At 70.0% G+C, this 111,472-nt stretch carries 110 protein-coding genes, 4 tRNA genes and 1 pseudogene (1 of these 115 only partly in view); 66 read left to right on the top strand and 49 right to left on the bottom strand.

What is annotated here, in order from left to right:
- The 3 genes from pdxR to IM697_RS01570 all read right to left on the bottom strand — a co-directional run.
- On the bottom strand, nt 1-613 hold the beginning of the coding sequence (gene pdxR / locus IM697_RS01560) for a MocR-like pyridoxine biosynthesis transcription factor PdxR (protein WP_194043967.1). Its footprint begins 734 nt before the window's first position; only the first 613 of its 1,347 coding nucleotides appear in the window; the start codon lies at nt 611-613; its stop codon lies off the left edge, out of view.
- Between the two features lie 130 nt (nt 614-743).
- Nucleotides 744-2,210, bottom strand: coding sequence for an aminopeptidase P family protein (locus tag IM697_RS01565; protein WP_194043969.1), 1,467 nt, complete (start codon nt 2,208-2,210; stop codon nt 744-746).
- A gap of 165 nt (nt 2,211-2,375) precedes the next feature.
- Nucleotides 2,376-3,881, bottom strand: coding sequence for a PP2C family protein-serine/threonine phosphatase (locus tag IM697_RS01570; RefSeq protein ID WP_194043971.1), 1,506 nt, complete (start codon nt 3,879-3,881; stop codon nt 2,376-2,378).
- A 504-nt stretch (nt 3,882-4,385) separates the two neighbouring features.
- Between IM697_RS01570 and IM697_RS01575 the strand changes: the two genes are divergently transcribed.
- Nucleotides 4,386-5,045 (top strand): bifunctional DNA primase/polymerase, encoded by a 660-nt coding sequence (locus tag IM697_RS01575; protein WP_194043973.1) that lies wholly within the window; start codon nt 4,386-4,388, stop codon nt 5,043-5,045.
- A gap of 55 nt (nt 5,046-5,100) precedes the next feature.
- Nucleotides 5,101-5,769, top strand: a complete 669-nt coding sequence (locus IM697_RS01580; RefSeq protein WP_407699596.1) for a hypothetical protein — start codon at nt 5,101-5,103, stop codon at nt 5,767-5,769.
- Nucleotides 5,770-6,012: 243 nt separating this feature from the next.
- Here IM697_RS01580 and IM697_RS01585 read toward each other — a convergent pair whose 3' ends face one another.
- The 3 genes from IM697_RS01585 to IM697_RS01595 all read right to left on the bottom strand — a co-directional run bounded on the left by IM697_RS01585 (nt 6,013) and on the right by IM697_RS01595 (nt 8,817).
- A complete protein-coding gene (locus tag IM697_RS01585; protein ID WP_194043975.1) occupies nt 6,013-6,978 on the bottom strand; it encodes a DUF5926 family protein in 966 nt (321 codons plus the stop codon).
- Nucleotides 6,979-7,131: 153 nt separating this feature from the next.
- On the bottom strand, nt 7,132-7,770 hold the full coding sequence (locus tag IM697_RS01590; protein WP_194043977.1) for an ATP-binding protein: 639 nt from the start codon (nt 7,768-7,770) through the stop codon (nt 7,132-7,134).
- A 219-nt stretch (nt 7,771-7,989) separates the two neighbouring features.
- On the bottom strand, nt 7,990-8,817 hold the full coding sequence (locus IM697_RS01595; RefSeq protein WP_194043979.1) for a glycerophosphodiester phosphodiesterase: 828 nt from the start codon (nt 8,815-8,817) through the stop codon (nt 7,990-7,992).
- A gap of 270 nt (nt 8,818-9,087) precedes the next feature.
- Here IM697_RS01595 and IM697_RS01600 point away from each other — a divergent pair, with 270 nt between their 5' ends.
- The 3 genes from IM697_RS01600 to IM697_RS01610 all read left to right on the top strand — a co-directional run bounded on the left by IM697_RS01600 (nt 9,088) and on the right by IM697_RS01610 (nt 12,613).
- Nucleotides 9,088-10,710, top strand: a complete 1,623-nt coding sequence (locus IM697_RS01600; RefSeq protein WP_194043981.1) for a S1C family serine protease — start codon at nt 9,088-9,090, stop codon at nt 10,708-10,710.
- Nucleotides 10,711-10,903: 193 nt separating this feature from the next.
- Entirely contained in the window at nt 10,904-12,457 is a 1,554-nt protein-coding gene (locus tag IM697_RS01605) for a serine/threonine-protein kinase (RefSeq protein ID WP_194043983.1), read from the top strand.
- Between the two features lie 69 nt (nt 12,458-12,526).
- Nucleotides 12,527-12,613: transfer RNA gene (locus IM697_RS01610), tRNA-Ser, on the top strand.
- A gap of 174 nt (nt 12,614-12,787) precedes the next feature.
- On the opposite strand, the gene IM697_RS01615 is transcribed toward IM697_RS01610, so the two are convergent.
- Complete coding sequence (locus tag IM697_RS01615; protein WP_194043985.1) at nt 12,788-13,543, bottom strand: GntR family transcriptional regulator; 756 nt, start codon at nt 13,541-13,543, stop codon at nt 12,788-12,790.
- A gap of 78 nt (nt 13,544-13,621) precedes the next feature.
- On the opposite strand from IM697_RS01615, the gene IM697_RS01620 reads away from it, so the two are divergent.
- The 5 genes from IM697_RS01620 (at nt 13,622) to IM697_RS01640 (ending at nt 15,687) form a co-directional block, all read left to right on the top strand.
- Nucleotides 13,622-13,900, top strand: a complete 279-nt coding sequence (locus IM697_RS01620) for a hypothetical protein (protein WP_194043987.1) — start codon at nt 13,622-13,624, stop codon at nt 13,898-13,900.
- A gap of 12 nt (nt 13,901-13,912) precedes the next feature.
- The gene (locus IM697_RS01625; protein WP_194043990.1) at nt 13,913-14,224 is read left to right on the top strand and encodes a hypothetical protein; all 312 of its coding nucleotides are present in this window, start codon (nt 13,913-13,915) and stop codon (nt 14,222-14,224) included.
- A 208-nt stretch (nt 14,225-14,432) separates the two neighbouring features.
- Complete coding sequence (locus IM697_RS01630) at nt 14,433-14,648, top strand: hypothetical protein (protein WP_194049542.1); 216 nt, start codon at nt 14,433-14,435, stop codon at nt 14,646-14,648.
- Nucleotides 14,645-15,388, top strand: coding sequence for a GntR family transcriptional regulator (locus tag IM697_RS01635; RefSeq protein ID WP_194043992.1), 744 nt, complete (start codon nt 14,645-14,647; stop codon nt 15,386-15,388). The genes IM697_RS01630 and IM697_RS01635 overlap by 4 nt, the downstream gene beginning before the upstream one ends.
- Nucleotides 15,385-15,687, top strand: a complete 303-nt coding sequence (locus tag IM697_RS01640) for a hypothetical protein (protein WP_194043994.1) — start codon at nt 15,385-15,387, stop codon at nt 15,685-15,687. Before IM697_RS01635 ends, IM697_RS01640 begins: the two co-directional genes overlap by 4 nt.
- 162 nt (nt 15,688-15,849) lie before the next feature.
- Here IM697_RS01640 and IM697_RS01645 read toward each other — a convergent pair whose 3' ends face one another.
- Both IM697_RS01645 and IM697_RS01650 read right to left on the bottom strand, forming a co-directional pair.
- The gene (locus IM697_RS01645; protein ID WP_194043996.1) at nt 15,850-16,299 is read right to left on the bottom strand and encodes a hypothetical protein; all 450 of its coding nucleotides are present in this window, start codon (nt 16,297-16,299) and stop codon (nt 15,850-15,852) included.
- A 354-nt stretch (nt 16,300-16,653) separates the two neighbouring features.
- Nucleotides 16,654-17,526, bottom strand: coding sequence for an uL30 family ribosomal protein (locus IM697_RS01650; RefSeq protein ID WP_194043998.1), 873 nt, complete (start codon nt 17,524-17,526; stop codon nt 16,654-16,656).
- A gap of 220 nt (nt 17,527-17,746) precedes the next feature.
- On the opposite strand from IM697_RS01650, the gene IM697_RS01655 reads away from it, so the two are divergent.
- The 3 genes from IM697_RS01655 to IM697_RS01665 all read left to right on the top strand — a co-directional run bounded on the left by IM697_RS01655 (nt 17,747) and on the right by IM697_RS01665 (nt 19,113).
- Nucleotides 17,747-17,965 (top strand): hypothetical protein, encoded by a 219-nt coding sequence (locus tag IM697_RS01655; protein WP_194043999.1) that lies wholly within the window; start codon nt 17,747-17,749, stop codon nt 17,963-17,965.
- Between the two features lie 33 nt (nt 17,966-17,998).
- Entirely contained in the window at nt 17,999-18,430 is a 432-nt protein-coding gene (locus IM697_RS01660; protein ID WP_194044000.1) for a DUF6233 domain-containing protein, read from the top strand.
- A gap of 206 nt (nt 18,431-18,636) precedes the next feature.
- Nucleotides 18,637-19,113, top strand: a complete 477-nt coding sequence (locus tag IM697_RS01665) for a hypothetical protein (RefSeq protein WP_194044001.1) — start codon at nt 18,637-18,639, stop codon at nt 19,111-19,113.
- Nucleotides 19,114-19,195: 82 nt separating this feature from the next.
- On the opposite strand, the gene IM697_RS01670 is transcribed toward IM697_RS01665, so the two are convergent.
- Nucleotides 19,196-21,814, bottom strand: coding sequence for a ParA family protein (locus IM697_RS01670; protein WP_194044002.1), 2,619 nt, complete (start codon nt 21,812-21,814; stop codon nt 19,196-19,198).
- 572 nt (nt 21,815-22,386) lie between these two features.
- On the opposite strand from IM697_RS01670, the gene IM697_RS01680 reads away from it, so the two are divergent.
- Together IM697_RS01680 and IM697_RS01685 are read left to right on the top strand one after the other, a co-directional pair.
- Complete coding sequence (locus IM697_RS01680; RefSeq protein WP_194039437.1) at nt 22,387-23,625, top strand: IS256 family transposase; 1,239 nt, start codon at nt 22,387-22,389, stop codon at nt 23,623-23,625.
- 1,616 nt (nt 23,626-25,241) lie between these two features.
- Nucleotides 25,242-25,586: a DUF6234 family protein gene (locus IM697_RS01685; RefSeq protein WP_228044459.1), complete on the top strand. Its 345-nt coding sequence runs from the start codon at nt 25,242-25,244 to the stop codon at nt 25,584-25,586.
- On the opposite strand, the gene IM697_RS01690 is transcribed toward IM697_RS01685, so the two are convergent.
- From IM697_RS01690 to IM697_RS01700, 3 genes are all read right to left on the bottom strand, one after another.
- A complete protein-coding gene (locus tag IM697_RS01690) occupies nt 25,560-26,099 on the bottom strand; it encodes a DinB family protein (RefSeq protein ID WP_194044004.1) in 540 nt (179 codons plus the stop codon). The genes IM697_RS01685 and IM697_RS01690 overlap by 27 nt on opposite strands.
- Before the next feature lie 265 nt (nt 26,100-26,364).
- Nucleotides 26,365-26,796, bottom strand: coding sequence for a hypothetical protein (locus IM697_RS01695; protein WP_228044460.1), 432 nt, complete (start codon nt 26,794-26,796; stop codon nt 26,365-26,367).
- A 77-nt stretch (nt 26,797-26,873) separates the two neighbouring features.
- Nucleotides 26,874-27,740 (bottom strand): bifunctional DNA primase/polymerase, encoded by an 867-nt coding sequence (locus IM697_RS01700; RefSeq protein WP_194044007.1) that lies wholly within the window; start codon nt 27,738-27,740, stop codon nt 26,874-26,876.
- Between the two features lie 375 nt (nt 27,741-28,115).
- Between IM697_RS01700 and IM697_RS01705 the strand changes: the two genes are divergently transcribed.
- The 6 genes from IM697_RS01705 to IM697_RS01730 all read left to right on the top strand — a co-directional run bounded on the left by IM697_RS01705 (nt 28,116) and on the right by IM697_RS01730 (nt 33,989).
- Entirely contained in the window at nt 28,116-28,442 is a 327-nt protein-coding gene (locus IM697_RS01705) for a hypothetical protein (RefSeq protein WP_194044009.1), read from the top strand.
- A gap of 293 nt (nt 28,443-28,735) precedes the next feature.
- Nucleotides 28,736-29,827 carry a bifunctional MaoC family dehydratase N-terminal/OB-fold nucleic acid binding domain-containing protein gene (locus tag IM697_RS01710; RefSeq protein ID WP_194044019.1) on the top strand — a complete coding sequence of 364 codons (1,092 nt, stop codon included), beginning with the start codon at nt 28,736-28,738 and terminating at the stop codon, nt 29,825-29,827.
- Nucleotides 29,814-30,284, top strand: a complete 471-nt coding sequence (locus IM697_RS01715; protein ID WP_194044020.1) for a MaoC family dehydratase — start codon at nt 29,814-29,816, stop codon at nt 30,282-30,284. Before IM697_RS01710 ends, IM697_RS01715 begins: the two co-directional genes overlap by 14 nt.
- The gene (locus IM697_RS01720) at nt 30,281-31,447 is read left to right on the top strand and encodes a lipid-transfer protein (RefSeq protein WP_194044022.1); all 1,167 of its coding nucleotides are present in this window, start codon (nt 30,281-30,283) and stop codon (nt 31,445-31,447) included. The genes IM697_RS01715 and IM697_RS01720 overlap by 4 nt, the downstream gene beginning before the upstream one ends.
- Before the next feature lie 146 nt (nt 31,448-31,593).
- A complete protein-coding gene (locus tag IM697_RS01725; protein ID WP_194044024.1) occupies nt 31,594-32,163 on the top strand; it encodes a SigE family RNA polymerase sigma factor in 570 nt (189 codons plus the stop codon).
- A 149-nt stretch (nt 32,164-32,312) separates the two neighbouring features.
- Nucleotides 32,313-33,989: a long-chain fatty acid--CoA ligase gene (locus tag IM697_RS01730; RefSeq protein WP_194044026.1), complete on the top strand. Its 1,677-nt coding sequence runs from the start codon at nt 32,313-32,315 to the stop codon at nt 33,987-33,989.
- A gap of 44 nt (nt 33,990-34,033) precedes the next feature.
- On the opposite strand, the gene IM697_RS01735 is transcribed toward IM697_RS01730, so the two are convergent.
- Nucleotides 34,034-38,248, bottom strand: coding sequence for a PAS domain-containing protein (locus IM697_RS01735; protein WP_194044033.1), 4,215 nt, complete (start codon nt 38,246-38,248; stop codon nt 34,034-34,036).
- Nucleotides 38,249-38,579: 331 nt separating this feature from the next.
- Nucleotides 38,580-39,086 carry an SSI family serine proteinase inhibitor gene (locus IM697_RS01740; protein WP_194044035.1) on the bottom strand — a complete coding sequence of 169 codons (507 nt, stop codon included), beginning with the start codon at nt 39,084-39,086 and terminating at the stop codon, nt 38,580-38,582.
- Nucleotides 39,087-39,265: 179 nt separating this feature from the next.
- Between IM697_RS01740 and IM697_RS01745 the strand changes: the two genes are divergently transcribed.
- Together IM697_RS01745 and IM697_RS01750 are read left to right on the top strand one after the other, a co-directional pair.
- Nucleotides 39,266-39,356, top strand: a tRNA-Ser gene (locus IM697_RS01745).
- Nucleotides 39,357-39,547: 191 nt separating this feature from the next.
- Nucleotides 39,548-39,620 (top strand) — tRNA-Arg (locus tag IM697_RS01750).
- A 73-nt stretch (nt 39,621-39,693) separates the two neighbouring features.
- Here the strand turns inward: IM697_RS01750 and IM697_RS01755 are convergent.
- Nucleotides 39,694-42,696, bottom strand: coding sequence for a SpoIIE family protein phosphatase (locus IM697_RS01755; protein WP_194044037.1), 3,003 nt, complete (start codon nt 42,694-42,696; stop codon nt 39,694-39,696).
- Between the two features lie 230 nt (nt 42,697-42,926).
- Here IM697_RS01755 and rutA point away from each other — a divergent pair, with 230 nt between their 5' ends.
- From rutA to IM697_RS01770, 3 genes are read left to right on the top strand one after another with little or no spacing between them, the layout of a single operon-like run.
- Nucleotides 42,927-43,994 carry a pyrimidine utilization protein A gene (gene rutA, locus IM697_RS01760; protein ID WP_194044039.1) on the top strand — a complete coding sequence of 356 codons (1,068 nt, stop codon included), beginning with the start codon at nt 42,927-42,929 and terminating at the stop codon, nt 43,992-43,994.
- Entirely contained in the window at nt 43,991-44,632 is a 642-nt protein-coding gene (locus tag IM697_RS01765; RefSeq protein ID WP_194044041.1) for an isochorismatase family protein, read from the top strand. Before rutA ends, IM697_RS01765 begins: the two co-directional genes overlap by 4 nt.
- On the top strand, nt 44,629-45,129 hold the full coding sequence (locus IM697_RS01770; protein ID WP_194044043.1) for an NAD(P)H-dependent oxidoreductase: 501 nt from the start codon (nt 44,629-44,631) through the stop codon (nt 45,127-45,129). The genes IM697_RS01765 and IM697_RS01770 overlap by 4 nt, the downstream gene beginning before the upstream one ends.
- Here the strand turns inward: IM697_RS01770 and IM697_RS01775 are convergent.
- The gene (locus IM697_RS01775; protein WP_194044045.1) at nt 45,122-45,949 is read right to left on the bottom strand and encodes an NAD(P)H-binding protein; all 828 of its coding nucleotides are present in this window, start codon (nt 45,947-45,949) and stop codon (nt 45,122-45,124) included. The genes IM697_RS01770 and IM697_RS01775 overlap by 8 nt on opposite strands.
- A 170-nt stretch (nt 45,950-46,119) precedes the next feature.
- Between IM697_RS01775 and IM697_RS01780 the strand changes: the two genes are divergently transcribed.
- Entirely contained in the window at nt 46,120-46,503 is a 384-nt protein-coding gene (locus tag IM697_RS01780) for a winged helix-turn-helix transcriptional regulator (RefSeq protein WP_194044047.1), read from the top strand.
- A 34-nt stretch (nt 46,504-46,537) separates the two neighbouring features.
- Here the strand turns inward: IM697_RS01780 and IM697_RS01785 are convergent, their stop codons facing one another.
- The gene (locus IM697_RS01785) at nt 46,538-47,014 is read right to left on the bottom strand and encodes a MarR family winged helix-turn-helix transcriptional regulator (protein WP_194044049.1); all 477 of its coding nucleotides are present in this window, start codon (nt 47,012-47,014) and stop codon (nt 46,538-46,540) included.
- Between the two features lie 77 nt (nt 47,015-47,091).
- On the opposite strand from IM697_RS01785, the gene IM697_RS01790 reads away from it, so the two are divergent.
- The 3 genes from IM697_RS01790 (at nt 47,092) to IM697_RS01800 (ending at nt 48,846) form a co-directional block, all read left to right on the top strand.
- A complete protein-coding gene (locus tag IM697_RS01790; RefSeq protein ID WP_194044051.1) occupies nt 47,092-47,463 on the top strand; it encodes an HGxxPAAW family protein in 372 nt (123 codons plus the stop codon).
- 58 nt (nt 47,464-47,521) lie between these two features.
- A complete protein-coding gene (locus tag IM697_RS01795; RefSeq protein WP_194044053.1) occupies nt 47,522-48,406 on the top strand; it encodes a DUF2797 domain-containing protein in 885 nt (294 codons plus the stop codon).
- A 140-nt stretch (nt 48,407-48,546) separates the two neighbouring features.
- Nucleotides 48,547-48,846: a hypothetical protein gene (locus tag IM697_RS01800; protein ID WP_194044055.1), complete on the top strand. Its 300-nt coding sequence runs from the start codon at nt 48,547-48,549 to the stop codon at nt 48,844-48,846.
- Between the two features lie 29 nt (nt 48,847-48,875).
- Here the strand turns inward: IM697_RS01800 and IM697_RS01805 are convergent, their stop codons facing one another.
- Complete coding sequence (locus IM697_RS01805; protein WP_194044057.1) at nt 48,876-49,232, bottom strand: hypothetical protein; 357 nt, start codon at nt 49,230-49,232, stop codon at nt 48,876-48,878.
- 82 nt (nt 49,233-49,314) lie between these two features.
- Nucleotides 49,315-49,500: a DUF397 domain-containing protein gene (locus IM697_RS01810; protein ID WP_194044058.1), complete on the bottom strand. Its 186-nt coding sequence runs from the start codon at nt 49,498-49,500 to the stop codon at nt 49,315-49,317.
- A gap of 237 nt (nt 49,501-49,737) precedes the next feature.
- Here IM697_RS01810 and IM697_RS01815 point away from each other — a divergent pair, with 237 nt between their 5' ends.
- The 6 genes from IM697_RS01815 to IM697_RS01840 all read left to right on the top strand — a co-directional run bounded on the left by IM697_RS01815 (nt 49,738) and on the right by IM697_RS01840 (nt 58,203).
- Nucleotides 49,738-50,478 (top strand): response regulator transcription factor, encoded by a 741-nt coding sequence (locus IM697_RS01815; protein WP_194044060.1) that lies wholly within the window; start codon nt 49,738-49,740, stop codon nt 50,476-50,478.
- Complete coding sequence (locus tag IM697_RS01820; RefSeq protein ID WP_194044062.1) at nt 50,475-52,061, top strand: sensor histidine kinase; 1,587 nt, start codon at nt 50,475-50,477, stop codon at nt 52,059-52,061. Before IM697_RS01815 ends, IM697_RS01820 begins: the two co-directional genes overlap by 4 nt.
- A 14-nt stretch (nt 52,062-52,075) precedes the next feature.
- Entirely contained in the window at nt 52,076-53,455 is a 1,380-nt protein-coding gene (locus IM697_RS01825) for a bifunctional glycosyltransferase family 2/GtrA family protein (protein ID WP_194044064.1), read from the top strand.
- Nucleotides 53,452-55,677 carry an ArnT family glycosyltransferase gene (locus IM697_RS01830; RefSeq protein WP_194044066.1) on the top strand — a complete coding sequence of 742 codons (2,226 nt, stop codon included), beginning with the start codon at nt 53,452-53,454 and terminating at the stop codon, nt 55,675-55,677. Before IM697_RS01825 ends, IM697_RS01830 begins: the two co-directional genes overlap by 4 nt.
- Nucleotides 55,678-55,809: 132 nt before the next feature.
- Nucleotides 55,810-57,318 carry an MFS transporter gene (locus IM697_RS01835; protein WP_194044068.1) on the top strand — a complete coding sequence of 503 codons (1,509 nt, stop codon included), beginning with the start codon at nt 55,810-55,812 and terminating at the stop codon, nt 57,316-57,318.
- Nucleotides 57,319-57,438: 120 nt separating this feature from the next.
- Nucleotides 57,439-58,203: a TetR/AcrR family transcriptional regulator gene (locus IM697_RS01840; RefSeq protein WP_194044070.1), complete on the top strand. Its 765-nt coding sequence runs from the start codon at nt 57,439-57,441 to the stop codon at nt 58,201-58,203.
- Nucleotides 58,204-58,215: 12 nt separating this feature from the next.
- On the opposite strand, the gene IM697_RS01845 is transcribed toward IM697_RS01840, so the two are convergent.
- The 4 genes from IM697_RS01845 to IM697_RS01860 form a co-directional block, all read right to left on the bottom strand.
- Nucleotides 58,216-58,689: a PPOX class F420-dependent oxidoreductase gene (locus IM697_RS01845; RefSeq protein ID WP_194044072.1), complete on the bottom strand. Its 474-nt coding sequence runs from the start codon at nt 58,687-58,689 to the stop codon at nt 58,216-58,218.
- A 28-nt stretch (nt 58,690-58,717) separates the two neighbouring features.
- Nucleotides 58,718-59,563 (bottom strand): YceI family protein, encoded by an 846-nt coding sequence (locus IM697_RS01850; protein WP_194044073.1) that lies wholly within the window; start codon nt 59,561-59,563, stop codon nt 58,718-58,720.
- Nucleotides 59,564-59,662: 99 nt separating this feature from the next.
- Nucleotides 59,663-62,095, bottom strand: coding sequence for an MFS transporter (locus IM697_RS01855; RefSeq protein WP_476755906.1), 2,433 nt, complete (start codon nt 62,093-62,095; stop codon nt 59,663-59,665).
- Nucleotides 62,096-62,180: 85 nt separating this feature from the next.
- Complete coding sequence (locus IM697_RS01860; RefSeq protein WP_194044077.1) at nt 62,181-62,630, bottom strand: MarR family winged helix-turn-helix transcriptional regulator; 450 nt, start codon at nt 62,628-62,630, stop codon at nt 62,181-62,183.
- A gap of 206 nt (nt 62,631-62,836) precedes the next feature.
- Here IM697_RS01860 and IM697_RS01865 point away from each other — a divergent pair, with 206 nt between their 5' ends.
- Nucleotides 62,837-63,031, top strand: a complete 195-nt coding sequence (locus IM697_RS01865; protein ID WP_194044079.1) for a hypothetical protein — start codon at nt 62,837-62,839, stop codon at nt 63,029-63,031.
- A 12-nt stretch (nt 63,032-63,043) separates the two neighbouring features.
- Here the strand turns inward: IM697_RS01865 and IM697_RS01870 are convergent, their stop codons facing one another.
- From IM697_RS01870 to IM697_RS01910, 9 genes are all read right to left on the bottom strand, one after another.
- Nucleotides 63,044-63,787 (bottom strand): hypothetical protein, encoded by a 744-nt coding sequence (locus IM697_RS01870; RefSeq protein ID WP_194044081.1) that lies wholly within the window; start codon nt 63,785-63,787, stop codon nt 63,044-63,046.
- A gap of 49 nt (nt 63,788-63,836) precedes the next feature.
- Nucleotides 63,837-64,724, bottom strand: coding sequence for an RNA polymerase sigma factor SigF (locus IM697_RS01875; protein ID WP_194044083.1), 888 nt, complete (start codon nt 64,722-64,724; stop codon nt 63,837-63,839).
- 268 nt (nt 64,725-64,992) lie between these two features.
- Complete coding sequence (locus IM697_RS01880; protein ID WP_194044085.1) at nt 64,993-65,847, bottom strand: RNA polymerase sigma factor SigF; 855 nt, start codon at nt 65,845-65,847, stop codon at nt 64,993-64,995.
- A 157-nt stretch (nt 65,848-66,004) separates the two neighbouring features.
- Nucleotides 66,005-66,298: a Dabb family protein gene (locus tag IM697_RS01885; RefSeq protein ID WP_194044087.1), complete on the bottom strand. Its 294-nt coding sequence runs from the start codon at nt 66,296-66,298 to the stop codon at nt 66,005-66,007.
- 8 nt (nt 66,299-66,306) lie between these two features.
- The gene (locus IM697_RS01890; protein WP_194044089.1) at nt 66,307-66,486 is read right to left on the bottom strand and encodes a hypothetical protein; all 180 of its coding nucleotides are present in this window, start codon (nt 66,484-66,486) and stop codon (nt 66,307-66,309) included.
- A gap of 161 nt (nt 66,487-66,647) precedes the next feature.
- Nucleotides 66,648-66,732 (bottom strand) — tRNA-Ser (locus tag IM697_RS01895).
- Nucleotides 66,733-66,793: 61 nt separating this feature from the next.
- A complete protein-coding gene (tadA, locus tag IM697_RS01900) occupies nt 66,794-67,225 on the bottom strand; it encodes a tRNA adenosine(34) deaminase TadA (protein ID WP_228044461.1) in 432 nt (143 codons plus the stop codon).
- Between the two features lie 56 nt (nt 67,226-67,281).
- Nucleotides 67,282-67,809, bottom strand: coding sequence for a tRNA adenosine deaminase-associated protein (locus tag IM697_RS01905; protein WP_194044090.1), 528 nt, complete (start codon nt 67,807-67,809; stop codon nt 67,282-67,284).
- Nucleotides 67,810-68,063: 254 nt separating this feature from the next.
- Nucleotides 68,064-68,264, bottom strand: a complete 201-nt coding sequence (locus tag IM697_RS01910; RefSeq protein ID WP_194044092.1) for a hypothetical protein — start codon at nt 68,262-68,264, stop codon at nt 68,064-68,066.
- Nucleotides 68,265-68,360: 96 nt separating this feature from the next.
- Between IM697_RS01910 and upp the strand changes: the two genes are divergently transcribed.
- Nucleotides 68,361-68,996: a uracil phosphoribosyltransferase gene (gene upp / locus IM697_RS01915; protein WP_194044094.1), complete on the top strand. Its 636-nt coding sequence runs from the start codon at nt 68,361-68,363 to the stop codon at nt 68,994-68,996.
- Between the two features lie 75 nt (nt 68,997-69,071).
- On the opposite strand, the gene IM697_RS01920 is transcribed toward upp, so the two are convergent.
- From IM697_RS01920 to IM697_RS01945, 7 genes are all read right to left on the bottom strand, one after another.
- Nucleotides 69,072-69,689 carry a LytR C-terminal domain-containing protein gene (locus IM697_RS01920; RefSeq protein ID WP_194049545.1) on the bottom strand — a complete coding sequence of 206 codons (618 nt, stop codon included), beginning with the start codon at nt 69,687-69,689 and terminating at the stop codon, nt 69,072-69,074.
- A 133-nt stretch (nt 69,690-69,822) separates the two neighbouring features.
- Nucleotides 69,823-70,119, bottom strand: a complete 297-nt coding sequence (locus IM697_RS01925) for a type II toxin-antitoxin system VapB family antitoxin (RefSeq protein WP_003999914.1) — start codon at nt 70,117-70,119, stop codon at nt 69,823-69,825.
- Nucleotides 70,120-70,694: 575 nt separating this feature from the next.
- On the bottom strand, nt 70,695-70,820 hold the full coding sequence (locus IM697_RS45375) for a hypothetical protein (protein ID WP_265582698.1): 126 nt from the start codon (nt 70,818-70,820) through the stop codon (nt 70,695-70,697).
- A gap of 46 nt (nt 70,821-70,866) precedes the next feature.
- Entirely contained in the window at nt 70,867-71,190 is a 324-nt protein-coding gene (locus IM697_RS01930) for a hypothetical protein (protein ID WP_194050162.1), read from the bottom strand.
- 86 nt (nt 71,191-71,276) lie between these two features.
- Complete coding sequence (locus IM697_RS01935) at nt 71,277-71,951, bottom strand: HdeD family acid-resistance protein (RefSeq protein ID WP_194044096.1); 675 nt, start codon at nt 71,949-71,951, stop codon at nt 71,277-71,279.
- Between the two features lie 126 nt (nt 71,952-72,077).
- Nucleotides 72,078-72,662 (bottom strand): HhH-GPD-type base excision DNA repair protein, encoded by a 585-nt coding sequence (locus tag IM697_RS01940; RefSeq protein ID WP_194044098.1) that lies wholly within the window; start codon nt 72,660-72,662, stop codon nt 72,078-72,080.
- Nucleotides 72,663-72,725: 63 nt separating this feature from the next.
- Nucleotides 72,726-73,445 carry a siderophore-interacting protein gene (locus IM697_RS01945; protein WP_194044100.1) on the bottom strand — a complete coding sequence of 240 codons (720 nt, stop codon included), beginning with the start codon at nt 73,443-73,445 and terminating at the stop codon, nt 72,726-72,728.
- Between the two features lie 83 nt (nt 73,446-73,528).
- Here IM697_RS01945 and IM697_RS01950 point away from each other — a divergent pair, with 83 nt between their 5' ends.
- Nucleotides 73,529-75,718 carry a penicillin acylase family protein gene (locus tag IM697_RS01950; RefSeq protein WP_194044102.1) on the top strand — a complete coding sequence of 730 codons (2,190 nt, stop codon included), beginning with the start codon at nt 73,529-73,531 and terminating at the stop codon, nt 75,716-75,718.
- On the opposite strand, the gene IM697_RS01955 is transcribed toward IM697_RS01950, so the two are convergent.
- Nucleotides 75,702-76,892: an IS110 family RNA-guided transposase gene (locus IM697_RS01955; RefSeq protein WP_456114997.1), complete on the bottom strand. Its 1,191-nt coding sequence runs from the start codon at nt 76,890-76,892 to the stop codon at nt 75,702-75,704. The genes IM697_RS01950 and IM697_RS01955 overlap by 17 nt on opposite strands.
- A gap of 231 nt (nt 76,893-77,123) precedes the next feature.
- Here IM697_RS01955 and IM697_RS01960 point away from each other — a divergent pair, with 231 nt between their 5' ends.
- The 6 genes from IM697_RS01960 (at nt 77,124) to IM697_RS01985 (ending at nt 81,092) form a co-directional block, all read left to right on the top strand.
- Entirely contained in the window at nt 77,124-77,759 is a 636-nt protein-coding gene (locus IM697_RS01960; protein WP_194044104.1) for a GNAT family N-acetyltransferase, read from the top strand.
- Between the two features lie 10 nt (nt 77,760-77,769).
- The gene (locus IM697_RS01965) at nt 77,770-78,243 is read left to right on the top strand and encodes a cupin domain-containing protein (protein WP_194044106.1); all 474 of its coding nucleotides are present in this window, start codon (nt 77,770-77,772) and stop codon (nt 78,241-78,243) included.
- Nucleotides 78,240-79,007 (top strand): SDR family NAD(P)-dependent oxidoreductase, encoded by a 768-nt coding sequence (locus IM697_RS01970; protein WP_194044108.1) that lies wholly within the window; start codon nt 78,240-78,242, stop codon nt 79,005-79,007. Before IM697_RS01965 ends, IM697_RS01970 begins: the two co-directional genes overlap by 4 nt.
- A 252-nt stretch (nt 79,008-79,259) precedes the next feature.
- Nucleotides 79,260-79,808 carry an erythromycin esterase family protein gene (locus tag IM697_RS01975; RefSeq protein ID WP_194044110.1) on the top strand — a complete coding sequence of 183 codons (549 nt, stop codon included), beginning with the start codon at nt 79,260-79,262 and terminating at the stop codon, nt 79,806-79,808.
- A 145-nt stretch (nt 79,809-79,953) separates the two neighbouring features.
- Entirely contained in the window at nt 79,954-80,706 is a 753-nt protein-coding gene (locus tag IM697_RS01980; protein ID WP_194044113.1) for a hypothetical protein, read from the top strand.
- A complete protein-coding gene (locus tag IM697_RS01985; protein WP_194044115.1) occupies nt 80,703-81,092 on the top strand; it encodes a GntR family transcriptional regulator in 390 nt (129 codons plus the stop codon). Before IM697_RS01980 ends, IM697_RS01985 begins: the two co-directional genes overlap by 4 nt.
- A 90-nt stretch (nt 81,093-81,182) precedes the next feature.
- Here IM697_RS01985 and IM697_RS01990 read toward each other — a convergent pair whose 3' ends face one another.
- The 3 genes and pseudogenes from IM697_RS01990 to IM697_RS02000 form a co-directional block, all read right to left on the bottom strand.
- Nucleotides 81,183-81,665, bottom strand: a complete 483-nt coding sequence (locus IM697_RS01990; protein WP_194044117.1) for a hypothetical protein — start codon at nt 81,663-81,665, stop codon at nt 81,183-81,185.
- 81 nt (nt 81,666-81,746) lie between these two features.
- Nucleotides 81,747-81,970, bottom strand: a pseudogene (locus tag IM697_RS01995) (DUF397 domain-containing protein).
- A 615-nt stretch (nt 81,971-82,585) separates the two neighbouring features.
- Nucleotides 82,586-83,824, bottom strand: coding sequence for an IS256 family transposase (locus IM697_RS02000; protein WP_194039437.1), 1,239 nt, complete (start codon nt 83,822-83,824; stop codon nt 82,586-82,588).
- A gap of 231 nt (nt 83,825-84,055) precedes the next feature.
- Here IM697_RS02000 and IM697_RS02005 point away from each other — a divergent pair, with 231 nt between their 5' ends.
- The 3 genes from IM697_RS02005 to IM697_RS02015 are packed head-to-tail and all read left to right on the top strand — an operon-like array spanning nt 84,056 to nt 85,660.
- Nucleotides 84,056-84,310, top strand: coding sequence for a hypothetical protein (locus tag IM697_RS02005; protein WP_194044119.1), 255 nt, complete (start codon nt 84,056-84,058; stop codon nt 84,308-84,310).
- The gene (locus IM697_RS02010; protein WP_194044121.1) at nt 84,282-84,797 is read left to right on the top strand and encodes a DUF6879 family protein; all 516 of its coding nucleotides are present in this window, start codon (nt 84,282-84,284) and stop codon (nt 84,795-84,797) included. Before IM697_RS02005 ends, IM697_RS02010 begins: the two co-directional genes overlap by 29 nt.
- Nucleotides 84,798-84,811: 14 nt before the next feature.
- Nucleotides 84,812-85,660: a helix-turn-helix domain-containing protein gene (locus tag IM697_RS02015; protein WP_194044124.1), complete on the top strand. Its 849-nt coding sequence runs from the start codon at nt 84,812-84,814 to the stop codon at nt 85,658-85,660.
- A 466-nt stretch (nt 85,661-86,126) separates the two neighbouring features.
- On the opposite strand, the gene IM697_RS02020 is transcribed toward IM697_RS02015, so the two are convergent.
- A complete protein-coding gene (locus IM697_RS02020; RefSeq protein WP_194044126.1) occupies nt 86,127-86,309 on the bottom strand; it encodes a DUF397 domain-containing protein in 183 nt (60 codons plus the stop codon).
- Nucleotides 86,310-86,320: 11 nt separating this feature from the next.
- A complete protein-coding gene (locus IM697_RS45810; RefSeq protein ID WP_407699597.1) occupies nt 86,321-86,476 on the bottom strand; it encodes a Scr1 family TA system antitoxin-like transcriptional regulator in 156 nt (51 codons plus the stop codon).
- A 278-nt stretch (nt 86,477-86,754) separates the two neighbouring features.
- Between IM697_RS45810 and IM697_RS02025 the strand changes: the two genes are divergently transcribed.
- From IM697_RS02025 to IM697_RS02080, 12 genes are all read left to right on the top strand, one after another.
- Entirely contained in the window at nt 86,755-88,752 is a 1,998-nt protein-coding gene (locus IM697_RS02025; protein ID WP_194049547.1) for a copper resistance protein CopC, read from the top strand.
- Nucleotides 88,753-89,012: 260 nt separating this feature from the next.
- Entirely contained in the window at nt 89,013-90,326 is a 1,314-nt protein-coding gene (locus IM697_RS02030) for an ABC transporter substrate-binding protein (RefSeq protein WP_194044128.1), read from the top strand.
- Nucleotides 90,327-90,339: 13 nt separating this feature from the next.
- Complete coding sequence (locus IM697_RS02035; protein ID WP_194044130.1) at nt 90,340-91,317, top strand: carbohydrate ABC transporter permease; 978 nt, start codon at nt 90,340-90,342, stop codon at nt 91,315-91,317.
- Entirely contained in the window at nt 91,314-92,201 is an 888-nt protein-coding gene (locus IM697_RS02040; protein ID WP_194044132.1) for a carbohydrate ABC transporter permease, read from the top strand. Before IM697_RS02035 ends, IM697_RS02040 begins: the two co-directional genes overlap by 4 nt.
- 27 nt (nt 92,202-92,228) lie before the next feature.
- Nucleotides 92,229-93,542, top strand: coding sequence for a glycoside hydrolase family 36 protein (locus IM697_RS02045; RefSeq protein ID WP_194044134.1), 1,314 nt, complete (start codon nt 92,229-92,231; stop codon nt 93,540-93,542).
- Entirely contained in the window at nt 93,539-95,539 is a 2,001-nt protein-coding gene (locus IM697_RS02050; RefSeq protein WP_194044137.1) for a beta-galactosidase, read from the top strand. The genes IM697_RS02045 and IM697_RS02050 overlap by 4 nt, the downstream gene beginning before the upstream one ends.
- 41 nt (nt 95,540-95,580) lie before the next feature.
- Nucleotides 95,581-96,372 (top strand): Fpg/Nei family DNA glycosylase, encoded by a 792-nt coding sequence (locus IM697_RS02055; RefSeq protein ID WP_194044139.1) that lies wholly within the window; start codon nt 95,581-95,583, stop codon nt 96,370-96,372.
- A 74-nt stretch (nt 96,373-96,446) separates the two neighbouring features.
- Entirely contained in the window at nt 96,447-97,031 is a 585-nt protein-coding gene (gene cpt / locus IM697_RS02060) for a chloramphenicol phosphotransferase CPT (RefSeq protein WP_194044141.1), read from the top strand.
- A 96-nt stretch (nt 97,032-97,127) separates the two neighbouring features.
- A complete protein-coding gene (locus IM697_RS02065; RefSeq protein ID WP_228044874.1) occupies nt 97,128-98,408 on the top strand; it encodes a phosphatase PAP2 family protein in 1,281 nt (426 codons plus the stop codon).
- A 117-nt stretch (nt 98,409-98,525) separates the two neighbouring features.
- On the top strand, nt 98,526-98,876 hold the full coding sequence (locus tag IM697_RS02070; RefSeq protein WP_194044143.1) for an ArsR/SmtB family transcription factor: 351 nt from the start codon (nt 98,526-98,528) through the stop codon (nt 98,874-98,876).
- A 147-nt stretch (nt 98,877-99,023) separates the two neighbouring features.
- Nucleotides 99,024-100,721 (top strand): stealth family protein, encoded by a 1,698-nt coding sequence (locus tag IM697_RS02075; protein WP_194044145.1) that lies wholly within the window; start codon nt 99,024-99,026, stop codon nt 100,719-100,721.
- A gap of 28 nt (nt 100,722-100,749) precedes the next feature.
- The gene (locus tag IM697_RS02080; protein WP_194044147.1) at nt 100,750-102,567 is read left to right on the top strand and encodes a stealth family protein; all 1,818 of its coding nucleotides are present in this window, start codon (nt 100,750-100,752) and stop codon (nt 102,565-102,567) included.
- Between the two features lie 492 nt (nt 102,568-103,059).
- Here the strand turns inward: IM697_RS02080 and IM697_RS02085 are convergent, their stop codons facing one another.
- Nucleotides 103,060-103,281, bottom strand: a complete 222-nt coding sequence (locus tag IM697_RS02085) for a hypothetical protein (protein WP_194044149.1) — start codon at nt 103,279-103,281, stop codon at nt 103,060-103,062.
- Between the two features lie 290 nt (nt 103,282-103,571).
- Between IM697_RS02085 and IM697_RS02090 the strand changes: the two genes are divergently transcribed.
- The 5 genes from IM697_RS02090 to IM697_RS02110 are packed head-to-tail and all read left to right on the top strand — an operon-like array spanning nt 103,572 to nt 108,204.
- A complete protein-coding gene (locus IM697_RS02090) occupies nt 103,572-104,156 on the top strand; it encodes an RNA polymerase sigma factor (RefSeq protein ID WP_265582699.1) in 585 nt (194 codons plus the stop codon).
- Nucleotides 104,122-105,015, top strand: a complete 894-nt coding sequence (locus tag IM697_RS02095) for a zf-HC2 domain-containing protein (RefSeq protein WP_194044153.1) — start codon at nt 104,122-104,124, stop codon at nt 105,013-105,015. The genes IM697_RS02090 and IM697_RS02095 overlap by 35 nt, the downstream gene beginning before the upstream one ends.
- Complete coding sequence (locus IM697_RS02100; protein ID WP_194044154.1) at nt 105,012-105,887, top strand: ABC transporter ATP-binding protein; 876 nt, start codon at nt 105,012-105,014, stop codon at nt 105,885-105,887. The genes IM697_RS02095 and IM697_RS02100 overlap by 4 nt, the downstream gene beginning before the upstream one ends.
- Nucleotides 105,884-107,473 carry a hypothetical protein gene (locus tag IM697_RS02105; RefSeq protein WP_194044155.1) on the top strand — a complete coding sequence of 530 codons (1,590 nt, stop codon included), beginning with the start codon at nt 105,884-105,886 and terminating at the stop codon, nt 107,471-107,473. The genes IM697_RS02100 and IM697_RS02105 overlap by 4 nt, the downstream gene beginning before the upstream one ends.
- Complete coding sequence (locus IM697_RS02110; RefSeq protein ID WP_194044156.1) at nt 107,470-108,204, top strand: ABC transporter; 735 nt, start codon at nt 107,470-107,472, stop codon at nt 108,202-108,204. The genes IM697_RS02105 and IM697_RS02110 overlap by 4 nt, the downstream gene beginning before the upstream one ends.
- Before the next feature lie 37 nt (nt 108,205-108,241).
- On the opposite strand, the gene IM697_RS02115 is transcribed toward IM697_RS02110, so the two are convergent.
- Both IM697_RS02115 and IM697_RS02120 read right to left on the bottom strand, forming a co-directional pair.
- Nucleotides 108,242-108,655 carry a hypothetical protein gene (locus IM697_RS02115; protein ID WP_194050163.1) on the bottom strand — a complete coding sequence of 138 codons (414 nt, stop codon included), beginning with the start codon at nt 108,653-108,655 and terminating at the stop codon, nt 108,242-108,244.
- 138 nt (nt 108,656-108,793) lie between these two features.
- Nucleotides 108,794-110,266, bottom strand: a complete 1,473-nt coding sequence (locus IM697_RS02120) for an AAA family ATPase (protein WP_194044157.1) — start codon at nt 110,264-110,266, stop codon at nt 108,794-108,796.
- Nucleotides 110,267-110,777: 511 nt separating this feature from the next.
- On the opposite strand from IM697_RS02120, the gene IM697_RS44440 reads away from it, so the two are divergent.
- The gene (locus IM697_RS44440) at nt 110,778-111,107 is read left to right on the top strand and encodes a hypothetical protein (RefSeq protein ID WP_228044463.1); all 330 of its coding nucleotides are present in this window, start codon (nt 110,778-110,780) and stop codon (nt 111,105-111,107) included.
- Nucleotides 111,108-111,472 lie beyond the last annotated feature (365 nt).

Raw genomic sequence — 111,472 nt, forward strand, 5'->3', positions numbered from 1 at the left:
GGCCCCCGTTGCGCCGCACCACCTCCCGATGGAACGGCAGCCCCGGATCCTCCATGGCGATGACGCCGCCCTCCAGCACGCGCGTGAGGAGCGCCAGCCCCTGCACATACCCGGAAGTGATCACGATCCGCTCCGGCGGCGCGATCACCCCACGCGCCCGCCCCAGGTACCCCGACAGCGCGGTCCGCAGCTCGGCACGACCACGCGGATCGCCGTAGTCGTACGCCAGTGAGGGCGCCGTGGCGATGGCCCGCCGCAACGCCCGCAACCAGGCGGCCGCCGGAAACGCCCCCACGTCCGGACTCCCCGGCCGCAGATCGAAACGCGGCGCACGCGCGCGCGTGGCGGCCTCCGGCGGTTCGGCGGCGAGGGCGGGCAGCGAGGCGACCTGGGTGCCTGAGCCCTGTCGCGCGGTCAGGTAACCCTCGGCGACGAGTTGGTCGTAAGCGGCCTTCACGGTGTTCCGCGAGATCCCGAGCTCGGAGGCGAGCCGTCGGGTGGCGGGCAACGGTTCCCCGGGAGCGAGCCGCCCGTCCCGCACGGCATCACGCAGAGCCCTCTCCAACCCTGCACGGCGCCCGTCAGCGGCGGTCAGTTCCAGATGCAGGTCCACACAAACCCCCTCAGGGGCGCGGGGCTGTTAACGATATGCGGCTCCGCCGCGTGGGCGCGACAAGCCCCCACGACCCGCAGACCGCAACGATGGCCGGGCACCCCTCCGGCACCCGGCCATCAATCTCACATCAGCCCTTCAGAGAGGCCATCCACGACTCGACCTCGTCCGACCGCCGGGGCAGCCCCGCGCTGAGGTTCCGGTTCCCGTCCTCCGTCACCAGGATGTCGTCCTCGATCCGCACCCCGATCCCCCGGTACTCCTCCGGCACCGTCAGATCGTCGGCCTGGAAGTACAGCCCCGGCTCGACGGTCAGCACCATGCCCGCCTCCAGAGTGCCGTCGACATACGACTCCACGCGCGCGGCGGCGCAGTCATGGACGTCCATGCCGAGCATGTGCCCGGTGCCGTGCAGCGTCCAGCGCCGCTGGAGACCGAGCTCCAGCACCCGCTCCACCGGTCCCTCGACCAGCCCCCACTCGACCAGCTTCTCGGCGAGCACGCGCTGCGAGGCGTCATGGAAGTTCCGGTACTTCGCGCCCGGCTGCACGGCCGCGATACCGGCCTCCTGGGCCTCGTACACGGCGTCGTAGATCTTCTTCTGGATCTCGCTGTAGCGGCCGTTGATCGGCAGCGTGCGCGTGACGTCGGCGGTGTAGTACGTGTGCGTCTCGACGCCCGCGTCGAGCAGCAGCAGGTCACCCGAGTGCACGGGCCCGTCGTTGCGCACCCAGTGCAGCGTGCAGGCGTGCGGGCCGGCGGCGCAGATGGAGCCGTAGCCGACGTCGTTGCCCTCGACGCGCGCGCGGAGGAAGAAGGTGCCCTCGATGTAGCGCTCGCTCGTCGCCTCGGCCTTGTCGAGGACCTTCACCACGTCCTCGAAGCCGCGAACCGTGGAGTCGACGGCCTTCTGCAGCTCGCCGATCTCGAAGTCGTCCTTGACCAGCCGCGCCTCGGACAGGAAGACCCGCAGCTCCTCGTCCCGCTCGGCGGTGACCTTGTCGGTCAGCGCGGCCTCGATGCCGGCGTCGTAGCCACGGACGACGCGTACGGGACCCGTCGCCTCACGCAGCTTGTCGGCCAGCTCGCGCACGTCGGAGGCGGGGATGCCGTACAGCTTCGCCGCCTCGGTGAGGGAGTGCCGGCGGCCGACCCACAGCTCGCCCTGGCCGGAGAGCCAGAACTCGCCGTTCTCGCGGTCGGAGCGGGGCAGCAGGTAGATCGTCGCCTCGTGGCCGTCCGCGACGGGCTCCAGGACGAGTACGCCGTCCTCGGTCTGGTTGCCCGAGAGGTACGCGTACTCGACCGACGCGCGGAAGGGGTACTCCGTGTCGTTCGAGCGGGTCTTCAGGTTGCCCGCCGGGATCACCAGGCGCTCGCCCGGGAACCGCGCCGACAGCGCGGCGCGCCGCGCCGCGGTCTCCGCGGCCTGCGGGATCGGCCGCAGATCGTGCAGCTCGGTGTCGGCCCAGCCGGACTTCATGTTCTCGGCGAGCTCGTCGGACACGCCCGGGTACAGGCCGTTCTTGCGCTGCTTGATGGGCTCCTCGGACTCGGTCTCCAAGGTCTCCGGGGTGAGCTCGTCGGCCACGGTCATCCTCCTCGATACGGCATTCGACCCCGTCCATCGTACGGTCGCGCACGCGAGGACCCGGCGGAGTGGAACGAGCCGCCCGCCGCTGCTATGGCGCAGGCCACGCGCCTGTTATGGGCGGGTGACCGAGGGCCACGAACCGCTGCTCGAAGCAGGTACTCGAAGCAGCTACTCGAAGCGCGCCGCCAGCAGGACGACGTCCTCGTCGCCGTCCGACCGGTCCACCCCGTCCGGCAGCACGGTGCGCAGCACGTGGTCGACGACGGCGTCCGGGTCGTGCCGGATCGACCTCGGCACCCCGGCGGCCGCCGCGTGCAGCCGGGCGAAGGCGCGGTCGGTGGCGTCGCCGGTGCGGTGCAGCAGCCCGTCGGTGTACAGCAGAACCGTCTCTCCGGCTTCGGCGGTCAGCTCCACGCTCGGCGCCTCCCAGCAGGCCAGCATGCCCAGCGGGGCGGAGACGGAGGTCTCCACGAACTCCGTGCGCCGCTCGCCGATCAGCAGCGGCGGGGCGTGTCCGGCGCCGGCGAGCGTGATCTTGCGCAGGGCGGGCTCGCAGTAGGCGAACAGAGCGGTGGCGGAGCGGGCGGGCTCGGTCAGTCTGAGCAGCAGTTCCAGGTCGGACAGGACCGCGACCGGGTCCTCGCCCTCCATCACGGCGTACGCCCGCAGGCTGGCCCTGAGCCGTCCCATCGCGGCGACCGCGCTGGGCCCCGACCCGGTCACCGAGCCGACCGCGAGGCCGAGCGCGGCGTCCGGCAGCGGCAGCGCGTCGTACCAGTCGCCGCCCCCGCGCGGGCTGGTGCGGTGCCGGGCCGCGAGCTGGACGCCGACCACCCGGGGCAGCCGGGAGGGAAGCAGTTCCTCGGTCATCGTCCGCATGCACGCGCGCGTGCGCTCGACTTCGAGCAGCCGGGCCAGGTGCTCGGTGGCGTAGCGGGTGTACAGGCCGATGAGGTGACGCCGGCCCTCGGCCGGTTCGGCGGGCTCGTCGTACAGCCACACGGCGGCGCCGAGGCGGCCGGCGGCCTCGGTGGCCAGGGGGAGGGCGTAGCTGGCGGCGTAGCCGAGGCGGGCGGCGACCTCGCGGTGGCGGGGGTCGAGTCCGTCCTCGGAGAGCAGATCGGGCTGGGCGATCTCGCCGTCGCCGCCGGGCAGTCCGTCGAGGATCCGCCCGTACGACATCGCGCTGCGCGGCACGGTCTCGATGTGCCCGAGGTCCGCGCGGGCGAGGCCGAGGCCGATGGTGGTGTCCGGGCCCAGTCCGTCCGCGGGTTCCAGTACGACGAGTCCGCGCCGGGCGCCGACGAGGGCGGATCCGGCGCGCAGCAACTCCTCCAGGGCCTCGGCGAGCGCACTCGTGCGGGCCAGCCGTTCGGTGAGTTCGTGGAGGGTCGTGAGGTCCGAGACCCAGCCGGCCAGGCGGTCCTGGAGGAGGGCGCCGGGTGCGTTGGGAGGGGCCACCGCCGGGGTGCCCGAGGGCGCGGGCGCGACAGTGTGTGCGGGTGAGGGAACCGTTGAATCGATTCCGGCCACTTTCGGAGGGTGAGGGGCGTTCATGGCGTCCGGCTTTCCGACCGGTGCGTATTGCTCAAAAGCATCGCAAACCCCCATGTCATTCTGCGCCGCTAGCAGTGTCTCCACATGTACACGCACTCGTGAGGGGATGTCCAGCATTGTCCTGCCGGGATTCCTGGTGTCCGTGGGTAACCGGAGTACTCGGCGTAGACCTCTTGCGCAAAGGCAAAGTTGGCTTAAAACTGCCTCAGGGAACGGGGTATTGCGGTCGACTGGTTTCGCTCCACGGAGCGTCACAGCGGTCGTGATGGGTACGTACTCGGTGAAGGCCAGGGGTGGTTGACAGCCACCCGGAACCTGGTGCCGGACCCGGGCGTCTTAGCCACCGACGATCGTGCCCCATCCTCCCGTGGCGGAGGCGAAGAGAAATACGCGCGACGGCAAAACGCCAGACTTCGCCACCCCACGCCACGCCCATGCTTTTGATAGACGCAGTATGGACGAGGCCGCCACGGAAGCAGCCAAACGCTCGACCCATAGGGGTTCCCCTTGCTCAGGGCAGGGGTGTGATGCGCCAACAGGTACGCACAGTGAAGTGATCGACACATGGTGTGATGTGGTCCACGGTGTTGCCAGCGGTGCAACGGAAAGGAACGAGCGCTCATGCGCGAGATCCTCGGAAGGCGACGCAGGCTCCTGCGCGGTGACGGGAGGCCTGAGCTGATCAGCGCGGCCCTGACCTTCGCGACGGAATGGCAGTGGCCCGTACTCCCGGGAGCGACGACGCATCCGCAGGGGCACTCCCGCTGCGGCTGCCCCGACCCGGAGTGCACGGTTCCAGGTGCCCACCCCTTCGATCCCGGGCTCCTCGCGGCCACCACCGACGAGCGCATGGTGCGCTGGTGGTGGGGCAACCGGCCCGCGGCGCCGATCATCCTCGCCACCGGCGGCAAGGCGCCCTGCGCGGTCAGCCTCCCCGCCCTGCCGGCCGCTCACGCACTGACCGCCCTCGACCGCATGGGCATGCGCCTCGGCCCGGTCGTCGCCTCGCCCGCCCGCTGGGCGATCCTGGTCAAGCCGTACTCCATGGAACAGCTGGGCGAACTGCTCTACGCCAAGGACTTCGTCCCCGGCTCCCTGCGCTTCCACGGCGAGGGCGGCTATCTCGCCCTGCCCCCGTCCGAGACGGGTCAGGGCCCGATCAGCTGGCAGCGTGCCCCGCTGCCCGGCTCGGCCTCCCCGTGGGTGCCGGATGTGGAGGCAGTGGTCGACGCGGTGGTCGAGGCCCTCACTCGTACGGGTGTGAGCGCCCCCGAGTTGTAGGGGTCTCCGGCGTGCGCGGAACGGAGCACACCCGCATGGTCGTTATCTTCCGGATATGCCGCGTCATTCCAGGGGAAAAAGGGCACCGTCGTCGCATCGCCGCGGGCCGAACCAGCGAAGAGTCCGTCTGATCGCCCTCGCGTCCGTCGCGGCGGCCGCCGTGGCGCTGCCACTGGCCTGGGCGGCCGCCGGCCAGGTCGTCGAGGCGGGCCGGGCCGCCGTGGGCACATCCGCGCGCGACGCCGTACGGTCCTCCCCGCCCGCCCCGAAGGACGGCACCGCGCGTCCGTCCCCGCGCGGTGACGCCAAGGCACCCACGGCCACGCCCACCGACTCCCCGGTCCTGCTCGACCTGGGCCTTTCCACCGCGGTGCGCTGCGGTCCCGAACTCACCTCGCCCGAGGGCGTCGAGGCGCAGACCTGTGTCCTCACCCAGGGCGAGGACACCTGGGCGCGGACCTACTACCGCAATGCGACCGGCGATGCGCTGGACTCCGTACTGAGCCTCATGGGGCCCGGTGGGCGCACGGTGCAGATGCGCTGTGCGGTGGGCGCCGACGACGAGCCGGGTACCTGCGAGACGCCCCGGGAGCGCACGCGCGCGGGTATGGACGCCTACACGGCGGTCACGGAGTTCGCCGAGCGGGCCGGGGGCGGGGCTCTACTGCTGCGCGCCACGAGCAACTCCGCGCCGGACAATTCCGGGGGATCCACCGGCGGTTGACGTACGACGTCATTCCGTAAACGCGCGCACATATGGAAAGACCCGGTTGCTGGCGACGGGGGATGCACCAGCAACCGGGCTAATGGAACGGTAACAAGAGATCGGCGGTTCGCAAATTCGATCCGGGCTTTCAAGTCACGGATTCCCTTGCTCCGCACGGGAGTTGTGATCGGATTCACCCCTCCCGGACGGGCCGGCTCGGCTGAACGGCGGTTCAGCCGAACCCGATCTCCGCGGCCCGGGTCAGCTCAGCGTGACCTGCCGGTTGGTCAGACCGCCACGCGCGCGACGCTCGTCCGCCGTGAGCGGAGCGTCCGTGGCCAGGGCCGTGGCGAGGCGCTCGGCGAACTCGGCCGCCGGCTTCTCCACATCCTCGGCGCCGACGCCGCTCGGCAGGTCCCACACCGGCACGGTGAGGCCGTGAGCGCGGAAGGAACCCACCAGCCGGGTGCCCTCGCCGAGATTCGACCGGCCTGCCGCGTGCAGCCGCGCGAGGGCGTCCAGAAGCTGCTCCTCGGGGTGCGGCATGACCCAGCGCAGGTGGTTCTTCTCCGGCGTCTCGCACCAGTAGGCGGCGTCCACGCCGGTCAGCTTCACCGTGGGGATGGCCGCGGCGTTGGCCCGCTCCAGGGAGGCGGCCACCTCCGGGGTGGCGTTCTCCGCGTCCGGCACCCAGAACTCGAAGCCCGAGTGCACAACTGGCTCGAACGCGCCTTCGGGGTCGAGCAGATCCTGCAGCCGCGGACCGTCGGCGGGGGCGCGGCGGCCCTGGACCGGGGTGCCGGGCTGGGCGGCGAGGGCCTGCTGGAGGGTGTCGGCGAGGTCGCGGCTGATGTCGCCCGACGCCGTGTCGTTCTGCAGGCCGAGCAGCACCGTGCCGTCGTCGCGGCGCAGGGCCGGCCAGGCCATCGGCAGTACGGTGGCCAGCGTGACCGACGGGACGCCCTCGGGGAGGCCGCCCTTCAGGGGCAGCTCGACGGTGGCGGCGGGCACCAGCTCGCGCAGGGCCACCCAGTCGCACTCGCTGGGCAGTCCCTCGAACGGGCGCTGCACCAGCTCGGTCACGGCCTGCGCGGCGGCCCGGCCGTGACAGGCCTTGTAGCGTCGGCCGCTGCCGCAGGGGCAGGGCTCGCGCGCGCCGACAACCGGGATCTCTCCGTCAACGATCTGCGGGCGCTTGGCCTTGGTCTGGACTCGCTTCTTGGCCATCGTGGGTGTCTCCCGGTTACGGCTCGTCTGGTACGGCGCGAGCCTAGCCGTTCGCGCCATGGCCGACGGGAGGCTGTGGACAACCCACCGGAACGTGCCGGGAGAAGAGCCGGTTCGGGGGCAGGAACGGGGCCCGTGCCGGAACCGGTGCCCTCAGTCCATGTCGTCGAAGGCGTCCGCGAACTCGAGGCCGGATATCGCGCCCACCGACGGCGCCGCGACGCGCGTAGCGAAGTCATCCCGTCGGTGCCCCGCGTCCGGATCGTGCACGTCGTCGTGGACCACGACCCAGACCGTGACCTCGCCGCGGGCGTCGTCCCTGACGCCCCAGTCGTCGGCGAGTGCGGTGATGATGTTCAGCCCACGGCCGCCGTGTGCGGTGACCGAGGGCGTGGCCGGAGCGGGGCGGGTGGGTCCGCCGCCGTCCGTCACCTCCACCGTGAGTCTGCCGCCCGCGTCCACGCGCCATGCGGCCCGGACGTCGCCGTCCCCGGAGAGCGCGTCACCCAGTGGCCGACCGTGTTTGCACGCGTTGCTCAAGAGTTCGGAAAGAATCAAAACGGCATCGTCGATGACCGATTCCGCCATGCCACCCCTGCGCAACTGAGTGCGCATACGGTGTCTCGCTTCCCCCACGCCCGCAGGACCATGGGGTACGGCCATGCTCGACGACGTGGGCACCTCCTGTGCCACCACCAACGCCACCCCCGAGACCTCCTTTGCCCCACGCCACGGTGTGGATGCCCCATTGGCCTGTACCGGAAACCGGCCAATCAATGTCCGGTGACGCATTCGCCACGATCGAATACGGACCGAACGCGCCGGTGCACTCCCTGTAATCGAGATGGCTGGAATTTTTCGGTGTGGCCGAGAGGGGAGGATGGGGCTGAAGAGGTAGCGGGGTCAAGAGGTTGTGCAGGGATTGAAGGGGTTTTAGGGGTTTCCCTGCATGAGGTTTGCTCTGGCCGCCGGCGTTGCGTCTGCGTCGCTCCGGGCACGCGCGCGTGCGGGTCAGCGCCCCAGCTGGTCCAGCACCGCGCGCGGGCGGTTGGTGATGATGGCGTCCACGCCCAGCTCGACGCAGAGGTCGACGTCCTGGGGCTCGTTCACGGTCCATACGTGCACCTGGTGACCGGCCCGCTTCAGGCGCTCCACATACGCCGGGTGATTGCGCACGATCCGGATCGAGGGGCCCGCGATATGGACCCCCGCGGGCAGCCGGCCGTCCCGCAGCCGCGGTGAGACGAACTGCATCAGATAGACCGTCGGCATCGTCGGCGACGCGGCACGCACGCGATGCAGCGAGCGCGCCGAGAAGCTCATCACGCGCACCGGGGAGTCGTCGGCCGAGGCGGGCGCCTCGAGCCCGAAACGCTTCAGCAGAAGCAGCAGCCGCTCCTCGACCTGCCCCGCCCAGCGGGTCGGGTGCTTGGTCTCGATCGCCATCTCCACGCGCCGCCCCGCGTCGGCGACGAGCTCAAGGAGTCGCTCCAGGGTCAGTACGGAGGTGTCCTCGGGGTCCTCCGGCCGGAACTCCCAGTCGGGCTCCTCGGTCCGGTTCTTCCACGAGTCACGGTTCTTGCGGGAGCCGAAGTCGAGGGCGGCGAGCTCGGCGAGCTCCAGCGCCGAGACCGCGCCGCGGCCGTTGGACGTACGGTTGACGCGGCGGTCGTGAACGCAGACGAGGTGGCCGTCCGCGGTCAGGCGTACATCGCACTCGAGGGCGTCCGCACCGTCCTCGATCGCCTTCTTGTACGCGGCCAGGGTGTGCTCGGGAGCGTCTTCGGAGGCTCCGCGGTGGGCGACGACTTGGATCTGGTGCTGCCGTGCGTGGGTCACCGCGTCATGGTGCCACCGCACCGGGGTAGACGTGCGACCGGAGCAGTTTCGCAAGCGCTGGGATTGCGCCCGTTTAGTCTCACATGACCTATATAAAGAGTGGCCGTGGACGCACAGCGACCGCTTATGGTGCTCTGACGGCCTGTGGGAAAAGCTGACGGCATACAAAAGTCATGCACAGCCGCCGCGTCGCACCGGCCATGAACAAGCGTGAACGGGCGTGACCGAGTGCGACCGCCAACAAACAGCCGTGGATCGAGGAGAGAAGCTGTGAGCACCGAGAACGAGGGCGCCGCGGTACCCCCGGCCCCGTCCGCACCCCCCGTGCCGGTGGATGCTCCTGCTGCTCCGGCATCCCAGGAGCGCCCGGCTGCCGAACCCGACGCCGCCCCGACCACCCAGCTCCCGCCGGTGCCGGACGGCGCCCCGGCGCACTCGAACGGCACACAGCCGTACGGTGCGCAGGGGGCCGGGGACGGGGCGCGGCCGCCGGCTTCGAACGGCGTACAGCCGCCCGCCGCGCAGCCACTGGCATCCCAGCCGCCCGCCGACCAGCCGCCCACCTCCCAGCCGACCGTCTCCCAGGGGTCGGCCCCGGACGCCTCCTGGCCGCCTCCGCCGCCGCCCGGGACGCCGCCGTATGCCGAGATGGGTGCCGTCGCGGATGGTGCGGCCGGTGCAGGTGGTGCCGCCGGTGAGGGTGGTGCGGCCGGTGCGGGTGGTGCCGGTATGGGCCCCGGCTGGGGTGCCGCCTACCAGCAGCCGGCGCCGAAGTCCGGCCGCGGGCGCGGCGGGCTGCTCGCCGGTGTCCTCATCGCCGCGCTGGTCGCGGGCGGTCTGGGCGGCGGCCTCGGCTACACCCTGGCCAAGAACGACGAGACGACCTCCTCGACGACCGTCTCCGCCTCCGACAGCGGCGGCTCCATCAAGCGGGACCCGGGCACCGTCGCCGGCGTGGCCGCCAAGGCGCTGCCGAGCACCGTCACGATCCAGGCCGAGAGCAGCGCGGGCGAGGGCGGCACCGGTACCGGCTTCGTCTTCGACACCGAGGGCCACATCGTCACCAACAACCACGTGGTGGCCGACGCGGTCGACGGCGGCAAGCTCACGGCGACCTTCCCGAACGGCAAGAAGTACGACGCCGAGGTCGTAGGCCACGCGCAGGGCTACGACGTGGCGGTCATCAGGCTCAAGAACGCTCCGTCCGGCCTCAAGCCGCTGACGTTGGGCGACTCCGACAAGGTGGCGGTCGGCGACTCCACGATCGCGATCGGCGCTCCCTTCGGCCTGTCCAACACCGTCACGACGGGCATCATCAGCGCCAAGAACCGCCCGGTGGCCTCCAGCGACGGCACCGGCAGCAACGCCTCCTACATGAGCGCCCTGCAGACGGACGCCTCGATCAACCCCGGCAACTCCGGCGGTCCGCTGCTGGACGCGCAGGGCAATGTCATCGGCATTAACTCGGCGATCCAGTCCGCCGCCAACGGCCTCGGCGGCACCAGCCAGTCCGGCTCGATCGGCCTCGGCTTCGCCATCCCGATCAACCAGGCCAAGTACGTCGCCCAGGAGCTGATCAAGACCGGCGAGCCGGTCTACGCCAGGATCGGCGCCTCCGTCTCCACGGGGGACACCACCGACGGCGCCCAGATCATCGAGGAGCGCAACGGCGGCTCGGACCCGATCGAGCCCGGGGGCCCCGCCGACAAGGCCGGTCTCCAGCCCGGCGACGTCATCACCAAGCTCGACGACCGGGTGATCGACTCCGGCCCGACCCTGATCGGCGAGATCTGGACGCACAAGCCCGGCGACAAGGTCACGCTCACCTACGAACGCGACGGCAAGTCCCACACGGTCGAACTCACCCTGGGCTCCCGCAAGGGCGACGGCTGACCGCCGGCACGAGGACGGACACGCGCGCGCAGCGCCGCCCCGCACGGGCAGCGACCACGCGCGCGTGCCGTGCCGCACGGGCAGCGACCATGCCCGTGCACCCGGATGGACTATCGTGCCTTCTCGACCTGGACTGTTCGCGATTGGGAAGCACATGCGCGACGGGGAGGCAGAGAAGGGGGGCGGACCCGCGGTGTCCGATCTTGGGCGGCTCGTCGCCGACCGATACCTGCTGGTGGAGCGGGTGGGCAGCGGAGGCATGGGCACCGTGTGGCGGGCCGAGGACAGGCTGCTCGGCCGTCATGTCGCGCTGAAGAAGCTGCACATCCCGCCGCACCTCCAGGACGACGAGATCCGGACCCTGTACGAACGCACGCGCCGCGAGGCCCGCAGCGCGGCCCGGATCGCCCATCCCAACGTGATCGTGGTGCACGACGTGCTCGACGACGAGGGCCTGCCGTGCATCGTCATGGAGTACATACCCTCGCTCACACTGAGCGACGTACTGAAGCAGCGCGGTGCCCTGCCACCCGCCGAGGCCGCCCGGGTCGGCCGTGCGATGGCCTCCGCCCTGCGCGCCGCCCACGACGCCGGGGTCCTGCACCGGGACGTCAAGCCCGCCAACGTCCTGCTCGGCGAGGACGGGCGGATCGTTCTCACCGACTTCGGGATCGCCATGGAGTCGGGCACGTCCTCGCTGACCAAGCCCGGCGAGTTGATCGGCTCCATCGGCTACCTGGCGCCTGAGCGGCTGCGGGGCGCGCATCCCGAGACCGGCCCCGCCAGCGACCTGTGGGCCCTGGGGGCGACGCTGTACCAGGCGGTCGAGGGCCGGGACCCGTTCCGTCGCGGCACCGCGATCGAGACCGCGTACGCCATCGCCACGGACTCCCACGAGCCCCCGCGCAACGCCGGTGAACTGGCCCCGGTGATCGAGGGCCTGCTCGTCAAGGACCCGGAGCGGCGCATGGACGTGCACGAGGCCGAACGCCGCCTGGCGGACCTGACCGGCTCACGAACCGCTCCGACCGAGCCGGCCACACACCAGGCCAGGCCCGACGACCCCACGCTGCCCGCACCCGCACCCGCACCCGCACCGCGAACCGAGCGAACGGGCAGCGGGAGGCGCCGCCGTACGGTGCTGTGGTCGGTCCTGGCGGTGGCGCTGGTGGCCTGTTTGGCGGGCGGGGCGCTGTGGTGGCTCAAGACCGGCACGGAACGAGCGACGGCCCAACCCCCGGCGACCGACACGACGACCCCCTCCCCAGGCCCCACCTCCACCACCCCACCACCCCCCGTGCCCGCCGGATACCACCTCGAGGAGGCGGACAGCGGCCTCTCGGTGCCCGTGCGGGACGGCTGGAAGCGCAAGACGCTGCCCGGCGGTGAGGTCGTGTACATCGACCCGTCCGGCCTGGTGGGCCTGCGGGTCAACGTCGTCGAGTTCGCGGGCACGGACCCCGTACGGCACTGGCGGGAGACGGAAGAGGACCAGACCCGACGCGACAACCCCGGCTACGAACGCGTGCGGATGGCCTCGACGACCTTCCGGGGCCGACCCGCCGGGTACTGGGAGTTCACCTTCGACGGCAGGGCACGGGAGTACCGCGCGGCGGAACTGGCCTTCGCCAGCAGCGACGGCACCCAGTACGTGATCTACCTGTCCGCACCGGACGCGCAATGGCACGAGTACCGCCCGGCCTTCGAGACGGCCACCGACGGCGCACGTCTCACACCCACCCCCTGACCACCACGCCCGCACACCGCGCGGTGCCGGTACGCTGTACCCGCTCCGCCCCCGGCGGACCGGAGCGAAGGTGGGTTGCCCGAGCGGCCTAAGGGAACGGTCTTGAAAACCGTCGTGGCAGCGATGTCACCGTGGGTTCAAATCCCACACCCACCGCAGGTGAACGGCCCCTGACCAGGCGATATGGTCGGGGGCCGTTGCTTTGCCCGCTGCCCGTCCGACCCCGCCCTTGACCGTGGTTTCCCGGTCTATCGGGCACGGATGGGGCACGCGAGGGGCACGTCTGATGCACGGCTTCAGAAGATCCATGGGCGACCAACCGCCCGTCCGCTAACGGTTGATCGGGATCTCGTAGACGATCTCGCAGTGAGCGGCGGGTACGACGATGTCCGCCGTCTCAACCGGCCGACCCTGGTCGCTGTAGTACGTCCGCCGGATGTGCGTGACGAGTGCGGCCTTCTGAATGCCGAGTAGTGACGCCTCCTCGGCGGTCGCCTGCCTCGGCTCGGGCTGCTCCACGGCATGGCTTACCGTGACACCGATCGCGGCCATCCGGTTCACGACTCCGGCCCCGGCGTGCGGGCCTCCCTCGGGGAGGACCACCAGTGTGCCGGCGGTGAGGTCGTACGGCTCCCAACTCGTCGACAACTGGATCGGCCTGCCGTCCGCCAGGAACTCGTACGTTGTCCGGACGCACAGCTCGCCTTCGGCGATCCCGAGCCGCGCCGCGATGTCAGCTGGCGCCGGCACCTTGGCGTCCGTCCGGCTCTCCCAGTCGCCCTGCCTTCCCACGGCCTTCATGTCCGCCCGAAACGGCGACCTGCTGGGCTGCTCCCGCGCCGACGACCGCACGACACGCACGCGATGCCGGGGCTCGGCAACGTACGTACCGGACCCCGCACGGCCCTCCAACACACCCTGGGAGATCAGCAACTCCTGCGCCCGCCGGACCACGTTCTCGCCCACGCCGCACTCCTGGCCGATCTGGGCGCGGGACGGCAGACGGTCCCCCGGCTCCCACACGTGCTCCGCGATGCGCTGCCGGAGTACGTCGGCGATGCGGAGATAGGGCGGCTGCTCAGGCATATGGAAAATCTAGTCCACTAGCTCTAATCTAGTTAACTAGCTTTACTCAAAGTGATCGCTGGTGACGGAGGCTGACCTGTGCCCGCTTCGGGAGTTAGCGCGGCGGCCATCGCCGCCCGGCTGTCCGCCCTCGGGCTCCTCACGCGAGTGGAGGAACACCCCCGGCACACGTCGGTCGAGGCGGAGGTGCCGGAATCGGTCTCCGCCGAGACATGGCGGGAGGTCTTACAAGTGGTGGCCGAGGCCGATCAGTTCGGGCTCCTCGCCACCAGCCTGAACGGCCGCACCCTCTGGGCGGTCGTACGCAAAGCGGTCCCCACGACGGGCGATGTCGGGGGACCGAGCCATCAGCGATAGGAGCTGAACAGCGTGCTCAACCGTATCCGCCGCGCCGTCTTCCTCACCAGGGCGCGCTACTTCCGCAAGGGCAGGCACCGCCGCCCCTTAACGCCCGCCCGGCTGTCGACCTCTTCCGCCTCCCCTACGTCTGCTGACGCGTCGACAGTCGTCGTGAAACGGGCCTCCATCGGCCCGGACCATCGACACTCGCTCAGAGGCGAGGACACCGCGCTCGTCCGCCCGTATGTGCTGGCCTGGGAGCGGCGTGTGCGGGCGCGCCCTGTGGTCATCGCTCCGCACCTGCCGGCCGACGCCTGGTCGACCCTCGCGGGGGTCAACTGATGCCTTCTCGACAACGGCCGCCCATCACCGACGCCTCGGCTGTCCCCTACCGCTCGATCGCCTGCCGCATCGGCACGCACCCCGTCTGCGCGGAATCCTCCCCGGCATCGGCGCCGGGCGACCTCCCGGTGATCTACGAAGCGTGCGACTGCCCGTGTCACTCGGCATGCGACCAGTCCACGCAAGCGGAGGTGGCACGGTGAACGAAATGGCCCTCGGCGGCGCGCTGGCCTCCAGCATCGAGGTCACGGCAGCGACCGTGCAGCGCGGCGACATCATCCAACTCGGCGGCCAGGCTTGCCGGGTGGGCGATCTCTTCCAACTGCCCCAGGGAACCAAGCAACTGGTCTTCGAGTCGGGTGAGCTGCTGACCATACACACGCGTACCCGCCTGGTGGCCGTGCGGACGCTGAGAAGGCGGTGACCGGAACCGTGCCGTCTCGCCACCAGGACATCGCCGATGACCTCCGGAGCCAGATCACGACCGGCCGGATCCAGCCTGGCGAACGTCTGCCGTCCGAAGCCGACTTGGCCGACCGGTACAAGGTCAGCACGGTGACGCTGCGGAGAGCCCTCGCGGTGCTCCAGGGCGAAGGCCTCGTCGAAAAGATCCACGGCAAGGGGAACTTCGTGCGCCGTCCCCACCGCAAGATCATGTACGTCGGCGGATGGGGAACGCTGGACCCGTGGACCGCCGCCGAAGCTGCTCTGCGTGTCACCGTTCGCAGCACAACAGTGCAGGCTTACGGGCATCTCACGACCTTGTTGAATGTGCCGGTGGGCAGTCCCCTCGCCGAGTTCTCCTGCGCCAGCCACGCGGGAGAGTCACCGCACGGGCTGGCCCGCATCTACATCCCTCGCGACCTGGCACCCGTCGGAGACCTCGACGACGCGTCCTCGTGCTGGGAGGCGGCCACGAGATTCGCCGTCCTCAGCCCGGCGCCGGCCGCTGTCCGGGAGACGGCATGTGCCCGCGCACCGACACCGGACGAAGCCTCCGCACTCCGGATCGGACACGCTGCGCCAGTCCTCGGGATCACGCGCGTCGCAACCGACGTCACCGGGCGAATCGTCGAAGCCGCCCTCCTGGTGTTCCCGGGGGACCGTGTCGACGCGGTTTTCGCCACCCACCACATGACCCAAGAGAGGCAGATCCAAGCATGACGGCTCGGAACGAACTGCGGCTTCTCCCGTGGGCGGGTCCGGAGGGCAAGCCCTGCTACTTGAGCACCGACGACCAGGACGGCTACATGTCCCGGCTGGCGGACAACATGGAAGCCGTCCAACTCGGCGCGGCGGCCGAACTGCTGGAGCGGGCCTCCCAAACCCTCGACGACCAGGACGCGGGTCCGGAGGACGTACTACTGCTGGCGAAGGAACTGACCGGGGCCTTGCGAGACGTACTCCGCGTCGCCACCAGCCGCGGTCACCTTCTCACCGCGAACGAACCACACGGCATCTGAAAAGGACCTGCCGGCCCTGGCTCCGTAGGTCTGTAGAGATCGGTCAGACGAAGCTGAAGACGATCGAGCCACTCCAGGCGACCGGCGCCAGTTGCGCTGCTGCCCATGCAGCAGCGCAACACACCGCGAGCTACGCCGCCCCAAGGTTTATGAGCTGACCTCTCAGTAGAGCAATATCACCAAAAGACATGCCGCGAGATTAATCAGGAAGCTGAGCGTGGCCGCCGGGGGAAGATTGAACCAGAACTTCGTCGCCCAATCGACCGGTTGCTTCACCCCAACGGCAATCAGCCCAAAACACAGAGCTAAGAATGCCGAAATGGAATAGAAGACTATAAGCCAACTAGGGGTCTTGGTTGAGACGATTACTTCCAGAGCCAGCACAGGGACCAGAAATGCACCCACCGCTTGGCTTGCATCGGAAGCCCAGTTAGACAGTGCGACAAGCCGGGCTTTACTGTATTTCCAATCATCGGCCTTCTCTCCCACCCTCCTCTCGGCTACCTTCGAAAGAACGAATGTGAGCACACTTACGGCAGCAGAAGTAACGAAGGGCGCCACCACTTTGTAGGGGACTGCCAAATACTCGACGTCATAGGCGGTTGGCGGCATCTCAGACCCTCGACTCAAGGAACCGTAACCGACAGTGTTACTTCCTTTGACTCCAATCGGCAATAGGGAGCCTTTGTCGACACCTTCATGACGACGCGCTGCCTCTTATCTGTAGCCTTTCCGCCGCTATGCTCCAGTTCCACTTTTCCTATAGGCTCGCTCACTCGACGCCAGCCGCAAGGGCCAACCGTTACACGGCCAGTCTCCCAAAGGTGCTCATTTGGCGTGCCGGGATACCGAAGCGGAGGGCTACATGAGGATGTTATCTCCACAGTCACCTCCTGCTCCAGAGTATTGGTGATGTGTATCTCATGGAATGCCTGGACTCCGGATCCAAGATGGTGGCGCCGTACATTAATTCCGGCCTTCATCCGCACGCCCTCTGCCACCCTTGCATTCCTCTTCTTGCAGGTCATCGAGGATCACCTCCATCTCCCGAATGCTTGGCAGGAGCTTTACTAGACTCCTGGCAACCCTCGGTGTTGCACTGGCCGGAATAATCCGAGAGAAGACATCAAAATCATCTCTTGGGCATCGCAGTCCGCCCTGCGAATATCCGCTTTCTCCTGAATTTGGGGAGAGCCAGGTAAAGGAAAAATCCCAAGAAGGGGGTGTGTGATAGTCGACGCGAATGAATGACACCGAGGAGGGCGAGCGGCGGGCTTCGTTGAGTGCTTTGTCTGCGGATCCTGTGACTGCCGCTCGGCCATCGTGCCACCAAGTCTCCCCTGAAGATTCTTCGAAGCTTGTCGACGCGGGAAGTAGATGCGTGAGTCTCTTGAGGGCCCGAGCGAGGGAGAACTCAATCGACCAGGTGAGCGCGACGTCTTCGCCCGCACTCAGAGCCCTCAGATACTGACGATTCCCGAACTCAAATACCAAGGATTTCGAGTTGATTTCTTCCAGATCTTCCTCGGTGGCTGAAACGACCTCAATCACATCGCGGCCTGTCTCCGGCTTGATCTCTACCAGATGGGAGACTGACCTGATCATTCCCTGTATTGCGGGTTCAGTTAAATCAACGAACCGCAATTGACCGATACCGCGAAGTCCAAGGGCGGCAAGGATTCTCGCTTGCCGTTGTGTACCCGGGCGCTTGCGTTGTACCACTGCGGCTCTCTCGCCCACCGTCAGGCGAAGCGGCTTCCGCGTAGCATGCTTGCTTTTCTCATAGATCCGATTTGCTCCATAGTCGTTGTCTCGAGCTGCCTCACTACCTGAATCCATACCTCCAGTTGACGGCAGTCCCACGTCGCCCGCCACTCAGCGGGTGGGCCCCTGCGCCAGCAATTCGGGCCCGGGCCTGTCGTGGGGCCCGCATCGCACGGTGCGGGTTCAGGGAAGTCTCCTCTCAGGAGTCCGATCGTTCGGATCGTCGTCCCCAACGACCAACGACCACCCGAACCAGCGATGGCGCGATAAATCGAACACATGATTGAATCTGGGTATGCGATCGTTCCCCGACGACCTCGTCCAGGCACAGCAGGAGTGGAGCGCCACCTACCACCGGCTGGCCGGCGGGCCGGGCCGAACCGAGCTGCGCCGCCGTCTGTACCGGCTCTCGACCGAGGTGCTCTTCCACCCGTACTGGCGGGAAGGCGGCCGCACCCCGGCGGCATGGGCGGAGCTGCGGAAGCAGGGGCGGGGAGGAAGGAGCTGGAGGTGACCGGCTTCATCCCGCACGAGGGCGTCGCGGGCCATGGCCGAGCTACCGCCTGACGCGCGACGGCTGCGGGCGATCCTCGCGAACCTCGACGAACAGATCGCCAGCCACGAGACCGTCGGCATCTACCTGCGCCTCCAGCGCGAAGCCGTACGCGCGGCACTCACCCGCGCCGAGAACCGACACGCACCCCGGCTGCCGAAGTCCCCACAGCCGCGACAGGCACCCGCGGCCCTCTCGCCGTTCGCGCCCTCCAGGGAAATGCGGCAATCAACGGGCTTCGTCGTCCAGCAAAAGCGCACGCCGAACGGTCCCGAGCCCGCCGTGATCCGCACGGGCGACTGCACGATGATCGAGGGCACACCCCATCGGATCGGCGACCATGACGCCCGCGCCGCCCTCACCGACCCCAACATCGAACCGTGCGCCTTCTGCCGCCCGGACAGCGAGCTGGGGATACTGGATTGAGTCCGCACTGCGTAACTGGGCGGGCCATCAGCTTGGGAAGCTGCGATCATTCGCAGCCCATCCGTGCTCTGACCTGCGCGAACGGGTGAGGTGCGGCGTCGTCGGGTTCGGCTGACTTTACCGTGACTCCCCGCTGTTCCCCGCCCGATCTGGTGCGCTTGTGGTGCGGGACCGGTCAACATCGCGGTAATGGCTACGGTCGGTCCATGCAATGGATCACCTTGATCAGCACCATAGTTGGCGCGGCGATCGCTACAGGGTCCGCCATGCTTTTGGACCGTCAACGCTGGAGGCGAGAGCACCTTGATCGCGAAACGCAAGCGCGTCGCACGCTGTACGGGGAGTACCTGGCCGGCCTGTCCGAGGCCCGTCACGCCTGCGGCAACGTGGCTCGGGACCCGGACATGGCACCCTCGACGCGCCGGACTACGGCCCGCGAGGCGTTCGGGCCGTGCATCGGACTGAGGTACCAGATGACCATCAGCGCGCCCAGTCGTGTCGTAGAGGCATCGGAGGATGCCTTCCGCCGTCTGCGAGACCTCCGTGATCGCGTCATGGAGGGAGTCGCAGCCACTGAGCCCGTTTACCTGGAAGGCCGCCGAAGTTATGACGACGCCCTTGCTGCGCTGCGGGCACGCATGAGAGACGACCTGCGCATCAGCGAAGACGGCACCGCGCCCTGAGCCCGTCCGACGGCTGCCCCCTTGGGCATATACACAAGCCTGGTGCCGTTTGTTGGCGGCAGTTGGTCGTGGAGGCAAGGACCTATGCCTGACCTCGCCGCGTCAGCCCCAGAGCGAGCCTGTATAGGTCGGGCACTCTGTACCGACGTACGTCGTCTTGCGTGCCTTCGTAGATCTCCAAGAGGCCCACTTCGAGAGCGAGGTCAACACGCTCGGCAGCGGTTGGGTCAACTGCTTCGATTTCGCCCGGCTCGATCGGGGTCCTCCGCAAGCTCCTGAGAGCTTCCACAACGCCATCGAGCTCAGGGAACTCCTCTTGCAGAGCGCTAAGTGCTTCGACGCTAACCTTGTCAAGGCTAGGTACGAGAGCCCGCGGCCTCATGATGCTGCGGTCGTAACTGCTCCGCGCTTCTTCCCGCTTTTCCCATTGGACGGCCTCATGGAAAAGTTGGGAGAGTGAGCGTGGTCCGTGATCTCCTTGACCGTCGGCTAGACGATTCCACACCCAGTTACGTGTGAAGGTTGTCTTGCCTCCCTTCATTCGCTCTCCGACGAGCACATTCCAGGCACGGCGCACCTCATCGTCCCGCCAATCGTCGACAGATGGGCCGACTCGCGTTTCCGCAAGCATCTCTCGGTAGATTTCACTGCGAATTGCTTGCTTGAGTACGGTCTTGAAATAGTCGTTCTGATCCCGCCACATAAGCTGAACAGAGCGCCCGTATAGATGACTCTTGTTTTCGAACCGAAGCTGTTGCCAGATGTCCACTCGGAGCATCACTTTAAAAGACAGCAAAGAGAGATGCGCTTCTGACTCTGTCAAGAAGGTCATCAAACCCGTTACAGCACGAGTCCTTCTCTTCCGGCTCTCGGCATTGTTCCCGAATCCAGTATCGAGGCCGTCAAAGAGGAGCATGTGTCGGTTCTTTGCACTGCTGTTGATGTCTCTCAGCCATCGAGATCCGAGAAGGCCAGCCATGGGGCGGCTCATCATATGCTTGATCACGTCGAGTGTGGACAGCTCGTCGTAGACGGCATCAAGAGATTCTTTATTGATTTCGAATCTAGCGGGCGGATCTGCACGCTCCTCTGGCGGCAGGGCGAAATATGCGGCCAATGCCGTGTAGCAAGGCCAGAAGGTTGTCCACGCGGACTCCCCTGGGAATTCCGATTCGACAATCTCCAGAGCCTCGGACCCGAGGGTCCACTTGTAGGAATTCCTGAAGGCGTGAGGGGAGAAAACGACAACTGGATTTTCGTTTTCGCGATACCTCTCCATGAGCCAGCGAAAAACAGCCGTCTTCCCTGTGCCTTTACGGCCAATTACTAGCGGCGATCGAGCATCAAGTGCTTGTTGCGCTACGCGAGTGTGCACGAAGTCATCAAGAAGACTCGCTTGCTGCTCTGCTGTGCCAGTAGAGAAGTCGAGTTGCTCCAGTACATCATGCTTTCGATTTCTGCTTGAAGCTGAGAGGGCGTATGTCTGGGGCAGCAACTGCTCCAGCCAATCTGCCACGGCTCCGTAGGCTTCACGAGTTGCGACGCCATTACTTACCTTGTCTCGAAAGGCGGTATCTGGCGAGTAGCTTACGGCGTGAGTAATTTCGTCTGCTCGAAGGGGGTCGTATTCTCCAGGGCGGCGGCTTTGGGCGTCACCGATCCAGTGGTCGATCCATGTGACTGCGCGCGTGAGGACAGTCTCTGCAGACGGTCCGGGCGGCACTGGAGAAACGATGAACCGGGGCTCGGGTGTCAGCGGAGTGTCGGATGTTGCCCTACGGCTCTTGGCAGACATTAGAGCTTTCACGAGAAGCTCAGTCCCCCGCTCTGCCTGGGGATGGGGGTAAAAACAAATGATGGCTAGATCCGACACGTCGAACAAAAGGGGTGCGGCAACCGGCGAGATGCCAGTGCGAGAATCAAGAAGAATCAAATCCGGCTCAAGCGCTGATTCTTTGGCCAACTGCAAGAGTTGGTGAAGTGGATTGCCAGCCTCTCTGTACCAGATTTCAGGGTCCAGCAAACGAAGCCGATCGGCGTAGTCGCTACTGAGCCGTCCTGCCGGCAGGCAATAGAGTTCCTCACCCTCGTTGACTCGCAGTACGTGATCTCGAATGTCGACCTCATCACCTCGCTCTAGAGCCAGGAGAAGGGGAAGGACTCCTTGATCTTCCCTAGGTTCGGGGCAGCCCAAGACGGTAGCAAGCCCCGGTGCTTCGAGATCCATGTCAACGCAAAGCAATCGACGCCCACGCTCAGACAAAATGCGCGCAGCCGCTGCAAGCGCAGTTGTGCGTCCGACGCCACCTCGTAGAGAATAGAAAGTGACGATGGCTGGGAGTTCGATGTCTTGGTCGAGATCGGTGGCGAATGTGAGCTCATCGGCTGAGAGTGGACGGCTTAGGACTTCATGCCAAAGAGGCATTTGACCGGTAGATTCACTGAATGGTGGTCCGTACCATTCCTCTTCACCGGGAGTGATTAGCTCAGCAGTCGATACAATATTCGCCACTCCCTTGAGGAGCAACTTACGTCGTTCTGAATCATCTAGAGCATCCAGCGATTCGTGAACTACTCGAACCAGATAAGATCCAAATCCGTCTTCAGTGACGTAAATTTGAGCGTCAGTCAAACCGGCGGAATGGGCGTTCCCTTCGATCTGTTGCCGGACAGATCGATTAGTCGTGGCCTCGCCGGTCATCGCCTTCCTCCTCTGTTGTGCGGTCGAGCGTAACGAATGCGAGAGGTTACGTATGATGCTAGTTCTTGTGCTCCACGGAGGAGTTCTTCTGCTGAGGATCCGTCAGGCAACTTGGCGCTATATCTTAGACTCGTAGTCCATGTATCCATGAAGGCCTTCTTGTGGCCGCTTAGATCCTGGCTTCTGAGTCCGGCCGCATCCCAGAGCCCCCGAAGGTCATGTCCAGCCGAGCCTGATCGAGGGAAGGATTTCCCCTTTTTATTCAGGAGAGTCTTAAGTTTGCATTCGACGACGTATCCAACCAGGTAGACAGCGCCGCACAACTGGTTGTGCTCTTGTAGCAGCTTGGCTTCCCGTTGGCGTGCTCGCGCTGCATCCTCTAGCAAGATACCGTCCCCCCTGCCATGATCCTTGGCAGTCTAGCGGCGATCGCTGATTCGGTTGCGTCCATGGAGATGGTGTACGGGTTCGACCTGATCCGGGGGTTTGCTCCGGCGTCGGGATGATGCCCGCATAGATGAACGGCCACCGGCTGATCTTCGAGGTGTCGAAGCCCGAAGGAGATCAGCACGATGACCGCACCTGACAGTCTGCCCCTGCACGCCCTTGCCGAGGACAACCTCGCCGCGGCGAGTCCCGATCTGCTGCGCGCGATGATCAAGACATTCGCCGACGCGCTCATGTCCGCGGAGGCAGACGCGCTCTGCAATGCCGAATACGGGCAGGTCAGCGACGAGAGAGTCAATCACCGCAACGGATATCGCTCGCGTGAGTGGGACACGAGGGCCGGCACCGTGGAACTCGCCATCCCCAAGCTCAGGAGCGGGAGTTACTTCCCGCACTGGCTTCTCGAACGACGTCGCCGGGCCGAACAGGCCCTCATCTCGGTGGTCGCCACCGCCTACCTGCTGGGGGTGTCCACCCGCCGTGTCGAGAAGCTCGCCGAGTCGCTCGGCGTCACCCAGCTGTCCAAGTCGCAGGTCTCAGCGATGGCCCGGCACCTCGACGAGCAGGTCGCCGCCTTCCGCAACCGGCCCCTGGACCAGGGCCCTTACGCGTTCGTCTGGGTCGATGCGCTGACCCAGAAGGTCCGCGAGGGCGGCCGGATCATCAGCGTCCACGCCCTGATCGCTGTCGGCGTCAACGCGGACGGTCACCGCGAGATCCTCGGCATCGATGTCGCCACCGCCGAGGACGGCGCCGGCTGGCTGGCCTTCCTGCGCTCGCTGATCGCTCGCGGCCTGTCCGGCGTCCAGCTGGTCATCTCCGACGCCCACGCCGGCCTGGTCGACGCCATCGGCGCGGTCCTGCCCGGCTCATCGTGGCAGCGATGCCGCACGCATTACGCCCGCAACCTGCTCAGCCAGGTCCCGAAATCGGCCCAGCCCTGGGTGGCCACGCTGCTGCGGACCGTCTTCGAACAACCCGACACCGACGCCGTGAAGGCCCAGATGCAGCACGTCCTGGATGCGCTGGAGGCCAAGTTCCCCAAGGCCGCAGCCCACTTGGACACCGCCCAGCACGACCTGCTGGCCTTCACCGCGTTCCCGCGGGAGATCTGGCGGCAGATCTGGTCGAACAACCCGCAGGAACGGCTGAACAAGGAGATCCGCCGCCGCACCGACGTGGTCGGCATCTTCCCTGACCGCAGCGCCGTCATCCGCCTGGTCGGCGCCGTGCTGGCCGAGCAGAACGACGAGTGGACCGAAGCCCGCCGCTACATGGGACTTGACCTGCTGGCCAAGGCCCGCCTCCACCCGATCGAGTCAGAAACCGACGAGACCGTCCTCCCGACCGAACTCACCGCATAGCTTCAAAACGAGATCACCGAGTGGCCGTCGATACACCACTCCAGCGGACGTGACCTGTTGATGGGGTGTTCGAAACGTCAGCACAGGTGGCAGAAGCTCAAGATGATCGTTCTGCGCACCAAGGTCGGGAACGTGAGTCGCTCCGTGTTTCCGACAGCCAAAGAGAAGTTCAATGGTGCTCTCGCCGTAGGAGGGCTGCTGTCGGCTGTCGCCGCAGTGATCGTTCCCGCTGTGACTGGCGGCTGAGCGGGCACGATCGCGCGTCTGGGGCACGTAGAGGGCACGACAAGCACGGCTGCGACTGCGGCGGCCTGCTTTCGCCGCTCTGACCTGCGTGGGAGCGGAGATCTCGCCCGACTCCCGAAAGGTCTTGAAAACCGTCGTGGCAGCGATGTCACCGTGGGTTCAAATCCCACACCCACCGCCACAGGTCAGCGTAGGACCGGGTCAGAAGGGGTGCCCCTCACGAGGGCACCCCTTCAGCCGGTTTTGGAAACTCTGAGGGTGAAGGGCTGATCCCGTTCAAATGGGATCAGCCCTCGACTTACTCCGGGATTCCGAGAATGCGGCGTCCCCACCTCTGGAAGCACCGGATGGCAGATGCCGTCTGCTTGCGGGCAGCAGCCCACCAGCCACTGACGTGGTCGCGCCACCAGGTGGCAGACACACTGACTATCGGCGCCGTGATGAACACCAAGAAGGCGAGCAGGAGCAACCGCTCCCATGGTGAGTGGAACACCAGGTCTCCTCACGACCTTGGCCCAGCGCGTACCGCAGTACCGCTTGATGCCCCTCCCAAGAGGCGTACGACAGTGCGCGCTAGGACGCCAAAGAAAAGCGGGAGAGTAGGAGCTGCGGTGCCCGCGGAACACGGGTGCCCTGGAGCCGCGCTACAGCACAAGGCGCTACGTACGCCGGCTGAGGCGGAGGCGCGGCAAGCCGTACCGGCATCGCGCGCAAGAGATCGAGGAGGAGCTCGACCAATTGCTCCAGCAGCTGCAAGATCGAAGTCACGGCTTGCTGCAGAGCCGACCAGTCTCGTGGCTCGAAGACCCGATCGGGGGGAGGTGCGGCGGCCCGGAAGGTGGCGAGTCTGTCGGGTTCAGGTCGTGTGGTTTGGCGTGCGTGTTCGCCAACGAGCCCGGACGCGGCTTTCAGAGCGTCTCGGAGCAGGGCTTCGACATCCAGCAGAAGCTTCTGCTCACGCGCCCACTCTTGGCGGAAGACGACGTCAAGTGAAAGCAACGGGCCCATGGTCAAGTCGCCGTACGACGGTTCTGGTCTCCAGCGCCGAGGGAAGAATGCCCTGCGCTTCGGACGCCAGCGGGTATGACGACTGACAGCCTCAGATGGCTTTGCAAGTAGCTCTGCCATGAATTTCGCCATTGACCTGTGCGCATGCTCCTTGGTGTCACCGTCGCAGCACCCGCAGGTCTGTGGACCTACGGGGAGCACGAAAGGGGTGACCGGGAAGCGCATGGTGGCAATGTAGCGCAGCCATCGAAGGGCTGGACCCAGTCCATTGGGTGACTTCGGTACGGTCAAAGTGACGGGCGCGACAGCCCACGCCTTCGACCGAGCCAAGGCGCGCGCGGCCCGTCTGAGTAGCTGTGCTCATGCGCGGTCCCCGCCCCGGCGGCATGCTGAGCGCCATGCAGGGAAGTGAGCCGTCGATCGGTCGGCAGGTCGGGGTCAGTGTGGCGCTTCTTGTCATCGACCTGATGGTCATCGCCTGGTTGGTGTTCATCCGTTACGGGATGACCGGCTGGGCCGACAGCTACGACAGCGTCAATCCGCCCAGCGCGCCCAAGGAGGCGTTGCGGGGAATGTGGCTGCTGGTCGGGGGCGCGGTCGTCACGGGTGGTGGTCTCCTCGGCCTGGGATGGCGCGTCCCGGGTGTCGTGCAGATCGTCGTCCTGGGAGCCGGAGCGGGGCTACTGGCCTTCTACGCCGGCCGTTGAATCCCGCAGTAGCCGCAACTGCCCGATCTCCGCCACGTTCTTCATCAGCTCGGCGTTCACCCAGCCGATCATGTGCGCCACGGTGTACTGCGGGTCCTCCGTCCAGGGAAACGACGCGCCGGCCTCCAGGTCGCTCTCGTCGAGCCCGTCCAGCGCCGCGAGCCACTCGGCGCCCAGCTCACGCAGCCATGTGACGGTCGCCGCCCCCTCGCCGGGCCAGGTGACCTCGGTCCGCTCCCGGGGCGGGCGGCCCCGCAGATGGTCCGTGGCCACGCCCCACCACCAGCCGATGTGCCAGCTCAACCAGGCGATGGTCGGGACCGGGACGGGGTCCGGCTCGGTCTCGGCCCAGTCCGGCACCCAGGTGCCGTCGGCGCCCCGGTGCACCGTCCAGCAGTACGGTCCCGGCTCCCACAGGAAGTGCTCGGGCCGGAGCCGATCGAGGTGGTACTCGAACAGCGCCCACGTCAGGTCGAACTGCCGGCGCAGCAGGTCACGTCGGGAATCGCTCACGGGCCGACCCTGGCATACGGCATCCCCTTGCCGGCAAGCCGATTTCCCGGACGTGGCCGCCCCCGGCGGGAGCCGCTCGGTGCTCAGGGTCCCGCGTCAGCCGTCTCCCCGGCGGGAGCCGCTCGGGGCGGCACGGTCCCGCGTCAGCCGTCTCCCCGGCGGGAGTCGCTCGGTTGCTCACGGTCCCGCGCCAGCCCTCTCCCCGCCCCAAGCCGCTCGGTGCTCACAGTCCCGCCCCAGCCCCTCCCCGCCCGCCCCAAGCCGCTCAGAGCTCACAGTCCCTTGCCAGCCCCTCCCAATCGATCTCCCGCAGCGCGTCCTCCGCGTCACAGCCGGACGGCACATGCGTGGTCGGCTGGAACCAGATGATCGTCAGGGCGGAGCGGTGCAGGACCGGATCGTGCGCGCGGTCGAGGGCCGCGGAGCGGAACACCCCCACGCAGGCCACGGCCGGCAGCACCTCGACCGGCCCGAACGCGCCCGCGTACTGGTCGGGATACTCCCGCGGCGGCGGCACGAGGTGCACCGGCACGGAGGGGTGGTCCCCCTCCGCCGTGCGGACCAGGCTCCTGATCGTCATGTCGTTGACCACCTTGCAGGGGTAGCCCTCCAGCATCCCGCCGTACGTCGAGGAGAACCGCAGCTCGGAGAGGTCGAGCGAGCGGCCGGACGTGAGGACGACGCGTGTCAGCGACATGGTCGGCGCTTTGGGGCGGTGGTGCATCGAGCTCCCGTGAATTTCCGGGCCGTTCAGTAGCCCGACTGCTGACTTCCTCAGGGCCGGTGCCCCGTCATCCGCGCCGCCGACGCGATCGTCGCGCGGGCCTCGCGTTCGGTCAGGCCGGTGTTGAGGGCCGCCTCGACGAGGGGGTCGACGAGGGCGGGGCCGATGCCGTCCTCGTAGGCCCGGCAGGCCGCCCAGAACAGGCGGGTGTTGCGCTGGCCCTCGTGGGCGGCGAGCACGAACTGGACGAGTCCCTGGCCGTGGCCGCCGGTCGACGGGGGCGCGGGGTGGTGGGCACGGGGTGGGGGGAGCAGGAGGCGCAGGAGGGCGCGCGGGCAGGGCGCGGGGCCGATGTGGGCCGTGCCGGGGGCGGTGCTGTAGACGCCGTGGTCGGTGCGGGAGCCGGGGCCTACGAGATAGCCGCCGGCGCCGCGGATGTCGATGCCGGGCGCGAGTCGGCCCGCCGAGTTGGGGACGACGATGTCGGCCGGGCCGGTCAGCCACACGTGGCGGCCGCCGCTCGGGGTCAGTACGACGACCGTGGGCGGAATCGTGAACAGGTGGCGCAGCGCCAGTTCGCGCAGGGCGGCGGAGGAGTCCGTATCGGATTTGGTGTCGAGGTCGATGCCGATCAGGTGGTGCGGGGGCAGTCCGCACGCGATGCCGTAGCCGGTCGCCCAGGGGGCGGCCGCGAAGAGTTCGCGGATGCGGGCGGGGTCGGAGGAGGCGTCGTAGACGCCGTGCCCGGAGCGGCCGCACTCGCCGTGGCAGGGCGCGGGGTCGGGGTCGTCGCGGTGCGGGGAGCGCAGGGCCGGGAGCTTCGTCCGGGACAGGGGGATGACGGCCAGTCCGCGTTCGGCGGCTGACAGGGCGTGTGCGAGGGCCAGCGTCGTGGCCTGCCGGTCGGTGGTGGCCATGCCTCCATGTTCGTACGGATGTTCGAAAAAGGAAAGAGGAATTGGCCTCGACCCGCCGCCGACGCGCCGGTCGACGCAGATTGGCCGGAAGCGTGCCGGAACATTTCCTTCCTTGTGCCGCTTGGGGTGGGGGTGTCCGGACTGCCTGGCATGGGGGTCAGAAGTGGCGAAAGGGGTTTATCGACTTGTCATCACGCTTGAGGGCGAATCGGGGCTTCCGGGGTGGTTCGCCGGGGATTCGGTGGGCAACTCTGATCTCGCGACGTCGTGAACGACTCCGGGGCGGACGGCCAACTGCCTTGGAACATGCCGTACTTCATGCACCGCCAATGCGTCCGGCGGGGAGCCTGGGCGCACCTGTTCTGGAGGAACAACATGGCAAGCATCCGTACCGCCCGCGTCATCGCAGCCGTCTCCGCCCTTCCGCTCGCCGTCGCCCTCTTCTCCGGCGTCGCGACGGCGGACAACGGCGCCATCGCGGACGACGGATCCAGCGCGGCTGTCACCAACGCCGCTCAGGGCCTCATCGGCAGCGGGGTCGGCGGCGACAACTGGGGCAACTCGTCCACGACCCAGCAGCAGGCGACCGGCTCCGGTGCCTCGAACCAGAGCAACACCGCCCAGGTCAACGGTTCCGCCTTCACGTCGGTCAACCAGGGCAACGACAACACGTCGGTCAACTTCACTCCGCTCTGGTGGTGAGCTGAGGGGGTCGGTGCCCAGGTGCTCAGGCATCGGCCCCCTCGGAACTGTGGGTGTGCTGTGGGGTGTAACGCGTCTGCGCGGCGGTACTTCGGTGCCGCCGCGCAGGCGTTTTTGTCGGTCTTGACAGTGGTTCGTATCTGACGGACAGTCAGAAACCCAAAAACCCTCGGTGGTGCCTCGCCTCGTGTCACGAGCCTCGCCTCGTGACACATCGTGGAGCCTCGTGGACGTTGCCGCGAAGAAAGTGGGAACCGGATCGGCGGTCGCGGTGTACCAGAAGTGTCAGTGCGATGCGCGATGCGCGATGCGCGGTGGGCGATGCGGACGAGGGGGCGACGGTGAGCTACGGGCCGGGGGTGAGCCACGAGGTGGCGGTGGACGAGGAGTTCGAGAAGCGGCTGAAGGCCTACGAGGGCCGGCCCGCCGCGGTGGCGCGCGCGGGCAAGGACCCGGTCAACGCACCCATGATCCGGCACTGGTGTGAGGCGATGGGCGACACCAACCCGGCGTACGCGGGCCGGGACGCCATCGCGCCGCCCACCATGCTCCAGGTGTGGACCATGGGCGGCCTCTCCGGCCATACGGGGCGCGCGCACGCCTACGACGAGCTGCTCGGCCTGCTCGACGAGGCGGGCTACACCTCGGTGGTCGCCACGGACTGCGAGCAGGAGTATCTACGGCCCCTGCGGCCCGGGGACGAGATCACCTTCGACTCGGTCATCGAGTCGGTGTCGGAGCAGAAGACGACGAAGCTGGGCACCGGGCACTTCGTCACCACCCGCATGGACCTCCGCGTCGGCCCCGACCTCGCGGGCACCCACCGCTTCCGCATCCTCAAGTACACGCCGATACGGCGCACAGAGCGGACGGAAGAGCCCCCGCAGGGCCGGCAGCAGAGGCCGTCGCAGCCGGAGCAGGAGGCGAAGTCGTCGCAGTCGGCCCCGCGACACAAGCCCGCTCGCCCCCGCCCCGTCGTCAACCGGGACAACGCCGGCTTCTGGGAGGGCGTCCGGCGGCGCAGGCTGCTCATCCAGCGCTGTACCGACTGCGGCGGCCTGCGTCACCCCTGGCTGCCGGGCTGCAACGCCTGCGGGGGCATGGACTGGGACACGGTCGAAGCGGGCGGCGAGGGGACGGTCTATTCATACGTCGTCATGCACCACCCGCCCTTCCCGGCCTTCGACCCTCCCTACGCCGTCGGCCTGATCGAGCTGGCCGAGGGCGTGCGGATGATCGGCAATGTGCTGGGGGTGCCGTGCGACAAGGTGCGGATAGGGCTGCCGGTACGGCTCGAATTCCAGGAGTACGACGAGGAGTTGGTGCTGCCGGTCTGGCGCGCCCAAGACGGGACCGCTCAGGAGGGGACGTATGAACACCGGTGACGAACTGCCCCCGCTGGAGATCCCGATCACCCGCACACTGATCGTCGCCGGGGCCATCGCCTCCCGCGACTACCAGGACGTGCACCACGACGCGGAGTTGGCCCGCCGGAAGGGCTCCCCGGACGTCTTCATGAACATCCTGACGACGAACGGCCTGGTCGGTCGCTACATCACCGACCACTTCGGACCCAAGGCCGCACTGCGCAAGGTGGCCATACGGCTCGGGGCGCCCAACTACCCGGGAGACACGATGGTGTTGAGAGGCAGGGTGGAGGAGGTCGACGGCGACACGGCGACGGTACGCGTGACCGGGGCCAACGGCATCGGCAAGCACGTGACCGGCACGGTGACGGTCACTGTCCCCCGGGCAGGGGAAGTCACCGTCCCGGCGGCAACGGCGGCAACGGCGGAAGCGGCGGAAGCGGCGGTCACCGCGTCCCGCGAGGAGTCGGCATGAGCGTGCGCGAGCGGGACTCCCTCGGCGGCCGGGCGGCGATCGTAGGAGTCGGGGCCACCGAGTTCTCCAAGGACTCCGGGCGCAGTGAGCTTCGGCTGGCCGTGGAGGCAGTGCGGGCCGCGCTGGACGACGCGGGGCTGACGCCGGCGGACGTGGACGGGATGGTCACGTTCACGATGGACACCAGCCCGGAGATCACCGTGGCTCAGGCCTGCGGGACGGGTGAGCTGTCCTTCTTCTCCCGTGTCCACTACGGCGGCGGCGCGGCCTGCGCGACCGTCCAGCAGGCGGCGCTGGCGGTGGCGACGGGGGTCGCGGAGGTGGTGGTCTGCTACCGGGCGTTCAACGAGCGGTCGGGCCGGAGATTCGGCTCGGGCGTGCAGCACCGGGAGCCGTCGGCGGAGGGCGTGGCGCTGGGCTGGTCCCTGCCGTTCGGGCTGCTCACCCCGGCCTCCTGGGTGGCGATGGCGGCCCAGCGGTATCTGCACACCTACGGGCTGACGCCGGAGGCGTTCGGGCATGTGGCGGTGACGGACCGCAAGTACGCGGCGACCAACCCGGCCGCGTACTTCCACGGCAGACCCATCACGCTCGCCGACCATGCGGCCTCGCGCTGGATCGTCGAGCCGCTGCGGCTGCTGGACTGCTGCCAGGAGACGGACGGCGGCCAGGCGCTCGTCGTCACGTCCCTCGACCGGGCCCGTGACCTGCCCCACCCGCCGGCCGTCATAGCGGCGGCGGCCCAGGGCGCCGGCCGGGGGCAGGAGCAGATGACGAGCTTCTACCGGGACGACCTCACCGGGCTGCCGGAGATGGCCGTGGTGGCGCGGCAGCTGTGGCGGACGGCGGGGCTGGGGCCGGGGGAGATCGACGTGGGGATCCTGTACGACCACTTCACTCCGTTCGTGCTGATGCAGCTGGAGGAGTTCGGGTTCTGTGGAAAGGGGGAGGCCACGGGCTTCGTGGCCGAGGAGCGGCTGCCGCTCAACACACACGGGGGGCAGCTGGGGGAGGCGTATCTGCACGGGATGAACGGAATCGCGGAGGGGGTGAGACAGGTGCGGGGGACGTCCGTGAACCAGATATCCGGGGCGGAGCGGGTGCTGGTGACGGCCGGGACAGGGGTGCCGACCTCGGGGTTGGTCCTTACTGCCGACGGGTGACCCCCAGGGGTAATCCCGCAGTACAGGTCCCCCTCTCGTCCACCTTCAGGAGGTGGAGTCAGCCCCACCCCTACAACCTGAGGCGGACGCTGCTTCGGCACCTGCGGCCGATCCGCCGAAGTAGGGGCCGCTCATAGCGTGGAGCCATGACCACACCCGTCTGCACCAGCGCTTCCGAGGCCGCTACATCAGCGGGGCTGTCCTTTCCGAACGTGACGTACCCCTCCTTCACGTCGTACGTACGGGCCCGCCAGCCGGTGCTGCTGCGTACCGCCCGCTCGCTGACCGCGAACCCGAGCGATGCGGAAGATCTGCTGCAGACCGCGCTGACCAAGACCTATGTGGCCTGGGAGCGCATCGAGGACCATCGTGCGCTCGACGGCTATGTGCGCAGGGCGCTGCTGAACACGCGGACGTCGCAGTGGCGCAAGCGCAAGGTCGACGAGTTCGCCTGCGACGAGCTGCCCGAGCCGGAGCCCGTGGCCGGCCAGGACACCGACCCCGCGGAACAGCAGGCGCTGCACGACGCGATGTGGCGCGCGATCATGCGGCTGCCGGCGCGGCAGCGGGCGATGGTCGTCCTGAGGTACTACGAGGACCTCAGCGAGGTCCAGACGGCCGACGTGCTCGGGGTCTCGGTGGGCACGGTGAAGTCGGCGGTGTCGAGGGCGCTCGGCAAGCTGCGGGAGGACCCGGAGCTGGGGCTCGTTCGGTAGGGGGAGTGCGGGAGCGGCGGCGGAGGTTCCCTCGCGCCTTAGCGGCAGAGCCCTGTGAACGCAACGTGACATGATCGATCGGCCCGCCCTAGTGACATACCGCGCGGTATGCGCGCAGAATCTCCGCAACCCTTACTACCGCGTAGGCAATGTCGCCCCGGGAGGACGCCGTGCTGAGCACCATGCAGGACGTACCGCTGCTGATCTCGAGGATCCTGACCCACGGGTCGACGATCCACGGCACATCACAGGTGACCACCTGGACCGGCGAGGCCGAGCCGCACCGCCGTTCCTTCGCCGAGGTCGGCGCCCGTGCGGCCCAGCTGGCGCACGCCCTGCGCGAGGACCTGGGCGTGACCGACGACCAGCGGGTCGCCACCCTGATGTGGAACAACGCCGAGCACGTCGAGGCGTACTTCGCGATCCCCTCCATGGGCGCGATCCTGCACACCCTCAACCTCCGGCTCCCGCCCGAGCAGCTCGCGTGGATCGTCAACCACGCCGCCGACCGCGTCGTCATCGCCAACGGCTCGCTCCTCCCCCTGCTCGTCCCGCTGCTCCCGCACCTCAAGACGGTCGAGCATGTGGTGGTGTCGGGGCCGGGTGACCGTTCCGGGCTGGCGGGCGCCTCCGTTCAGGTGCACGAGTACGAGGAACTGATCGCCGGCAAGCCGATGACGTACGACTGGCCGGAGCTGGACGAGCGGCAGGCCGCCTCGATGTGCTACACGTCCGGGACCACCGGGGACCCGAAGGGCGTCGTCTACTCCCACCGCTCGGTCTACCTGCACTCCATGCAGGTCAACATGGCCCAGTCGATGGGTCTGACCGACCAGGACACGTCGCTGATCGTGGTGCCGCAGTTCCATGTGAACGCCTGGGGCCTGCCGCACGCCACCTTCATGACCGGCGTCAACATGCTGATGCCGGACCGCTTCCTGCAGCCCGCGCCGCTCGCCGAGATGATCGAGGGCGAGCGGCCGACGCACGCGGCCGCCGTGCCCACCATCTGGCAGGGACTGCTCGCCGAGCTCACCGCCAAGCCTCGCGACGTCTCCACCCTCGGCCAGGTCACCATCGGCGGCTCGGCCTGCCCGCCCTCGCTCATGGAGGCGTTCGACAAGCTGGGCATGCGGGTCTGCCACGCCTGGGGCATGACGGAGACCTCCCCGCTCGGCACGGTCGCCCGGCCGCCGGCCCATGTGGTGGGCACCGAGGAGGAGTTCGCGTACCGGCTCACCCAGGGCCGCTTCCCGACGAGCGTCGAGGCCCGCCTCACCGGCCCCGGCGGCGAGCGCCTCCCCTGGGACGGCGAGTCGGCCGGTGAGCTGGAGGTGCGAGGCCCCTGGATCGCGGGCGCCTACTACAACGGCCCCGACGGCGAACCGCTGCGCCCCGCCGACAAGTTCAGCGCAGACGGCTGGCTGAAGACCGGCGACGTCGGCATCATCTCCCCCGACGGCTACCTCACCCTCACCGACCGCGCCAAGGACGTCATCAAGTCCGGCGGCGAGTGGATCTCCTCGGTCGAGCTGGAGAACGCGCTGATGTCCCACCCGGACGTCGCCGAGGCCGCCGTGGTCGCCGTCCCCGACGACAAGTGGGGCGAGCGCCCGCTGGCCACGGTCGTCCTCAAGGAGGGCTCGACCGCCGACTTCCAGACCCTGCGCACCTTCCTCGCCGAGGAGGGCAAGATCGCCAAGTGGCAGCTCCCGGAGCGCTGGACGGTCATCGAGGCGGTGCCGAAGACGAGCGTGGGCAAGTTCGACAAGAAGGTGCTGCGCAGGCAGTACGCCGACGGGCAGCTGGACGTCACCAGCATCTGACGCACCGAGTGGGCGTGCCCGTACAAGGGCGCGCCCACCGTCCGTCAGTTGGTGCCGATCCTCGACAGCAGGTCCACGATCCGGCTCTGCACCTCGGCGCTGGTCGACCGTTCCGCCAGGAACAGCACCGTCTCGCCGGAGGCCAGTCGCGGCAGGTCGGCCTGGTCGACGGCGGCCGTGTAGACGACGAGCGGGGTGCGGTTGAGCAGGCTGTTCGCACGCAGCCAGTCCACGATCCCGGCCTGCCGCCGGTGCACCTGCATCAGGTCCATCACGACCAGGTTCGGCCGGAAGTCACCCGCCAGCAGCACCGCGTCGGAGTCACTCGCGGCCCGCGCCACCTGCATCCCACGCCGCTCCAACGTCGCGGTCAGCGCCAGCGCGATCTCCGCGTGCTCCTCGATGAGCAGTACGCGCGGCGGGTGCTGCTCACTGTCCCGAGGGGCCAGCGCCTTCAGCAGTACGGCGGGGTCGGCGCCGTACGCCGCCTCCCGCGAGGCCTGTCCGAGCCCCGCGGTCACCATCACCGGCACCTCGGCCGCGACGGCTGCCTGCCGCAGCGACTGCAGCGCCGTCCGCGTGATCGGACCGGTCAGCGGGTCGACGAACAGCGCGGCCGGGAACGCCGCGATCTGCGCGTCCACCTCCTCGCGCGAGTGCACGATCACCGGCCGGTAGCCGCGGTCGCTCAGCGCCTGCTGGGTCGTCACATCCGGCGCCGGCCACACCAACAGCCGCCGCGGGTTGTCGAGCGGCTCCGGCGGCAGTTCGTCGTCCATCGGCTGCGGACGCGGAGTGTCGGCGACCTCGATGGCCCCGCCCGGACCGTCGAGGGGCTCGGGACCCTCGGCGGCGTTCTCGTCCGGCGCGCCTATGGCGTACGACCGTCCGGCCGCCTCGGCCGTCGGCGCGAGCCGCGACTGACCGGTCGGCGACGGCTGGGCCTGGGGCTGCCCACCGAGCGACGGCTGCGGCGCCGGCGCGGCGGGCACCGGCTGTTCGGCCGGCGGATGCGGCCGCGCGGCCTGCTCCGTCGAGGCACCGGCCCGTGCGGCGGGATCGGGCGGCGTGCCCAGCTTGCGGCGCCGCCCGCCGTTGGTCTGATGCGGGGGCGGCGTGGCGGTCGACTGCGCGGGCGGCGCGGGCTGCTGCACCTGAGCCGCCTGCCGATTGAACGGCACGCCCTGCCCCAACGTCCGCACACTGATCGCCCGACCCTGCGTCGAGTTGGGGTCCACCGGAGCACCGGGCGCACCGGCACCGGCACCAGAACCGGCGGCAGCGGCGGCCTCGGCCGGAAGCGGCTGCGCCGCCCGCTGCTTCCCCGCCGCGGCCGCGGCGGCCTCCGGCGGCAGGGGAGTGCCCGGAGCCGGTGTGCCCTGGGCCGGCTGGGGCGCGGGCTGGGCGGCGTTCGGACTCGCCGGCACGGCGGCCCCGGCGCCGGAGGTGTCGTCGGCAGCGGGCCACTGCTGCGGGCCCGCAACGCCCTGCGCCGGCGTGCCCTGCGCGGGCGCCGCCTCGGCGGGGAGGGCCTGACCTGCGGCGACAGGGCTCGGAGCGGGCTGGGCGGCGGCCTGCCCCTGCGGCACGGGCACCGGTACGTCCTGGCCAGGCACACCTTGGCCGGCGGCGGCAGCGGCCGGCGCCGGAACCTCCTGCACAGGCGCCCCGGCCGCTGCCGCCGGCGGGGCCACGGCCCGGCGCCGACGCCCGGTCGGCGCGCTGGTCGGATGCGGCTGCGGCGGAGTGTGGTCCTCGGCCTGGTCGTGCGGCACGGCATCGTGCCGCCCCTCGTCACCGCGCACGCCCCCAGGAGCGGCCGGCCCCGGAACCGGCGCCACCGGGACCGGCGCCACCGGAGCAGCCGGAGTCATGGCGGCAGCGGCCGGCTCGGCCCCGCCGGGTGCCTGCGCCCCCTCGGCCGGCGCCCGGTCCGCCTCGGCGGGCGGCAGCGCGAACACCGTACGGGCACCCGCCTCTTGCGACTGAGCCTGTGCGGCACTGCGCTCGGCCGCCGCGGCCAGGGCACGCCGACGCCGCCCGGTCGGCTGAGGTGCGTCGCCCGACCCACCGGCCGCCTGCGCGGCGTCACCGGCCGGAGCGGGCAGAGCGGGCGGCAGCGCGTGCTGCTCCCCGCCGTCCCGCCGGGCACGTCGTCCGCCACCGGGGGCGGGCACGCCCTGCGGCGGTACGGTCCCGCCCAGGCCGTTCCCGACGGCCGCGGCCCCCGCCGCATGCTCGGCGGCGGTGACGACGGCACCCTCGGCGACCCCGTCCCCACCGTCCTCGGCGGGCCGGCCACGGCGCCGTCCGGTGCCGCCGGAGACCTCGCCGCCACCGCCGCCCGCACCCTGGGGCAGCTCCGGCGCGGCCGCCGCACGCCTGCGCCGCCGCCCGGTCGGCGCGGCGGCCTCCGCATCGGCGGCCTCGGCCTCCGCACCCGGCGTATCGCTCTCCAGGAAGGCGTCGACGGACGACCGCCGGGCCCGCCGCCGCCCACTGCCGGCGCCCTCGGCCGCACCGCTCGCGCCGGCCCCGTCACCGACCTCGGCAACAGCGGTGTCGGAAGCGGTGTCGGGCGCGGCGGAAACCGCCCCGGCCCCACCCCCGATGGGCACCTCGAGGACGTACGCACTGCCGCTCATCCCGGGCACGTCGTGCGTCTGCAGCACCCCGCCGTGGGCCCGCACGATCCCGCGCACGATCGGCTCGTGCACCGGGTCTCCCCCGGCATACGGCCCGCGCACCTCGATCCGTACGACCTCACCGCGCTGCGCCGCCGCCACGACGACGGTGTTGTCCATGTAACCGCCCGCCGACACGGGCGAGTTGCCGGTCGCGTCGACCCCGGCGACATCCGCGACCAGATGCGCGAGCGCGGTGGCCAGGCGCTGCGGGTCGACCTCGGCCTCGATGGGCGGCGCGTGCACGGCGAACTGCACCCGCCCCGGCCCGATGAGTTCGACGGCCCCGTCGACACCCGCGGCGACGACCGCGTCGAGCATCACCTTCGTACGGGAGATCCCGCCGCCGCCCGCGTCGAGCTGCTGGAAGCCGAGGACGTTGTCGATGAGTGTCGTGATGCGCGAGTAACCGGCCGAGAGGTGATGCAGGACCTGGTTGGCCTCGGGCCACAGCTGGCCCGCGTCGTCGGCGGCGAGCGCGGCGAGTTCACGGCGCAGCTCGTCCAGCGGGCCCCGCAGCGAACCGGCGAGCAGCGTCAGGAGCTGCTCGTGCCGCCCGGCGAGCGCCTCGAGCCGGTCCTTCTCCCGCTCGCCGAGCGCGGCGTAGCGCTCCTCGCCGGCGGCGAGTTCCTCGGCGTGCCGCTCCTCGATCTCCTCGACCTCGGTCACGTGCTTCTGCCGCAGCGCGGTCAGCTCGGAGGCGTGCTCTTCGGCGAGCCGTTCGAGTTCCGCCTCGTGCCGCTTCTGCGCGGCGTCCCTCTCCTCGACCAGGGCGTCGTAGGGCCGCCGGTCGGTGAAGGTCATCACGGCGCCGACGAGCTGGTCGCCGTCGCGCACGGGCGCGGTCGTCAGGTCGACGGACACCTCCTCCCCGCCCTTGGACCACAGCACCTGTCCGCGCACCCGGTGCTTGCGCCCGGAGCGCAGGGTGTCGGCGAGCGGCGACTCCTCGTACGGGAAGGGGGAGCCGTCGGCACGCGAGTGCAGCACGAGCGTGTGCAGCTCCCGGCCGCCCAGGTCACTGGCCCGATAACCCAGTATCTGAGCGGCGGCCGGGTTGACGAGGACGATCCGCCCGTCGGTGTCGGTGCCCACGACACCCTCCGCCGCGGCCCGCAGGATCATCTCGGTCTGCCGCTGCGAACGCGCCAGCTCGGCCTCGGTGTCGACGGTCCCGGTCAGGTCCCGTACGACGAGCATGAGCAGCTCGTCGCCGCTGTACCCGTACCCGTCGTAGGCCTGCTGGCCGTTCTCGAGATTCGCGGACGTGACCTCGACCGGGAACTCGCTGCCGTCGGTCCGCCGGGCCATCATCCGGGTCGGCTTGGTCCGCCCCTGCGGATCCATGTGGTCGGGCCGCCGCATGGAGCCCGGGATGAGCTTGGAGTCGAACTGCGGCAGCAGATCGAGCAGCCCGCGACCCACCAACGCGGTCCCGGGCGTCTCGAAGGCCTCCAGGGCGATGGTGTTGGCGTTGACGACCGTCCCATTGGCGTTGACCAGCACCAACGCATCGGGCAGCGCGTCGAGTATGGCTGCGAGGCGAGCAGCGCCTCGGGATGGCCTGCTGCTCACGAGACGCTTCCTCCCTGTTACCGCACCTTCCGACCGCTCGGGCCATCTTGCCAACCGGCCCGCGGCGTGTCACGCGAGGGAGTCTAAGGGCTGGGGTTGCGCTCGCGACGCCGGATGAGAGGGAGGTCGCACGACGAAGTGACCCAGAACGTATGACCGCCTGTGCCGCCGTCCTTCCCATGTCCGCTCGCTGTCCATTCCGGCTTCGCGAGACCTTCGCGGGACTTTTGCGGACCCGGTACGTCCGGTATGGAAAGCCTGTGCGACGGGCGACGCCGGGTGTCCGGAGCGGACCGACCGCGGCCCGCCGCTCTCCCGTCCCTGGCCGGCGCTACGACCGCCGCCCCGCCGCCCGCACATCGGGAAGCAGCGGCACCAGCCGGTCCCACCGCCCGATCTCGCAGCCGTCGCTGCGGTCGTAGCGGGCGTCGACGGGGCGCCCGGCCCAGGTCCCGGTGACATGTGCGGTGGCCGGGCCGCCGTACTGCATGGTGCAGAAGGTGTTCGGCGCCGCGGGTGCGAAGGCGTCCTTGCCCCACCGGGTGCCGCGATCGAGTACGGCACAGGCACCGGCCGGGTCGGGGTGGTCGCCGCCGGTCGGATGGCAGGTCAGCTCGAAGGCCCCGTCGGCACCGCCGCCGCCGGCGTTGCGGACGGTGACGGTGAGGTGGTGTTCGGGGCCCTGGAGGGACGGGGCCGCGAGGGAGGCGGGCGCGGCCCGGAAGGACGCGGCGGCCGGGGTGACGGAGGTGAGGCCGACGGCGACGAGGGAGCCGGTGGCGCCGAGGAGAACCCGGCGCAGGCGCCCGGCCCGGGCGGAACGGTTGACCTGCAACATGACCTGACTAACGCCGCACACCCCCGGACGTTGCGGCCCTTCGGTCCACTTGATCCACGCCGAGAAGTGCTTTGCCCTGCGACCTCTCCGCCTAGTACCGTGGGAGTCGATTGGTGACAGCACGCTCGACTGTGTCATCATCTGCACGCACCACTCGCGCTCGCGCGAGCGGCTGTGCTGGAGGCGTCGCCTAGTCCGGTCTATGGCGCCGCACTGCTAATGCGGTTTGGGTCTTAAAGCCCATCGAGGGTTCAAATCCCTCCGCCTCCGCGCTCGATCACGAAGCCCTGGTCCACGGACCGGGGCTTCGTCGTTCACGGCGGGCATCTGCGGCCGTTTCCGCAGGTCACAAGGGGTAGAGCAAACGGATTTCACATGGCGGCGGCAGTCATGTAATGTTCTTCCTGTCGCCGCGAGCGGGCCGGAAGGGCCGGGAGCGGCGGGAAAACAGAACAGAACAAGCACTCGTAGCTTAACGGATAGAGCATCTGACTACGGATCAGAAGGTTGCAGGTTCGAATCCTGCCGAGTGCGCACAGAGCAGAGGCCCCGGAGAGATCCGGGGCCTCTGGCGTTTCGGAAGGCGGCCGGGGGCCGGCCGCCGTGCTCACTCCTGGTCCCCGAACGCCAGCGCGTCCAGGTCTCCGTCGAAGTCCTCCCCCAGCCCCGGCAGGCCCAGGAACATCTGCTCCAGCGGGTCGGGCGCCGGCCGGCCGTGGGCGTCCCGGGGCGTGTCCGGTGGCGTCTGGAGGGCCTGTTCCGTCCAGATGCACTTGCCCGTCGGGGTGTACCGGGTCCCCCAGCGCTGCGACAGCGCGGTGATCAGTTGCAGCCCCCGGCCGCCCTCGTCGGTGTCCGTGGCCCGGCGGATGCGCGGCATCGTCAGGCTGCCGTCGAAGACCTCGCAGATCAGGGCGGCGCCGTGCAGCAGCCGCAGGCGCAGCGGGCCCTTGGCGTGGCGTATGACGTTGCCGACGAGTTCGCTGGCCAGGAGCTCGGTGGTGGGGGTGAGAGCCTCCAGGTCCCAGGCCGCGAGCTGCCCCCGGATCAGGGTGCGGGCCTGGCCGGCCGCCCGGGGGTCCTTGGGCAGCGGCCAGGAGGCCATGCGGGAGTCGGGGAGCGCGTGCAGACGGGCCAGGAGGAAGGCCGCGTCGTCGGCGGCCTGGTGGCCGGCGGGGAGCAGGGCCGAGGTGACCTGCTCGCAGAGGTGCTCCAGGTCCGTCGCCGTGCCGTCGGCGTGGGCGGTGCGGAGCACTTCGGCCAGTGCCGCCATGCCCTCGTCCATCTCGCGCTTCGACGACTCGACCAGGCCGTCGGTGTACAGCGCCAGCACGCTGCCCTCGGGGACCGGGATCTCCGTCGTCTCGAAGGGGGGCTCGGCCGCGCCGAGGGGCGGGTCGGCCGACAGGGGCGGGAAGACGACCGTGCCGTCGGGGTGGAGCAGGGCCGGCGGCGGGTGGCCCGCCCTCGCCATGGAGCAGACGCGGGTCGTGGAGTCGTACAACGCGTACAGGCACGTCACATACGACTCCTCGCCCATGGCGCCGACGATGTCGTTGAGGTGGCTCATGATCTCGTCGGGCGGCAGTTCGAGGTCGGCCAGGGTGTGGACGGCGGTGCGCAGACGGCCCATCGTCGCCGCCTCGGGGAGGCCGTGGCCCATCACGTCGCCGACGACCAACGCCACCTGGCCGCCCGACAGCGGGATGATGTCGTACCAGTCGCCCCCGACGTCCATGCCCTGGCCGGCCGGCAGATAGCGGGCCGCGGCCGTGCAGGCGGGCAGCGCGGGCAGGTCCCGGGGGAGCAGGCTGCGCTGGAGTTCGCGGGAGCGGGTCAGCTCGGCGTCGAAGAGGCGGGCCCGCTCCAGGGCCTGGGCGACCAGGGCGCTGGTCGCGGTCAGCAGGGTGCGCTCCTCGTCGGTGAGGCGGCGCGGGTGGTCGAAGCTGATCGCGCAGACGCCGAAGGTGTGCCCCGAGGCGGTCAGCGGGAGCAGCGCCCAGGCCTGCTTGCCGGCGCGGGCGGGCAGGCCGGCCAGTTCGGGGTAGCGGGCGGAGAACTCCCGCGGGGAGGACAGGAACAGGGGCGTGCCGGACAGGATCGCGTCCCAGATCGGGCTGGGTGCGCTGCGCTCGCGGCCGTCGAGAAGGGTGAGGACGTCGTCCGGGTAGCCGACGGAGCCGACGGTGTGCAGCCGGTCGGCCTCCGCGGTCTGCACCACCAGACCGGTCGCCTCGAACGGCGGCAGCACCCCGCGCGCGACCGCGTCCACCACGTCCGCCGAGGTCGTCGCCTTGGCGAGGGCAGCCGTCAGCTCCCCTATTCGCGCGGCCCGTTCGGCGGCCGCCCGCTCGGCGGACCGGCGTTCCTCCTCCAGCCGCCGCTTCTCGGTGACGTCGGTGAAGTAGATCGTGCGCCCGTCGGGGCCCGGCACCAGCCGCAGATGGCACAGCCGCCCGTTCGGCAGCCGTACGTCGAAGCTGACCGACTTCTCCGCGGCGGCCGCCTGCCGGCAGCGGATCTCCAGGCCCGGCACCTGCTCGGCGGCGGGCAGGTCCCACAGCAGGCGGCCGAACAGCTCCTCCTCGGAGAAGCCCAGGGTGCGCTCGGCCTCCACGTTGGCGAAGGTGATCCGCCAGTCGTCGTCCATCGCGAGGAAGCCGTCGCTCATATGGCGCAGGGCTCGGCCGAGCGCGTCACGGGCGGAGCGGGGCTCGTTGCTGTCCCAGCCCACGCCGATCATCCGGAGCGGCTCGCCGTCGTCGTCGTACGTCGCCCTGCCGCGGGCCTGGGTCCAGCCCCAGGTGCCGTCCAGTTTGCGCACCCGGTACTCGGCCTCGAAGACGCCGTGTTCGCGGATCGCCCGGTCCACCAGTGCCAGCGTCGGGGCCAGGTCGTCGGGGTGGACGCATCTCATCCAGTTCTCGACGCGGACGGTGTAGTCCTCCGGCCGGGTGCCGTACAGCTCCAGTGCCGCCTCGTCCCAGAGCAGCTCGCCGGTCTGGATGTTCCAGTCCCAGGAGCCGACGCTGACCTCCTTCAGGGCCTGGCGCAGGCGCTCGTTGTTCTGCTCGGGCGGCGCGGGCCGCGAGGGGCGGCTCGCGGGCGGCGCCTGGACCATGCGGTCCTCGGCCCAGGCGACGACGGCGCGCAGGAACTCCCATTGCGCGGGGGTCGGTTCGCCCTGGTCGCCCATCAGGACGCTGAGGGCTCCGATGCTGCGGGTGCCGCTGCGCAGCGGTAACGCGGCGAGGCCGGTGCCGGGCCAGGCGGCGTCCGGGGTGCCGGCCGTACCGGACGTCGGGGTGCCCGCCGTACCGGACTCCGGGGCGTCGGTCGGGCTCAGCGGGACCCAGACGCCGTTGCCCTCGCGCAGCGCGCGGGCCGGGGCCGGGGGGCCCTCCTGGCCGAGGATCTCCCAGGAGCGGGTGAGGGTGTCGGGGAGCCCGGCCGTGGACACCAGGCGCAGCGCGGACATCGGGCCCCGCAGATGGACCATGCCGCCCAGCGCGCCCAGTTCGCCCACCGCATGCTGCAGGGCCAGCCGGAAGACCTCGCTTTCCGCGACACCGGGGGCCACCGTGCTGAGCAGTGCCAGCCGAGCGTTCATGTTGCGGACCTTACCGTTCCGAGCCTGGCCGAACCGCTGGTTCGCAAGATCCTCACGCCTCTCCCCGAGTCGGTCGACACGACCTCAACAGGGCAGGATTTACCGTTGAGTTGACATCCACGGCCGAGTTCCGACGGCCGAGTTCCCCGACTGAGTACACGACTGGGGTCACACCCCGGTTCACGACTGAGTATCACCGGACCCGGCATCCCCCGACCGCGAGGAGCGGAATGGACATCGGCGTATTCATCCCCATCGGCAACAACGGCTGGCTCATATCGAAGAGTTCGCCGCAGTACCTGCCCACCTTCGAGCTGAACAAGGCCATCGTGCAGAAGGCCGAGGAGCACGGGCTCGACTTCGCCCTGTCGATGATCAAACTCAAGGGCTTCGGCGGCGAGACCGAGTTCTGGGACCACTGTCTGGAGTCGTTCACGCTGATGGCGGGCCTGGCCGCGGTGACGGAGCGGATCAAGCTGTACGCGTCCACGCCGATCCTGGTGCTGCCCCCGGCGATCGTCGCCCGCATGGCCACGACGGTCGACTCGATCGCCCCCGGCCGCTTCGGCATCAACATCGTCACCGGCTGGGCGCCCGGCGAGTACTCCCAGATGGGCCTGTGGCCCGGCGACGAGCACTTCGGCAACCGCTACGACCGGGCCGTCGAGTACGTCACCGTGATGAAGGAGCTGTGGCGCGACGGCGTCAGCAACTTCAAGGGCGAGTTCTACGAGATGGACGACTGCGTGCTGTCGCCGCGCCCGGCGGACGGCCACATCGACATCGTTGCCGCGGGCCAGAGCACCACCGGCATGCGGTTCGCCGCCGGCCACGCCGACTACAACTTCATCCTCGGCAGCGGCGTCAACACCCCGCTCGCCTTCGCCGACACCACGGCCACCCTCGTGGACGCGGCGCGCGAGACCGGCCGGGACGTCGGCGCGCTCTCCCTGTTCATGGTCATCGCGGCCGAGACCGACGAGGCGGCGCAGGCCAAGTGGCGGGACTACCACGACAACGCCGACCGGGCGGCCCTCGCCTACATGGCGGGCGAATCGGCCTCGGACACCACCGCCGACGACTCCTCCACCGCCCGCACCATCGTGCTGCCCGAGGGCGCGGTGAACTTCAACATGGGCACGCTGGTGGGGTCGTACGAGAGCGTCGCGAAGATGCTCGACGAGGTCGCCGAGGTCGACGGCACCAAGGGGATCATGCTGGTCTTCGACGACTTCCTGGCGGGCATCGACGACTTCGGCACGCGCATCCAGCCGCTGATGAAGTGCCGGCGCGCATGACGCACGAGGACTACGAGCGGGCCGGTCTCGACGGGCACCTGGCCCCCGGCACGACCCCGGCCCTGCTCCTGGTGGACCCCGCGCGCGCCTACGTGGACGCCGACTGCCCTCTCCACGCCGGGGTCGAACCGGCCGTCGAGGCGATGAGGGCGCTGCTGGCGGCGGCGCGCGGGGCCAGGATCCGGGTGGTGGTCACGCGGGTGCGGCTGCGGCCCGACGGCGCCGACGGCGGGGTGTTCTTCCGCAAGGTGCCCGCCCTCAGGGCCTTCGCCGAGGGCAGCCCGTACGGCGACTTCATCGACGGACTGGCTCCCGCGGCGGACGAGTTGACCGTGACGAAGCAGTACCCGAGCGCCTTCTTCGGCACATCGCTCGCGGCCTGTCTCACCGCCGACCGGGTCGACACCCTCCTCATCGGCGGCCTGACCACGAGCGGCTGTGTGCGCGCCACCGCCCTGGACGCGATGCAGCACGGGTTCGTCCCGGTGGTGGTCGAGGAGGCGGTCGGCGACCGGGATCCGGACGTGCACGCGGCGAACCTCTTCGACATCCGGCACAAGATCGGCGAGGTGTGGCCGATGGGACGCGCCATGGAGTACCTCGATGCGTATCCCGACGGGATGGGTGGACGCTCATGAGGACGGCGGTGGTCGCCGGCAACCCGAAACCCGCCTCCCGCACCCTGGACGCGGCGACACGACTGGCGACGGAACTCGTCGGACGGCCCCCGGACCAGGTGCTCGACGTGATCACACTGGGCGCGGGGCTGCTGGGCTGGGGTGACGAGGCGGTGTCCGAAGCGGTGCGGTCCGTCGCGGCGGCGGACCTGGTGGTCGTGGCCAGCCCCACCTTCAAGGCGACGTACTCCGGGGTGCTCAAGCTGTTCCTGGACCAGTTCGCGACCGGCGAGGGCCTGCGGGACGTGGTCGCCGTACCCCTCATGCTGGGCGCGGGCCCGGCCCACGCCCTCGCCCCCGACCTGCTGCTCAAGCCGGTCCTGGTGGAACTCGGCGCGATCACGCCGGCGCCCGGGCTGTATCTGCGGGACAGCGGCTATGCGACGGACGGGAGCATCGGGGAGTACGTGGGGCGGTGGGGGCCGGTGCTGGGAGAGCTGCTCGAGGGAGCTACTTGAAGGCAGCGGCGTTCCGCCCCGCCCAGTCCGCGAACGTGCGCCCCGGCCGCCCGAGCACGTCCTCCACATCGGGGCTCACCCTCCGCAGCGCGGCCGGCGGAGCGCCCAGCATGTCGAGGGTGCTCTCGACGACCGGCTCGGGCATGGTGCGCAGCATGTGGTCGCGGGCCTGTGCGCGGGTGAGTTCGACGAACCGGACCGGCTCGCCGAGGGCGCTCTCGATCGCGGCCGTCTGCTCGCGGGGCGAGACGGGCGCCGGGCCGGTCAGCTCGTAGGTCTCGCCCTCGTGCCCCGGCTCGCGCAGGGCCGCCGCGGCGACCTCCGCGATGTCGCCCGGGTCGACGGTGGGCAGGGCCACGTCGCCGAAGGGTGCGGCCACCTCCCGGCGGGTGCGGATCAGGTCGGCCCACTGGAGGGCGTTGGAGTGGAAGCCGCCCGCGCGGAGCATCGTCCACTGAAGGCCGGATGCCTTGACGGCGTCCTCCAGCACCGGCGGGTGGGCGCCCGTGCCGACGCCCTGGGACGACAGCAGGACGACGCGCGGGACGCCCGATCCCCGTACGGCCTCCAGGACGGCACCGAGGTCGCCGCCGGCCGCCATGAAGTCGCCGGAGGTCAGCAGGAACAGGGCCGCGGCCCCGTCGAGCGCGGGCTTCAGCCGGCCGGGGTCGGTGAGGTCGGCCTGGTGGTGGCGGGTCCCGTCCGGCACGTCCGGCGCGCAGATCCGCCGCGAGACCGCGGTCACCTGCTCGCCCGCCGCCACGAGGGCCCGCACCAGCGGCCGCCCGACATTGCCCGTTGCTCCGGTCACCACGATCATCTCGGTCTCCGTTCCGAGTCGACAACTCGTAGGTGAGATCCGGTGGTTCGGATTCGGACCTCGTACGGCGACGCTACTGTTGCGGGGGTAGTAGGTACCTAGAGGAAAGTAATGGCGGACGGGGGGCAGTTGTGACCGAGGACACAGAACCGCGGGTATCGCACGCGGGGATGAGCGCCCCGGCCGGCGCCGATCCGGAGAACGCCTGCCCGATCGCCCCCGTCGTCGACATCGTCTTCAGCCGCTGGACCACCCCGATCCTCTGGTCCCTCCACGAGTACGGCCGTCAGCGCTTCGTCGAGTTGGAGCGCCGTATCGCCACCATCACGCCGAAGGTGCTGACGCAGCGGCTGCGGCAGCTCGAACGTGACGGGCTGGTCGTGCGCACGTACCACCCCGAGGTCCCACCGCGCGTGGAGTACGAGATCAGTGAACTGGGCCGCAGCCTGGCGCCGCTGTTCGCCGCGCTGTCGGAGTGGTCGGTCCATCTCGGCGAGGTCGAGCGGGCGAGGGTGGCCTACGACGCCCGGGAGAGCGGCGGCCGGGGGCGCTGAATCCCTGGGGGACGTCCGGGGACGTCCGGGGACGTCAGTCGGTACGGCAGTGCTCCTCCAGGTAGTCCGCCGCCAGCGCGCTCGCGCGCGTGAACCAATCGGTCAGGACGGCGATCTCCTCGGCGGAGTACTCGCCGAAGAGGGCCATCAGCCGGGCGTAGTACGGCTCGTAGATCTCGCGGATACGGGCCTCCGCGTCCGGCTGCGCCGCCACGCGCACCCGGCGGCGGTCCTTCGGGTCGGGGCGGCGGGTGACGTAGCCCGCGCGTTCCAGGCGGTTGAGGATGCCGGTCACCGCGCCCGTGGTGACGTGGGCGCGCGCCGCCAGGTCGCCGGCCGTGAGCAGGTTCTCGCCGGCTTCGAGGACGTAGGCGAAGCAGGTGAGGTCCGTGACGTTGAGGCCGACCTGCGCGGCGATCTCCTGCTGTCCGACCATCGACGTCGCGATGAGGTGGTCCATGGCCGACAGGGCCTGGGCCGGGGAGGCGGAGGGGCGCGGCGTGGCTTGCATCTTCCTGATTACCTTAGCATGTGAGAGATTTAGCGCCTGAACTTCTTACGACGTGAGAGATTCTCGGGAGGTGGCACGTGAGCCAGTATGACGAGGGGCACACGGTCGCGGGCTGGACCGGCACCGCGATCGCGACCATCGGTTCCGCCGTGCTCGGGGCGGGGATCTGCGTGGTCTCGGCCGCGCTGATCTGGGGTGGGCTGGGAATCCTGGCGGCGAGCGTCCTCGTCACCTGGGCCCTGCACCTCACCGGCTGGGGCAAGCCGCCGGGCGTCCGGCCACGGGGCGAGTGGCGGATGGGGGCGCGTGATCCGGCGGCGCGGGGTGGGCATGCGGGCTGCTGGGGATGTCGGCTGGCGGGGCGGGGCAGGCGTACGGCCGTGGTGACGTCAGGGGTGGTTCCGGTGGCCGGGGAGGCCGAGCCCGCCGCCGTGGAAGCGGGCCGCTGAGGCCGGCGTCGGTGACGGGACCGGCGTTGTCAGTGCCTGCCTCTAATCTCGGAGAGCGATGGCACAGGCATGGAGATGCTCGGGGCTGCGGTGGTCGCCGGACGGCCCAGAGCTGGCGTGGGACGGCGGGCGGCGTTCCGCGCTGACCTGGGGGAAGCGGGTGGCCTTCGGGGTCGCGGAAGGGGGAGTGCGGACATGCGTGGGAGCTCGGGGGCATGCGTGTCCGGTGCGGGCGGTCGTGCCGGGGCGGAGCACGGGGGCGCGGTGCGAGGAGTGCGCGCGGCTGGACCGGGCGCATTCGGTGGCCGCGGACACGATCGCGGACGACCCCCGGCCGTACCACGTATATCTGGCCTGGTTCGGCCCCGGGATGACCAAGGTCGGCATCACCGCCCTTGAGCGCGGCTCGGCACGGCTGCTGGAGCAGGGGGCGGTCTGCTTCACCTGGCTGGGCGTGGGGCCACTGATGGCGGCACGGCGCACGGAGGAGCTGCTGCGGGCGGCACTGGGCGTGCCGGACCGGATCCCTTACGCCGACAAGCGGGCGGTGCGCTCCGAGCTGCCGGCGTCGGCGGCGGAGCGCACGGCCGAGGTCGAGGACCTGCACGCGCGGGCCGTGAGTCTCGCAGGGTGGCCGGAGTCGCTCGACCGTGAGCCTTGCCAACCGGTCGACCACGCCGGGGCGTTCGGGCTCGCGGACCTTCCGGCCGCCGTGGGGGAGGTGATCGAGCTTGTCGCGGGCGGGGTGGTGAGCGGGCGGCTGGTGGCGGCTGTGGGGCCGGATCTGCATGTCGAGACCGGGGGTGGAGGGGTGGTCGTGGTGGATACGCGGTTGATGACGGGGTGGGAGCTGGTGCCGGTGGGTGATGGGGGCGGGGAACTGACTGTGCCGGTGCGGGGGTTCAGGGAGCGGGGGGTGGGGGTGCAGGACGGGTTGTTCTGAGAGGAGCGGATGACCAGGGCGCAGATGCAGGAGCTCGCAGCGCGTTACAACGGCGGCCCCTACTACCGGAGCGATGACGCCCAGGCATACGGCCACAGGTTCGACGGCATCCTCGACGACGCGAAGCGTGCGCTCGAGTCATGACCGAGTCACGGGCCAAAGGCGTCGCATGCGCCGTCCTGCTGGTCATCGGCTGCCTGGTGGCGGGGGCCGCAACCGGTATCGCCTACCTGTCGAACCCGCTCGGTCCCTGGGACCACCAGGCTTTCGACCACATCCGGCTCTTCGGAAGGATCGGGCTCGCCGTCGCCCTGCTCACCGCACCGGTCGCCGTTCTGGCCGTCGCCTGCCGTTGGCTTCGGCCGTGGCGGATCGTTCCGTGCGCGGTGATCACGATGGCCGCGTGGGGACGTCTGACCGTCTTCTTCCCGGCGCGCTGACCAAGCCTTCGGCCTGGGAACCCGCCGGCTCAGTCCTCCCACCAGACGGAGCCGGTGTAGATCCAGCCGCACCAGTCGTTGGTGCGGTCGGAGTACTGCACCTTGAACCACTCATTGCCGTACCTGTTCCTGATGCCCTCGAAGAAGGCCAACGAGGCACCTCGGGACACGGTCTTCACGACGGGGTAGGACTTGTAGTAACCGCTCCTGATGTAGCCCTTGTCGACGATGACCGAGACCCTGTCGATGGCCGTGCCGCTGCACGCGCCCTGGATGGCGACGGGTGGTTCGGGCTGGGTGACGGCAGCGGCGGGCGACGCCCCCAGGGTTCCGATCATGATCGCCGATGCGGCTGCGGCTCCGGCCAGACGATGAAGCTTGCTCATCAGTTCACTCCCCGTTGAGGATTGCCATTTCCGTCCTCGGCCAAGCTAGGGGGAGAGTGCGGCGGCCCGAACCTGGAACTTTTCAGGTAGACGCGGGGAGCGCCAGGCGAAGGAAGTGGGTCCAGGCGCCGGGCGGAAGCTGGAGTATCGGCCCGTCCGCGTCCTTGGAGTCCCGGACGGCGACGGTGCCGGGGATGTTGCGGGCGACTTCGACGCACTCGCCGTTGCCGCTGCTGTAACTGGACTTCACGAACTCGAAGTTCGGCACGGCTCACAGCTACTTGCGGATGCGTTCGATCAGGGCGAGGGAATCGCGAAGGGCGAGCCCGGTCCTGGCGATCCGCTCGAACTTCGTGTTGTGACGCGGCCCTGGCAAGGTTGGCTCCAGCACGCTGAGACGGCCGCGCGCTTCCCAGCCATTGCCTGAGAGCCTCCTGTGTGTTTCTCAGGAAAATCACAGGTTCCAGAAAGCGTGTTCTCAGAGGGCCTCGACATCGTGTCGAGCATGACCACGACCTCGCCCCAGGGGCGCACCGAACTGCTGAGGCCGGACGGGAGCCCCGTCCGAGTGCTTGTGGTGGACGACGAGATGTCGATCACCGAACTGCTGTCCATGGCCCTGCGCTATGAGGGATGGCAGATCCGGAGTGCCGGAGATGGCACAGGTGCCATCCAGAGCGCGCGTGAGTTCCGGCCCGACGCCGTCGTGCTGGACATGATGCTTCCGGACATGGACGGGCTGACCGTCCTCGGGAGGCTGCGGCGGGAGCTGCCGGACGTGCCGGTGTTGTTCCTGACCGCCAAGGACGCCGTCGAGGACCGTATCGCCGGGCTCACCGCGGGTGGCGACGACTACGTCACCAAGCCGTTCAGCCTGGAGGAGGTCGTCGCCCGGCTGCGCGGGCTCATCCGGCGGTCCGGTGCCGCCGACCGGCGGTCGGACTCCATGCTCGTCGTCGGGGATCTGACGCTCGACGAGGACAGCCACGAGGTGTCGCGGGGCGGCGAGAACATCCACCTCACCGCCACCGAGTTCGAGCTGCTGCGCTTCCTGATGCGCAACCCGCGGCGCGTGCTCAGCAAGGCACAGATACTCGACCGGGTCTGGTCGTACGACTTCGGCGGACAGGCCAATGTCGTCGAGCTGTACATCTCCTATCTGCGTCGGAAGATCGACGCGGGGCGGGAGCCCATGATCCACACCCGGCGCGGTGCCGGTTACCTGATCAAGCCCGCGGCGTCATGAGCGGACGGCGACGGCCGCGTGCGCAGAGGAGACTGGCGGGTCAGCCGCGCACGCTGCGAGCGCGGCTCGTCGTCGCGTCCGTGGTGCTGATCGCGGTCGTGTGCGCGGTGATCGGCACGGTGACGACGCTCGCGCTGCGGTCGCATCTGTACCAGCAGCTGAACGAGCAGGTCGACGACGTCGGCAAGCGTCTGTCGGCGCCCATGAAGCCCGGCGGTGAGGACGAACCCGAGGAGAGGGACAGACTCACCGGCTTCGTCGAGGGGCCGGCGCAGCCGAAGACCATCGCCGCCGAGGTCGGCACTAACGCCACGGTCACCCGGGCGTTCATCGCCGAGGCCTCCACCGAAGACGGTCCCTTCCAGCGGAACTCGGCCGTCGCGCTCACCGACGAGCAGAAGTCCGCCTTCGCCAAGGTGTCCCACACGGGTATGCACAACGTCGACATCCCCGGCCTCGGCGAGTACCGGGTGCAGTACGTCCCCGGAGCCGATGGAGGCGGCTACTACGTCGCCCTGCCCACCGAGTCGGTCACCAGCACCATCAGCACCCTCATCCTGGTGGAGGTGAGCGTCACCGGTGCCGGCCTGGTCGCCGCCGCCATCGCGGGCTCCGTCCTCATCGGCGTGGCCACCCGCCCCCTGCGCAAGGTCGCCGCCACCGCCACCCGAGTCTCCGAACTCCCCCTCCACACCGGCGAGGTCAACCTCAGCGAACGCGTCCCGGAGTCCGAGACCGATCCGCACACCGAGGTCGGCCAGGTCGGTGCCGCGCTCAACCGGATGCTGGACCACGTCCACGGCGCTCTGCACTCCCGACAGCAGAGCGAGACGCGGGTACGGCAGTTCGTGGCCGACGCCAGTCATGAGTTGCGTACCCCGCTCGCCTCCATCCGGGGGTACGCCGAGCTGACCAGACGGGGGAGGGAAGACGTCGGGCCGGACACCAAGCATGCCCTCGGGCGGATCGAGTCCGAGGCCGGGCGTATGACCCTCCTCGTCGAGGATCTGTTGCTGCTCGCGCGGCTCGATGCCGGGCGGCCGCTGCAGTTCGAGCAGACCGACCTCGTCCCGCTCGTCGTCGACACCATCAGCGACGCCCGCGCCGCCGGCATGGACCACAACTGGCGCCTCGACCTGCCCGACGAACCGGCCCTCGTGTCGGCGGACGCGGCACGGCTGCAGCAGGTGCTGGTCAACCTGCTGGGCAACGCCCGTAACCACACCCCACCCGGTACGACCGTCACCGCCCGTGTTCAGCGGCGCGGACCATGGCTGTGCGTGGACGTCGAGGACAACGGCCCCGGCATCCCCCCAGACCTGCTTCCGCACGTCTTCGAGCGGTTCGCGCGGGGCGACTCCGCGCGCTCCCGAGCCACCGGTTCCACCGGTCTCGGCCTGGCCATCGTGCAGGCCGTGGCGACCGCGCACGGCGGTGCCGTGACCGTCGACAGCGGGCCCGGACGGACCGTGTTCACCGTCCGGCTGCCCGCGCTCCCGGCCGCGCCGAGCCCCGAAATGAGCTGGCAACAGCACTCACAGGCACAGCACAGCGTCACCACATGGGTGGAACAGGGCGCCTGACAAGAGTCGGTGTCATGCGAACCGACTCTTCTCCCGGCACCCTGCCGGCGCGGGAGCACCTCCCGGCCGGAAACGCCGGTACGCCTGTCCTGGACGTAGTGATCCCCGTCTACAACGAGGAGAAGGACCTCCAGCCGTGTGTGCTGAGACTGCATGATCACCTCAAGCGCACGTTCCCGTACGCCTTCCGCATCACGATCGCGGACAACGCGTCGACCGACACCACCCCCCAGGTGTCGCGGCGGCTGGAGGCGGAGCTCGGGGAGGTCAGGGCGTTCCGGCTGGAGCAGAAGGGCCGTGGCCGGGCGCTGCGGACCGTCTGGTCCGCCTCGGACGCCCCGGTCCTCGCCTACATGGACGTGGACCTGTCCACCGACCTCAACGCGCTGCTCCCCCTGGTGGCGCCGCTGATCTCGGGTCACTCCGACCTCGCGATCGGCTCCCGGCTCAGCCGGAGCTCCCGGGTCGTGCGGGGCGCCAAGCGGGAGTTCATCAGCCGCTCCTACAACCTCATCCTGCGCGGCTCGCTCCAGGCCCGGTTCTCCGACGCCCAGTGCGGCTTCAAGGCCATTCGGCGGGATGTCGCGCAGGTGCTGCTGCCCCTCGTCGAGGACACCGGCTGGTTCTTCGACACCGAGATGCTGGTGCTCGCCGAGCGGGCCGGACTCCGTATCCACGAGGTGCCGGTGGACTGGGTCGACGACCCGGACTCGACCGTCCACATCGTGAGGACGGCGACCGAGGACCTCAAGGGCGTGTGGCGGGTGGGCAAGGCCCTGGCCGGCGGCTCGCTGCCGCTGGACCGGCTCACCCGGCCCTTCGGCGACGACCCGCGCGACCGCGAGATCAAGGACGTACCCACGGGCTTGGCCCGCCAGCTCGTCGGCTTCTGCGTGGTCGGCGGTCTGTCCACCCTGTTCTATCTGCTGCTGTACAGCGGCTTCCGGGTCTTCACCGGCTCGCAGGTCGCCAACGCCCTCGCCCTGCTGGTCTCCGCCGTCGCCAACACGGCGGCCAACCGGCGCCTCACCTTCGGGGTGCGCGGCCGCGCCGGCGCCGTACGGCACCAGGCGCAGGGCCTGGTCGTCTTCGGCATCGGACTCGCCCTGACCAGCGGCTCACTGGCCGCCCTGAACACGGCCAGCAGCGACCCCGCGCACTCCACCGAACTGGCGGTCCTGATCGCCGCCAACCTCGCGGCGACCGTGCTGCGCTTCCTGCTCTTCCGGGCGTGGGTGTTCCCGGACCGGCGCGACACCGACTCGGTGGTGGTCGCCTCCTACGACACAGCCCAGTTCCGCGCCGGTGCGGCCGCGGACGGCACCTGGCGGGACGCCACCCTGCAACTGCAGCCGGTGCGCCCGCACGACACCGACTCGAGGGACTACCGATGACCATCCACTACGACCAGCAGACGCAGCGGACGCAAGAGACGCACCAGACGCAGCAGACCTACGGCAGAGACACGGCCCCCGGCTCCGGTGAGCCCAAGCCGCCCTTCGTACGGCGGCTGTGGCGCGGTCGCCCCGAGGACCCGCGCTGGGCACGCCCGGCCTTCCTGGGCCTGCTGCTCGCCACCTTCCTCCTCTACCTCTACAACCTCAGCGCCTCCGGCTACGCCAACTCCTTCTACTCGGCGGCCGTCCAGGCCGGCAGCCAGTCCTGGAAGGCCTTCTTCTTCGGCTCGCTGGACGCGGCCAACGCCATCACCGTCGACAAGCCCCCGGCCTCCCTGTGGCCGATGGCCCTGTCGGTCCGCCTGTTCGGCCTCAGCTCGTGGGCGATCCTGCTCCCCGAGGTCCTCATGGGCGTCGGCACGGTGGCCGTGGTGTACGCCGCCGTACGGCGCCGGTTCGGCCCCGCGGCCGGTCTGATCTCGGGGGCGGTGCTCGCCCTCACCCCCGTCGCGGCGCTGATGTTCCGGTTCAACAACCCGGACGCGATGCTGGCCCTGCTGATGGCCGTGGCCTGCTACCTCGTCATCCGGGGGCTGGCGGACGGCCGTACCAAGTGGCTGGTGTGGGCGGGTGTCGCGATCGGCTTCGCGTTCCTCGCCAAGACCCTCCAGGCCTTCCTGATCCTGCCGCCGCTCGCGATCGTGTACGCGGTCTGCGCGCCGGTGTCGGTGAAGAAGCGCATCGGTCAGCTGGCCGCGGGCCTCGCCGCGATCGTCGTCTCGGGCGGCTGGTGGGTCGCGATCGTCGAGCTGTGGCCGGCCTCCTCCCGCCCGTACATCGGAGGCTCGCAGAACAACTCCTTCCTTGAACTGACCTTCGGCTACAACGGCCTCGGCCGCCTCAACGGCGAGGAGACCGGCAGCGTCGGCGGTGGCGGCGGTGGCGGAAACGGCGGCGGCAACTGGGGCGAGACCGGCTGGGACCGGCTGTTCGGCTCCAGCATCGGCGGCCAGATCTCCTGGCTGATCCCGGCCGCGCTGATCCTGCTGGTCGCGGGTTTGGTGGCCACGCGCAAGGCGCGCCGTACGTCGGTGACGCGCGGTTCGTTCCTGGTCTGGGGCGGCGCGCTGGTCACGACCATGCTGGTCTTCAGCTATATGCAGGGCATCTTCCACGAGTACTACACCGTCGCCCTCGCCCCCTACATCGCCCCGCTGATCGGCATGGGCGCGGCGCTGCTGTGGGAGAAGCGGGACAGTGCGTGGGCGTCGCTCACCCTGGCCGGCGCGATGACGGCCACCGCGGCCTGGGGCTACGTCCTGCTCAACCGTTCCTCGGACTACCTGCCCTGGCTGAAGTGGGTGGTCCTGGCCGGCGGTCTGGTCGCCGCGCTGGGCCTGGTCTTCGCCTCGAAGCTGGGTCGCCGACTGACCATGGGCGTCGTCGGGTTGGGCCTCGCCGCGGCGCTGGCCGGCCCGGCCGCGTACACCCTCACCACGGTGAACGAGGGCCACACCGGCTCGATCGTCACGGCCGGTCCCGCCGTCGCGGGCGGTCGCGGTGGCGGCCCCGGCGGTGGCGGCGGCATGGGCGGCGGTCCCGGCGGGGGCGGCATGCCCGGCCAGAACCAGCAGGGCCAGCAGAACCAGCAGGGCCAGGGCCAGAACCAGCAGAACGGCAACGGCTTCCCCGGCGGCGGCATGCCGGGCCAGCAGAACGGCAACGGCAACACCCAGGGCCAGGGCCAGAACCAGCAAGGCAACCAGCAGGGCAACCAGCAGGGCGGCATGCCCGGTGGCGGCCAGATGGGTGACGGTGATGGCGGTGGCGGTGGCGGCATGGGCGGTCTGATCAACGGCGCCAGCGTCAGCGACGAGGCCAAGGAGCTGCTGGAGAAGAACGCGGGGCAATACACCTGGGCGGCCGCGGCCATTGGTGCCCAGAACGCCGCGAGCTACCAACTCTCCACCGGCGACCCCGTCATGGCGATCGGCGGCTTCAACGGCACCGACCCGTCCCCGACCCTGGCCGAGTTCAAGAAGTACGTCGAGGACGGCGAGATCCACTACTTCATCGCCAGTGGCAGCGGCGGCGGCATGGGTGGCAGCAGTGACGGCACCTCCTCGCAGATCAGCTCCTGGGTCCAGGAGAACTTCGAGTCGGTGACGGTCGACGGCACCACGTTCTACGACCTGACGCAGCCGAAGAGCGACAGCTGACGGTCGGCTGAGGGGGAGGGCGGTGGCCCGGGGCGCAAACGGCCCCGGGCCACCGCCTTCGTCGTTCGGCCATCGCCGTTCGGCCCGAAATCGCGTTGTACGCTGTATAGGGACTGCCTTACGGTGTACAACATGACTGCGTCCCCCCAGGAACAAGCCCCGAAGGCCCCGGTCCCCGCCCCGCCGGAGGGCGGCCACCCGCAACGCTGGCTGATCCTCGGCGTCCTGTGTCTCGCGGTGCTCACCGTGGTGCTCGACAACACCGTCCTGAACGTGGCGATCCCCTCGCTCACCCGCGAACTGGGCGCGTCCACCTCCGACATCCAGTGGATGATCAACGCCTACTCGCTGGTGCAGTCGGGTCTGCTGCTCACGGCGGGCAGCACGGCCGACCGCTACGGCCGCAAGAAGATGCTCGCCGTGGGCCTGGCACTGTTCGGCGCGGGCTCGCTGGTGGCCGGCCTCGCCGACTCCACCGGCCAGTTGATCGCTGCCCGCGCCGGGATGGGCGTCGGCGGCGCGCTGCTGATGACCACCGTGCTGGCCGTGGCGATCCAGATCTTCACGCCGGAGGAGCAGCCCAAGGCGATCGGTATCTGGGCCGCGGTGAACTCACTGGGCTTCGCGGCCGGACCGCTCCTCGGCGGCTTCCTGCTGGACCACTTCTGGTGGGGCGCGATCTTCCTGATCAACCTGCCGGTCGCCGCCCTCGCCCTGGTGGCCGTCGTGGTGCTCGTCCCCGAGTCCAAGAACCCCCAGGGTGACCGCCCCGACCTGCTGGGCGCGGTGCTCTCCACGATCGGCATGGCCTCCCTGGTCTTCGCGATCATCTCCGGACCCGAGCACGGCTGGACATCGGGCCGGGTGCTGCTGACGGCGACGGTGGCGGTCCTCGTGCTGGCCGCCTTCGCGTACTGGGAGAGCCGGATCCCGTACCCCATGATCGACATGCACTTCTTCCGGAACCGGCAGTTCACGGGGGCCGTCTCCGGGGGTGTGCTGATCACCTTCGGGATGGGCGGCTCGCTCTTCCTGCTCACCCAGCACATGCAGTTCGTGCTCGGCTACGAGCCCTTGGAGGCCGGGCTGCGGACGGCTCCGCTCGCCCTGATGATCGTGGCGCTGAACTTCACCGGCGTGGCGGCGAAGTGGGCGACCCGGCTGGGCAATCCGGTCGCCATCGGGCTGGGCATGGCGGTCATGGCCGGCGGCCTCGCCGCCATCGCCGTGCTGGCCTCCGGCGGGTACGCCGGCACGCTGCTGGGGTTGGTGCTCATCGGTACCGGGGCCGCGGTGGCGAGTCCGGCGATGTCCCACGCGATCATGAGTGCGATTCCGCCGGAGAAGGCGGGAGTCGGAGGCGGGATCAACGGGACGGTGGCGGAGTTCGGTACGGGGCTGGGCGTCGCCGTGCTGGGGGCGCTGCTCAACTCGCGGTTCGCGGCGCTGATTCCGGTGACGGCGGCTTCCCTGCCGGGGGCGTTGGCGGCTGCCGGGTCGGCTGAGGAGAGGGGGCGGGTCATGGACGCGTTCTCCTCCGGGCTGGAGACCAGTCTTTTGGTGGGGGCGTTGGCGGTGTTGCTCGGGGGGTTGGTCGCGGGGGCGTTGTTGCGGCGGGCGGAGAGGGCAGACACCGCCTAAGAGCTCGGGTCATGCGGTTGTTGGGCGACTGCGGGTCCTATGTGGCTGATCGCGCAGTTCCCCGCGCCCCTTTGGGGGCGCTTAGCATGACCGGCATCAGAAAGCCTAGGAAGGTGCGCCATGGCTAGGGCAGCCCGGCAGTCCGCGCGGACGAGCGTCTGGTTGGAGGACAAGGCTCGGCGTGGCGGTCGCGGTGGGGGACAGCCCTCCGGGTTGGACCGTGACCGCATCACCGCGGCGACCGTTCGGCTGCTGGACGCCGAAGGGCTGGCGAAGTTCTCCATGCGGCGGCTGGCCGCCGAGCTGAACGTCACCGCGATGTCCGTCTACTGGTACGTCGACACCAAGGACGACCTCCTCGAACTCGCCCTCGACGCCGCCTTCGGCGAACTGACCCTGCCCGACCCGGAGGCCGACGAGGACTGGCGCGTCCCGCTGCGCGCGCTGGCCCGGGAGTACCGCGGCCTGCTGGTCCGGCACCCGTGGCTGTCGCCGCTGATCGGCACGTACGTCAACATCGGCCCGAACAGCCTCGCCTTCTCGCGCCTCGTCCAGCAGATCATCCACAGGACGGGCCTGCCCGCGCACGGACTGGTGGCGGCCATCTCCGCCGTCTTCCAGTTCGTGTACGGCTTCGGCACGATCGAGGGCCATTTCATCGCCCGCAGCGCGGCGTTCGGCATGACCCCGGACGACTACTTCCAGCACGCCATGAGCACGGTGACCCAGTCCCCGGAGGCCGCCGACATCGTCCAGGAGTCCGCGCAGCTCATGGAGGCCCGGGGCGGCGACACGGTGGAGGAGATGTGGGAGCGGGACTTCGAGTTCGCCCTGGACCTGCTGGTGGCGGGCATCGAGGCGATGGTGGCACGCAGCGCCTCCTAGGAGGCGCCGCTCCTAGTCACCACCCTCGACGAGCCGCGCGGGGAAGCCCCCGGTGGCCACCGGCCCCCACTTCTCCGGGGTCACCCGGATGATCGACTTGCCCTGCTTCAGCATCGCCGCCCGATACTCGTCCCAGTCCGGGTGCTCCCCGGCGATGTTCCGGTAGTACTCCACGAGCGGCTCCACGGACTCCGGCGAGTCGATCACCTCGGCCGTCCCGTCGACCTGGACCCACGGCCCGTTCCAGTCGTCGCTCAGCACGAGCAGGCTGACCCGCTGATCCCGCTTGGCGTTGCGGGTCTTGGCCCGCTCGGGGTAGGTGGACACCACGATCCGCCCCGAGTCGTCGACCCCGCAGGTCAGCGGCGAGGCCTGGGGGCTGCCGTCGGACCGCCGGGTGAGCAGGATCGCGCGATGACGGGGCCGTACGAAATCAAGCAGCTCTTCGAGCGAGACGCGTGTGTTGGTCGCGATGTTCGGTGCCATGGGCTCAGCCTAGGGGTCGGCCGCCCGCTCAGCCTGACCCTGCCGCGCTCACCCTTGCGGCAGCGACTCCCCCCCGCACCGCCTGGATGTCCAACTCCACCTTCAGCGTCGTCCCGATCGCCGCGATACCCGCCTGCACCACCTGGTTGTAGTCCATGGCGAAGTCGTCCCGGTGGAGTTCCGTCGTCGCCCGGAACGCCGCCCGTGTCCCACCCCATGGGTCGGCGCCGGTGCCGAGGTAGGCGAGGTCCAGGTCCACCGGCCGTACGACGCCGTGCATGCCCAGTTCGCCGTGCACCGTCCAGCGATCCGAACCCGCTGCCGCCGTAAGCCCCGTCGACCGATACGTGATCTCGGGGTACTTCTCCACGTCCAGGAAGTCCGGCGACCTCAGATGCCCGTCCCGCATGCCGTTGCCCGTGTCGATCGAGTCGGCCCGGATGACCGCCTCGACGCGGGACTTGGCGACGTCGTCCGGCGCTATCTCGACGGCGCCCGTGAAATCCGTGAAGCGGCCGCGCACGCTCGAGATCCCGAGGTGCTGGGCCACGGCGGCGACCGAGGAGTGCGCCGGATCGATCGTCCACGGCCCGGGCGGCGGCAGTTGAGTGCCGCCCTGCCTGGCCAGGGTCAGCGTGCCGACCTCGGCGCGGCCGCTCGCGGTGACGATCGCGCTCGCGGCGGCGGGCGCGTAGCCCACGGCGGTGACGATGACGGTGTACGCCCCCGGGGGCAGGGGATCGGCGTCCCGTACGGCCCCCTTCGCGTCCGCCTCCAGGCGCAGCACCTGCGCCCCGGTCATGTCCGTCACCGTGACGACCGCGTGCGACACGGCCCAACCGTCCCGGGTACGGATCCTCGCGGTCAGTCCCATCTCACGTACTCCTCAGCCTGAAAGTCCCGAAGCGACCGGCCCGTGGCGGCGGCGCACCTCCGCTCGGAGCGCGCCGCCCCGCCACGGGCCGGGGTCCTTCTACTCGCCGGGATGGGCGAGTTCGATGTCGTGGTCGTCGGTGCCGCGGCCGGTCACCGTCAGGGCCGTCGCCACCGGCGGGTAGCCCGTGGCGATGACCGTGTACTCGCCGCCGTCCAGGTCCGTGAAGGCGTACGCCCCGTCCGGGCCGGTGGTGGCGGTGCCGACGACGTTGCCCGCGGCGTCGACCAAGGTGACCCGGGCGTCGGCCAGCGGGCCGTGCGGTGCCCGTACGACGCCCTGGACCTGGGCGCCCGCCTCCAGGTCGACCTCGATCCGGGTGACCCCGGTGCCGCCGATCTCGACGGGCAGGGCGCGCGGCCGGTATCCGGCGGCGTTCACCGCGACGGTCACGGCACCCGGCACCAGCTCGGCGAAGCCGAACTCGCCCTGCTCACCGGTGGCGGCGGTGGCCAGCAGGTCGCCGCGCACATCGGTCACGATCACCATCGCGTCCTTGACCGGCAGCGCGCTCTGCGCCGTACGGACCACACCGCTCAGGCCGCTGGTGCCGCTGAGCAGGATGTCGTAGGCCACCGGCTCGTCGCCGTTCACCACGATCGTGGACGCCTGCGGCTGGAAGCCGTCGGCGGAGGCGATCAGGACGTACGATCCCGCGCCCGGCGCGTCGACCGCGTACGAGCCGTCGGCCCGCGTCACCGAGCGGCCGAGCTGCCGTCCGGCCAGCGAGATCAGGGTGACGGCGGCCTGCGGGACCGGCGCGCTCTCCGCACCGCGGACGAAGCCGCCGACGGGGATGCCGCCGGTCTCTTCGGGGCGGGCCACCGTGGTGACGGCCGCGAGCCTCTGGGCGCCCTCGGGGCCGGCCTCCGCCTCGGACGTGACCGCCCAGCTCGGAACCCGCTCCTCGGCGGCGGCCGGCGCGGTCTGCGCCGAAGCCCGCTCCGACGGCGTCGGCTGCTCGGCCTCCGCGGCCTGGGCCAAGGCTCCCTTGGTCTTCAACGGAACCTCCTTGATGAACAGGGCGAACAGCAGGGCGAGGAAGGCGATCGGCGCGGCGTACAGGAAGACGTCGGCGACGCCGTGGCCGTACGCGCTCTCGATGACGGTGCGCACCGGGCCGGGCAGCGCGTCGAGGTCGGGGATCTCCCCGTGGCCGGAGGAGCCGCCCTGCACGCCGAGCTTGGTCAGGCCCTCCTCGGCGTAGTGCGTGATCCGGTGGGACAGGACCGCGCCGAGCGCCGAGACGCCCATGGCGCCGCCGAGGGAGCGGAAGAAGTTCACCACCGAGCTCGCGGCGCCCAGGTCGCTCGGGTCCACCTGGTTCTGCGTGGCCAGGACCAGGTTCTGCATCATCATGCCGACGCCGAGGCCCAGCAGGGCCATGAAGATCGCGACGTGCCAGTACTCGGTGTCGTAGCGGATCGTGCCCAGGAGGCCCAAGCCCGCCGTGACCAGCACACCGCCGGCGAGCAGCCATGCCTTCCAGCGGCCGGTGCGGGTGATGACCTGCCCGGAGACCGTCGACGAGACGAACAGGCCGACGATCATCGGGATGGTCATGACGCCGGACATGGTCGGCGACTTGTCGCGGGCGAGCTGGAAGTACTGGCTGAAGAAGATCGTGCCCGCGAACATCGCGATGCCGACGAAGAGGGAGGCCAGGGAGGCGAGGGTGATGGTGCGGTTGCGGAACAGGCGCAGCGGGACGATCGGCTCGCTCGCCCTGGACTCGACGAGGATGAAGATCAGCAGCAGCGCGAGCGCGCCGCCCGTCATCGCGTACGTCTGCCAGGACAGCCAGTCGTACTTGTCGCCGGCGAAGGTCACCCAGATCAGCAGCAGGCAGACCGCGGCGGTGATGAAGAAGGCGCCGGCCCAGTCGACCTTGACCTTCCGCCGGACGACCGGCAGGTGCAGGGTGCGCTGCAGCACGATCAGCGCGACGACGGCGAAGGGCACGCCGACGTAGAAGCACCAGCGCCAGCCGAGCCAGTCGGTGTCGGTGATGACGCCGCCGATCAGCGGGCCGCCGACCATCGCGGTGGCGAAGGTGGCGCCGAGGTAGCCGTTGTAGCGGCCACGCTCCCGCGGGGAGATCATCGCGGCCAGGATGATCTGGGCCAGCGAGGACAGACCGCCCATGCCGATGCCCTGCACCGCGCGGAACGTGATGAGCATGGCCGGGTTCTGGGAGAGACCGGCCGCCGCGGAACCGGCCACGAAGATGACCAGGGCCAGCTGTATCAGCAGCTTCTTGGAGAAGAGGTCGGCGAGCTTGCCCCACAGGGGTGTGGACGCGGTCATCGCCAGCAGCGACGCGGTGACCACCCAGGTGTAGGCGCTCTGGCCGCCGCCGAGGTCCTTGATGATGTCGGGCAGGGCGTTGGAGACGATCGTCGACGACAGGATCGCGACGAACATGCCGAGCAGCAGCCCGGTCAGCGCTTCCATGATCTGCCGGTGCGTCATGGGAGTGCCGTCCCCGGCTCCGCTCCCGTGTTTGGCGTGGGCCCGCACACCGGCTGGTGTGGTCGTTGCCATGGGGTTCCTTTTCCTACTCGGTGATCGCGGGTGTACGGCAGTCGTCAAAGCTGGCTCGCAGCCGGGCCATGAGCCGGGTGAGCGCCTCGACCTCGTCGTCGGTCCAGTCGCCCAGCCGCTCGGCCAGCAGCTGTGTGGTCCGCCGGGACATCTCCAGGACCCGGCCCTCGCCGGCCGGGGTGAGGTGGAGGATGCGGCTTCGTCTGTCCGCCGGGTCGGGGGAGCGCTCGATCCAGCCGCGCTCGGCGACGTGGGCGACATGACGGCTGGTGACCGACATGTCCACGGCGAGCAGCTCCGCGAGCTTGCTCATGCGCATCTCTCCGTGGCGGGCCAGCAACGTCAGTACGGCGGCGGAACCGGCGGGGCAGTCGGACGGCAGCGTCCGTCCCATCTCCCGTTTCACGGCGCCGAAGGCGCTGAACTGGCGGACCAGCTCTTCGTACTGCGCCTGCTCGGCCATCACACCTCCCGCTGTTTGTTGCTTAGGGCAACCATAGAAGAGGTTGGTTGTTACAGGCAAACAAATGGGTGAGCTGCGCCGCAAAAACCTGGCAAAGACGAGTATTGCGACCGTAAATGTGGAGGTGAGGTGGGTCCTGTGGCCCCCTGTACAGGGTTCGAACCCCCACTTGGGCCGAACGGGCGGATTCGCTAGGGTCTCAGGCCATGGCTAACACCCAGGGCCCCCAGGGCAACCACGACCCCGCAGGCAGCACCCAGATGTTCCGCGCGTTCGTCGACGAGGGCCCGCAGGGCGGTCGTCGGCAGCAGGCCTCCTCGGGCCCGCGCATCGGCGTGATCGTCGGCGTGGTCGCCGCGGTCGTGATCGTGGCGGCGGTGGCCTGGCTGGCGCTCAAGTAGCCGGTACGGCTCCTACTCCCACCGGACGGTGACGTCCCGCGTCTCGATGCGCATGCCCAGTGGCACGCGCCAGGCGTCGACGCACACCGTCCAGGTCTTCTCCTTGCGCGCCCCGGCCCCGATCGGCGCCGGGAGCTTCTCCGTCGACTCGATCGTCGCCCAGTCGATGCCGAGCGCGCCGATGATGTGGGTGCCGAAGGTGACGGTGCCCGAACGCACGGCTGTGCCGCCCGAGTTGTGGAAGTCGAGGGTCACTTTCTCGCACCAGCGCTTGTCCGTGGGCTCCCGTTCGGGGTCGCTCACCGTGAGTTTCGCGGGGGACGGGGTCGTCGCCGGCGACGCGGGGGGCGGCGATGGCGCGGGTGAACTGCTGGGCGGGGCTGCGGGTTCGGGGGTGTCGCTCGGAGCGGCGGCGGGGGGCGCGGCAGGCAGTTCCGTCGCCGCCGGGCCGGTGGACGGTTCCTTACTTCCCTCCCGCCCGGGGGAGTCCATGGGACCTCCGCCACCGTCGCCGCCGCCGTCGGGGCCGCGCTCCGGCTCGTCGAGCGGCACCAGCGTCACCTCGCCCGTCGGCGCGGCAGCCGTACCGGAGATCCTCGGCGGACCGCCTGCCGCCCCCGTCGCGACGTACCCGTCACCGCCCCCGCCGCCCCCGCACGCGGCCAGCAGTCCGCCCAGGCAGACGACGGCCGCCGACGCGCCCAGCAGGGCGCACCGGCGGCCGGGTGTCGAGGTCGTCCAGGTCGCGCGAAGCATCGGGCCATGGTGGCTGACGCTCCGTCAATTATGAAGGGGCCGGGAGGGGTCAGTCGGAGATGAGGCCCTCACGCAGCTGCGCCAGGGTCCGGGTCAGCAGCCGGGAGACGTGCATCTGGGAGATGCCGACCTCCTCGCCGATCTGCGACTGGGTCATGTTGGCGAAGAAGCGCAGCATGATGATCCGCCGCTCGCGGGGCGGGAGTTTGGCCAGCAGCGGCTTGAGGGACTCGCGGTACTCGACGCCCTCCAGGGCGCTGTCCTCGTAGCCGAGCCGGTCCGCCAGGGAGCCCTCGCCGCCGTCGTCCTCCGGGGCCGGGGAGTCCAGCGAGGAGGCCGTGTAGGCGTTGCCGACCGCGAGGCCGTCGACGACGTCCTCCTCGGACACGCCCAGCACGGTGGCGAGTTCGGTCACCGTCGGGGAGCGGTCCAGCTTCTGGGAGAGCTCGTCGCTGGCCTTGGTGAGGGCCAGGCGCAGCTCCTGGAGGCGGCGCGGGACGCGCACCGACCAGGACGTGTCGCGGAAGAACCGCTTGATCTCGCCGACGACGGTCGGCATCGCGAACGTCGGGAACTCCACGCCCCGTTCGCAGTCGAAGCGGTCGATCGCCTTGATCAGGCCGATGGTGCCGACCTGGACGATGTCCTCCATCGGCTCGTTGCGCGAGCGGAAGCGGGCCGCTGCGTAGCGCACGAGCGGGAGATTGAGCTCGATCAGGGTGTCCCGGACGTAGGCGCGCTCGGGGCTGTTCTCGTCCAGTGCGGCGAGCCGCAGGAACAGGGAGCGGGACAGGGTGCGGGTGTCGATCGACTCCGATGTCGGAAGGGCCGGGGCCGACACGGCTTCCAGAGCCGTGACGTCGTCGAGAACGGCGTCGGGCGCGGACTCGCTCTTCGTGAGCGTGAGCACCTTCGAGCTGCCCTGGTCTGCGGACATGCCACCCCCTTTGGGTCGCGGGACGGTCGTGGCGAACGCTCCGATCGAGGAACGCCAGCCTTCACCTGAATACCGGAGCCGAGGCCTCGGCAAACGCGCTTCCCGAAGAATGTCACATGTCGGCAACACGCTGTAGTGACATGTCGACATGTGAGACTCGAATCCGCCCTGGATAAAGGGGGTCTGACGGTATTTCGGGCCAGAACTGTCGGGATCCTCCCTGGTGAGCGATTCGCTCGCGACGGTGACCGGTCGATCCTGTTTGCGGTTACGCGTCGATCCGGTTCGCCGAACGCAGCCGCTGGAAGCTACGCGCGAGTAGCCTCGAAACGTGCATCTGGGACACCCCGAGTTCCGCACTGATTTGCGACTGGGTGAGGTTGCTGTAGTAGCGCAGGAGCAGGATTCTCTGCTCGCGTTCGGGGAGTTGCACCAGCAGGTGCCGGACCAGATCGCGGTGCTCCACGCCGTCCAGGGCCGGGTCCTCGTAGCCGAGCCGGTCCAGCAGCCCGGGCAGCCCGTCGCCCTCCTGGGCGGCCTCCAGCGAGGTGGCGTGGTACGACCGCCCGGCCTCGATGCAGGACAGCACCTCGTCCTCGGTGATGCGCAGCCGCTCGGCGATCTCGGCGGTGGTCGGGGTGCGCCCGAAGGCGGTGGTGAGGTCCTCGGTCGCGCTGTTGACCTGGACCCACAGCTCGTGCAGCCGGCGCGGTACGTGGACCGTGCGGACGTTGTCGCGGAAGTACCGCTTGATCTCGCCGACGACGGTCGGCATCGCGAACGTCGGGAACTGCACGCCCCGGTCCGGGTCGAAGCGGTCGATGGCGTTGATGAGGCCGATGGTGCCGACCTGGATCACGTCCTCCATGGGCTCGTTGCGGGAGCGGAAACGGGCGGCCGCGTAGCGCACGAGCGGGAGGTTCGCCTCGATGAGCGCCCCGCGCACGCGGTTGTGCTCCGGCGTGCCCGGCGTCAGCTCCTTCAGTTCCCCGAACAGGACCTGAGTGAGCGCCCGGGTGTCGGCGCCGCGGCTGCGGGGCGGCGGGGACGCGGGCGTGTCCTCCTGGGTCGGGGCTTGAGGCGCAGTACTGGCCGGCACGGTCAACTCCACCTCGTGATCCATCAACTCATCCGTCAAAAGCGGTCATAGCATCACAAGACAGTTCATTGTGTTCAAGTACCGCATAATCCCGTGTTGGGGACGGAAGGGTGCGTAGGACACGCGAAAGCCCCCCGCCGTTACGGCGGAGGGCTTCGGGTGGGTCAGGGGGCGGAGCGGCTCAGAATTCGTAGTCGGCGATCACCCAGGTGGCGAACTCCCGCCACAGGGCGACGCCCGCCTGGTGCTCGGGGTGCTCCACGTACGCGCGCAGGGCGGCGGTGTCCTCGAAGGCGGAGTTGATGGCGAAGTCGTAGGCGATGGGGCGGTCGCTGATGTTCCAGCCGAGCTCCCAGTGCCGCAGCTCGGGGATCTTCCCCTCCAGCGACCGGAACGCCTCGACCCCCTCCACGACCCGCGGGTCGTCCCGCTCGACGCCCTCGTCGAGCTTGAAGAGGACCAGGTGGCGGATCATGAGAACTCCTAGCTGTCGCCTCCGTTGGCGACCCATGTCATGAAGTCGCCGATCGCCCCGGCGGCGTCCGAGATGCCCTCGAACCCTACCGTGACGTAGTCCCCCGCCTTCTCCGGGTCCGTGATGATCACGTAGAGCACGAAGACCGCGAGCAGATAGACGGCGATCTTCTTCGAGTTCACCGCCATCGCGGCCTCCCCTGTGGCTGGTGTGCCTGCCATGTCTGCCGAGCCGAATGAGTCGAAAGAGCCGAAAGGGCCCCGTGTTACCGGCGGTGAGTGTAACCTTCGCGCCTCTCCAGAGATCAACAGCACGAAGGGCCCCGTCGTCCGACGGGGCCCTTCTTCAGCGGTAGCGGAGGGATTTGAACCCTCGGTGACTTGCGCCACACTCGCTTTCGAGGCGAGCTCCTTCGGCCGCTCGGACACGCTACCGAGGGAGACCTTACAGCACGGCGGGCCCTGCTCTGAAATCGGTATTCGCGCAGCGACCGGCTCAGCGGGACCGGAAGAAGTCCGTCAGGATCCGGGCGCACTCCTCGGCGAGCACGCCCTCGATCACCTCGGGCCGGTGGTTGAGCCGCCGGTCGCGCACGACGTCCCAGAGGGAGCCCGCGGCGCCGGCCTTCTCGTCCCGGGCGCCGTACACGACCCGGTCCACCCGGGACTGCACGAGCGCGCCCGCGCACATCGTGCAGGGCTCCAGCGTGACGACGAGCGTGCAGCCGGACAGCCGCCACTCCCCGACCTCCCCCGCCGCACGCCGGATGGCCAGCACCTCGGCGTGCGCGGTCGGATCGCCGGTCGCCTCGCGCTCGTTGTGGCCGGCGCCGAGCACGGTCGTACCGTCCGGGGACAGCACGACGGCGCCGACGGGGACGTCCCCGCCCCGGACGGCCAGCTCGGCCTCCTCCAGGGCGAGCCGCATCGCGGCCCGCCAGCGGTCGCGTACGGGGTCGGCGGCCGACCCCTGGTCGAGCGAGGTCAGCGGACGGTCTCCAGCACCTCCGAGGCACCCAGCGCCTCGGCGATCGAGTTGAGGGCGTCCTCGGCGTCCAGGGCCTTCAGCTCCTTCTCGCTGACGCCGAGGTCGTCGAGGATCTCGGTGTCGCCGACGGGGCTGTGCGGGACCGCCTCGGCGGCGCCCCCGTCCTCGTCGTCGGAGTCGCCGTCCGGCTCCTCCGTGCCGTCGAGGTCCAGGGAGTCCAGGTCGGCGCCGTCGTCGCCGGGCTCCCTTCCGAGCAGCTCGTCGGTGAGGAGGATCTCGCCGTAACTGCTGCGGGCGGCTGCGGCGGCGTCCGAGACGTAGATACGAGGGTCGTCCTCGCCGTCGACGCGGACGACGCCGAACCAGGCGTCCTCCTGCTCGATCAGTACGAGAACCGTGTCCTCGTCGCCCGAGGCCTCCCGGGCCAGGTCGGCCAGGTCCGACAGGGTCTCCACATCATCGAGCTCTGTGTCGCTCGCTTCCCACCCGTCTTCGGTGCGCGCGAGCAGTGCGGCGAAGTACACCGTGACTCTCCCACTGGTCTTAGGCGTGCCGGTTGGGGGTCCCCCCGGCGGAGGTTGGGGGTGGGACGGCTTGGGGTCCGAGCCCCACCCACTCGGAATCGTGGCAGAAACAAGGCGTTCAGGGGACGTCTTCGGCTCCCTGTGTCCGGCAGTTTTGATCGCCACGTGCGGATCGTACGCGGCTTTTCCAGGTGGCCACGCACGCCCGTCGCCGCAACGCGTCCGAAGGGAGGGGATCTTCGCCGTGTCTCGCTCTACCAGCGGAATGTTCGCATGCGCATCGCGTGCCGCAGGCGGGCGGCCTTGGCGCGGCGCGGCTGGACGCGGTCCCGCAGTTCGCGGGCCTCGGCGAGCTCCCGCAGGAACTGGGCGCGGCGGCGACGGCGCGCGGCGTCGGTCCCCTCCTGTGCGTCCGCGTCCTGTATGGGATCCGTCGGCGACTCAGGATTCGGCATAGGCTCACCACCCCCGGTACGTCCCTCCCACTTTCCCTCCGATGGGCGGTTTGATGCCAGCGCAGGGGATGCGCGGGCCCGGTTACTGTTGTGGACATGCGTCTCCACGTCGTCGACCACCCCCTGGTCGCCCACAAGCTCACCACCCTGCGCGACCAGCGCACCGACTCCGCGACCTTCCGTCGGCTGGCCGACGAACTGGTCACCCTGCTCGCCTACGAGGCCACGCGGGACGTGCGCACCGAGGCGATCGACATCCGGACCCCGGTCGCCGAGACCACCGGCGTCAAGCTCTCCCGCCCCCGCCCGCTGGTGGTGCCGATCCTGCGCGCCGGGCTCGGCATGCTGGACGGCATGGTCCGGCTGTTGCCGACCGCCGAGGTGGGCTTCCTGGGCATGATCCGCAACGAGGAGACGCTCCAGGCGTCCACGTACGCCACGCGGATGCCGGAGGACCTCTCGGGGCGGCAGGTGTACGTCCTGGACCCGATGCTGGCCACGGGTGGCACGCTGGTCGCGGCGATCCAGGAGCTGATCAAGCGGGGAGCCGACGACGTGACCGCCGTGGTGCTGCTCGCCGCGCCCGAGGGTGTGGAGCTGATGGAGCGGGAGCTGGCGGGGACGCCGGTGACGGTGGTGACGGCCGCGGTGGATGACCATCTGAACGAGATGGGGTACATCGTGCCGGGGCTGGGGGACGCGGGGGATCGTCTTTACGGGGCCGCTGAGTAGGGCGGGTCTGTTCGCCTGGTCGCGCCCACGCGGCGGAGCCGCACATTGACACAGCCCCGCGCCCCTGAGGGGGTTTCAGCAGCCCTTCTTTGATGAAGCCGGCGTCGGCTTCGGCTCAGACAGTGCCGCCAGTTCCTTGTCGGCGGCCGGCCTCTTCGTGAGGTCCTTGAAGGCGTCGCCGATGATCAGGTCGACCGATGCGCCCTTGCGGGTGGCTTCGGTACGGCGTTCGGCCGAGGCGAGCTGGGTGGCCAGGACCGGCAGTGAGGTGTCCAGGGACGAGGCCGGGCCGAGCAGTATCCCGGTGCCCTTGATCTTCTTGTCGTACTCCTTGGTCGCGTTGCCCACCTCGCCGATCTTGAAGCCGCGCTTCCTCAGTTCGTCCGCGGTCTTCTTGGCGAGCCCGCTGCGGGTCGTCGCGTTGAGCACGTTGACGGTGATGCCGCCCGGCTTGGGCAAGGGCGCGGTCGCGCTGGGCGACGGGGTCGCCCTGGTCCCGCAGTCGGACTTCGCGCCGACCGCCGAGGCCTTTCCGCCGCCGCCCGTGAAGACGTCGATGAGCTGCAGCGTGCCCCAGCCGAGCATGCCGAGTGCGGCCAGGGAGACGACGCCGAGGGCGGCGAGCCTGCCGCGCCGCCGACGCGGCCGCATTCGCGGGTACTTGTCCCCCTTGATCCGGTACTGGCCGCCCATGCCGGAGGGAGTCAGCATGCTCATGAGCGCAGCGTAGTGCGCCCGGGCGGCAATGCCTACTAGATGATCATTCGAGGATGCGAGGACCAACCCGAAAGGGGCAACAACCGACGCCGGTCGCGTCGGCCCGGGGTCAGTCCAGCTCCAGGACTCTCGCGTGCAGCACCTGGCGCTGCTGGAGCGCCGCGCGCACCGCGCGGTGCAGGCCGTCCTCCAGATACAGGTCGCCCTGCCACTTCACGACGTGCGCGAAGAGGTCGCCGTAGAACGTCGAGTCCTCGGCGAGCAGGGTTTCCAGATCGAGCTGGCCCTTGGTCGTCACGAGCTGATCGAGGCGGACCGGGCGCGGCGCGACGTCCGCCCACTGCCGGGTGCTTTCCCGGCCGTGGTCGGGGTACGGCCGGCCGTTTCCGATGCGCTTGAAGATCACACGGAAAGCCTACCGGTCAAGACCTTCCGGGCGCAGCCATGGTGGCGGAGTGTGCCGCTGGAAAAGATGCGTCAAACCTGGACGAAACGGCAAACGTCCTGAGAATGGCGGCCGGATTCGAAGCAGGAACGGAAGCCGGAACGGGCCCGAACGGAAGCCGAGGTGTCCGGCCGTCAGCCGAATCGAACACGGGTCGGACCGATAGCCGCCGTACACACGTCGGAGCGCAGGCGCGGAAGTCTGACATGGGCGACCCCGGGAGACCGGGCGGCCGGGACCGCGCAGTCGGGCGCGGCGTCCCATCAGCGCCGCCGTCCGCGCCACCCTCAGTTAGGGCCTTCCCTCATTCGGCGTACGACCTGGAGGAACTCCTCACCGGCCTGGGCGCCGTTGAGGTGGTCGTGGTCGTGGTGACGTCGTCTGCGTCGTACGGGCGATATGCACAGGCTGTGGACAGGGAGTCGGCGTGCGCGCTCCGTCGTCGAGCGGGGCGGGTGGGAGAGCACCCGGTCGGTGTTCGGTACGGCGCGGCGGAGGCGGTGACCCGGAGAGAGCCCGCCTCCGCCGCGGCCGTGTCAGCCGCGCCGCCGGTCCTTCGGGGACGGCTGCGGCTCGCTCTTCTTCACCTGCGGTTTCGGCGCGTTGCGTACGGCCTCGGCGCGCACCAGGGCGCGCAGGACGGCGTAGGGGTCGATGGGCATGACTGTGCTCCTTGTGTCGTACTGACGGGCCTCGTCGCGGGGTCTGTCAGCAGCGCAGGACCACGGTGCGCAGGGGGTGCGGGACGTACGGCGGGGGCGGCGCGCAGCGGGAGCGGCGGGTCGGCGTGCCGGACGGGGCCGGTGTCGGCGGCGGGCTCGCGGAACGCCGCCGTACGGCGGTGCGCCGGTCGGCGCGGGCCGGTGGCCGCAGCGCGGTGTCGAGGACGTCGTGCTCGGCGACCTCGCCGGCGCCGGCCGCCACGGGCAGGGCGTGCGCCTGGGCGTGCGCGCCCGGCACCAGCAGGGCGAGCAGCAGCACGAGCACCCGCAGCCAGGTGCGGCTGCGCGAGCGGCATCGTGCGGTACTCACGGAAGGTCATCTCCCCGGCGGTCGTACGGCGCTCATCCGGTCTGCGGTGAGATCCGCCCGCACGGCGTAGGGATGGCCGGTGGGTATCACAATGTGACCGGGACCTGGCGGGCCCGCCTCCGGATGCGCAGGGCGGTGACGACCTCGACGACACCGACCGCGATCAGCCAGCAGCCGCCGAGCAGCGTCAGCACGGTGACCGACTCCACCGGGGAGACGATCAGCACGACGCCGCCGGCGAAGGTGACGAGGCCGAGGAGGAACTGCCAGCCGCGGGCCGGCATGGACTCGTCGGAGGCGGCGGCCAGGGTGTGGGTGATGCCGCGGACGAGCCAGCCGATGCCGATCCACAGGGCGAGCAGCAGCACCGACCGCATGGGGGCGCGGAAGCAGAACAGGCCGAGCAGGATCGACAGGGCGCCGCTGATGAAGGCCAGCACGCGCAGCGAGGTCGTCCGGTGCGTGCCGAAGGCGGCGACGAGCTGGAACACGCCGCTGATCAGGAGGTAGAGCCCGAAGAGGATGCCGGAGGCGAGGAGCGTGGCGCCGGGCCAGACCAGGACCAGCACGCCCAGGGCCAGGGAGCCGACGCCGGTGGCCAGTACGACCTGCCAGGCGGCACGGGAGAGGGAGTGCAGCGGCCCTTCGAAGGGCGGCTCGGGCTCATGGGGCGTTCCCGGCGGCCCGGGCACATGCCCGGAGTGCACCCGGCGGTCGTCGTAGTCCCGCCCCCACGGGGATCCACTCGGCGCCTCGGTCATGCTCCATGCTGGGAACGACCCGGCGCGGCCCGCCATTCGGCGCGGGCCACTCGAATGACGGCGGCGCCCGGGCCGCGCGATCGGCTCCTCGGAAGGGACGCGGTCCCGCGGTTCCGCCCGTGTCCCCTACTTCCGCGCGGCCTTCGCCGCCGCCTTCAGCTCCTGCTTGTGCGCACGCACCTTCGCCAGGGACTCGGGGCCCGTGATGTCGGCGACCGAGCGGAAGGACCGCTGCTCGCCGTAGGCGCCCGCGGCCTCCTGCCAGCCCGCGGGCCGTACGCCGAGCTGCTTGCCGAGCAGGGCGAGGAAGATCTGGGCCTTCTGCTTGCCGAAGCCGGGCAGGTCCTCCAGCCGGCGCAGCAGTTCGCGGCCGTCGTCGACGCCCTTCCAGACGAGCTCGGCGTCACCGTCGTAGCGCTCGACGAGGTACTGGCACAGCTGCTGGATCCGCTTGGCCATGGACCCGGGGTAGCGGTGCACCGCCGGCTTCTCCGAGAGCAGGGCCACGAAGGCGTCCGGGTCCTGGGCGGCGATGTCGTGCGCGTCCAGGTCGTCCGCGCCGAGCCGGTCCGCGATCGTGCGCGGCCCCTTGAACGCCCACTCCATCGGCACCTGCTGGTCCAGCAGCATGCCGACCAGCGCGGCGAGCGGGCTGCGGCCGAGGAGCGCGTCGGCCTCTGGGTCCTGGGCGAGGTGAAGGGTGACGTCCATGGCTTCGATCATGCCCCTTGGGCCCGCGCCCCGCAGCCCTGCGCCCCGCAGCCCTGCGCCGGGTCAGGCGCGCCAGTAGCCCAGCGCGTTCACCCGCTGCTTCGGCAGGCCCAGCTCCTTGCGGACGTACGAGGTCAGGGCGCGGGTGGTCGCCGTGTCGCAGGCGATCCAGACGTACGGGTCGGAGGTGCCCTTGAGCAGGTCGGGCAGGGCGTCCTTCACTTGGGAGACGAGGTGCGCCCCGGCATCGCGCCTCGGCAGCGTCCGTACGTCGTGGCGGGACTCGGCGGTGCGGAAGGGCAGGCCGTCCCGCGCGCCCTCGAACCACACCGTCGCCGGGGCCGGGTCCAGCGCGGTGAGCAGGGAGTTGAGGGCGGGCAGCGAGGCCGTGTCGGCTACGGCGAAGACGTGGGAGGGGGCGGGCTCGGGGTGGGTGAAGCCGGTGCCGTGGATGGTCGCCTCGATGGTGTCGCCGGGCTTCGCCGCCCGCGCCCAGTCGCTCGCGCACCCTTCGTGCAGGGCGAACTCCAGGCTGAAGGTGCCGGCCGCCGGGTCCGGGTCGACCAGGGTGTAGGCGCGCTGGTGGGGCTTGCCCGCGTTGTCGAACCAGAGGCGGACCCACATGGTGGGGTGGACGCCGGTCGCCGCCAGCATGCCGCCGTCGGTGAGGTGCACGCGACGGTAGTGCTCGGTGACGTCCTCGGCGCCCGTCACCGTGAACACGAAGTCCTTCGCGCGCAGCAGCTTCAGGACCGCGCCCTCCCAGCCGTGACCCTGCCCCATGGCGTCTTCACCTTTCGCGTACGATTCCCGCACCGATCTCAACAACTTAGGGAAGCCTAACCTAAAGCAAAGGAGGGGCACAGGTGACCGGCGAGATCTTCCGCGATGCCTGGGGCATACCGCATCTCCGCGCGGACGGGGTACGAGAACTCGCCCGCGCACAGGGCCGTGTCACCGCCCTCGACCGGGCCTGGCAGCTGGAGGTGGAACGGCACCGGTCCCAGGGCACCTCCGCGTCCTTCCTCGGCGCCGACGCCCTGCCCTGGGACCGGTTCGTCAGACGGGCCCGCCTCGACGACACGGCCAGACGCTGCTTCGCCGAGCTGGAGAGACGGGACCCGGAGACGGCCGGGTGGGTGCGGGCGTACGTCGACGGGGTCAACGAAGCGCTGGCCGAGGGGGCGGGCCGTACGCCGGAGTTCGCGCGGACCGGACTCGCGCCGGGCCGTTGGCGGCCCTGGACCCCGCTCGGCGTCTGGCTCGGCATCCACATCCTGTTCGCCGGCTTCCCGGCCAAGCTCTGGCGCGAGCAGGTCGTCCGGCATCTCGGCGCCGACGCGGTCGGGCTGTTCGCCACCGACGGGCCGGGCACCTCCGGAAGCAACGGCTGGCTGGTGAGCGGCGAGCGGACCGTCACCGGGCGGGCCGTGATCGCCGGCGACCCGCACCGCTTCATCGAAGAGCCCGGCGTCTACCAGCAGATCCACCTCTCCTGCCCCGAGTTCGACGTCGTCGGCCTCGCCGTCCCGGGCATCCCCGGCATCGCCCACTTCGGCCACGCCGGCACGGTCGCCTGGGCCATCACCAACGCCATGGCCGACTACCAGGACCTGTACCGGGAGCGGCTGCGGCGCACCGGGGCCGGTGTGGAGGCGCTGGACCCGGACGGGGTCTGGCGGCGGGCCGCACGGCACACCGAGGTGGTGGAGATCGCGGGGGAGGAGCCGGTCGAGGTCGAGGTGATCGAGACGGAGCGGGGACCGGTGATCATCGGGGGCCCGGAGGGGCTGCCCGATGGCCTCGCCGATCCGCAGGACCCGCAGGACCTGCACGATCCGCAGGAAGGTTCCTTCGGGGAGCCCCCGCTCGCCGTAGCCCTCCGCTATCCACCCCGCGTCACCGCCGACCTCGGCTTCAGCGCCCTCCTCCCCCTCCTGCGCGCCCGCAGCGTGGCCGACGTCGACCGTGCCGTGGACGACTGGGCCGAGCCCGTCAACGTCGTCCAGGCCGCCGACACCGAGGGCGGCCTGCTGCACCGGGTGGCCGGAAAGGTGCCGGTGCGCTCCGCGGCCAACGGCATCCGGCTGGTGCCCGCGTGGGAGCCCGGCCACGACTGGCGCGGCTGGCACGAGACGCCCCGCGGCGGGCTCACCGACGGCGTCGCCGTCATGGCCAACCAGCGCGGTGTCGCCGCCCCGCTGGGCGTCGAGTTCGCCCCGCCGCATCGTGCCGACCGCATCACGGCCCTGCTCGGGGAGAAGGCCCACTGGTCGGCCGCCGACATGCCGGCGATCCACATGGACACCCACCTGGCCTCCGCGGCCCCCCTGCTGGACCTCCTGCGCTCCCTGGACACCCTCACCCCCGAGGCCGACCGCGTCCGCCGGACGCTCCTGGACTGGGACCGCCGCATGGACGCGGACAGCGAGGCCGCCGCCGTGTACTCGGCGGTGCGCGGCGCGGTCGTACGCCGACTCGCCGCGCACCCCGCCTTCGCCGCGCTGTCCACGCCGCCCGCCTACCCCGAGGTCCTCCTCCCCTGGCTGGCCCTGCTCCCGCGCATCGGCTTCGCCCTGGAACACCTGCTGCGCGCCGAGGAGTTGTACGGCATCGACCGCGTCGAGGCCGTGCGCGCGGCGGTCGAGGAGGTGGCCGCCGCACAGTCCGCCGAGCATTCCGCCGGAGCAGGACACGGCACCCGGGGTGAGACCTGGGGCGACACCCACCGGCTCGCCCCTTGGCGGGCCCTCACCGACACGGCGTACGACGGACCCGGCCTCTCCGGCGACCACGACTGCGTGCTGTCCACCTCGGCCGTGCCTGGCCTGACCGACCTGAGCGCGCGCGGCCCCTCCGCCCGCTACGTCTGGGACCTGGCCGACCGCGAGGCCAGCCTCTGGGTGGTCCCGCTGGGCGCCTCGGGCATCCCCGGCTCACCCCATCACCGCGACCAACTCCCCCTGTGGCTCAAGGGAGACCTGGCCCCGGTCGTCACCGATTTCACCGAGTTCGAGAAGGAACTTCCCAATCGTGATGTCAAGCCGCGAGTGTGACGGGAGGTGTCTCGTGGTAGCACTCTCCGTCACGGATCATCGCCCACAGCACGTTGACCCGGCGGCGAGCGAGAGCCAGCAGTGCTTGCTTGTGTCCCTTGCCCTCCCGCCGCTTCCGGTCGTAGTAGGCCTTCGAGGCCGGACAGCACTGCAGGCTGACCATCGCCGACAAATACAGCGTCCGCAGCAGTCCACGGTGATATCGCTTAGGCCGGCGCAGGTTTCCACTGACCCGACCGGAATCGCGTGGCTGTGGAGCCAGTCCGGCGAATCCGGCCAGGCGGTCGGAGCTGCCGAAGACACCCAAGTCGCCGCCGGTAGCGGCGATGAACTCCGCTCCGAGCCTGGGACCCATGCCAGGCAGACTGCGGATCACCTCAGCGTGCGGGTGCTGACGAAATGTCGCCTCGATGAGAGTCTCCAGCTCCGCGATCTCTGCATCGAGGTCCATGACCGCCTTCGCGAGGCGGGCCACCATGGCGGCAGCCAGCTTCTCCCCGGGCAACGCGGTCAGTTGCCCCTGGGCGGTCTCCACGGCCGTGCGGGCGAGCGTTGCGGCGCCGCGGACCTTACGGTTCTTCAGCCAGGTCTCGATGCGCCGAACACCCGCGCGACGGATGGCGGCCGGGCTCTGGTAGCCGGTCAGCAGCATGACTGGCCCCTTGAGGGTCAGGTCCAGCGCCCGCTCCAGGCCGGGAAAGATTTCCAGGAGCTGGGCTCGCAGCCGGTTGATCTGCCGGGTTCGGTCGAAGACCACATCCAGGCGACGGGCGGTCAGGGTGCGCAGGTCGACGGCGATGTCGTCGCCCGGCCGAAGCAGGCCGAGGTCACGCCGGACGCGTGCCTGGTCGGCGATGACGAAGGCGTCTTTGGCGTCCGTCTTCCCCTCGCCCCGGTAGGTGCCCGACGCGCGATGAACCGCGAAGCCGGTCAGATAGGCCACCGGCTGGCCGTGGTTGACCAGCAAGCCGAGCAGCAGCGCGGCCCCGCCGTGGTTGAGGTCGACGGCCCACAGCGCGTCCGGGGATATCGCCAGCACGTCGCCGATCAGCTGAAACAGGTCGGACTCGTCGTTCTGGACGCGGCGGGACAACAGCCGTTCACCATTCGTGTTGATCACCACGCAGTGGTGATGCGTCTTGCCGATGTCCACTCCGGCCCAGATCTGGGGCACGGTCACCTCCGCCAGCTCGTCGTCGATCAATCCCGCAGACGACCTCGCCGGCGTGGTCCTACACAGCGATCGAGTCGCATCTCCCAATTGGCGGTCGAGTCGTCGCGGAGCTCCGGGCGGCCAAGTTCCTTGAGCCATCCAACGGCTCTCCGATGACAGCCATACCCGCAGCCCCTGGGCCCACCGATCTTACGAATGACCAGTTCTGACCCCCTTGAAAGGTAGGACCCGATGTCTGATCAGCCCGCCGCGGCCCCGGCCACCACCGTCCGCGAACCCGTCCACGAGCCCGTCCGCGAACCCGTCCACGAGGAGGCCGTCGACGGTTTCGGCACGGTCCGGATCCGCGCCCTGGACCCGCGGGCCGACGCCGGGGTCGTGCACGGCTGGGCCAGCCAGGAACGCGCCTCCTTCTGGGGCATGAACGGCCTGACCCGGGACCAGGTGTCCGAGATCTACGCCCACATGACCACCCTCGACACCCACCACGCCTTCCTGGTCCTGCGGGACACCGACCCGGTCGCGCTCCTCCAGACCTACGAGCCGGAGGCGGACCGCGTCAGCGAGGTCTACGACGTCCTCCCCGGGGACATCGGCGTCCACCTGCTGCTGGCCCCCGCCGGCCCCGAGGGCGCGCGACCCGGCTGGACCTCGGCGCTGCTGACCGTCGTCGCGTCGTACGTCTTCCGGACCCTGGACCGCCGACGGGTGATCGTCGACCCGGACGTGCGCAACGAGAAGGCCGTAGCCCGCTTCCTCAAGCAGGGTTTCAGGGCCGGGCCGGTGGTCGTACTGCCGGAGGTCGATCTGCCGGACGTGCACATCCCGGAGAAGAAGGCCCAACTCGCGTTCCTCGACCGGGAGTAGCCTTCCAGGCGTGACTCCGGAAGAACTCGTCGCGCACTACTCCCTGGAGCCGATCCCGCGCGAGGGCGGGCTGTTCCGGCAGACCTGGGCGGGCCCCGAGCGGTCGGACGGACGGCCGCAGGGCACCGCGATAGTCGTCCTGCTCACCGAGGACGACTACTCGGCCCTGCACCGGCTGCCGTCCGACGAGGTCTGGCACTTCTATCTGGGCGACCCTCTGGAGATGCTGCTCCTCGCCCCGGACGGCACGTCCCGCACCGAGGTCCTCGGCCCCGACGTACGGCGCGGCCAGCACCTCCAACTCACCGTCCCGGCCGGAACCTGGATGGGCGCGCGGGTGGCGGCGGGCGGCTCCTGGGCCTTCTTCGGCTGCACGATGGCGCCCGGCTTCACCTACGAGGGCTACGAGCACGGCGACTTGGCGGAACTGACGGCGCGCTATCCCGCGGAGGCGGCCCGGATCGCGGGACTGTGCCGCTCATGAGCGGACTCCTCGAAGGACAGGTCGCGCTGGTCACGGGCGCGGGTGGCGGCATCGGGCGGGGCATCGCGACGCGGTTCGCCGAGGAAGGCGCGGCGGTCGTGCTGCATTGCCGCACGGCGGTCGAGGCGGCGGTCGAGGTGGCCTCCCGCATCCGGGCGTCGGGCGGGCGGGCCGTCGTCCTGCGGGCCGACCTGACGGACGAGGAGGCGTGCCGGCGGCTGGTCGGCGAGGCCGCCGAGTGGGGTGGCGGGCGGCTGACGGCGCTGGTCAACAACGCGGGGGTGCAGCCGACGCGGGAGCTGCCCGGGATGTCGGTGGCGGAGTGGCGGGCGGTCGTGGACCCCAACCTGTCGAGCGTGTTCGCCTGCACGCAGGCCGCGGCCGACATCATGCGCGAGCAGGGCGGGGGCGGTTCGGTGACCCACATCGCGTCCATCGAGGCGAGCCGCCCGGCACCGCTGCACGCTCACTACTCGGCGTCCAAGGCGGCGGTGGTGATGCATGCCCGCTCGGCCGCGTTGGAGTACGGCCCCTTCGGGATTCGCGTGAACTCGGTGTCACCCGGGCTGATTCACCGACAGGGACTGGAGGAGGACTGGCCGGAGGGGGTGCGGCGGTGGGAACGGGCGGTGCCGACCGGGAGGTTGGGGCGGGCCGAGGACGTGGGGGACGCGTGCGTGTTCCTGGCGTCGGGGCTCGCGTCGTGGGTCACGGGACATGATCTGGTGGTGGACGGCGGGGTGTCGGCGCGGCCGACGTGGTGAGAGTCCCTTGCCCTCGCTGCCTTCAGAGCCGTACCCGACGTACGCCATGACGATCGTCATGGTCACGCACGATCCGGCTGTCGTCCGTTCTCCGGGGTCAGCCTGATGCGGTGGCTGGATACTCAGGGCCATCGCAACAGGCGCGGTGCTGTCGCAGTGCGGGTGCGCTGCCGTACCGCTCTCCAGGATGATCTGAGTGCATGACGACAGGGGTAGTGTCATCGGGCATGGCGGCACTGGAGGGGGAAGGCCGTGGCCGATGAGGTGGCGAGTTGGTTGACCCGGACGGCTTTGCCGCTGAGCGGCCTGACCGCAGGCGTGTCCACGGCTGATCTTCAGCCGCTGAAGGGCATCCTCGACGGCGTGCGGGTAGTGGGTTTGGGGGAGGCCAACGGGCACATCACCAAGAGCCGTCACGGTGGCGCGGCACCAGCGCTGGGGCAGCACTTGCATACACGGTACGGCGACGCCTACTACGCACTCGGTTTGCTGTTCGGCAGCGGCTCCTTCCGTGCCCGTCGGATGTGGCCTGGCCCCTGGCCTCGTCCCCGAGTCAGCGCCGTGGTCACCAACAGGATCGGTCCCGCCCGCCCTGGCACTGTGGAAGCTCAGCTCGCCATCGCCAATCCGGGAAACCACCTCGTGGATCTGCGCAGCGCGGTCAACGCACCGACGCCAGTGAAGAAGTGGCTCAACGGTCGGCATGGCATGCGAAACTTCGGCGCGATGGTGCCGCGCTGGATGTATCGCTTCAACCTGAGCCCCGTATCCCTGGCCGAGGAGTACGACGGGCTGGCCTAGTCGCAGTCTCGACCGGCTCCCTGCCTCTCGGCCCGCCGCCTGATGTTTTTGTGCCAAGCATTTGACACAAGGCTCATGGTGAGTCACCTTGTACCCCTAAGTTTGTATCTAGCGCTTGATACAAGTGCATTCATCGGGGGCCCTCATGCTCGACACCGTTCCGCCCGCATCCCGGGCTCGCGCCCGCGCCGACCGCTGCGCACGCTTCGGCGGTCTGGCCGCCGGTGCCCTTCTCTCCCTTTATATGATCGACGCCCCCGGCGAGCTCGGGAGCGGAGTCCTGGCCGCCATACCCGGGTTCGGCCTCTGCGCCATGGCCGGTGTGCTGCTCGGCGAACACATCACTGCCCGCCCTCGAGGCACCGTCCGCACCGCCGGACTCGCCCCCCGCCGGATCCGCGACTACGTCCCGCCCCGGCTGACGGCGCTCCTGCTCATCGAGGCGTCCCTGCTCATCGCGCTCCTCGTCACCGCGACCGCGATCGGCTCCCCCGACGACATGGGCCGGGCAGGGCGCGCACTGACGATGACCTGTTCCGGCGTGACCGAGTCCTCCGGCCCCTGGCCCGGGTTCTTCTACGCCCGTCCGACCTTCATCTCCCTGGCCATCGGCACCGGCGCCTGCGGCTACGCCTTGCGGCACATCACCCGCCGCCCCGGCGATGAACAGGAGCGCCGGAAGCGGGCAGAGGCCATCACCGCGGCGTGGGGCCTGCTGGTCTCCGCCCCCCTGGCCGGCACCGCGTGGTTTGCCGCCGGGTCGCTGCGCGGGCTGGACTGCGACGGCACGCTCGGCAGCGTGGCCGCCTGGATCCTCCTTCCCGTCTGTCTGGTCTCCTTGGGCACCGCGATCTGGTGCCTGTTCACGGTCCTCGCGCCGAAGGCCGCCCAGCGGTGACCGGGCCGACCCTGCGGGTGGACACCGCCAGTCCCGTCCCTCCCTACGAGCAGATCCGCGCCCAGCTCGCGGCCCTGGTCTACTCGGGGCAACTGCCGGAGGGTGAACGGCTGCCGACCATCCGGCAGTTGGCGTCCGACCTGGGGCTGGCTGCCGGCACGGTCGCCCGGGCCTACCGTGAGCTGGAGGCCGCCGCCCTGATCCGCACCCGGCGTGGTGCGGGGACCCGGGTGGCGCCCCCGCCCGCTGTGTCCAAGCGCCCTTGTCCTGCTCCTGAGGAACTCGCCTCCCTGGCCCGGCGATTCCGTGATGAGGCCCGGGCGCTCGGCGCGGATGACTCGGCGATCAGGCAAGCGCTGCGTTCCGTGCTGGGGGACGCGGACTGAGCCGGCTCGGTTCGGAACTCTTGGGGCTCTGTCTCAGTCCGCTTCCGTTTCTCAGGGCCCGAGCAGGCGGACGGCGGACGCAGGGCTCGGTCAGCCGAATGGGCAGGGCAGGACGGGCATCGAGTGGTTCGGGGAGCAGGTCACCAGGGCCAGGTGCAGGTATGAAGGGCGTTCGAGGTAGAAGCCGTAGGACACATCACCTCCCGTACCGAGCCGTTGGGTGGCGGCGCCGACGACCACAGCCAGGCGGCTGGTGTCCCTGTCGTACGCGGAGAGGAACCGGTGCGCGTACTCGGCCAACCGTTCCCCGAGCCAGCCCGCTGCTTCCTTCGGCTCGTCCCACGTGCCACGGACCAGAGAGCGGGGCTTGATGAGCCAGTACGCCGTCTCCAGTGGCGGCAGATCTACGGTGGGGAACTCCGCTGCCACTTCGCGGTAGCGCTGGAGCAGGCGCTCCCCTGCGGGGTCGCTGGGGGCCGGTGGGGGTGGGGGCTCGGGGTGCGGAGGTCGCCGTAGGGCCTCGTTGTCGAAGCGCTCTTTGGGGCCGGTCCGTAGATAGCCGTGGTGGTGCACCAGTCGTTCCCGATCGAGAGGTGCCAGCCGGGCCGGACCCGAGGACGGGGGATGGGTCCGGCTCGGCTGGTGGGGGGAGGGTCAGACGTTGAGGCCGAAGCGCGCCGGGTCGATGCCGGCCGCGTCCAGTTCCTCCGTGGTGAAGCGGAGCGGCTGTGCGTCGGGCTGCTTGCTGTCACCGAGGGCCAGGCGTCGTCGCCGATCCGGGCCAGGGTCACGCACCCCTCGGTGCAGGGGCCTCCGCACGCCTTCACGAACGAGGCCCCGTCGATGTCGAGTGCGTACAGGTCGGTTCCGTTCAGCATTACTGCACCTTCCTGCTCAACTGATCGCGGCCATGGCTGACCGCCGCCGCCCATGCCGGGCGGGAGTTCGTGGGAATCAGGCACGCCTCAGTGGTTGGAGCGGCTGCCGGACTGGGTGCAACGCCGGCACTGGCAGGGCGGCCACTGGTGGGTCATCAAGGGCGGGAGGTTGTCCGGGGCGACCACTGCCTGCTCTGAACCCCACGTTCGCCCCGAGTCACGCGACACCCGCAGCGTCATCAAGGGGCGCTCGGTGAAGAGTTGCGCGTAGGCTCCGCCGCTCACGAGGCGTGCGCCTCTGCCTGGTGCTGGCGCAGCTCTACGTTCGCGTCGGATACGGCGCTGTAGTCGCCTCTGGAGCGTGCATTCCCTCTTCTGACCGAGAGGGACAGACAGTCGGAGCATCCAGGCGTGGCGGAGGGCTCGGTCGGTAGCTCGGTCAGGTGGTAGCCCTGCGGCTTCTGTGGCATTGCTTCCTCCCCGGCTCATCTGCGCGATGGAAGGACGCTAGGAGTCGTATCGTCCGAGGCTCTACAGACTTGCATGAGCTTGCACGTCAAGGTCACGTCCGCTGGAGTGGTGTATCGACGGCCACTCGGTGATCTCGTTTTGAAGCTATGCGGTGAGTTCGGTCGGGAGGACGGTCTCGTCGGTTTCTGACTCGATCGGGTGGAGGCGGGCCTTGGCCAGCAGGTCAAGTCCCATGTAGCGGCGGGCTTCGGTCCACTCGTCGTTCTGCTCGGCCAGCACGGCGCCGACCAGGCGGATGACGGCGCTGCGGTCAGGGAAGATGCCGACCACGTCGGTGCGGCGGCGGATCTCCTTGTTCAGCCGTTCCTGCGGGTTGTTCGACCAGATCTGCCGCCAGATCTCCCGCGGGAACGCGGTGAAGGCCAGCAGGTCGTGCTGGGCGGTGTCCAAGTGGGCTGCGGCCTTGGGGAACTTGGCCTCCAGCGCATCCAGGACGTGCTGCATCTGGGCCTTCACGGCGTCGGTGTCGGGTTGTTCGAAGACGGTCCGCAGCAGCGTGGCCACCCAGGGCTGGGCCGATTTCGGGACCTGGCTGAGCAGGTTGCGGGCGTAATGCGTGCGGCATCGCTGCCACGATGAGCCGGGCAGGACCGCGCCGATGGCGTCGACCAGGCCGGCGTGGGCGTCGGAGATGACCAGCTGGACGCCGGACAGGCCGCGAGCGATCAGCGAGCGCAGGAAGGCCAGCCAGCCGGCGCCGTCCTCGGCGGTGGCGACATCGATGCCGAGGATCTCGCGGTGACCGTCCGCGTTGACGCCGACAGCGATCAGGGCGTGGACGCTGATGATCCGGCCGCCCTCACGGACCTTCTGGGTCAGCGCATCGACCCAGACGAACGCGTAAGGGCCCTGGTCCAGGGGCCGGTTGCGGAAGGCGGCGACCTGCTCGTCGAGGTGCCGGGCCATCGCTGAGACCTGCGACTTGGACAGCTGGGTGACGCCGAGCGACTCGGCGAGCTTCTCGACACGGCGGGTGGACACCCCCAGCAGGTAGGCGGTGGCGACCACCGAGATGAGGGCCTGTTCGGCCCGGCGACGTCGTTCGAGAAGCCAGTGCGGGAAGTAACTCCCGCTCCTGAGCTTGGGGATGGCGAGTTCCACGGTGCCGGCCCTCGTGTCCCACTCACGCGAGCGATATCCGTTGCGGTGATTGACTCTCTCGTCGCTGACCTGCCCGTATTCGGCATTGCAGAGCGCGTCTGCCTCCGCGGACATGAGCGCGTCGGCGAATGTCTTGATCATCGCGCGCAGCAGATCGGGACTCGCCGCGGCGAGGTTGTCCTCGGCAAGGGCGTGCAGGGGCAGACTGTCAGGTGCGGTCATCGTGCTGATCTCCTTCGGGCTTCGACACCTCGAAGATCAGCCGGTGGCCGTTCATCTATGCGGGCATCATCCCGACGCCGGAGCAAACCCCCGGATCAGGTCGAACCCGTACACCATCTCCATGGACGCAACCCACGTCAATTCACCTTCCGGCAGTGGTTCTGATGCTGTTCAGGCAGTTCAATGAAGCTGATGCAAGCCCGAGCAAGCACCCGAACAAGGGAGCCGGCTATGGCCGTAGAGTTCGTGGGAATCGACCCCGACACCGACCTGGACCACTGCCCTACCGTGTGGGCGGACGTGGAAGCTCAGGAGATCTTGTTGCAGGGGTGGAAGCCCAGCGCCGAGACTCAGACGGAGTGCGAGGCAAGCAGCCCCGCGCACGGCCCGGTGCCTGACAGCGAAGCCATCGTCAGGATTCCGGCCCGGATGATCCCGATGATCAGGGAGGCGTGTGATGCCGTCGAGCGTGCCCAGCTTCGCTGAGCTGCTTGGCCAGTGTGAGCGGTCCGCCGTCCACCTGGAGCTACGCGACTCCTACGCTTCGCCGGACCGGTTCGAGGCGTGGAAGCGGGGTGAGCGGATCAACTGGGAGACTCGCGAAGCCTGGTGGTACCCCTTCCATCAGATGATCTCCGACGCCGTGGCCCGGGGCGTGACGGTCCGCCGGGCGAGGGTGGTCTCCGAGCCCGTGTCGGAGTACATCCGCTGGGAGCACTACGTCACTCACGCCAACATTGCGGCGGGCGAGGAGGTCCGGTGGCTGCCTCGGCGACGGGCCACAAGCATTCCCCTGCCGGGAAACGACTTCTGGCTGTTCGACGGCGCGCTGCTCCGGGTGCACCACTTCTCCGGTGACGGAGTGGTGGTCGAGGACGAGATCACGGCGGACCCACAGACCGTGAAGCTGTGTTCCACTGCCTTCGAGGCGGTATGGGAGCGAGCGATCCCGCACCACCTGTACCAGATCTGACGAAGGCCGGCTCCATGCCCCCGCATCCCTCTTCACGTGTCCAGAAGGCCCGCGAAAATCTCGCTGACCGTCTGCGTGAGATTCGGAAGGACGCCGGGATCACCGGGCGGGAGCTGGCTGTCAGATGCGGCTGGTCGGAGTCGAAGTCGTCCCGGATCGAGAACGCCAGGACTCCTCCCTCTGACGCGGACATCAAGGCGTGGTGCCGGGCTTGCGGCGCTGAGGACCAAGTCCCCGACTTGATTGCGGCGAACAGACAGTCCGCCGATGCTCATGTGCAGTGGCGGCGACTCCAGCGGAGCGGTCTGCGCCGCCTGCAAGAGTCCGTGGTCGACCTGTACCAGCAAACCAGGATGTTCCGCGTCTACGTCTCTGACGTGATCCCCGGGTTCCTCCAGACACCCGGATACGCCACCGCCCTCTTGTCGTCCATCGCCGAATTCCGGGGCACCCCGGACGACGTGACTGACGCGGTGTCGGCCCGCATGAGGCGTAACGCGGTGTTGAGCGATGGCTCCCGGCGTTTCTCGTTTGTACTGGAGGAGTCGGTCTTGCGGTACCGGCTGTGCAGCGCCGAGACCATGGCGGCGCAGCTGGGCCACCTGCTCGGGGTCATGGATCTCCAGAACGTTGCCGTGGGTATCGTTCCGTTTTCGGCACAGCGGGCTGTGTGGCCTCTGCCCACCTTTACGGTCTTCGACGGCATCAGGGTGCACGCGGACACGTTGGACGCCGCTTCCGCGCTCACGGAGCCCAGCCAGGTCGAGCTATACACCCGAGCCTTCGAGCGGCTCTCGCAGGAGGCCGTGCGGGGAGCGGCAGCACGTTCCCTGATAGCGGATGCGGTGGCGTCTCTGACGTGACAAGCGACGTCAGTGCACGTGCGGCGCCGCAGCCGGTCGTCAAGAGTCGGCACCGCCACCGCCACCGCCGAACAGGAACCAGGAACTCGCTAGCCCCCCTCTGTGCAGAGATCCGACGCCGCCTCGGCCGTTCTGCGCGCCAGGAACTGGACGCCGACCGCATCCCGCCCGTTCATGGTGGCCATCGAGATGCGCTGACTGTCCAGCACGGTGAATCCGCTCCCACTCAACAGGGACCTGAACCACGCCTCGTCGTGATGGCGGCACACGGCGCCGTCGCCGGTCTCGAACACCCGGATGCGCGACGGCGAGGCAGCCAGCTCTCCGCGGGATCATTACGGACGCCGTTCTGCCAGGCGACGAATCGAGGGGTCGGAGCGCATGTACCCGTCGCGCATCTCCAGCTGGACGACGGAAAGGGTGCGACGTCGCAGTCGGTGCTCAAGCGTCGGCACGCGCTTCGGCGTTACCGCCTCCTGGCCGCCGTGTGTGAAAGGAAGTCCGTCCAGGCAGTGGGCCGGAGGGTGAGGTGGGGGCCGGTGGTGTTCTTGGAGTCGCGGATGTGGATGGTGGTGGGGGTGGTGGCTATCTCGATGCAGTTGGAGCCCTCGGCGCTGTAGCTGGACTTCTGCCAGCGGAGAGTGGGCATGGTGGGTTCCTTCATAGGTCCTGGATGCGGTGGTGGATGAAGTCGCGGCTCTCAGCGGGGCTGAGTGCGCAGGACTCCATGCGTTTGAGCGCGGCCCGGTACTTGTCCAACTGTGCCTCGGCATCGAGGAAGCAACCCCCGTATCCCCGCACCTTTCGGCCGACCACCCCACGACCACGTCCCGCTCGCCCCGGCGCACGTCGACAGGGGGCGTGGGCTCAGGCTCGTACAGGAATACGCCGACTGCTGGGGCGGCGAGTCCCTCGGCGATGGCCTCTTCGACCGTCTGGCCGGAAAGCTGCTCTGGTTCGAGATGAGCGGGTGAGCGTGGCACGCTTCGCATCCGTACGTAACCGCGAGGTGGCACGGACGGCGACGGAGAAGTGGCGTGGGGCGTGATGGCGGACGGGCACAGCGCCGGGGACGGCGACGACTTCGACGGCTGGTGCTGCTGGGCACCCTGCTGGTCCTGTTCCTCCTCGGCGGTACGGGACCGGCGTCCGCCCACGCAGCCCTCCGCGCCACCGACCCCGAGGACGGAGCCGTCCTCAAGTCCGCCCCCCGTGACATCACCCTGACCTTCACCGAGTCCGTCGGTCTGCTCGACGACTCCTTCCGCGTCCTCGACCCCGACGGCCGCCGCCTGCGCACGGGCGAACCGGAGCACGCCCCGGACGGCGGCGACACCGCCCGGGTGACGTTGCCCGCGAAGCTGGACCAGGGGACGTACACCGTCGCCTGGCGGGTGGTGTCGGCCGACAGCCACCCAGTCTCCGGTGCGTTCACCTTCTCCGTCGGCAAGCCCTCCCTCACCAAGGCGACCGTCGACACCGGCCCCACCGAGGACCCGGCGACCAAGAGCCTCTACAACATCGCCCGCTATCTGGCCTACCTCGCCGTCGCCCTGCTCATCGGCACGGCGACGTTCATGGCGGTCTGCCGTCCGCCCGACGGCCCCGTCCTGCACAGGCTGCTGAGGACGTCCTGGTGGACCCTGCTGGGCGCCACCCTCGCCCTGCTCGTGCTGCGCGCCCCGTACGAGACCGGCGAGGGTCCGCTGGGGGCCCTGAGCGCCGACTCCCTCCCGCGCACGCTGAGCAGCCGGACCGGGCTGGTGCTGGTGGTCCGGCTGGGTCTGCTGGCGGTGGCCGCCGGCTATCTCGTACGGCTGGTCAGGAGCCGCAGGCCCTTCGGGTGGGCGGGCGCCGCCCTCGCCGTCGGCCTCGCGATGACCTGGGCCGCCGGTGAGCACGCCTCCGCCGGCATCCAGGTGCCGGTCGCGATGGTGTCCTCGGCGCTGCACCTGCTGGCCACGGCGGTCTGGCTCGGCGGCCTCACGGCCCTGCTCGTCACCCTGTACCGCGCCCGCCTGACACCGGCCGCGGTCACCGGCTTCTCGCGCCTCGCCTTCGCGTCCGTGACCGTCCTGGTCGGCACCGGCGTCTACCAGTCCTGGCGCGGCCTCGGCTCCTGGGACGCGCTCACCGGCACGACGTACGGCCGGTTCCTGACCCTCAAGCTGGCCGCGGTGGTGCTGCTCCTCGGAGCGGCGGCCCTCTCCCGTCGCTGGACGACCCGACTGGCCACGGCCGACGCGGCGGCGGAGGCGGAGACGGAAGCGGTCGCACGGGAGAAGGTGCCGCAGGCGGCCGGGGGGTCGCCGGCGCTGCCTGCGCCGCCGCAGTCGGTCGGGGGGTCGCCACCGCTGCCTGCGCCGCTGCAGTCGGTCGGGGGGTTGCCGGTGTCTGTGGCGGAGGAGGCGGCTGGGGGGCTGCCGGTGTCTGTGCCGCAGGAGGCGGCCGGGGGGCTGCCGGTGTCCGTGCCGGAGGAGGCGGCCGGGGGGCTGCCGGTGTCCGTGCCGCAGCAGACGGCCGGGGGACCGCCGCTGTCCGAGTCGCCGCAGGCTCACGTGCCGCCGCCGGCCCACCTACCCCCGCCGGCCCACGTACCGTCGCCCACGGACCCGCATCGCCGGGCCCTGCGTCGATCCGTCCTGGCCGAAGTCGCCGTTGGTGCGGCGGTGCTGGCGATCACCACGTTGCTCACCAGCACGCTGCCCGGCCGCGCGGAGGCCGAGGCGGCGGCCGGGACGCCCGCGGTCGTCGGCGCCTCCGTCACCAACGTGCCCTTCGACCTCGGCACCCCCGGCGGCCACGGCAAGGTGCAGATCACCATCGATCCGGGACGCGTCGGCGACAACTCGATCGAGGCCCTCGTCTACGGGCCCGACGGCGGCGTCTCCATCGTCCCGGAGCTGCGCATCTCCTTCACGCTTCCGGCCAAGGACATCGGCCCCATCGACGCCGAGCTCACCGACAAGGGCGGCTACTGGGGCAACGGCTTCCTCAATCTGCCCATCGCCGGGACGTGGGAGATGAAGGTGACCATCCGGACGTCGGACGTCGACCAGGTGAGCGAGACCAGCACCGTGCTCGTGCGATAGCAGGTCAGGCGACCGTGCGCGTCGCGTCTGCGGCCCGGCGGCGCCGTGAACGTTCCCGGGTTCGATCACTACCGCGATGAGCATGGAGTTCGAGATATCGGTCACGTTTCCGAAACGGCGTTCGTCACCTCTTGACGCATGACCTGACATACCGCTGTTATTGCGCCACCGTGTTCGTTCAAGTTGATTTCTGATCGGTTACGACGGACTTCGACGCTCCCACCCTCATGATCGAACCCTGCCCCCGTCAGGAGCCGTAGATGCAGCACCTCTCTCCCTCCGGTCTCTCACTGCCCTCACCCAGCCGCCGCACCCTGCTGCGCGGCATAGGCGGCGCCGCCGTACTCGGCGCGGGCATCCCCCTGCTGAGCGCCTGCGGCGGCAGCGGCACGGCGAGTGACCCGAAGACCGTCACCCTCGGCTCCAAGGCGTCCGACGCGGTGCCGAAGAAGGCCTTCGCCGACATCTACGCGGCCTACAAGAAGAAGTCCGGCATCACGGTCGACGTGAACACCAAGGACTCCAACACCTTCCAGGAGCAGATCAACTCCTACCTCCAGGGCACGCCGGACGACGTGTTCACCTGGTTCGCCGGCTACCGGATGCAGTTCTTCGCGGCCAAGGGACTGGCCACCCCGATCGACGACGTGTGGAAGACCATCGGGGGCAACTTCCCCGAGGCGATGCACAAGCTGAGCAAGGGCGAGGACGGCAAGTACTACTTCGTGCCGCTGTACTCCTACCCGTGGGCCGTCTTCTACCGGAAGAGCGTCTTCCAGGAGAAGGGCTACGAAGTCCCCACCAAGTGGGACGACTTCGTCGCGCTGTGCAAGCAGATGAAGAAGGACGGCATCGTCCCGATCGCCTTCGGCGACAAGGACGCCTGGCCCGCGCTCGGCACCTTCGACCAGATCAACTTCCGCCAGAACGGCTACGACTTCCACGTCGAGCTGATGGCGGGCAAGGCGTCCTGGACCGACGCCAAGGTGCGCAAGGTCTTCGACCTGTGGACCGAAATCCTCCCGTACCACCAGGAGGGCTCGATGGGCCGCACCTGGCAGGACGCGGCCCAGACGCTGGCCTCCAAGAAGGCGGGCATGTATCTGCTGGGCACCTTCGTGGCGCAGCAGTTCACCGACAAGGCCGCCCTGGAGGACCTCGACTTCTTCGCCTTCCCGGAGATCGACCCGGCGTACGGCCAGGACACCGTCGAGGCGCCGACCGACGGCTTCATGATGAGCAAGAGCCCGAAGAACAAGACCGAGGCCGTCAAGCTGCTCGAGTACCTGGGCACCACCGAGGCAGAGGACATCTACCTCAAGTCCGACCCCAGCGTGGTCCACGCCGCCACCGGCGCCGACACCTCGTCGTACACCGCGCTGCAGAAGAAGGCGTACGAGATGATCGCCGGCGCGAAGTCCCTGACGCAGTTCATGGACCGTGACAGCCGGCCGGACTTCACCTCCACGGTGATGCAGCCCGCGTTGCAGAAGTTCATCCGGGACCCCAAGGGCGTCGACGGCCTGCTGTCGTCGATCGAACGCCAGAAGAAGACGATCTTCGCGTCCGGCTGAGTCGGCTGATTCCATGACCACGCAGACCACCAAGGAGACCCGGGAGGCGGCCACCGTGCCGCCTCCGGGCGCTGCCCCCGCGAACAAGGTGCCCCAGGGGCACCGCCGCCTGCTGACCCGCCGTGACCGGCTCGCCCTCGGTCTGATGGCGGGTCTGCCGACCATCCTGCACATCGCCCTCGTATGGGTGACGGCCCTCGCCTCCGTCGCGCTGGCCTTCACCACCTGGGACGGCATCGGCTTCGACTCGATCAAGTGGGTCGGCCTCGAGAACTTCAAGCAGCTCTTCAACGACAATCCGCAGTTCTGGCCCGCCGTTCAGCACAACGTCGTCTGGTTCGTCGTCCTGATCGTGATCCCGACGCCGCTCGGCCTGTTCCTGGCCGTGCAGCTGGACAAGCGGATCCGGTTCAGCAGGGTGTACCAGACGGCGTTCTTCCTGCCCGTCGTGCTGTCGATGGCGGTCATCGGGTTCGTCTGGCAGCTCGTCTACAACCCCGACACCGGCCTGATCAACAGCCTCATCGGGGCGAACGAACCGGGCAAGTACATCGACTGGATCGGTGACCCGGACCTGAACCTGTGGGCGATCCTCGTCGCCGCGTCCTGGCGGCACACCGGCTACATGATGATCCTGTACCTGGCCGGCCTGAAGGGCGTCGACCCCTCGCTGCGGGAGGCCTCCGCGCTCGACGGGGCCAACGAGTGGCAGACGTTCAAGAACGTCATCTTCCCCACCCTGCGCCCGACCAACACCGTGGTCCTGGTCGTCACCATCATCGAGGCGCTGCGCGCCTTCGACCTGGTCTTCGTCTTCAACAAGGGCGCCCAGGGCACTGAGCTGCTGTCGATCCTGGTCACCAACAACATCATCGGCGAGTCCAGCCGCATCGGATACGGCTCCGCGATCGCGGTGGTCCTGCTGCTGATCTCCCTCGTCGTGATCATCCCGTACCTGATCGCGACTTTCCGGAAGGAGCGGCGCGCATGAGCACCGGCACCCTCGCGCTCAAGAAGCGTGCCCCCGTCCGCCCGGCCCGGATCCTGCTGCACCTCTTCCTCGCCGGCGCGGCGCTGGCCTGGCTCGCGCCGCTGGCCTGGGCGATTCTCGCGGCGCTGCGGCCGTACGCGGAGACCAGCGAGAAGGGCTACGTGTCCTGGCCGGACAGCTTGAGCTTCGACAACTTCACCAACGCGTTCACGCAGTCGGACATGAGCCACTACTTCGTCAACACGATGATCATCGCCGTGCCGGCGGTGCTGTTGACGCTGTTCCTGTCCTCGATGGTCGCGTTCTACGTCAGCCGCTTCGACTTCCGCCTCAACCTCGCGCTGCTGCTGGTCTTCACCGCCGGCAACCTGCTTCCGCAGCAGGTCATCATCACCCCGCTGTACCGGATGTACCTGCTCATCGACATCCCCGGCATCACGATGAGCGGCAAGCTGTACGACTCGGCACTCGGGCTCGTCCTCATCCACGTGGCGTTCCAGTCCGGCTTCTGCGCCTTCGTGCTCAGCAACTACATGCGCACGCTGCCGCACGAGCTGACCGAGGCCGCGCTGGTGGACGGCGCGTCGGTGTGGCGGCAGTACTGGCAGATCGTGCTGCCGCTGTGCCGTCCGGCGATGGCGGCCCTGGCGACGCTGCTGTCCATCTGGATCTACAACGACTTCTTCTGGGCCCTGGTCCTGATCTCGACCGGTGAGAACATGCCGATCACCTCGGCGCTGAACAACCTCTCCGGCGCGTACTTCACCGACCCCAACCTGGTCGCCGCCGGCGCCCTGCTCACCGCGATCCCCACGCTCATCGTGTACTTCGTGCTGCAGCGGCAGTTCGTCAGCGGCCTCACCCTGGGCGCCAACAAGGGCTGACGGCCCCCTTTCTTGAAAGAGACACCCGTGCACCACCCCTTCACCCCCGTCGCCTCCGTGCCCGTGGACCCGGCCAACGCCCGCGTCCACGAGGAGGGCTGGCAGTCCTGGAGCCCCAGCGGCGCCTACGCCCTCGGCGACAAGCCGTACCGCCCGACGAACGACAACTGGGCGACGGTCTGTTACCGGCCCGGCGTCACCGTGCCCGACGGTGCCTTCCAGGGCGAGGGGCTGCTGGCCCTGGACCCCGGGGACGGCTCACCGGTCCGGCTGTGGGCGGCCGTCGAGCCGACGCGCGCGGTGCCCTCGATCCGCCTGGTCGTCGACGGCGACACGGCGCAGGTGAGCGCCGACGGACCGGTGAAGGAGTGGACGGGCACGGACATCCCGACCGTGCTGGCGGACTGGGCCGCCGCGCTCGGGGGCGAGGCTCCGCGCCCGGCGCCCACCGTCTGGTGCTCCTGGTACGAGTACTTCACCGCCGTCACCGAGGACGACATCCACGAGAACCTCCGTGCGATGGAGACCCTCGACCTGCCCATCGACGTCGTCCAGATCGACGACGGCTACCAGAAGGCCCTCGGCGACTGGCTCACCCTCTCCGGCCGCTTCCGCTCCCGCGCGGGCATGGCCGACGCGATCCGGGCGAAGGGCCGCCGCGCCGGCATCTGGACCGCCCCCTTCCTGGTCGACCCGGCGAGCGACCTGGCCACCGAGCACCCGGAGTGGCTGGTGAAGGACCCCGAGGGCGGCTTCACGCACGCCGGCCGCAACTGGGGCCACGACCTGCGCGTCCTGGACACCACGCACCCCGGGGCGGCGGCATGTCTGACGGAGGTCTTCCGGACGCTGCGCGCCGAGGGCTACGACTACTTCAAGGTCGACTTCCTCTACGCGGGCGCGCTGGACGGCGTACGGCACTCGGGAGGTGACGCACTCCAGGCGTACCGTTCCGGCATCGAGCTGATCCGCGAGGCGATCGGCGCGGACGCCTACCTGCTGGGCTGCGGGGCACCCCTGCTGCCCTCGATCGGCCTGTTCGACGCGATGCGGGTCAGCCCCGACACGGCACCGCACCGCCGCCCCGAGGCCGACGACTACAGCCAGCCCGGCCAGGATCCCGCCGAGTTCACGGGCGCCGGCCGCCAGTGGCAGCACGGCCGGCTCTGGATCAACGACCCCGACTGCCTGATGGCCCGCCCGGCGGTGGAGACCCGGGAGCGGTGGGCCGCGCACGTCGAGGCGACCGGCGGGCTGATGGCCTCCAGCGACCGTCTGCTGTCGCTGGACGAGTGGGGCGTCGCCACGACCCGCCGACTCCTCGGAGGAGCCGCCCGATGAAGCGCGAACTGTCCGTCCCCGGCATCCCCTACGGCGGCGACTACAACCCCGAGCAGTGGCCCGAGGAGGTCTGGGCCGAGGACATGCGCCTGATGCGCGAGGCCGGGGTCACCATGGTCAGCGTCGGCATCTTCTCCTGGGCGCTCCTCGAACCGGCCGAGGGCGAGTACGACTTCACGCTCCTCGACCGCGTGCTCGACCTGCTGCACGCCCACGGCATCGCGGCCGACCTCGCGACCCCGACGGCGGCGCCCCCGGCGTGGTTCTTCAGGGCCCACCCCGAGGCACTGCCCGTGGACAAGGACGGCCGGGGACTGTCGTACGGCAGCCGTCAGACGTTCTGCCCGTCGAGCCCCGCCTACCGGGAGGCGGCCCTGCGGATGGCGCGGGCGCTGGCCGGGCGGTTCGCGGACCATCCGGCGGTGGCGATGTGGCACGTCCACAACGAGTACGGCTGCCACAACGCCGAGTGCTACTGCGACGAGAGCGCGGCGGCCTTCCGGCGCTGGCTGCGGGCGCGGTACGCGGACGATCTGGCGGCCCTGAACGACGCCTGGGGCACCCGCTTCTGGAGCCAGTGGTACTACGACTGGGACGAGATCCTCCCGCCCCGCCCCACCGGCGCCGTCCCGAACCCCACCCACCAGCTGGACTGGCGCCGCTTCTGCAGCGACGAGCTGCTCTCGCTGTACGAGGCGGAGCGCCGGGTGCTGCTGGAGGCGGCCCCGGAGATCCCCGCCACCACCAACTTCATGGTGATGTACAACTTCGACGCGCTGGACTACTGGCGCTGGGCCCCGAAGCTGGACGTCGTCTCCAACGACCACTACCTGCAGTCCGCCGACCCCGAGTCCGAGATCGACATCGCGCTCAGCGGCGATCTGGTGCGCTCGCTGGCGGGCGGCCCGTGGCTGCTGATGGAGCACTCGACCGGCGCGGTGAACTGGCAGCCGGTGAACCGGGCCAAGGGACCGGGGGAGCTGCGGCGCAACGCGCTGGCCCATGTGGCGCGCGGCGCGGACGGCATCGCCTACTTCCAGTGGCGCGCGGCGAAGGCGGGCGCCGAGCAGTGGCACTCGGCGATGCTTCCGCACGCGGGCACGGACAGCCAGATCTGGCGTGACGTGGTACGACTGGGCGCGGATCTGAAGGCTCTCGCGGAGGTGCGCGGCAGCGTCGGCACGGCCGAGGTCGCCGTCGTCTGGGACTGGAACTCCCGCTGGGCGATGGAACTCCCCTCCCAGCCGAGCGGCGAGCTGCGCTTCCAGGGCCTGGTCCGCGCCTGGTACGAGCCGCTGTGGCGGTCGGGCGTCGCGGTGGACTTCGTACGCCCGGACGCGGACCTGTCGCCGTACCGCCTGGTCCTGGCCCCGAGCCTGTACCTGGTGGACGACGAGGGCGCGGCCAACCTCACCGGCTTCGCGGAGCGCGGCGGCACGCTGGCCGTCGGCTTCCACAGCGGGGCGGTGGACGAGAACTGCCATGTCCGGCTGGGCGGTTACCCGGGCGCGTTCCGGGAGGCGCTCGGGGTGCGGACGGACGAGCTGTTCCCGCTGCTGCCGGGCGAGTCGGTGGGCCTGAGCGGCGGCGGCACGGGGACGCTGTGGTCGGAGCGGGTGCGGCTGTCCGGCGCCGAGTCGGTCGCGTCGTACACGACCGGGCCGCTGAGCGGTGTGCCGGCGGTGACGCGCCATGCGCACGGCACCGGCGTGACCTGGTACCTGGCCACCCTGCCGGATCCGCAGACGCTGGCCGCGCTGCTGGGCCGTATCCGCGGGGAGGCGGGGGTGGAGCCGGTGCGCAGCACGCCGCGGGGCGTCGAGGCGGTCCTGCGGCGCGGTGCGGACGCCGACTACCTCTTCCTGATCAACCACAGTGACCGGCCCGCCCATGTCGCGGTCGCCCCGGACGCCACGGAACTGCTGAGCGGCAAGACCGTGCCGGGCTCGGTCAGTGTCCCGGCGGGGGAGACGGCGGTGGTGCGGGAGCCGCGCTGAGCCCCGCCCATGGGACGCGCGCGTCGGGGTAGTCGGGAGATGTGCCCGAGCTGCCCGATGTCGAGGGTTTCCGGAAGGTGCTCCAGTCCTGTGCGCAGGGCAGGGTCGTCCGCCGTGTCGACGTGCGTGACGCGGGGGTGCTGCACGGGGTGAGCGCGCGGCGGCTGCGGGAGGCGCTGGAGGGCCGGCGGGTCACCGCGGCCGAGCGGCACGGCAAGTGGCTGCTGGCCCGCACCGGCGGCCCCACCCTGCTGCTGCACTTCGGCATGACGGGCGAACTGCTCTGCGCCCACCCCGACGACGCCCCCGAGCCTCACGACCGCGTCCTGTTCACCCTCGCCCGGGACCGCCAGCTGCGCTACCGCGACCAGCGCAAGCTCCAGGGCCTGTGGCTGGCGTACGACGAATCCGACGTCGCACGGCGGCTGGAGGGGCAGGGCCCGGACGCCCTGACGGTGGACCGCGAGGAGTTCGAGACCGCGCTCCGCACCCACCGGGGCAGCGTGAAGAGCGTCCTCATGGACCAGTCCGTCCTGGCCGGCCTCGGCAACCTGCTGGCCGACGAGATCCTCTGGCGCGCGCGACTGCGCCCCACCGGCCGGGCGAGCGACCTCACCGCGTCCGACCGCCGCGGCCTGCACACCCAGCTGCGCCGCACCCTGCGCGCCGCGGTCCCCACCGGCCGCGTCCCACCCCGCGACTCCTGGCTGACCGGCCACCGTGACGACCCCGACCCGCACTGCCCACGCTGCCGCACCCCCCTTCGCCGGTCCCGCGTGGCCGGCCGGACGACGGTGTGGTGCCCGGCGTGCCAGGGCGGGGACGACGCGTGAGCGATCGGCGCCGGGTCCGGGGATGTCCGAAATTCGCTTGGTGCCGTGCGGGGGTGGGCCTACTGTGACCCGACATGTCGACCCAGGTGATCGTTCTCAACGGCGGTTCCAGTTCGGGGAAGTCCGGGATCGTACGGTGCCTGCAGGCCGTGCTGCCGGATCCGTGGCTGGCGTTCGGGGTCGACTCGTTCGTCGAGGCGCTGCCCGCGAGGATGCGGTCGTCGGACGAGGGGATCGTCTTCGAGGCGGACGGCGGGGTGAGCGTCGGGGCGGACTTCACGGCGCTGGACGCGGCCTGGGTGGCGGGCATCGCGGCGATGGCCCGTGCCGGCGCCCGGATCATCGTGGACGACGTCTTCCTGGGCGGCGCGGCGTCCCAGCGGCGCTGGCAGAAGGCTCTCGACGGGCTGACCGTGCTGTGGGTCGGCGTCAGGTGCGAGCGCGCGGTCGCCGAGGGCCGCGAGATCGCACGGGGCGACCGGGTCCCGGGGATGGCCGCGCTGCAGGCGGACGTGGTGCACCAGGGGGTGCGCTACGACCTGGAGGTGGACACCACCCACACCGAGTCCCTGGAGTGCGCGCGGACGATCGCGGCTCATCAACTTTTCATCGAAAACCACTTGCGCCACTCAGATAACATGACCGATCGAACTGATTGACGGTTGACGGGCATTGTTCTTAACAATCTGAAAAATCGGCCAAAATAGTTGATACCCATAAAATCAGAACTGTCTTCGCGAATAGGACCCAGGGCGCTGTGGGTCACGGCGGGCGTGGTGGGCGTCGGGTTCCTCGTCGCGCTGGAGATCGCCGCGCGCGGCTACGGCATGCCCGGGCCGATCACCAACCAGGCGCGAGAGGTGATGTTCCCCCCGAAGTCGGGGTTCCTGCTGTACGCCGGCATGGCGCTGATGATGGTCGTGCTCACCTGGCGGCAGCGGCTCATCGCGCTCGGCGCCGCGATCGGCATCGACGTCACCGTCCTGCTCGTGCGCTGGGTGGCCGGCGTCAAGGTCACCGAGGGCCACCCCTTCGGCAATGGCGCCCTCTGCGTCGTGCTGGCCTGCGCGGTCATCGCCCTCACCCGCCGTACCGGCCGGGAACGCGTCCTGCTGCTGAAGGGCGTCGGCCTGGCCCTGCTGCTGGTCGCCGGCCGCAAGACCGGCGACGCCTGGCTCCTGATCACCTCGAAGACCCGCCCGACGGTGCTCGACCCGTACGTGGCGATCGCCGACCACGCGCTGGGCAGCCCGTCCTGGCTGGTGGGCCGAATCGTCAGGGCCACCGGCCCCGTCGGCGCCCACATCCTCGACTACGTCTACGTACAGCTCGCGGTGGCCGCGGTCGTCGCGGCCCTGTACCAGCTGCGCCACGTGTCGACGGAGCGCCGCTTCCCGCGCCACCACCTGGTGCGCACCTTCCTGACGATCGGCCTCCTGGGCCCCGGGATCTACATGATCTTCCCGGTGGTCGGACCGATCTTCGCCTACGGCGCCGACGGCGGCCCCTGGGCGACGGCCCACATATGGCCGGAGACGGCACCGCCCCTCGTCGCCCCGCACCCGATCCCGTTCGACGGGATCACCCCGCGCAACTGCATGCCCAGCCTCCACACGGCCTGGGCCACAGCGATCTTCATCCACACCCGCAAGGGCCCCCGCCTCCTGCGCTACGCAGGCACGTTCTGGCTGATCGCCACCCTCGGCGCGACCCTGGGCTTCGGCTACCACTACGGCGTCGACCTGGTGGCCGGCGTGGTCTTCACCCTCACGATAGAAACGGCCCTGCGCGCACAGGCCCGCGGCTGGGACCGCTCCGGAACCCGACTGGTGGCCTACGGCACGGCGGTCTTCGCGGCCCTGCTGGCGTCGTACCGCTACCTTCCGCTGGAGATGGCGCAGCGTCCATGGATAGCCGGCCCGCTGCTGATCCTGGCGATGCTCTCGGTCATCTACGCCTACATACGCACCACCAGAGCGTGGGACCAGAAGCCCCTCTCGGCCTCCCAGCCGGAACCCCAACCCGAACTGGTGTGACCCCGCCGGATCACCGCAGGCGAGGATGGTTCACATGTTGTCGATGAGTGGGTGGATGCGATGCGCCGGGGCGCGGCCGGCGGGGCCGTGCCGTGGTGTCGCGGAGGGGACGGCACGATGAGCACGCCGCTGTACCAACTGAAGGCCGAGTTCTTCAAGACGCTCGGCCATCCGGCCCGCATCCGGGTCCTGGAGCTGCTGAGCGAGCGTGAGCACGCGGTCGCCGAGATGCTGCCCGAGGTGGGCATCGAGCCCGCCCACCTCTCCCAGCAGCTCGCGGTCCTGCGGCGGGCCAACCTGGTCGCGACCCGCAAGGAGGGCTCGACCGTCTACTACTCACTGACCAGCCCGCACGTGGCCGAGCTCCTGCGGGTCGCCCGCACCATCCTCTCCGGCGTACTGGCCGGCCAGGCCGAACTGCTCGCCGACCTCAAGGCCGCGCAGGGGGAGACGAAGCCGCCGTCGTAGCTCTTTATCACGCCTGGCTGAGGGCCGGTTTTCCACACGGCCTCTCGTTTGTTAATTCTCGGAGAACTCTTCTACAACCTTCCGCCTCATACGTGTGTCTGGTTAACGCAGGGATGTCTGAGGGATTCATGTAGAGGAGCTCAGAACGTGACCGTGCGTTCCTTTGCCCGGCGGATGCGACCGCGAGTGGAGCGGAAGGCCGCCGAGCGGGTGTGGCAGCTTCGCACCATGCGGCGGCGCCGCATGGCAGCCGTCACGGACCCCACGCTCCGCCCGGTGGCGGTACGCGGCCAGCGGTTCTACGGCCGCATCGTGACCCGGTTCAGCGCCACCGGGGCGGCCACCGCCAACCTCGGCCTGGTCGTCGCCGCGCTGGAGCGGGAAGGCATCCCCTACTTCCTGGTGCCGACCTCGCGCACCCGCCACACGGTCGGGGTGAACGCCGTCGACCGGGAGCGTTTCCTCACCACCCTGGAGGCGCAGAACACGGGCAAGGCGGTGTTCATCGGCAGACCGCTGCCCGGCGGACAGCTCAAGAACCCCGCACTGTTCGTGGACGGCGTACTGCCGGCCGCGCTGCGTACGGCCCCCGTCCTCAGGATCGGGGAGAACCACCTGGGCCCCTCGGGCCAACTGCTCGCCGGCCCGGAACTCGCCTGCGACGTCGAGTTCTGGGAGGACGGCGCACAGCTCCTCGCCACCGACGACGGGGCCCGGCGACTGGCCAAGGTGCAGCCGCAGGCGTCCGAGGACATCTTCGCCGAGTCCCTCGTCGCACCGCGGAACAACGGCATCACGGACGTTCTCCCGGCGTCCGAGCAGCAGCCGGTCACCGTACGGATCGGCGACCGGGAGCTGCCGAGCTTCGCCCCGCTCACCCTGCCGACCGTGAACGACGTGACCTTCCCCGTCGACGTCGTCTACACCTGGGTGGACGGCGAGCAGCCGCAGATGCGGGCCAAGCGGGCCCGGTACCAGGGCCAGGGCATCGCCGAGATCCTGGACAAGGAGACCAACGCCTCCCGCTACACCAGCCATGACGAGCTGAAGTACTCGCTGCGCTCACTCGCGATGTACGCCGACTTCGTCCGGCACATCTACATCGTGACCGACGGCCAGCAGCCGCACTGGCTCGACGACGGGGCCCCCGGGATCACGGTCGTCGACCACCGCGACATCTTCCCGCCCGACGTCCTCCCCGTCTTCAACTCCCACGCGATCGAGACCCGGCTGCACCACATCCCGGGCCTGTCGGAGCACTACCTCTACTTCAACGACGACGTGTTCGTCGGCCGCCGGGTCACCGCCGAGCACTTCTTCCACGGCAGCGGCCTGATGAAGATCCCGGTCTCCCCGCTGAAGATAGGCGTCGGCAAGCCGCACGCCGAGGAGACGGCCACCAACTCCGCGAGCAAGAACGTCCGCCGCCTGCTGCTGGAGAAGTTCGGCCGCATGACGACGAACAACTTCATGCACACCCCCCTGCCACAGCAGCGGGAGACGCTGCGGGCACTCGAGGGGCTCTTCCCGGAGGACATCCGCCGCACCACGGCGTCCCGCTTCCGCTCCCCGCAGGACATCGCCCTGACGGCCCCGCTGCTCTACCAGTACGCCCTGATGACCGGCCACGGCGTGCCGGGGAAGTACAGCTTCCGCTACGTGAACATCAGCCGCCCGGACGCCGGGAAGCGCCTGGCCGATCTGCGCCACAACCGCCGCTTCGACTTCTTCTGCCTCAACGACGTCGACGTACCGCCCGAGGAGCGCGAACAGGTCGGCGTCCGCATGAACGAGTTCCTGGAGGACTACTTCCCCTTCCCGAGCCCCTTCGAGCGACAGAACTGACGGGGGCGGGGGCATGGACATGGGGGGCATGGACATCCGTCACCGCATCGCGGCACCCGCGGGCATGCGGGCCGCCCGGAACTCTCTGCTGCGCCTGCGGCTCCGGCTGGCGGCCCGCCTCTGGGCCCTGCGCGCGACCCGGGCCCGACGGCGTCTGCGGACCGCCGTCCCCGGACTGCACCGGGTCACCTTCGGACCGGTGCGACTGTACGGCCGTACCGTCGCCGCCTACACCGCCACGGACGCCGTCGAGGCCGACCTGGAGCGGGTGTGCACCCTGCTGGAGGGGCTCGCCGTCCCGTACTTCCTGGTCCCCACCGACCACGGGCACGGTGCGCCGCGGCAGATCGTGGGCGTCGACGAGACGTACCGCGCCGCGATCCTCTCCCGCGCCGCCCAGCGCTTCGCCGGCACCGTCGGGTACGTCGCCGCCGTGGCACCGGACGGCGCCGTGACGACGGCGGCACTGTGGTCCGACGGAAAGCTGCCGCGAGCGCTGCGACGGGCGTCGGTGCTCCGCACCGGCGTGGTACGCCTCGGCCCCGGCGGACAGGTCCTCACCGGCCTGGACACGGGCTGCGACATCGAGTTCTGGCACCACGGCCGGGACCAGGGCACCGCCCCCGACCCCGCATGGCTCACCGTGCCCGGCAGCCGGCTGTCGCCGGACGTCTTCGGCCCGGCACTCGTCGCCCCGCGCCGCAACCCCGTCTCCGAGGTGCTCCCGGTGACGGCACAGCGGCCGGCTGCGGTGGCGCTCCGCCACCGCAGCGTGCCGACGTTCGCCCCGTTCGCCGAGCCGGACATCGACGAGGTCCGCTTCCCCGTCGACGCCGTCTACACCTGGGTCGACGGCGACGACCCGGCGATGGCCGCGAAGCGCCGGGCCCATCAACAGCTCTCCCCCAACGCCATCGCCGCGCGCGAGACCGGCGCCTCCCGCTACACCAGCCACGACGAACTGAAGTACGCGCTGCGCTCCCTGGAGATGTACGCCGGTTTCATACGCCACGTCTACTTGGTGACCGACTCCCAGATCCCGACCTGGCTGGCCCCGAACGCAGCGGGCCTCACCGTGGTCGACCACCGCGACATCCTCCCGCCCGGCGCCCTCCCCGTCTTCAACTCCCACGCGATCGAGAGCCGCCTGCACCACATCCCCGGCCTGTCGGAGCACTACCTCTACTTCAACGACGACGTCTTCATCAACCGCCCGGTGGAAGCCGAGCACTTCTTCCACGGCAACGGAATAGCCCGCATCCCGCTCTCCCCCCTGAAGCTCGGAGTCGGCGCCCCGCACCCCCTCGAACCGGCCCCGAACTCCGCCGGCAAGAACGCCCGAGAGGTGATCAGCCGCTTCCACGGCAGACACATCACGCACAAGTCGCTGCACACCCCCCACCCCCAACTCCTCTCGGTCATGCGGGAGATGGAGAGCCTGGGCATCGAGGAGCTGAAGCAGACCTCCTACTCCCGCTTCCGCTCCACATCCGACGTGGCCCCCGCCTCCACGCTCCACCACCACTGGGCGATGGCGACCGGCCGCGCCGTCCCCGCCGACTACCGCTTCCGCTACGTCCAGTTGGGCACCCCGGACATGCACCGCCGCCTGGCCCGCCTCGCGGCCGGCGAGGACGTCGACTTCTTCTGCCTCAACGACGTGGACACCGCCCCCGAAGCCAGACCCGAGGCCGAGGCCGCCATCCGCACCTTCCTGGAACGCAAGTACCCCTTCCCGAGCCGCTTCGAAGGCGCGCCCCGAACCACGTCCTCCCGCCCGATCGCCCCCCTCGCGGCACGGGTCCCGGCCCAGCCGACGCGGGAGGAAGCACAGCACCGAGACTGACGTGTACGTCCGTCAGCTGGTTCGTTCGGACGGACGCCGCAGGGCCGGACCACTTTCCTGGTCCGGCCCTCTGAGCTGGCGGAGGACACGAGATGCGAACTCGTGAGGGGTCGCCCATCTCGCCTGAACGGCCGTGCACGGCGCGACGCGGAATGGGACGGAAACCTGGACGGCCGAACTCCTCACCGCAGTACCGGAGGCGGCCCGCGGTCAGTCCGTCGAAGCCGCCGTCACTCGCGGGAGCTAGGCCGACCTGGGGCGCGCGGCACGCATGCCCGAGGCGGGTTCCTGGACATCCTCGAGCGGGAAAATCTCGTCTTCCCCGAAGTCCGGGGCCTGGAAGGGGTTTGTCGCCGGAGGCGGCGATGCCGCGGTGGAACGGCGGGGTTGCCCTTCCAGAGCGGAGAACAACGACGTCGGATCGATGAGAGGTCTCTCTTTCGTTACAGGCCCCTGATGGGGCCTGGCGTGCCGCGACCGGGCACGGCGGTCCTACAGCTTGGTCATCTTCGCGTACGGGCTCAAGATCCGCATCTGCGCCGAGCCGAAATCCACGAGCGCCGCGATTCCGTCCTCGATGCCGATCACCCGGCCGAGGCCGTACACGTCATGGGTGACCTGGTCACCCATGGCGAAGTGCTTGGGAGCCGGTGTGACCGGGGCCCTGAAGGGGCTGGTGGGCAGGTGACGCTTCGGTACCGCAGGCTTTGGCATGGCTCAGTATGAGCCCACGTGCGTCCCGCCCGCTATGGCCATCGGCACAGATCCACACGGGAACAGCCGCGTCACGCCACTGACCTGCGGTTTCGGTCCGTACGACGGGAAGCCGCCTTTGATCGTGTCCAGTCAGGCTGGTCGTCGGTCGTGTGCGCCCTCCGTTGCCTAATCCCGGCCCGATCGGATGTGACGAGGGTCACTTCGGGTGGGTGAACCGGAAGCGCGGGCCGTTACGACGAAGGGGTGTGGTGGGAGAGCCGCGCGACGCGGATACCGAAGCAGACCTCGTGGCGGCTGTCGCCGACGGGGACCGCGACGCCTTCGAGCTGCTCTACCGTCACTACGCCCCTTGGCTGACCAGCCGATTGCGCCACCGATGCGCGGACGGCTCGCTGCTCGACGACATCGTCCAGGAGACGTTTCTCGACCTGTGGCGCACCTGCGCGGCCGGTCGGCAGCGGCAGGTCGCGGACATGGCCGGCTGGTTGTGGCGCATCGCCTCCCGGCGGCTCGCGGACCAGGCCCGCTCGGGTGGCGCCCGCTCGCGGCTGCAGCAGGCGCTGCGGCGACTGCGTACCCGCGACGAACCGTCTGCCGAGGAGAAGGTGCTCGCCGGCGGCCGGCACGGCGATCTGGCCGATGCGCTGGCCCGGTTGCCCGTGGAGCTCCGGCACGTCATGCAGGCGACGGTGGTCGACGGCCTGACCGTACGGCAGGCCGCGCACGTCCTCGGAGTGCCGCCCGGCACGGTGAAGACGCGCGCCATGCGCGCCCGCAGGTTGCTCAAGCAGGAACTCGACGGGTCGCGGTCGCGGCCCGGCTGGAGAGGAGGCGAGGATGACGCAGCGGAGACCGCCGCGGGAGAGCACTGACCACCGTTCTGACCCCGGTACCGACCACCACACCCCTGACGCGCTGCTGGGCGACTACGCGCGCGGGGAGACGGCGCCGCACGCCCTGCGGGCCGTCGAGGCGCACCTCGACCGCTGTCCGCTCTGCCGCTCCCGGCTGTCCGGCCACACCGACCAGCGGATCCTGGACCACGGCTGGCAGCGCCTCGACGTGGCCATCGACGCACCCGTGCCCGGCGGGGCAGAGCGGCTGCTGCTCCGGTTCGGCGTGCCGGACCACGTGGCGCGACTGGTCGCGGCGACTCCGGTGCTGCGCGCGTCCTGGGTGGGTGCCGCCGCCCTGACGTTGCTGCTCGCCGCGCTGATCGCGCGCCTCGCCGAGCCGGCCGGGACCCCGGTGCTCTTCCTCGGTCTCGCGCCGCTGCTGCCCGTGGCCGGAGTGGCCGTGTCCTACGGCCGGCGCTGGGACCCCGCGCACGAGATGGGTCTGGTGACACCCCTGCGGGCCTTCCGGCTCGTGCTGCTGCGCACCGCCGTGGTCCTCGGCACGTGCATCGCCGTGACGTGCGCCGCCGGCCTGGCCCTGCCCGGCCTCGGCCTCGCCACCTTCGGGTGGCTGCTGCCCGGCTGTGCGCTCACCGCCGTGAGCCTCGCGCTGGCGGCACGTATGGACTCCACGACGGCGGCCGGCGTGACCGGGGCCGGCTGGCTCGCCGCCTTGATCGCCACCCACGACTCGCACGCGGTCTTCAGTACGACGGGACAGACCGCCTCCGCCGCGGTGCTCGCCGTGGCCTGCGTGGCCGTGCTGCTCTCCCGTACCGCATTCGACCGGCCCGTCCAGCGACGGCCCATCCACCGACAGGGGACTGCCCGATGACCGATCACACCGTCGAGGTGAGGGATCTGGGGGTGCGCTACCGGCGCTCCGTGGCGCTCGGCTCCGTGTCCTTCTCGCTGCAGACGGGCGTCACCGGCCTGCTCGGGCCCAACGGCGCGGGCAAGACCACCCTGCTGCGGGCCCTGGCCACCGCACTCGTCCCCGACACCGGGGAGATCCGGTTGCTCGGCCGGGATCCCCGCGACCCCGGTCAGCGGACGGAGATCAGGCGGCACCTCGGATTCCTGCCGCAGGACCCCGGATTCCATCCGAACTTCACCGCCTTCGAGTTCGTGGACTACGTCGCGATCCTCAAGGAGATGACACACCGCGGCCGCAGGCACGACGAGGTGCGCCGGGTCCTCGACGCCGTGGGCCTGAGTGAGCACCGCGGCAAGCGGATCCGGATGCTGTCGGGCGGAATGAAGCAGCGTGTGGCGCTCGCCGCGGCCCTCGCGGGCGAGCCCGAACTGCTCATCCTCGACGAGCCGACCGTCGGCCTCGATCCCGAACAGCGCCTGCGTTTCCGCGAGTTGATCGCCGACATCGGAGAGGGACGGACCGTTCTGCTCTCCACTCACCAGACCGAGGACGTCGCCGCCCTGTGCCGTCGCGTCGTCGTACTCGACCACGGCGTCGTCAAGTTCGACGGCGATCCGGTCGGCCTGAGCGCGGTCGCCCAGGGCCGGGTGTGGAGCAGCGCCGAGCGCGACCCGCAGGCGCTGGCCGGATGGCGTACGGGCAACGGGACGTTCCGCAACATCGGCAGCCCACCGCCGGGTGCCGCGATCGTGGACCCGGCGCTGGAGGACGGCTATCTGCTGCTCCTCGACCACACCGGGCGCCGGGCCGGCCAGGGGGCAGCGGCATGAGCGGCACGATGACCGAGGCCCCGGTGGGCGCCGAGAGCCGCACCCCTGGCGCGGCGGGCGCCGCCACGCGCACGCTCGCCCGCGCCGAAGCCGTACGACTGCTGCGGCACCCCGCGGTACTCGCCGCGTTCGCGCTGTATCTGGTGCAGTGGGCCTACAGCGCGTACTCCGGCGACGACCGCTATCCGGTACTGCACGACGAGGACCGCTACACCCAGGTGTCGCTGCTGTTGATCGCGGCGGGAACCCTGCTCGGGGCCAACCTCGCCGCGCTGCGCCCGTACCGACACGGCACCGACGCCATGTTCGACCTCCTGGTGCTCCCGCCCTGGCGGCGCACCGCGGCCCAACTGCTCGCCCTGGTGCCGGTGACCGCGCTGTCGGCGGTCCTGTCCGGGGCCCGCATCGGATACGCGGCCGCTCAGGACGCGGCGGTCGGCAGCCCCTCCGTGGCGGAGCTCGCCACGGGCCCGCTCGTGGTGCTCCTGGCCGGCGCGATCGGCGTCGTCGCGGCCCACGTCGTCCGGTCCGTGGTGGCCGCGCCGCTCACCCTGGCCGCGCTCGGGATCGTGACGGTGGCGGGCGCGCTGCAGTCGCAGTCGCAGGTGCGGTGGTGGGGCCTGGTCGGCATCGAGGACGAGAACGCTCCACCGCTGCCCACCGCCCTCACCCACCGTCCCGTGGGCTGGCATCTGCTCTACCTGGCCGCCCTGGTGGTCCTGGTGGCCGCGGTGGCGGTGCTCCGCGCAGGCGGTCGCTCGACCGCGTTCAGAGCGACGGCCGGCGTCGCCCTGCTCGCGGTGCTGGGCGCGGGCTTCGCGCAGCAGCGCGGCCTGCCGGACGAGGTGCGCGAGGCCCGCGAGACCGCCGAGAACACCCCGTCGTCGCAGCAGGTGTGCGTCGAGAGCGGCGGCATCGACTACTGCGCTTTCCCCGTGTTCAAGGACCGGTACCGGCAGTGGGCGGAGGTGACCGGGGGAGTGCTGCGCTGGGTGCCGCAGGCCGCGCGGGAGAAGCGGTACGCCGTACGCCAGCACGTCTTCCTGAGCACGGTCGACGACGGTGTCGTACCGCCGTTGCCGGTGGCGCGGTGGGCCGCCGACGATCGTGCGGCCGGGACGCCTGGCGCCGTGCCCGTCGGCACCGACTGGGGCACGCACAGCGATCTCGCGGGCGACCACATGCTCGGCTTCGCCGGCGGCTTCGCGCACCGCGCGGTGACCGGTGAGGCCCCCGCGGATGCCGGCAACCAGGCGATCTGCCGTGCCCGCGGGGCGATCACGCTGTGGCTCGCGGTCCAGGCGACCGACGGGACCCGGGACGCCTACCACTCGCTGGCCGGGCGATCCTTCGGCGGTCTCGCGCTCAACGCCTTCCACGCCGCCACCGGCTTCAGTGTCAACGCGCGGGAACAGGACCTCGTACGGACCCTGCTGACGCGGCCCGACGCCGAAGTCGGCGCGAAGGTGAAGCAGTCGTGGGCGGAACTCACCGCGCCGGACACCACGACCGACCAGGCGGCAGCCCTGTTGGGCGTCCCGGCCCCGCCGGCCGCGCGCGAAGGCGAGGAGGGCCGGTGCCGGTGAACCCGTCCAGGGGTGCGGTGCTGCGCACTCTCCTCGGGCCCGACCTACGGGCCACCCGCACTCTCCCGCTGCTCGGCGCGGGCGTGGTGGGGGTGGTCGGTACGGCCTGCCCGGTGCTGTTCTCCGCACATGTCCAACCGGACGCGGCCGCCGTGCTCTTGCGGATCGCGACCGTACTGACCGCCATCGGCCTCGCCTGCCTCCTGGACGATCCCGCGGCCCGCACGACCGAGGTGGTGCCTGTTTCCCGAGGGCTGCGCAGCGGCCTGCGGATGGCCGTGGGCCTGTTGCTCTTCGGCCTCTTCTGGGGCGCCTCGGCGAGCCTCGCCCGGCTGGGGGTGGCAGCCGACGCACGACAGTTGTTCCCCGTCGGCGGGCTCGCGGTGGAAGGAGTGACGCTCGCCGTCGGCACGCTGGCCCTCGCCCTCTTCGGTGTGCGGCGCTCGGCACCGGGAGCGGGCAGCCTGGTCGCCGCGCCCGCGCTGACGCTCTTTGCCGTGGCGGCGCTGTTTCTGCCGCACGGCCTGGAGCTGTTTCCCGTACCGGGTGATCCGGACCGGAGCGACGCCGCCCTGCGATGGGCGGTGCTGCTGGTCCTCGCCCTGATCGGCTGCGCAGCACAACTCCGCGACGAGCCGCGCCTGCCACGCGGTCGGCTGCGTCACCCGCCGGCCCCCTCCGCGCCACAGCCGGACCGTGATCCACCTCAACGCCGACCACGGTTCGAGTGATCCCCGGGGGCCGGAGACGACTCCGGCCCGCGTCGCTTCAGCCGCACCTGGGGACCATCACCGGGCCGCGCCGTTCGGCACACCGGGCCAGGCTCGGCAGGTGGCCCGCGAGGAACTCGCGGACCCCGGCTCCCGCCACCTGACGACCACCGAAGTCGCCCACCGCCGAGGCTTTGCCGGCCAGGCCCACTTCACCCGGATCCTCCGCAGACGTTTCAACCGCACTCCAGACGAGACGCGCCCGGTCCCACCCGACCCGCGGTGGGCCGGGGCTCAGGCGTCGGCGGTCGGCGGCCGTGTTGGGCAGGAAGACGGGGCGGTCCGGGACGATCGCGTCGAGGGCGGCGGTGGGGGAGCTGCCGGGGATTGCCTCCAGGGACCGGCCGCCACCGATGATCCACTCGACGTCCGGGTACTCGTCCGCGCGCTTGCTGCGCTCGAACAGCGTCACTGGTCCGACTCCCTGGCCTTGGACGACGAGGCACTGGAGCCGGTCTGGGGCTATCTGTTGCAGCGGCGTGATAACCCCAGCTGAGGGCATTTGATCATCTCCGTGGCGGCTGCCGTTCCGGTCTCGGTGCGCGCCGGTTCACGCCTGGCTGTAGAGGGCAGCCAGGTCGACGAGACGGACGTCAGGGTCGGCTTCCGCTGCCGCGTGGGCTTTGTCGTTGAATCCTGCTCCGCTGAAGCAGATGAGCCGAGTGTTGGTGGTGTCATAACGTCCGGCCTGGCTGACAATGCTGCGGATATGCCGGAGGCGTTCGATGTGGGCCATGCCCATGGTGTCGTTCCACTTGGCCTCCCCGATGGCCAGGAGCGGAGGTTTGCCCGCGTCGGCGATGCCGATCACCGCCACGTCGACCTCATGTCCGATGCGGGCCTTGGAGTCGTGGACCACGCCGTGCCCGACGTGGGCGGGCAGACCGCCCAGCAGGTCGGGATCGGCGTGATGGAGAGCCCAGTCGCGGCAGATCTGTTCGAAATGCGGCCCCAGGACATTGCTCACGAAGCGTCGGCGGCTGGCTTGCCAGACCCGTGACGCACTGCCCGGGCGTTCGAGCTGGTCCCAGACCGGGCGCATGATCGCGTGGTAGAAGCCGATCAGCGGTTCGGCGATGCGATACGTGGGCCGGTTGTCGCGGAATGCGTCCGCATCGCGGTGCAGCAGTCCCGCGTCTTCCAGAACATTGATGGGGTGCGCGATGTCTGTGGCCTTGCGTTCCAGATAGCCGGCCATGCCGCCGCGAGTGGCGTTGCCGTCGGCGACGGCGGCCAGGACGGACAGGTACAGGGCGGTGTCACGAAGGTCGGGTTCTTCGGCCAGCAGATAGCGGGCCTCACGGAAGAGGGGGGTCTCGGGGTTGAGGACTGTGCGGACGACCCAGTCATCGAAGTCCTCCGGTCCCCGGGGAGTATCGCCGCGCGCGAACTCGCGCCGGTAGGCGGGCGTGCCGCCTACGACAGCGTTCACCTTCATTGCCAGGTGGGGATCGGCGATGCCCCAGAATTCGGCAGCGAGGCGGTGGTCGAGGGGGCGGACGACCATCTCCAGCCCGGCCCGTCCACGCAGCGGGGCGTTGCCCGACAGCAGCCGACCCATGAAGGACAGCGCCGAGCCGCACAGCAGCAGCCGCGTGCGCGAGCTGGTGCGCTGATCACGCAGGGGCCGCAGAGCCTCCTGGATGATCGAGGGCAGCTCCGGGTTGGCCTTGGCGAGGTAGGGAAACTCATCGATCACAACAGGGACGGGCCGCTCGGAGCCGAGCCCAAGCAGTGCGTCGACTGCCTCCGACCAGTTGGCGAAGTGGAACGGGCTGACAGGGCGGACGTGAGCGGTCAACGCGGCGCTGATCCGCCGCAGCGACTCGGCATCGGCAGCCTCGGTCGCACCGAAATAGAACCCTCCGGCGGCACGGCAGGCGGCATCCAGCAGGAACGTCTTGCCCTGGCGGCGACGCCCAGAGACCACCCCCAGGGTCGCTCCTGGCTGCGGGTCGGTGATGAACCGGCTCAGTGCCGACCACTCGTAGTCCCGGTCGAACATCTCGGCAGGCTTGTCCACGCCTCACCCCGGATATAGAAGTACGCCTCCATAAAACATACCTCTATATCTGCGCCGACGCTCATGCGCATGCAGATGGCGCTCGGTGACTGCGTCACCGCATCCGTGGGTGACTCCTAGAGGGGCAGGGCTCGCGGGAGCGGCGAGCTGCACTATGCGAGAAGAATGTCGTGAATGCCGGAAGTGAATGAGGCCAAGACTGAGACCAACGCACAACGAGAAGCCGGACCGCATCTTGCGGCCCGGCTCCTCGTTTCGCCTGTTCAGGCGGCTGCGGAGGATACGAGATTCGAACTCGTGAGGGGTTGCCCCCAACACGCTTTCCAACTGTGGTGGTGGCCTCCGGGGCTTCGGACGGGGCCGTTCACCTGCGTTCATGGGCGGCCGGTCGTGAGAGCGGCTACCGGCTTTGGTCCGGGCTGAACGGCCGCGAACGGCGCTGAATGAGACGGAAACTGAGACGGACGGCGGGGCTGGGCTAGCTAGCATCTTCGCTGTTGGAGGGGGAGTCATGGCGTTGGTCCGCAAGGGATCACGACCGATCGTTGTCGACGGCACGGTCTACCGCTGGCGGCTGCGGGGCCGGCCAACGTACTTCCAGGGCTTGGCCTGGTCGCCGTGCACGTTCGCGGTCGAGTATGCGGAGACTCCGGGCATGACGCTTGTGGTCACCACCGACCAGCCGCACCCGAGCAACTGGATCGGCCGTGAGGCTGAGCCAGTGATGCCGTCCGGTGTTGCCTCGGCTGTTCGGATTGCCCTGCGTGAGGGTTGGACTCCGACGGCTCCGGGCCCCGCATTCCACCTCGACCAGTCCGCCGGCTTCACTCCCTCGTACTGAGCAGAACCGGGAATCGTTGAGGGGCGAACACCAGAAATTAAGGGCGAATGGAGCGACGGCTCGGCCACACTGCTCACATGCCGAGGATCCGCGAAGATGAGCAGTGGGTACGCAGGTGCCTTCAGGCTGCGCTGCCAGGCGTCGAAGTGCGTCCCCACGACGATGGCTCACAGCCGAACATGCATGACTTCGATCTCCTCCGAGATGGGCGTCGGTATGCGGCCTTGGAGGTCACGGCTGCAGCGGACCCAGAGTCAATCTCCCTCTGGAAGAGCATGACCCGTGGTGGTCGTTGGATCGAGGCAGGTCTGGCGGGCGGATGGATTGTCGAGTTGCTGCCCACAGCCCGCATGAATACAGTGCGA

Origin of the sequence: Streptomyces ferrugineus, assembly GCF_015160855.1 — a bacterium.
Taxonomy (GTDB): domain Bacteria; phylum Actinomycetota; class Actinomycetes; order Streptomycetales; family Streptomycetaceae; genus Streptomyces; species Streptomyces ferrugineus.

Coding starts and splice junctions, on each gene's coding strand:
- IM697_RS01565 (WP_194043969.1), bottom strand. CDS start 2,210: ATGACCGTGGCCGACGAGCTCACCCCGGAGACCTTGGAGACCGAGTCC.
- IM697_RS01570 (WP_194043971.1), bottom strand. CDS start 3,881: ATGCTGGACATCCCCTCACGAGTGCGTGTACATGTGGAGACACTGCTA.
- IM697_RS01575 (WP_194043973.1), top strand. CDS start 4,386: ATGCGCGAGATCCTCGGAAGGCGACGCAGGCTCCTGCGCGGTGACGGG.
- IM697_RS01580 (WP_407699596.1), top strand. CDS start 5,101: ATGCCGCGTCATTCCAGGGGAAAAAGGGCACCGTCGTCGCATCGCCGC.
- IM697_RS01585 (WP_194043975.1), bottom strand. CDS start 6,978: ATGGCCAAGAAGCGAGTCCAGACCAAGGCCAAGCGCCCGCAGATCGTT.
- IM697_RS01590 (WP_194043977.1), bottom strand. CDS start 7,770: ATGCGTCACCGGACATTGATTGGCCGGTTTCCGGTACAGGCCAATGGG.
- IM697_RS01615 (WP_194043985.1), bottom strand. CDS start 13,543: ATGCCTGAGCAGCCGCCCTATCTCCGCATCGCCGACGTACTCCGGCAG.
- IM697_RS01630 (WP_194049542.1), top strand. CDS start 14,433: ATGGCCCTCGGCGGCGCGCTGGCCTCCAGCATCGAGGTCACGGCAGCG.
- IM697_RS01640 (WP_194043994.1), top strand. CDS start 15,385: ATGACGGCTCGGAACGAACTGCGGCTTCTCCCGTGGGCGGGTCCGGAG.
- IM697_RS01645 (WP_194043996.1), bottom strand. CDS start 16,299: ATGCCGCCAACCGCCTATGACGTCGAGTATTTGGCAGTCCCCTACAAA.
- IM697_RS01650 (WP_194043998.1), bottom strand. CDS start 17,526: ATGGATTCAGGTAGTGAGGCAGCTCGAGACAACGACTATGGAGCAAAT.
- IM697_RS01655 (WP_194043999.1), top strand. CDS start 17,747: ATGCGATCGTTCCCCGACGACCTCGTCCAGGCACAGCAGGAGTGGAGC.
- IM697_RS01660 (WP_194044000.1), top strand. CDS start 17,999: ATGGCCGAGCTACCGCCTGACGCGCGACGGCTGCGGGCGATCCTCGCG.
- IM697_RS01665 (WP_194044001.1), top strand. CDS start 18,637: ATGCAATGGATCACCTTGATCAGCACCATAGTTGGCGCGGCGATCGCT.
- IM697_RS01670 (WP_194044002.1), bottom strand. CDS start 21,814: ATGACCGGCGAGGCCACGACTAATCGATCTGTCCGGCAACAGATCGAA.
- IM697_RS01680 (WP_194039437.1), top strand. CDS start 22,387: ATGACCGCACCTGACAGTCTGCCCCTGCACGCCCTTGCCGAGGACAAC.
- IM697_RS01685 (WP_228044459.1), top strand. CDS start 25,242: ATGCGCGGTCCCCGCCCCGGCGGCATGCTGAGCGCCATGCAGGGAAGT.
- IM697_RS01695 (WP_228044460.1), bottom strand. CDS start 26,796: ATGTCGCTGACACGCGTCGTCCTCACGTCCGGCCGCTCGCTCGACCTC.
- IM697_RS01700 (WP_194044007.1), bottom strand. CDS start 27,740: ATGGCCACCACCGACCGGCAGGCCACGACGCTGGCCCTCGCACACGCC.
- IM697_RS01705 (WP_194044009.1), top strand. CDS start 28,116: ATGGCAAGCATCCGTACCGCCCGCGTCATCGCAGCCGTCTCCGCCCTT.
- IM697_RS01710 (WP_194044019.1), top strand. CDS start 28,736: ATGCGCGATGCGCGATGCGCGGTGGGCGATGCGGACGAGGGGGCGACG.
- IM697_RS01715 (WP_194044020.1), top strand. CDS start 29,814: ATGAACACCGGTGACGAACTGCCCCCGCTGGAGATCCCGATCACCCGC.
- IM697_RS01720 (WP_194044022.1), top strand. CDS start 30,281: ATGAGCGTGCGCGAGCGGGACTCCCTCGGCGGCCGGGCGGCGATCGTA.
- IM697_RS01725 (WP_194044024.1), top strand. CDS start 31,594: ATGACCACACCCGTCTGCACCAGCGCTTCCGAGGCCGCTACATCAGCG.
- IM697_RS01730 (WP_194044026.1), top strand. CDS start 32,313: ATGTCGCCCCGGGAGGACGCCGTGCTGAGCACCATGCAGGACGTACCG.
- IM697_RS01740 (WP_194044035.1), bottom strand. CDS start 39,086: ATGTTGCAGGTCAACCGTTCCGCCCGGGCCGGGCGCCTGCGCCGGGTT.
- IM697_RS01755 (WP_194044037.1), bottom strand. CDS start 42,696: ATGAACGCTCGGCTGGCACTGCTCAGCACGGTGGCCCCCGGTGTCGCG.
- rutA (WP_194044039.1), top strand. CDS start 42,927: ATGGACATCGGCGTATTCATCCCCATCGGCAACAACGGCTGGCTCATA.
- IM697_RS01765 (WP_194044041.1), top strand. CDS start 43,991: ATGACGCACGAGGACTACGAGCGGGCCGGTCTCGACGGGCACCTGGCC.
- IM697_RS01770 (WP_194044043.1), top strand. CDS start 44,629: ATGAGGACGGCGGTGGTCGCCGGCAACCCGAAACCCGCCTCCCGCACC.
- IM697_RS01775 (WP_194044045.1), bottom strand. CDS start 45,949: ATGATCGTGGTGACCGGAGCAACGGGCAATGTCGGGCGGCCGCTGGTG.
- IM697_RS01780 (WP_194044047.1), top strand. CDS start 46,120: ATGAGCGCCCCGGCCGGCGCCGATCCGGAGAACGCCTGCCCGATCGCC.
- IM697_RS01785 (WP_194044049.1), bottom strand. CDS start 47,014: ATGCAAGCCACGCCGCGCCCCTCCGCCTCCCCGGCCCAGGCCCTGTCG.
- IM697_RS01795 (WP_194044053.1), top strand. CDS start 47,522: ATGGCACAGGCATGGAGATGCTCGGGGCTGCGGTGGTCGCCGGACGGC.
- IM697_RS01800 (WP_194044055.1), top strand. CDS start 48,547: ATGACCGAGTCACGGGCCAAAGGCGTCGCATGCGCCGTCCTGCTGGTC.
- IM697_RS01805 (WP_194044057.1), bottom strand. CDS start 49,232: ATGAGCAAGCTTCATCGTCTGGCCGGAGCCGCAGCCGCATCGGCGATC.
- IM697_RS01815 (WP_194044060.1), top strand. CDS start 49,738: ATGACCACGACCTCGCCCCAGGGGCGCACCGAACTGCTGAGGCCGGAC.
- IM697_RS01820 (WP_194044062.1), top strand. CDS start 50,475: ATGAGCGGACGGCGACGGCCGCGTGCGCAGAGGAGACTGGCGGGTCAG.
- IM697_RS01825 (WP_194044064.1), top strand. CDS start 52,076: ATGCGAACCGACTCTTCTCCCGGCACCCTGCCGGCGCGGGAGCACCTC.
- IM697_RS01830 (WP_194044066.1), top strand. CDS start 53,452: ATGACCATCCACTACGACCAGCAGACGCAGCGGACGCAAGAGACGCAC.
- IM697_RS01835 (WP_194044068.1), top strand. CDS start 55,810: ATGACTGCGTCCCCCCAGGAACAAGCCCCGAAGGCCCCGGTCCCCGCC.
- IM697_RS01840 (WP_194044070.1), top strand. CDS start 57,439: ATGGCTAGGGCAGCCCGGCAGTCCGCGCGGACGAGCGTCTGGTTGGAG.
- IM697_RS01845 (WP_194044072.1), bottom strand. CDS start 58,689: ATGGCACCGAACATCGCGACCAACACACGCGTCTCGCTCGAAGAGCTG.
- IM697_RS01850 (WP_194044073.1), bottom strand. CDS start 59,563: ATGGGACTGACCGCGAGGATCCGTACCCGGGACGGTTGGGCCGTGTCG.
- IM697_RS01855 (WP_476755906.1), bottom strand. CDS start 62,095: ATGACGCACCGGCAGATCATGGAAGCGCTGACCGGGCTGCTGCTCGGC.
- IM697_RS01860 (WP_194044077.1), bottom strand. CDS start 62,630: ATGGCCGAGCAGGCGCAGTACGAAGAGCTGGTCCGCCAGTTCAGCGCC.
- IM697_RS01865 (WP_194044079.1), top strand. CDS start 62,837: ATGGCTAACACCCAGGGCCCCCAGGGCAACCACGACCCCGCAGGCAGC.
- IM697_RS01870 (WP_194044081.1), bottom strand. CDS start 63,787: ATGCTTCGCGCGACCTGGACGACCTCGACACCCGGCCGCCGGTGCGCC.
- IM697_RS01875 (WP_194044083.1), bottom strand. CDS start 64,724: ATGTCCGCAGACCAGGGCAGCTCGAAGGTGCTCACGCTCACGAAGAGC.
- IM697_RS01880 (WP_194044085.1), bottom strand. CDS start 65,847: ATGGATCACGAGGTGGAGTTGACCGTGCCGGCCAGTACTGCGCCTCAA.
- IM697_RS01885 (WP_194044087.1), bottom strand. CDS start 66,298: ATGATCCGCCACCTGGTCCTCTTCAAGCTCGACGAGGGCGTCGAGCGG.
- IM697_RS01890 (WP_194044089.1), bottom strand. CDS start 66,486: ATGGCGGTGAACTCGAAGAAGATCGCCGTCTATCTGCTCGCGGTCTTC.
- tadA (WP_228044461.1), bottom strand. CDS start 67,225: ATGCGGCTCGCCCTGGAGGAGGCCGAGCTGGCCGTCCGGGGCGGGGAC.
- IM697_RS01910 (WP_194044092.1), bottom strand. CDS start 68,264: ATGCCGAATCCTGAGTCGCCGACGGATCCCATACAGGACGCGGACGCA.
- upp (WP_194044094.1), top strand. CDS start 68,361: ATGCGTCTCCACGTCGTCGACCACCCCCTGGTCGCCCACAAGCTCACC.
- IM697_RS01920 (WP_194049545.1), bottom strand. CDS start 69,689: ATGGGCGGCCAGTACCGGATCAAGGGGGACAAGTACCCGCGAATGCGG.
- IM697_RS45375 (WP_265582698.1), bottom strand. CDS start 70,820: ATGCCCATCGACCCCTACGCCGTCCTGCGCGCCCTGGTGCGCGCCGAG.
- IM697_RS01935 (WP_194044096.1), bottom strand. CDS start 71,951: ATGACCGAGGCGCCGAGTGGATCCCCGTGGGGGCGGGACTACGACGAC.
- IM697_RS01940 (WP_194044098.1), bottom strand. CDS start 72,662: ATGGACGTCACCCTTCACCTCGCCCAGGACCCAGAGGCCGACGCGCTC.
- IM697_RS01945 (WP_194044100.1), bottom strand. CDS start 73,445: ATGGGGCAGGGTCACGGCTGGGAGGGCGCGGTCCTGAAGCTGCTGCGC.
- IM697_RS01960 (WP_194044104.1), top strand. CDS start 77,124: ATGTCTGATCAGCCCGCCGCGGCCCCGGCCACCACCGTCCGCGAACCC.
- IM697_RS01970 (WP_194044108.1), top strand. CDS start 78,240: ATGAGCGGACTCCTCGAAGGACAGGTCGCGCTGGTCACGGGCGCGGGT.
- IM697_RS01980 (WP_194044113.1), top strand. CDS start 79,954: ATGCTCGACACCGTTCCGCCCGCATCCCGGGCTCGCGCCCGCGCCGAC.
- IM697_RS02000 (WP_194039437.1), bottom strand. CDS start 83,824: ATGACCGCACCTGACAGTCTGCCCCTGCACGCCCTTGCCGAGGACAAC.
- IM697_RS02005 (WP_194044119.1), top strand. CDS start 84,056: ATGGCCGTAGAGTTCGTGGGAATCGACCCCGACACCGACCTGGACCAC.
- IM697_RS02010 (WP_194044121.1), top strand. CDS start 84,282: ATGCCGTCGAGCGTGCCCAGCTTCGCTGAGCTGCTTGGCCAGTGTGAG.
- IM697_RS02015 (WP_194044124.1), top strand. CDS start 84,812: ATGCCCCCGCATCCCTCTTCACGTGTCCAGAAGGCCCGCGAAAATCTC.
- IM697_RS02020 (WP_194044126.1), bottom strand. CDS start 86,309: ATGCCCACTCTCCGCTGGCAGAAGTCCAGCTACAGCGCCGAGGGCTCC.
- IM697_RS02030 (WP_194044128.1), top strand. CDS start 89,013: ATGCAGCACCTCTCTCCCTCCGGTCTCTCACTGCCCTCACCCAGCCGC.
- IM697_RS02035 (WP_194044130.1), top strand. CDS start 90,340: ATGACCACGCAGACCACCAAGGAGACCCGGGAGGCGGCCACCGTGCCG.
- IM697_RS02040 (WP_194044132.1), top strand. CDS start 91,314: ATGAGCACCGGCACCCTCGCGCTCAAGAAGCGTGCCCCCGTCCGCCCG.
- IM697_RS02050 (WP_194044137.1), top strand. CDS start 93,539: ATGAAGCGCGAACTGTCCGTCCCCGGCATCCCCTACGGCGGCGACTAC.
- cpt (WP_194044141.1), top strand. CDS start 96,447: ATGTCGACCCAGGTGATCGTTCTCAACGGCGGTTCCAGTTCGGGGAAG.
- IM697_RS02070 (WP_194044143.1), top strand. CDS start 98,526: ATGAGCACGCCGCTGTACCAACTGAAGGCCGAGTTCTTCAAGACGCTC.
- IM697_RS02080 (WP_194044147.1), top strand. CDS start 100,750: ATGGACATCCGTCACCGCATCGCGGCACCCGCGGGCATGCGGGCCGCC.
- IM697_RS02085 (WP_194044149.1), bottom strand. CDS start 103,281: ATGCCAAAGCCTGCGGTACCGAAGCGTCACCTGCCCACCAGCCCCTTC.
- IM697_RS02095 (WP_194044153.1), top strand. CDS start 104,122: ATGACGCAGCGGAGACCGCCGCGGGAGAGCACTGACCACCGTTCTGAC.
- IM697_RS02100 (WP_194044154.1), top strand. CDS start 105,012: ATGACCGATCACACCGTCGAGGTGAGGGATCTGGGGGTGCGCTACCGG.
- IM697_RS02105 (WP_194044155.1), top strand. CDS start 105,884: ATGAGCGGCACGATGACCGAGGCCCCGGTGGGCGCCGAGAGCCGCACC.
- IM697_RS44440 (WP_228044463.1), top strand. CDS start 110,778: ATGGCGTTGGTCCGCAAGGGATCACGACCGATCGTTGTCGACGGCACG.